General features: G+C 55.8%; 106 protein-coding genes, 1 tRNA gene and 5 pseudogenes (2 of these 112 running past the window's edge). 60 read left to right on the top strand and 52 right to left on the bottom strand.

Going from position 1 to position 115,343, the window contains the following annotated elements; translation table 11 throughout:
- The 7 genes from gap to GKR98_04680 all read left to right on the top strand — a co-directional run.
- Positions 1–227 carry the 3' portion of a type I glyceraldehyde-3-phosphate dehydrogenase gene (gene gap / locus GKR98_04710; GenBank protein ID QMU57563.1) on the top strand. The gene continues 775 nt to the left of window position 1, outside the view, so the window shows 227 of its 1,002 coding nt (coding positions 776–1,002); the start codon falls outside the window, past its left edge; its stop codon occupies positions 225–227.
- A gap of 114 nt (positions 228–341) precedes the next feature.
- Positions 342–1,553, top strand: coding sequence for an MFS transporter (locus GKR98_04705; protein QMU57562.1), 1,212 nt, complete (start codon positions 342–344; stop codon positions 1,551–1,553).
- 215 nt (positions 1,554–1,768) lie between these two features.
- Positions 1,769–3,568, top strand: a complete 1,800-nt coding sequence (locus GKR98_04700) for an ABC transporter substrate-binding protein (protein ID QMU57561.1) — start codon at positions 1,769–1,771, stop codon at positions 3,566–3,568.
- Positions 3,569–3,575: 7 nt separating this feature from the next.
- Positions 3,576–3,692 carry an entericidin A/B family lipoprotein gene (locus tag GKR98_04695; protein ID QMU57560.1) on the top strand — a complete coding sequence of 39 codons (117 nt, stop codon included), beginning with the start codon at positions 3,576–3,578 and terminating at the stop codon, positions 3,690–3,692.
- An 88-nt stretch (positions 3,693–3,780) separates the two neighbouring features.
- Positions 3,781–4,797, top strand: coding sequence for an ArsJ-associated glyceraldehyde-3-phosphate dehydrogenase (locus GKR98_04690; protein QMU57559.1), 1,017 nt, complete (start codon positions 3,781–3,783; stop codon positions 4,795–4,797).
- Positions 4,794–6,047: an organoarsenical effux MFS transporter ArsJ gene (gene arsJ / locus GKR98_04685; GenBank protein QMU57558.1), complete on the top strand. Its 1,254-nt coding sequence runs from the start codon at positions 4,794–4,796 to the stop codon at positions 6,045–6,047. Before GKR98_04690 ends, arsJ begins: the two co-directional genes overlap by 4 nt.
- A gap of 62 nt (positions 6,048–6,109) precedes the next feature.
- Entirely contained in the window at positions 6,110–6,343 is a 234-nt protein-coding gene (locus GKR98_04680) for a hypothetical protein (GenBank protein ID QMU57557.1), read from the top strand.
- Between the two features lies 1 nt (position 6,344).
- On the opposite strand, the pseudogene GKR98_04675 reads toward GKR98_04680, so the two are convergent.
- A pseudogene (locus tag GKR98_04675) lies at positions 6,345–6,968 on the bottom strand (helix-turn-helix domain-containing protein).
- 153 nt (positions 6,969–7,121) lie between these two features.
- Between GKR98_04675 and GKR98_04670 the strand changes: the two are divergent.
- Positions 7,122–7,784 (top strand): annotated as a pseudogene (locus GKR98_04670) (thioredoxin domain-containing protein).
- Here GKR98_04670 and mfd read toward each other — a convergent pair.
- Together mfd and GKR98_04660 are read right to left on the bottom strand one after the other, a co-directional pair.
- Positions 7,781–11,239, bottom strand: a complete 3,459-nt coding sequence (gene mfd, locus GKR98_04665) for a transcription-repair coupling factor (protein ID QMU57556.1) — start codon at positions 11,237–11,239, stop codon at positions 7,781–7,783. The pseudogene GKR98_04670 and the gene mfd sit on opposite strands and share 4 nt — an antisense overlap.
- A 44-nt stretch (positions 11,240–11,283) precedes the next feature.
- Positions 11,284–11,820 carry a component of SufBCD complex gene (locus GKR98_04660; GenBank protein QMU57555.1) on the bottom strand — a complete coding sequence of 179 codons (537 nt, stop codon included), beginning with the start codon at positions 11,818–11,820 and terminating at the stop codon, positions 11,284–11,286.
- Between the two features lie 114 nt (positions 11,821–11,934).
- On the opposite strand from GKR98_04660, the gene hemB reads away from it, so the two are divergent.
- Both hemB and GKR98_04650 read left to right on the top strand, forming a co-directional pair.
- Positions 11,935–12,930, top strand: a complete 996-nt coding sequence (gene hemB, locus GKR98_04655) for a porphobilinogen synthase (protein QMU57554.1) — start codon at positions 11,935–11,937, stop codon at positions 12,928–12,930.
- A 116-nt stretch (positions 12,931–13,046) separates the two neighbouring features.
- Positions 13,047–13,604 (top strand): twin-arginine translocation pathway signal, encoded by a 558-nt coding sequence (locus GKR98_04650; GenBank protein QMU57553.1) that lies wholly within the window; start codon positions 13,047–13,049, stop codon positions 13,602–13,604.
- A 238-nt stretch (positions 13,605–13,842) separates the two neighbouring features.
- Here the strand turns inward: GKR98_04650 and GKR98_04645 are convergent.
- Positions 13,843–14,707 (bottom strand): annotated as a pseudogene (locus GKR98_04645) (NAD-binding protein).
- Between the two features lie 72 nt (positions 14,708–14,779).
- On the opposite strand from GKR98_04645, the gene GKR98_04640 reads away from it, so the two are divergent.
- Both GKR98_04640 and GKR98_04635 read left to right on the top strand, forming a co-directional pair.
- Positions 14,780–17,245 carry a penicillin acylase family protein gene (locus tag GKR98_04640; protein ID QMU57552.1) on the top strand — a complete coding sequence of 822 codons (2,466 nt, stop codon included), beginning with the start codon at positions 14,780–14,782 and terminating at the stop codon, positions 17,243–17,245.
- Positions 17,246–17,320: 75 nt separating this feature from the next.
- Positions 17,321–18,370: a hypothetical protein gene (locus GKR98_04635; protein QMU57551.1), complete on the top strand. Its 1,050-nt coding sequence runs from the start codon at positions 17,321–17,323 to the stop codon at positions 18,368–18,370.
- On the opposite strand, the gene hflX is transcribed toward GKR98_04635, so the two are convergent.
- From hflX to dusB, 9 genes are all read right to left on the bottom strand, one after another.
- Entirely contained in the window at positions 18,343–19,581 is a 1,239-nt protein-coding gene (gene hflX, locus GKR98_04630; GenBank protein QMU59966.1) for a GTPase HflX, read from the bottom strand. The genes GKR98_04635 and hflX overlap by 28 nt on opposite strands.
- A gap of 38 nt (positions 19,582–19,619) precedes the next feature.
- The gene (gene hfq / locus GKR98_04625; GenBank protein QMU57550.1) at positions 19,620–19,853 is read right to left on the bottom strand and encodes an RNA chaperone Hfq; all 234 of its coding nucleotides are present in this window, start codon (positions 19,851–19,853) and stop codon (positions 19,620–19,622) included.
- A 155-nt stretch (positions 19,854–20,008) separates the two neighbouring features.
- On the bottom strand, positions 20,009–21,517 hold the full coding sequence (locus GKR98_04620; GenBank protein ID QMU57549.1) for a TrkH family potassium uptake protein: 1,509 nt from the start codon (positions 21,515–21,517) through the stop codon (positions 20,009–20,011).
- On the bottom strand, positions 21,517–22,893 hold the full coding sequence (gene trkA / locus GKR98_04615) for a Trk system potassium transporter TrkA (GenBank protein ID QMU57548.1): 1,377 nt from the start codon (positions 22,891–22,893) through the stop codon (positions 21,517–21,519). The genes GKR98_04620 and trkA overlap by 1 nt, the downstream gene beginning before the upstream one ends.
- A 183-nt stretch (positions 22,894–23,076) precedes the next feature.
- Complete coding sequence (locus GKR98_04610; protein QMU57547.1) at positions 23,077–24,492, bottom strand: response regulator; 1,416 nt, start codon at positions 24,490–24,492, stop codon at positions 23,077–23,079.
- Positions 24,493–24,512: 20 nt separating this feature from the next.
- On the bottom strand, positions 24,513–26,801 hold the full coding sequence (locus GKR98_04605; protein ID QMU57546.1) for a HAMP domain-containing protein: 2,289 nt from the start codon (positions 26,799–26,801) through the stop codon (positions 24,513–24,515).
- A gap of 70 nt (positions 26,802–26,871) precedes the next feature.
- Positions 26,872–28,239: a response regulator gene (locus GKR98_04600; protein QMU57545.1), complete on the bottom strand. Its 1,368-nt coding sequence runs from the start codon at positions 28,237–28,239 to the stop codon at positions 26,872–26,874.
- Positions 28,240–28,268: 29 nt separating this feature from the next.
- A complete protein-coding gene (locus GKR98_04595; GenBank protein ID QMU57544.1) occupies positions 28,269–29,339 on the bottom strand; it encodes a PAS domain-containing protein in 1,071 nt (356 codons plus the stop codon).
- Positions 29,336–30,310, bottom strand: coding sequence for a tRNA dihydrouridine synthase DusB (gene dusB / locus GKR98_04590; GenBank protein QMU57543.1), 975 nt, complete (start codon positions 30,308–30,310; stop codon positions 29,336–29,338). Before dusB ends, GKR98_04595 begins: the two co-directional genes overlap by 4 nt.
- A gap of 195 nt (positions 30,311–30,505) precedes the next feature.
- Here dusB and GKR98_04585 point away from each other — a divergent pair, with 195 nt between their 5' ends.
- From GKR98_04585 to amt, 4 genes are all read left to right on the top strand, one after another.
- The gene (locus tag GKR98_04585) at positions 30,506–31,660 is read left to right on the top strand and encodes a bifunctional 2-C-methyl-D-erythritol 4-phosphate cytidylyltransferase/2-C-methyl-D-erythritol 2,4-cyclodiphosphate synthase (GenBank protein ID QMU57542.1); all 1,155 of its coding nucleotides are present in this window, start codon (positions 30,506–30,508) and stop codon (positions 31,658–31,660) included.
- Entirely contained in the window at positions 31,657–32,145 is a 489-nt protein-coding gene (locus tag GKR98_04580; protein ID QMU57541.1) for a phosphatidylglycerophosphatase A, read from the top strand. Before GKR98_04585 ends, GKR98_04580 begins: the two co-directional genes overlap by 4 nt.
- Positions 32,142–32,618: a nicotinamide-nucleotide amidohydrolase family protein gene (locus GKR98_04575; protein QMU57540.1), complete on the top strand. Its 477-nt coding sequence runs from the start codon at positions 32,142–32,144 to the stop codon at positions 32,616–32,618. The genes GKR98_04580 and GKR98_04575 overlap by 4 nt, the downstream gene beginning before the upstream one ends.
- 147 nt (positions 32,619–32,765) lie before the next feature.
- Positions 32,766–33,947 (top strand): ammonium transporter, encoded by a 1,182-nt coding sequence (gene amt / locus GKR98_04570; GenBank protein QMU57539.1) that lies wholly within the window; start codon positions 32,766–32,768, stop codon positions 33,945–33,947.
- Positions 33,948–34,016: 69 nt separating this feature from the next.
- Here amt and GKR98_04565 read toward each other — a convergent pair whose 3' ends face one another.
- From GKR98_04565 to GKR98_04555, 3 genes are all read right to left on the bottom strand, one after another.
- Positions 34,017–34,433 carry a hypothetical protein gene (locus GKR98_04565; protein ID QMU57538.1) on the bottom strand — a complete coding sequence of 139 codons (417 nt, stop codon included), beginning with the start codon at positions 34,431–34,433 and terminating at the stop codon, positions 34,017–34,019.
- A gap of 12 nt (positions 34,434–34,445) precedes the next feature.
- Entirely contained in the window at positions 34,446–34,961 is a 516-nt protein-coding gene (locus GKR98_04560; protein QMU57537.1) for a hypothetical protein, read from the bottom strand.
- Positions 34,962–35,110: 149 nt separating this feature from the next.
- Positions 35,111–35,554 (bottom strand): type II toxin-antitoxin system RatA family toxin, encoded by a 444-nt coding sequence (locus GKR98_04555; GenBank protein QMU57536.1) that lies wholly within the window; start codon positions 35,552–35,554, stop codon positions 35,111–35,113.
- 64 nt (positions 35,555–35,618) lie between these two features.
- On the opposite strand from GKR98_04555, the gene hpt reads away from it, so the two are divergent.
- Together hpt and GKR98_04545 are read left to right on the top strand one after the other, a co-directional pair.
- Entirely contained in the window at positions 35,619–36,158 is a 540-nt protein-coding gene (hpt, locus tag GKR98_04550; GenBank protein QMU57535.1) for a hypoxanthine phosphoribosyltransferase, read from the top strand.
- A 127-nt stretch (positions 36,159–36,285) separates the two neighbouring features.
- Positions 36,286–37,149, top strand: coding sequence for a hypothetical protein (locus GKR98_04545; GenBank protein ID QMU57534.1), 864 nt, complete (start codon positions 36,286–36,288; stop codon positions 37,147–37,149).
- On the opposite strand, the gene GKR98_04540 is transcribed toward GKR98_04545, so the two are convergent.
- Positions 37,146–38,003: a LysR family transcriptional regulator gene (locus GKR98_04540; GenBank protein ID QMU57533.1), complete on the bottom strand. Its 858-nt coding sequence runs from the start codon at positions 38,001–38,003 to the stop codon at positions 37,146–37,148. The two genes, GKR98_04545 and GKR98_04540, sit on opposite strands and share 4 nt — an antisense overlap.
- Before the next feature lie 88 nt (positions 38,004–38,091).
- Between GKR98_04540 and GKR98_04535 the strand changes: the two genes are divergently transcribed.
- The 3 genes from GKR98_04535 (at position 38,092) to GKR98_04525 (ending at position 40,469) form a co-directional block, all read left to right on the top strand.
- Positions 38,092–38,559: a cytochrome c gene (locus tag GKR98_04535; GenBank protein ID QMU57532.1), complete on the top strand. Its 468-nt coding sequence runs from the start codon at positions 38,092–38,094 to the stop codon at positions 38,557–38,559.
- A 28-nt stretch (positions 38,560–38,587) separates the two neighbouring features.
- The gene (locus GKR98_04530) at positions 38,588–39,463 is read left to right on the top strand and encodes a c-type cytochrome (GenBank protein QMU57531.1); all 876 of its coding nucleotides are present in this window, start codon (positions 38,588–38,590) and stop codon (positions 39,461–39,463) included.
- 64 nt (positions 39,464–39,527) lie between these two features.
- Complete coding sequence (locus GKR98_04525; GenBank protein QMU57530.1) at positions 39,528–40,469, top strand: homocysteine S-methyltransferase family protein; 942 nt, start codon at positions 39,528–39,530, stop codon at positions 40,467–40,469.
- Here GKR98_04525 and lipA read toward each other — a convergent pair.
- Positions 40,349–41,293, bottom strand: a complete 945-nt coding sequence (gene lipA / locus GKR98_04520; protein ID QMU57529.1) for a lipoyl synthase — start codon at positions 41,291–41,293, stop codon at positions 40,349–40,351. The genes GKR98_04525 and lipA overlap by 121 nt on opposite strands.
- A 275-nt stretch (positions 41,294–41,568) precedes the next feature.
- On the opposite strand from lipA, the gene katG reads away from it, so the two are divergent.
- A complete protein-coding gene (gene katG / locus GKR98_04515; protein ID QMU57528.1) occupies positions 41,569–43,734 on the top strand; it encodes a catalase/peroxidase HPI in 2,166 nt (721 codons plus the stop codon).
- A gap of 69 nt (positions 43,735–43,803) precedes the next feature.
- Here katG and GKR98_04510 read toward each other — a convergent pair whose 3' ends face one another.
- Complete coding sequence (locus GKR98_04510) at positions 43,804–44,934, bottom strand: helix-turn-helix domain-containing protein (protein ID QMU57527.1); 1,131 nt, start codon at positions 44,932–44,934, stop codon at positions 43,804–43,806.
- A gap of 223 nt (positions 44,935–45,157) precedes the next feature.
- On the opposite strand from GKR98_04510, the gene GKR98_04505 reads away from it, so the two are divergent.
- A complete protein-coding gene (locus tag GKR98_04505; GenBank protein QMU57526.1) occupies positions 45,158–45,451 on the top strand; it encodes a hypothetical protein in 294 nt (97 codons plus the stop codon).
- On the opposite strand, the gene GKR98_04500 is transcribed toward GKR98_04505, so the two are convergent.
- Entirely contained in the window at positions 45,448–46,992 is a 1,545-nt protein-coding gene (locus tag GKR98_04500) for a trimethylamine methyltransferase (GenBank protein ID QMU57525.1), read from the bottom strand. The two genes, GKR98_04505 and GKR98_04500, sit on opposite strands and share 4 nt — an antisense overlap.
- A 193-nt stretch (positions 46,993–47,185) precedes the next feature.
- Here GKR98_04500 and guaA point away from each other — a divergent pair, with 193 nt between their 5' ends.
- The 10 genes from guaA (at position 47,186) to GKR98_04450 (ending at position 56,814) form a co-directional block, all read left to right on the top strand.
- Positions 47,186–48,748: a glutamine-hydrolyzing GMP synthase gene (gene guaA, locus GKR98_04495; GenBank protein QMU57524.1), complete on the top strand. Its 1,563-nt coding sequence runs from the start codon at positions 47,186–47,188 to the stop codon at positions 48,746–48,748.
- A 322-nt stretch (positions 48,749–49,070) separates the two neighbouring features.
- A complete protein-coding gene (locus tag GKR98_04490) occupies positions 49,071–49,613 on the top strand; it encodes a hypothetical protein (protein ID QMU57523.1) in 543 nt (180 codons plus the stop codon).
- Positions 49,610–50,488: an EamA family transporter gene (locus GKR98_04485; GenBank protein QMU57522.1), complete on the top strand. Its 879-nt coding sequence runs from the start codon at positions 49,610–49,612 to the stop codon at positions 50,486–50,488. The genes GKR98_04490 and GKR98_04485 overlap by 4 nt, the downstream gene beginning before the upstream one ends.
- A 116-nt stretch (positions 50,489–50,604) precedes the next feature.
- Positions 50,605–51,711, top strand: coding sequence for a hypothetical protein (locus tag GKR98_04480; protein QMU57521.1), 1,107 nt, complete (start codon positions 50,605–50,607; stop codon positions 51,709–51,711).
- 113 nt (positions 51,712–51,824) lie between these two features.
- Positions 51,825–52,688 (top strand): ATPase, encoded by an 864-nt coding sequence (locus GKR98_04475; protein QMU57520.1) that lies wholly within the window; start codon positions 51,825–51,827, stop codon positions 52,686–52,688.
- A 112-nt stretch (positions 52,689–52,800) separates the two neighbouring features.
- A complete protein-coding gene (locus tag GKR98_04470) occupies positions 52,801–53,739 on the top strand; it encodes a homoserine O-succinyltransferase (GenBank protein QMU57519.1) in 939 nt (312 codons plus the stop codon).
- Positions 53,740–53,758: 19 nt separating this feature from the next.
- Positions 53,759–54,742: an alpha/beta fold hydrolase gene (locus tag GKR98_04465; protein QMU57518.1), complete on the top strand. Its 984-nt coding sequence runs from the start codon at positions 53,759–53,761 to the stop codon at positions 54,740–54,742.
- Positions 54,743–54,785: 43 nt separating this feature from the next.
- A complete protein-coding gene (gene ppk2, locus GKR98_04460) occupies positions 54,786–55,649 on the top strand; it encodes a polyphosphate kinase 2 (GenBank protein ID QMU57517.1) in 864 nt (287 codons plus the stop codon).
- The gene (locus GKR98_04455; GenBank protein ID QMU57516.1) at positions 55,642–56,259 is read left to right on the top strand and encodes a TetR family transcriptional regulator; all 618 of its coding nucleotides are present in this window, start codon (positions 55,642–55,644) and stop codon (positions 56,257–56,259) included. Before ppk2 ends, GKR98_04455 begins: the two co-directional genes overlap by 8 nt.
- A 54-nt stretch (positions 56,260–56,313) precedes the next feature.
- A complete protein-coding gene (locus tag GKR98_04450; GenBank protein ID QMU57515.1) occupies positions 56,314–56,814 on the top strand; it encodes a GNAT family N-acetyltransferase in 501 nt (166 codons plus the stop codon).
- A 57-nt stretch (positions 56,815–56,871) separates the two neighbouring features.
- Here GKR98_04450 and rpsI read toward each other — a convergent pair whose 3' ends face one another.
- From rpsI to GKR98_04430, 4 genes are all read right to left on the bottom strand, one after another.
- Positions 56,872–57,381 carry a 30S ribosomal protein S9 gene (rpsI, locus tag GKR98_04445; GenBank protein QMU57514.1) on the bottom strand — a complete coding sequence of 170 codons (510 nt, stop codon included), beginning with the start codon at positions 57,379–57,381 and terminating at the stop codon, positions 56,872–56,874.
- Between the two features lie 4 nt (positions 57,382–57,385).
- Positions 57,386–57,844 (bottom strand): 50S ribosomal protein L13, encoded by a 459-nt coding sequence (rplM, locus tag GKR98_04440; protein ID QMU57513.1) that lies wholly within the window; start codon positions 57,842–57,844, stop codon positions 57,386–57,388.
- 401 nt (positions 57,845–58,245) lie between these two features.
- Positions 58,246–59,424: a DUF1501 domain-containing protein gene (locus GKR98_04435; GenBank protein QMU57512.1), complete on the bottom strand. Its 1,179-nt coding sequence runs from the start codon at positions 59,422–59,424 to the stop codon at positions 58,246–58,248.
- An 11-nt stretch (positions 59,425–59,435) separates the two neighbouring features.
- The gene (locus tag GKR98_04430) at positions 59,436–60,836 is read right to left on the bottom strand and encodes a DUF1800 family protein (protein ID QMU57511.1); all 1,401 of its coding nucleotides are present in this window, start codon (positions 60,834–60,836) and stop codon (positions 59,436–59,438) included.
- Between the two features lie 59 nt (positions 60,837–60,895).
- On the opposite strand from GKR98_04430, the gene GKR98_04425 reads away from it, so the two are divergent.
- Positions 60,896–61,498 (top strand): hypothetical protein, encoded by a 603-nt coding sequence (locus tag GKR98_04425; protein QMU57510.1) that lies wholly within the window; start codon positions 60,896–60,898, stop codon positions 61,496–61,498.
- Here GKR98_04425 and GKR98_04420 read toward each other — a convergent pair.
- Together GKR98_04420 and GKR98_04415 are read right to left on the bottom strand one after the other, a co-directional pair.
- The gene (locus GKR98_04420; protein QMU57509.1) at positions 61,484–63,289 is read right to left on the bottom strand and encodes an ATP-binding cassette domain-containing protein; all 1,806 of its coding nucleotides are present in this window, start codon (positions 63,287–63,289) and stop codon (positions 61,484–61,486) included. The two genes, GKR98_04425 and GKR98_04420, sit on opposite strands and share 15 nt — an antisense overlap.
- Before the next feature lie 31 nt (positions 63,290–63,320).
- Positions 63,321–64,061: a GNAT family N-acetyltransferase gene (locus tag GKR98_04415; GenBank protein QMU57508.1), complete on the bottom strand. Its 741-nt coding sequence runs from the start codon at positions 64,059–64,061 to the stop codon at positions 63,321–63,323.
- 98 nt (positions 64,062–64,159) lie between these two features.
- On the opposite strand from GKR98_04415, the gene msrB reads away from it, so the two are divergent.
- Complete coding sequence (gene msrB, locus GKR98_04410; GenBank protein QMU57507.1) at positions 64,160–64,561, top strand: peptide-methionine (R)-S-oxide reductase MsrB; 402 nt, start codon at positions 64,160–64,162, stop codon at positions 64,559–64,561.
- Here the strand turns inward: msrB and bamE are convergent.
- Entirely contained in the window at positions 64,558–64,971 is a 414-nt protein-coding gene (gene bamE / locus GKR98_04405; GenBank protein QMU59965.1) for an outer membrane protein assembly factor BamE, read from the bottom strand. The genes msrB and bamE overlap by 4 nt on opposite strands.
- 132 nt (positions 64,972–65,103) lie before the next feature.
- Here bamE and GKR98_04400 point away from each other — a divergent pair, with 132 nt between their 5' ends.
- From GKR98_04400 to GKR98_04360, 9 genes and pseudogenes are all read left to right on the top strand, one after another.
- Positions 65,104–65,640: a DUF177 domain-containing protein gene (locus GKR98_04400; protein QMU57506.1), complete on the top strand. Its 537-nt coding sequence runs from the start codon at positions 65,104–65,106 to the stop codon at positions 65,638–65,640.
- 150 nt (positions 65,641–65,790) lie between these two features.
- Entirely contained in the window at positions 65,791–65,997 is a 207-nt protein-coding gene (gene rpmF / locus GKR98_04395; GenBank protein QMU57505.1) for a 50S ribosomal protein L32, read from the top strand.
- 24 nt (positions 65,998–66,021) lie between these two features.
- Positions 66,022–67,131 (top strand): phosphate acyltransferase PlsX, encoded by a 1,110-nt coding sequence (gene plsX, locus GKR98_04390; protein ID QMU57504.1) that lies wholly within the window; start codon positions 66,022–66,024, stop codon positions 67,129–67,131.
- Entirely contained in the window at positions 67,128–68,099 is a 972-nt protein-coding gene (gene fabH, locus GKR98_04385) for a beta-ketoacyl-ACP synthase III (protein ID QMU57503.1), read from the top strand. The genes plsX and fabH overlap by 4 nt, the downstream gene beginning before the upstream one ends.
- Before the next feature lie 93 nt (positions 68,100–68,192).
- Positions 68,193–68,495 (top strand): integration host factor subunit alpha, encoded by a 303-nt coding sequence (ihfA, locus tag GKR98_04380; GenBank protein QMU57502.1) that lies wholly within the window; start codon positions 68,193–68,195, stop codon positions 68,493–68,495.
- A gap of 9 nt (positions 68,496–68,504) precedes the next feature.
- Positions 68,505–68,783 (top strand): annotated as a pseudogene (locus tag GKR98_04375) (MerR family transcriptional regulator).
- A 586-nt stretch (positions 68,784–69,369) separates the two neighbouring features.
- Positions 69,370–69,446: transfer RNA gene (locus GKR98_04370), tRNA-Pro, on the top strand.
- A gap of 52 nt (positions 69,447–69,498) precedes the next feature.
- Positions 69,499–70,578, top strand: coding sequence for a 2'-deoxycytidine 5'-triphosphate deaminase (locus GKR98_04365; protein ID QMU57501.1), 1,080 nt, complete (start codon positions 69,499–69,501; stop codon positions 70,576–70,578).
- A gap of 84 nt (positions 70,579–70,662) precedes the next feature.
- Complete coding sequence (locus GKR98_04360; protein QMU57500.1) at positions 70,663–70,905, top strand: hypothetical protein; 243 nt, start codon at positions 70,663–70,665, stop codon at positions 70,903–70,905.
- Between the two features lie 30 nt (positions 70,906–70,935).
- Here the strand turns inward: GKR98_04360 and GKR98_04355 are convergent, their stop codons facing one another.
- The 6 genes from GKR98_04355 to GKR98_04330 form a co-directional block, all read right to left on the bottom strand.
- Entirely contained in the window at positions 70,936–71,088 is a 153-nt protein-coding gene (locus GKR98_04355; protein ID QMU57499.1) for a hypothetical protein, read from the bottom strand.
- Between the two features lie 4 nt (positions 71,089–71,092).
- Positions 71,093–71,671: an SMC-Scp complex subunit ScpB gene (gene scpB, locus GKR98_04350; protein QMU59964.1), complete on the bottom strand. Its 579-nt coding sequence runs from the start codon at positions 71,669–71,671 to the stop codon at positions 71,093–71,095.
- A 58-nt stretch (positions 71,672–71,729) separates the two neighbouring features.
- Positions 71,730–72,524 (bottom strand): segregation/condensation protein A, encoded by a 795-nt coding sequence (locus GKR98_04345; protein QMU57498.1) that lies wholly within the window; start codon positions 72,522–72,524, stop codon positions 71,730–71,732.
- Positions 72,517–73,626 carry a beta-hexosaminidase gene (locus GKR98_04340; protein QMU57497.1) on the bottom strand — a complete coding sequence of 370 codons (1,110 nt, stop codon included), beginning with the start codon at positions 73,624–73,626 and terminating at the stop codon, positions 72,517–72,519. The genes GKR98_04345 and GKR98_04340 overlap by 8 nt, the downstream gene beginning before the upstream one ends.
- Positions 73,559–74,494 (bottom strand): SPOR domain-containing protein, encoded by a 936-nt coding sequence (locus GKR98_04335; protein ID QMU57496.1) that lies wholly within the window; start codon positions 74,492–74,494, stop codon positions 73,559–73,561. The genes GKR98_04340 and GKR98_04335 overlap by 68 nt, the downstream gene beginning before the upstream one ends.
- 72 nt (positions 74,495–74,566) lie before the next feature.
- Complete coding sequence (locus GKR98_04330; GenBank protein QMU57495.1) at positions 74,567–76,291, bottom strand: arginine--tRNA ligase; 1,725 nt, start codon at positions 76,289–76,291, stop codon at positions 74,567–74,569.
- On the opposite strand from GKR98_04330, the gene GKR98_04325 reads away from it, so the two are divergent.
- Together GKR98_04325 and GKR98_04320 are read left to right on the top strand one after the other, a co-directional pair.
- On the top strand, positions 76,290–77,171 hold the full coding sequence (locus GKR98_04325) for an SDR family NAD(P)-dependent oxidoreductase (protein QMU57494.1): 882 nt from the start codon (positions 76,290–76,292) through the stop codon (positions 77,169–77,171). The two genes, GKR98_04330 and GKR98_04325, sit on opposite strands and share 2 nt — an antisense overlap.
- Positions 77,143–78,030, top strand: a complete 888-nt coding sequence (locus tag GKR98_04320; protein QMU57493.1) for a sigma-70 family RNA polymerase sigma factor — start codon at positions 77,143–77,145, stop codon at positions 78,028–78,030. The genes GKR98_04325 and GKR98_04320 overlap by 29 nt, the downstream gene beginning before the upstream one ends.
- A gap of 9 nt (positions 78,031–78,039) precedes the next feature.
- Here the strand turns inward: GKR98_04320 and GKR98_04315 are convergent, their stop codons facing one another.
- From GKR98_04315 to GKR98_04305, 3 genes are all read right to left on the bottom strand, one after another.
- Positions 78,040–78,735, bottom strand: coding sequence for an SDR family NAD(P)-dependent oxidoreductase (locus GKR98_04315; protein ID QMU57492.1), 696 nt, complete (start codon positions 78,733–78,735; stop codon positions 78,040–78,042).
- A 218-nt stretch (positions 78,736–78,953) separates the two neighbouring features.
- Entirely contained in the window at positions 78,954–79,340 is a 387-nt protein-coding gene (locus tag GKR98_04310; GenBank protein ID QMU57491.1) for a hypothetical protein, read from the bottom strand.
- Positions 79,318–80,457 carry a deoxyguanosinetriphosphate triphosphohydrolase gene (locus GKR98_04305; GenBank protein ID QMU59963.1) on the bottom strand — a complete coding sequence of 380 codons (1,140 nt, stop codon included), beginning with the start codon at positions 80,455–80,457 and terminating at the stop codon, positions 79,318–79,320. Before GKR98_04305 ends, GKR98_04310 begins: the two co-directional genes overlap by 23 nt.
- Before the next feature lie 80 nt (positions 80,458–80,537).
- Between GKR98_04305 and GKR98_04300 the strand changes: the two genes are divergently transcribed.
- From GKR98_04300 to GKR98_04280, 5 genes are all read left to right on the top strand, one after another.
- The gene (locus GKR98_04300) at positions 80,538–80,870 is read left to right on the top strand and encodes an iron-sulfur cluster assembly accessory protein (protein ID QMU57490.1); all 333 of its coding nucleotides are present in this window, start codon (positions 80,538–80,540) and stop codon (positions 80,868–80,870) included.
- A gap of 39 nt (positions 80,871–80,909) precedes the next feature.
- The gene (locus tag GKR98_04295) at positions 80,910–81,278 is read left to right on the top strand and encodes an STAS/SEC14 domain-containing protein (GenBank protein QMU57489.1); all 369 of its coding nucleotides are present in this window, start codon (positions 80,910–80,912) and stop codon (positions 81,276–81,278) included.
- A gap of 267 nt (positions 81,279–81,545) precedes the next feature.
- Positions 81,546–82,328, top strand: a complete 783-nt coding sequence (gene xth, locus GKR98_04290) for an exodeoxyribonuclease III (protein ID QMU57488.1) — start codon at positions 81,546–81,548, stop codon at positions 82,326–82,328.
- Between the two features lie 61 nt (positions 82,329–82,389).
- Positions 82,390–82,833 carry a hypothetical protein gene (locus tag GKR98_04285; GenBank protein ID QMU57487.1) on the top strand — a complete coding sequence of 148 codons (444 nt, stop codon included), beginning with the start codon at positions 82,390–82,392 and terminating at the stop codon, positions 82,831–82,833.
- Positions 82,830–83,123, top strand: a complete 294-nt coding sequence (locus tag GKR98_04280; GenBank protein QMU57486.1) for a hypothetical protein — start codon at positions 82,830–82,832, stop codon at positions 83,121–83,123. The genes GKR98_04285 and GKR98_04280 overlap by 4 nt, the downstream gene beginning before the upstream one ends.
- Positions 83,124–83,126: 3 nt before the next feature.
- Here GKR98_04280 and uvrA read toward each other — a convergent pair whose 3' ends face one another.
- The 3 genes from uvrA to GKR98_04265 form a co-directional block, all read right to left on the bottom strand.
- Positions 83,127–85,985: an excinuclease ABC subunit UvrA gene (uvrA, locus tag GKR98_04275; protein ID QMU57485.1), complete on the bottom strand. Its 2,859-nt coding sequence runs from the start codon at positions 85,983–85,985 to the stop codon at positions 83,127–83,129.
- Positions 85,986–86,078: 93 nt separating this feature from the next.
- Complete coding sequence (locus GKR98_04270) at positions 86,079–87,197, bottom strand: MFS transporter (GenBank protein ID QMU57484.1); 1,119 nt, start codon at positions 87,195–87,197, stop codon at positions 86,079–86,081.
- A gap of 32 nt (positions 87,198–87,229) precedes the next feature.
- A complete protein-coding gene (locus tag GKR98_04265; protein ID QMU57483.1) occupies positions 87,230–88,942 on the bottom strand; it encodes a hypothetical protein in 1,713 nt (570 codons plus the stop codon).
- Between GKR98_04265 and GKR98_04260 the strand changes: the two genes are divergently transcribed.
- A complete protein-coding gene (locus tag GKR98_04260; GenBank protein QMU57482.1) occupies positions 88,857–89,081 on the top strand; it encodes a 4-oxalocrotonate tautomerase in 225 nt (74 codons plus the stop codon). The genes GKR98_04265 and GKR98_04260 overlap by 86 nt on opposite strands.
- The gene (locus GKR98_04255; GenBank protein ID QMU57481.1) at positions 89,078–89,380 is read left to right on the top strand and encodes a hypothetical protein; all 303 of its coding nucleotides are present in this window, start codon (positions 89,078–89,080) and stop codon (positions 89,378–89,380) included. The genes GKR98_04260 and GKR98_04255 overlap by 4 nt, the downstream gene beginning before the upstream one ends.
- A 169-nt stretch (positions 89,381–89,549) precedes the next feature.
- On the opposite strand, the gene lpdA is transcribed toward GKR98_04255, so the two are convergent.
- The 5 genes from lpdA to GKR98_04230 form a co-directional block, all read right to left on the bottom strand.
- Positions 89,550–90,944: a dihydrolipoyl dehydrogenase gene (gene lpdA / locus GKR98_04250; GenBank protein ID QMU57480.1), complete on the bottom strand. Its 1,395-nt coding sequence runs from the start codon at positions 90,942–90,944 to the stop codon at positions 89,550–89,552.
- Positions 90,945–91,146: 202 nt separating this feature from the next.
- Positions 91,147–91,731, bottom strand: a complete 585-nt coding sequence (locus GKR98_04245) for a DUF924 family protein (protein QMU57479.1) — start codon at positions 91,729–91,731, stop codon at positions 91,147–91,149.
- Positions 91,732–91,788: 57 nt separating this feature from the next.
- Positions 91,789–93,087: an MFS transporter gene (locus tag GKR98_04240; GenBank protein ID QMU57478.1), complete on the bottom strand. Its 1,299-nt coding sequence runs from the start codon at positions 93,085–93,087 to the stop codon at positions 91,789–91,791.
- 85 nt (positions 93,088–93,172) lie between these two features.
- Positions 93,173–94,228 (bottom strand): tRNA preQ1(34) S-adenosylmethionine ribosyltransferase-isomerase QueA, encoded by a 1,056-nt coding sequence (gene queA, locus GKR98_04235; protein QMU57477.1) that lies wholly within the window; start codon positions 94,226–94,228, stop codon positions 93,173–93,175.
- A 4-nt stretch (positions 94,229–94,232) separates the two neighbouring features.
- Positions 94,233–97,625, bottom strand: a complete 3,393-nt coding sequence (locus GKR98_04230; GenBank protein ID QMU57476.1) for a hypothetical protein — start codon at positions 97,623–97,625, stop codon at positions 94,233–94,235.
- Positions 97,626–97,637: 12 nt separating this feature from the next.
- Between GKR98_04230 and GKR98_04225 the strand changes: the two genes are divergently transcribed.
- The 5 genes from GKR98_04225 (at position 97,638) to GKR98_04205 (ending at position 102,499) form a co-directional block, all read left to right on the top strand.
- Positions 97,638–98,099 carry a redoxin domain-containing protein gene (locus tag GKR98_04225; GenBank protein ID QMU57475.1) on the top strand — a complete coding sequence of 154 codons (462 nt, stop codon included), beginning with the start codon at positions 97,638–97,640 and terminating at the stop codon, positions 98,097–98,099.
- Complete coding sequence (locus GKR98_04220; protein ID QMU57474.1) at positions 98,096–98,905, top strand: DUF455 family protein; 810 nt, start codon at positions 98,096–98,098, stop codon at positions 98,903–98,905. The genes GKR98_04225 and GKR98_04220 overlap by 4 nt, the downstream gene beginning before the upstream one ends.
- 178 nt (positions 98,906–99,083) lie before the next feature.
- A complete protein-coding gene (locus GKR98_04215) occupies positions 99,084–100,382 on the top strand; it encodes a peptidoglycan DD-metalloendopeptidase family protein (GenBank protein ID QMU57473.1) in 1,299 nt (432 codons plus the stop codon).
- The gene (locus GKR98_04210; GenBank protein ID QMU57472.1) at positions 100,372–100,881 is read left to right on the top strand and encodes a polymer-forming cytoskeletal protein; all 510 of its coding nucleotides are present in this window, start codon (positions 100,372–100,374) and stop codon (positions 100,879–100,881) included. The genes GKR98_04215 and GKR98_04210 overlap by 11 nt, the downstream gene beginning before the upstream one ends.
- Before the next feature lie 79 nt (positions 100,882–100,960).
- Complete coding sequence (locus tag GKR98_04205) at positions 100,961–102,499, top strand: MFS transporter (GenBank protein ID QMU57471.1); 1,539 nt, start codon at positions 100,961–100,963, stop codon at positions 102,497–102,499.
- Here the strand turns inward: GKR98_04205 and GKR98_04200 are convergent.
- The 3 genes from GKR98_04200 to GKR98_04190 form a co-directional block, all read right to left on the bottom strand.
- Positions 102,496–103,623, bottom strand: a complete 1,128-nt coding sequence (locus tag GKR98_04200; protein ID QMU57470.1) for a peptide chain release factor 2 — start codon at positions 103,621–103,623, stop codon at positions 102,496–102,498. The genes GKR98_04205 and GKR98_04200 overlap by 4 nt on opposite strands.
- A 78-nt stretch (positions 103,624–103,701) precedes the next feature.
- Positions 103,702–105,318 (bottom strand): hypothetical protein, encoded by a 1,617-nt coding sequence (locus GKR98_04195; GenBank protein QMU57469.1) that lies wholly within the window; start codon positions 105,316–105,318, stop codon positions 103,702–103,704.
- Positions 105,319–105,564: 246 nt separating this feature from the next.
- Complete coding sequence (locus GKR98_04190; GenBank protein ID QMU57468.1) at positions 105,565–108,114, bottom strand: PBP1A family penicillin-binding protein; 2,550 nt, start codon at positions 108,112–108,114, stop codon at positions 105,565–105,567.
- A 152-nt stretch (positions 108,115–108,266) separates the two neighbouring features.
- Between GKR98_04190 and GKR98_04185 the strand changes: the two are divergent.
- A pseudogene (locus GKR98_04185) lies at positions 108,267–108,721 on the top strand (SAM-dependent methyltransferase).
- Here the strand turns inward: GKR98_04185 and GKR98_04180 are convergent.
- Both GKR98_04180 and GKR98_04175 read right to left on the bottom strand, forming a co-directional pair.
- Positions 108,696–109,898 carry an AMIN domain-containing protein gene (locus GKR98_04180; GenBank protein ID QMU57467.1) on the bottom strand — a complete coding sequence of 401 codons (1,203 nt, stop codon included), beginning with the start codon at positions 109,896–109,898 and terminating at the stop codon, positions 108,696–108,698. The pseudogene GKR98_04185 and the gene GKR98_04180 sit on opposite strands and share 26 nt — an antisense overlap.
- Before the next feature lie 67 nt (positions 109,899–109,965).
- A complete protein-coding gene (locus tag GKR98_04175) occupies positions 109,966–111,117 on the bottom strand; it encodes an aminotransferase class I/II-fold pyridoxal phosphate-dependent enzyme (protein ID QMU57466.1) in 1,152 nt (383 codons plus the stop codon).
- A gap of 152 nt (positions 111,118–111,269) precedes the next feature.
- Here GKR98_04175 and GKR98_04170 point away from each other — a divergent pair, with 152 nt between their 5' ends.
- Complete coding sequence (locus GKR98_04170; GenBank protein ID QMU57465.1) at positions 111,270–112,028, top strand: thioredoxin domain-containing protein; 759 nt, start codon at positions 111,270–111,272, stop codon at positions 112,026–112,028.
- Between the two features lie 530 nt (positions 112,029–112,558).
- On the opposite strand, the gene ispG is transcribed toward GKR98_04170, so the two are convergent.
- From ispG to hemA, 3 genes are all read right to left on the bottom strand, one after another.
- Positions 112,559–113,689: a flavodoxin-dependent (E)-4-hydroxy-3-methylbut-2-enyl-diphosphate synthase gene (gene ispG / locus GKR98_04165; GenBank protein ID QMU57464.1), complete on the bottom strand. Its 1,131-nt coding sequence runs from the start codon at positions 113,687–113,689 to the stop codon at positions 112,559–112,561.
- Positions 113,690–113,767: 78 nt separating this feature from the next.
- Positions 113,768–115,033 (bottom strand): DUF4115 domain-containing protein, encoded by a 1,266-nt coding sequence (locus GKR98_04160; GenBank protein QMU57463.1) that lies wholly within the window; start codon positions 115,031–115,033, stop codon positions 113,768–113,770.
- A gap of 117 nt (positions 115,034–115,150) precedes the next feature.
- Positions 115,151–115,343 carry the 3' portion of a 5-aminolevulinate synthase gene (hemA, locus tag GKR98_04155; GenBank protein QMU57462.1) on the bottom strand. 1,031 nt of this gene lie beyond the right edge of the window, so the window shows 193 of its 1,224 coding nt (coding positions 1,032–1,224); its start codon lies off the right edge, out of view; the stop codon is at positions 115,151–115,153.

Below are 115,343 nucleotides of genomic sequence, written 5' to 3'. Positions count from 1 at the left end.
CCATCCGAGAGGCTGCAGATGGTCCTCTAAAGGGCATTTTGGGCTATACGGATGAGCCGCTGGTGTCGATCGACATCAACCACAATCCGCACTCGTCCATATTCCACATGGACCAGACTAAGGTGATGGACGGAACTATGGTACGGATCCTAACTTGGTATGACAACGAATGGGGCTTTTCCAATCGGATGTCTGATACTGCGGTTGCGATGGGTAAACTCATTTAACAAAATCCAAAAGGCTCCCGAAAATGCCTCGCCTTTCCGGCGGGGCATTTTTTATTCGATAGGATAGAGTTAATGTGGATGGACCCATTGATGCGCCGGGACTAACGTCGCGCAATGCAGGCAAGCCAACATGACAGTCAATACTCCTGGATTCGCTTAGGCGTTAGCATGTGCCTTTCCATTGTTGGAAGCATGGGCATCTGGGCGGTTGTTGCCATTATTCCCGCGGTCGAGTCCGAACTTGAAGTTGGACGAGCAGAAGCCACCCTGCCCTTCACTGCGGCAATGATTGGCTTTGCTCTCGGCAACTTAACACTTGGGCGGGCAGTTGACCGTTTCGGGATTTCAATGGTCCTGGTGGTGGCAGGTTGTGCCTTGGCGTTTGGCTATGTGAGCGCCTCGTTCGCATCAAGTATATATACCCTTACTGTCTTGACCTTTTTCCAAGGCTTTGGATCATCAGCATGTTTTGGACCGCTGATCGCTGATGTTTCTCAATGGTTCATGAAACGCCGGGGCATTGCGGTGGCTGTCACAGCAAGCGGCAATTATTTGTCTGGTGCGCTCTGGTCGCCAACGATCATTTGGTTTTCGGATGATTTCGGGTGGCGCGGAGCTTACGTTGCCCTTGGCATAATTTGCTTTCTGGTATTGCTGCCGGGCGCCTTGTTTCTCAGGCGTCAGATTGATCAATCGTCGACCGACATTGCAACCGCAGATGCGGCTAGGCACGCGGCAACGACAGGACTTTCGCATCAGACTCTGACAGTTCTGTTGGCTGCAGCCGGAATTGGTTGCTGTGTGGCGATGTCGATGCCCCAGGTACACATCATTGCCTTATGTGTGGACCGTGGGTTTGGCGCCGCCGCCGGCGCGGAAATGCTTAGCCTGATGTTGATGGGAGGAGTTGTTTCTCGGCTGGTATCCGGCGCTTTGGCCGACAGACTTGGCGGACTGCCCACACTTCTCATTGGCTCGGTCCTGCAAACCGCAGGACTTTGCCTTTATTTGATAGAAGGTGGCCTTACCTCACTTTATCTCATCTCATTGGCATTCGGACTCAGCCAGGGCGGAATTGTTCCGAGCTATGCAATCATTGTGCGGGAATATATGCCACCTCGTGAGGCCGGTCGGCGCGTTGGGTTGGTGATTTCTGCGACGATACTGGGCATGGCGCTTGGCGGCTGGCTGACCGGATGGCTGTACGACATCTACGGCAGCTACACTGTCGCCCTGTGGAATGGCATCGGCTTCAACTTGTTCAACGCGGCCATCGTTCTGACGATTCTTTACCGGATAGGAAGACATCAAAATGCAGCTGCTTGAGAATTTGGCAATTTCCAAATCCTCAAAAAAAACGCCCGCACAAGGCGGGCGCTAAGTTATTGAGGCAGGTTTCATACAGGCAAGAAACCTATCGAGCAGTAAGTCCTTTATACGCAACGATTTGCCGGTGGCCAAGCTAAAAGTTTGAAAAGGTTAGAAACGCAGCTTAGCCTGTGTGTCTAAAGAACACAGGCTATATGAGGATTGTTGCTAAAATGGGCATAAACTATTTCGCACACGTGGCGGCCGCTGTCGCGGTCGTTGCCAGTCAAGCAAGTGCAGAACCCAAACATGGCATAGCTATGTATGGGGAGCCGGCCCTGCCACCTGATTTTGTGTCTTTGCCCTATGCCAATCCAGATGCACCGATTGGCGGACGGATAGTTCAAGGCGAGACAGGAAGCTTTGATTCCCTAAACCCGCACATTCGAAAAGGCCGTGTTCCATGGCAACTTAGGTTCCTGGCACACGAAAGCCTGATGGGACGATCATACGATGAACCGTTCACACTTTATGGGGTATTGGCCGAATCAATCGAAGTGCCAGAAGACAGATCTTGGGTTGAGTTCACGCTGCGACCCGAAGCGCGATTTTCAGACGGCACACCAGTTACAGCTGAAGACGTAATCTGGTCTTATGAGACACTCGGCACTGTCGGTCATCCTCGATATCACGGCTCTTGGAAAAAGGTTGAAAGCGCAGAAATTGTTGGGGAACGGAAAGTTCGCTTTGACTTCAATACGCGCGATGATGAACTTGCCCTGATAATGGGGCTTCGACCTATCTTAAAGAAAGCTCAGTGGGACGGAGTCGATTTCGCCGAAAGTGGTGTGGATATTATTCCAATCTCATCGTCACCTTATGTCATTTCTGACTTCGAGGCCGGTCGATTTGTATCGCTGAAACGCAATCCCGACTATTGGGGCAACGACTTAAATTTCCGTCGCGGTACAAACAATCTAGCCGAGATTAGAATGGAATTCTTTGCCGACGGCACAACAATGTTTGAGGCCTTCAAAGGCGGGCTGCTGAACACGATGCGTGAAACCAATGTTCAGAAGTGGGACACGCAGTATGATTTTCCGTCCGTCCAATCCGGCGACGTGGTAAAATCGATTATCCCGCACCAGCGACCCACAGGAATGCAGGGGTTGGTCATGAACACCCGTCGCGACCAGTTCAAAGACTGGCGCGTTCGGCAAGCGATGATCACTGCGTTCAACTTTGAATTCATCAATCAAACGATCAACGGCGAAGTCCAGCCAAGAATCTCTTCGGTGTTTGCCAATTCGGTCCTTGGCATGGACAGTGGTCCAGCGACTGGTCGAGTTAGAGATCTGTTGGAAAGTGTTCAGCCTGACATTTTACCAGGTGCTTTAGAGGGGTATTCTTACCCTGTAGGAGACGGTTCTGAACGCAATCGCGCGAACTTGCGAGCGGCACTTGCAATGATGGAAGAGGCTGGTTGGGCGTTGGACAACGGCGTTCTGAAAAATGCTGCGGACGACAGTTTCAAATTTGATATTCTCCTAAGCAACGGGGCTGCGGAACCTCAGCAAATAGTGGATATCTTTGTGGCGGCGCTTGAAAGGATCGGAGTTCAGGTAACCGTAACCACGACAGACAGTGCCCAATTCAAAGAACGCACAAATGCATTCGATTTCGATATGACTTGGTATCGGCGCGGTGTTTCTCTGAGCCCCGGGAACGAACAAAATCTTTATTGGGGCGCAGAGTCGGCCGTTAATGAAGGCAGTCGCAATCTTGCGGGCATTACGACCCCGGCTGTTGAAAAGATCGTCGCCGAACTGCTGACTGCATCCAGCCAATCGGACTACCGTTCGGCGGTTAAGGCACTGGATCGGGTGCTGGTTACCGGGCGCTATTTCATCCCGGTTTGGCACCAGCCTATCGCGCGACTTGCTCATGCCAAAGAGCTTCGTTATCCCGAGCAATTGCCGATGTATGGAGACTGGATTGGATTTCAGCCTGACGTCTGGTGGTATGAGGAGTAATAAAACCATGAAACACCTAATCCTGCTTTCAGCCGTGCTGTTTGGATTAACCGCGTGCAACACAATTGACGGTATGGGCCGCGATGTTTCAGCAGGCGCCCAAGCTATGGATCGCGCCTTCTAAAGCACCAGCAACGGCTGTTACAAAACCTTCACTTGTCCATCGCGACCGGGGCGATAAACCCTTGGCACGTCACCATTGGAGGTTCGAAATGACCCGCATTGCAATCAACGGATTTGGTCGCATGGGCAAGCTGGCACTACGTGACCTGGTTGCAACCGGCGCTAGTGGCGAAATTGTGTTGTTGAATGAACCGTTTGGCGACATTGAACAACATGCGTTGCTTCTGGAATTCGACAGTGTTCACGGTAGATTTGACACCGAAATCTCAATCGATGCAGATAAAATCAATGTCGGCAGGCATTCAATCCGCCTGACGCGCGAGCGCGATCTCGCGAAATTACCGCTTTCGGAACTTGGTGTTGATTTGGTGGTGGATTGCAGCGGCAAATTCAAAAGTAGGGACGCACTTACCCCCTACTACGAAGCAGGAGTCAAAAAAGTTGTTGTTTCGGCTCCGGTAAAAGAAGACGCAGCCTTGAACTTAGTCTACGGGGTCAATCACCATCTTTACGTGCCTGAACAGCATGACCTGATTACGGCTGCCTCATGTACCACGAATTGCCTGGCCCCAGTAGTGAAAGTGATCCACGAAGAGATTGGCATTCGGCACGGCTCGATAACGACCATTCACGATGTGACAAATACGCAAACCATTGTCGATAAACCACACAAGGATAATCGACGGGCGCGTTCCGCATTAAACTCGCTAGTCCCGACTTCGACGGGTTCGGCGACGGCAATCACCCTTATTTGCCCAGAATTAGAAGGCCGACTGAATGGGCTGGCTGTCCGGGTGCCGCTGCTTAACGCTTCTCTTACAGATTGCGTATTTGGGGTTGAGCGCGAAACGTCTGCAACCGAGGTGAACGAGCTTTTCGAGAAATGGTCGAAAGGCGCACTGCAAGGCATTCTTGGTTATGAGACACGTCCGCTTGTATCGGCTGACTATCTCAATGATCGCAGGTCCTCGATCATAGATGGATTGTCCACGATGGTCATCAACGGAACTCAAGTGAAAATCTACGCCTGGTATGACAATGAATGGGGATACGCCTGTCGCCTTGCTGACATCACCCGTATGGTTGCCAGGTCACTGTCGCAATGAGCCGTCCTGACGGTATTCCTGCTTACATAGCAGTTACAGCAGCCTATTGGGCTTTTATGCTGACAGATGGTGCTCTGAGAATGTTGGTTTTGCTGCATTTTCATACGCTTGGATATTCACCGATCCAACTTGCCTACCTGTTCTTAGTTTACGAGTTCATGGGCATCGTAACAAACCTGTCGGCTGGTTGGCTGGCCGCTCGTTTTGGCATGACGTCAACTCTCTACGCGGGTTTGGCGTTGCAAATTATTGCACTTTTGGCGCTCACACAGCTTCGGGCCGATTGGAGCGCGGCTGCCTCGGTCGTGTTTGTCATGCTGGTTCAAGGTTTGTCCGGTGTCGCAAAAGAACTCGCGAAGATGTCCTCGAAAAGTGCCGTGAAAATTCTTGCGGCGGACACAGAGACGATTTTGTTTAAATGGGTAAGTCTGCTGACCGGATCAAAAAACGCCGTCAAGGGATTGGGCTTTTTGCTCGGGGCCGGAAGCCTTGGATTTGTTGGCTTCAATGCTTCGCTAATCGGTATGGCTGTGATTTTGGCGATCGTTCTGGGCGCAATTGTATATTTCATGCCGCCAGGTTTGCCAGCAGGAGTCAAAGCCACGAAATTTAGAATGGTCTTGTCTGGGAACAGAAGTATTAACCGTTTATCCTTGGCGCAACTATTTTTGTTCGGTGCGCGCGACACATGGTTCGTCGTTGGCATCCCGATATTCTTCTACGGCGTTCTCTCAGACGGCACCCCTGAAAGCGCGCGTCGCGCCTTTTTTCTAATTGGTATTTTCATGGCTTTATGGGTGATCGGGTACGGGATCGTTCAGGCCAACGCTCCTAGGATACTTGGTCCTGCAATTGCGTCCCCACAACGCATGCAGCAGGCCAAATTTTGGGTCGGAATATTAGCGCTCATTCCGATGACACTTGCAGTCATTACAGCGATTGCGAGCACGCTCACAGTGCTTGCGGTCGTCGTGGGATTGTTATTGTTTGGAGTGGTTTTTGCGCTGAACTCTGCACTCCATTCTTTCTTGATATTGTCGTTCACCAGCGCCGGAAGAGTGACGATGGACGTTGGCTTTTATTATATGGCCAACGCAGCTGGACGACTTTTGGGCACACTTCTGAGTGGATTGAGTTTTCAGTTTGGCGGCATTTCTGTTTGCTTGGCAACGGCTGCATTGATGGCATTCTTAAGCTGGCTGGTGTCCGGAAAACTGGCGCAGGAACTTGTGAACTCTGACACAAGATGACTTTAGTCGAACTTTAACTTTGTTCCGTTTCAATTGACGCCAAGTAATTGGAAAGGGGCACCATGATCGACGTCGCAATGGGCAGTTCGGATTCTAACAACATCGATAATTTATGCGCTTTGTTCCCTTCAGCAAAGCGTGCCAAGATCGTCGCCTTAACAGATTCACCTACGGCGCTTAAAAAATATCTGGCCGAGGCCAATGCTCTGACTCTTTCAGAAGTAGATGAAAACATGCTGTTGTTTTTGTTCGATAGACCAGCAATCAGACGATTGGCCGACAGCAAAGCGGCCTGAGCTAGTTAAGCGCTGTTACCCACATGATCGAAGCATCTTCCTGACTGGTCGATACAACATTGTGCCCCATCGTCGCGTCGTAGTAGGCACTGTCACCGCGCCGTAGTTCCAACGGTTCGTAGAACTCAAGATACAAGCGGATTGTCCCGGTTAAGACCAACAGAAACTCTTCACCGTCGTGACGCACCCAACCGTCGAATTCGTCCATGGACCGCGCCCGCACCCGCGTTCGGTATGGAATCATGGATTTTTTGGTGATCGCGCCGGCGAGCAACTCGTGCTCGTACGTTTGCGTCGGCAGGCTTTATCCCTCTCCCGTTTTGGTGACCGTCAAACGCCCTGTCATTTGGTCGTTCGCCGGCGGCGTGAAAAGTTGGGGAAACGTGATGTCCATGCCCGTCGCAAGTTTTTTCAAAGCATCATAGGTCGGTGACATCTGACCATTCTCAATCTTGGACATTGTTGAGCGCGCCAAATTCGAGTTTTGGGCGGCTTGCTCTAAAGTCCAGCCTCTGGCTTTGCGCAATTCCCGAACGCGTGCACCCAAGTTCAGTGGCTGCGGTTCCGCCTCGTTTTGTGCGGAACGGGCGAGCTGTATGAGAGTAGGTTCGTTTTTCTGTACCATGTACGCTCTATAAATTCCGGCGCTCCATCACGCAATGCAGCCATACCGACGCTTTGTGTGCCGCATGTTATGACAGGAACCTACAAGCCGCCTCGAACAAAAGTGATTGGTTTTCTCTTGCGCCCACGTTCCCGGACTGCAACAGCCATTGTCATGATAAAGCTTGACGTCCTATCTGACCCTATTTGTCCTTGGTGTTATATCGGCAAGGCAAATTTTGACCGTGCACTGGAAGCGCGGGCCAATCACCGGTTCACAATTGAATGGCATCCGTTTCAACTAAATCCCGACATGCCAACCGATGGGATGGATCGTCGAGAGTATCTGGAAACCAAGTTCGGCGGTAAAGAGAACGCTGTTCGTGTTTATTCGCAGATTGAAACTGCAGCAAAGACCGCCGGGCTGAATATTGATTTTGGCGGCATCAAGTGAACACCTAATACATTGAATGCCCATAGGTTAATTCATTGGTCGGGGCTTGAAGGACGCCAAACCGCGATGGTCAGCCGTCTTTTCAAAGCCTATTTCGAAGACGGCAAAGATATCGGCGACAAAAATGTGCTTTTGGAATTGGCGGAAGGTGTTGGGCTGGATCGTTCGATGACAGAACGGTTGCTGTCAGGCGATGCCGATTTGGATAAAATTCGTGAACGAGATGTGCATGCTCGCGAGCGAGGGGTGACAGGTGTTCCAACGTTTGTCATTGCAAATCAACATGTTGTTCCAGGTGCACAACCGCCCGAGTTGTGGTTGCAAGTCATCGATGAACTTGCGGGCCAATCCGAGGAAGACACTACCGCACCAGATCCAACTTAGTGCTGTGGCGGCGTCTCTCGCCGCTTAGCTGCCAAGTCGCGTGCAACCGCAAAAGCGCCCTTGATCTTATCACTAGATTTTTTCCAATCCCTGCGAATGACGATTTTGTTGTCTTTAACCTTTGCCAAGCCGCGTTGATCTTTGATGAAATCAACCAAACCAGCTGGGTTAGCAAATTTGTCATTGTGAAATTGGATGGTCGCGCCCTTCGGCCCTGTATCCAAACGCGCAATGCCAGCTTTTTTGCATTCGGCTTTTATCCGTACCACAAGAAGCAAAGTGTTCACTTCGCGCGGCAGCTTTCCAAATCGGTCAATCAGCTCGGCAGCAAATCCTTCAAGCTCGACCTTTGAAGATAGCGAAGACAGGCGTCGATACAGACCAAGCCTCACATCCAAATCAGGCACGTAATCTTCTGGGATCAGAACAGGCACACCCAAATTGATCTGCGGTGCCCATTGATCATCCGCCTCTGACAACCCTTCCATCTCGCCGGCTTTGATCTTGGCAATCGCCTCTTCCAGCATGGATTGATAAAGCTCGTAACCTACTTCGCGGATATGTCCCGATTGTTCATCACCGAGCAAATTTCCGGCACCGCGAATGTCCAAGTCCTGACTGGCAAGCGTGAAACCTGCTCCTAAACTGTCCAGTGAACCAAGAACCCTCAGTCTTTTTTCCGCCTGCGGCGTCAGGCGTTTTCGCGGTTTTGTTGTCAGATAGGCATAAGCCCGTGTCTTTGATCGCCCTACTCTACCACGTATCTGATAGAGTTGCGCCAATCCGTACATGTCCGCGCGGTGCACGATCATCGTGTTGGCGGTTGGAATGTCCAAGCCTGACTCAACAATAGTTGTGGCCAGCAAAACACCATACTTGCCGTCGTAGAACGCATTCATGCGATCATCCAGCTCGCCCGCTGCCATTTGGCCATGAGCTACCATGTAGGAAACTTCTGGCACTTGGGAGCGCAGCCAGTCTTCCATCTCTGGCAAATCGCTAATTCTGGGCACAACAAAGAAAGACTGACCACCGCGATAGTGTTCGCGCAAAAGTGCTTCGCGGATGGTGATCGCGTCAAACTCGCTGACATAAGTTCGAATGGCCAGGCGATCGACAGGAGGTGTGCCGATAATTGACAGATCCCGGACGCCGGTCAGCGACAGTTGCAAAGTGCGCGGAATTGGCGTCGCGGTCAGGGTTAAAACGTGGATATCAGACCGCATCTGTTTCAGGCGTTCTTTGTGATTAACGCCAAAGTGCTGCTCTTCGTCGATGATCAGCAGGCCAAGATTTTTAAACCGAACCGACTTTGCCAACACGGCGTGCGTTCCGATGACAATATCGACAGTCCCACGCGCAAGGGCCTCGCGAGTTGCATTCGCTTCTTTGGTTCCAACAAAGCGCGATAGCTGACGCACTTCGATGGGAAACCCGCGAAACCGCTCACGAAAACTGTTGGCGTGTTGGCGTGCCAGCAGCGTGGTTGGTGCAATGACAGCGATTTGCATCCCGGACATTGCTGCGACAAAGGCCGCGCGCATCGCAACCTCAGTTTTTCCAAAACCTACGTCGCCACAGACCAGTCGATCCATGGGTCGACCAGCCGCCAGATCGTCGAGGGTTTCGTTTATCGCACGCAACTGATCGTCAGTTTCCTGATACGGGAACCGGGCACAAAACGCGTCCCACATGCCGTCTGGAGGCGTCAATATGTTCGCCTTGCGTAGCAGGCGTTCGGCGGCAACACGGATCAGCCGTTCGGCTATCTCGCGAATGCGTTCTTTTAGCTTTGCTTTTTTCGCCTGCCAGGCACCGCCACCAAGCCGGTCGAGCAACCCTTCTTCGTGCCCATAGCGGTTGAGAAGTTCTACGTTTTCAACAGGCAGGAAAAGGCGATCACCGCCCGCATACTCCAACAGAATACATTCGTGCGGTGCGCCAAGTGCTTCGACGACTTCAAGCCCCTTATATCGTCCAACACCGTGGTCGACATGAACAACAAGATCACCGGGAGTGAGACTTTGGGTTTCGGTAAGGAAGTTATCGGCGCGACGTTTCTTTTTGGGCGCGCGCACAAGACGGTCGCCCAGAACGTCCTGCTCTGAGATGACAGTCAGACCATCTGGTCCCTCAAACCCGTGATCCAGCGCCCAAACTGATAGAAATACGCCGCCCTTGCCATCGGGAACGTCCCGCCAGTCATTGATGACTATAGCGCCAGTAATATCTTGGTCTTCCATCAGTCCGGCTAGACGTTCGCGAGCACCTTCAGAATAGGATGCAATTACGACTTGCCCGTTTGAGCGGCGCGCCCGAACATGATTTGCCAGTGCCCCGAAAAGGCTTATGGATTCCTGCTGTCGTTCCGGTGCAAAATCCCGACCGATACGACCACCAGCATCAATTACCTGATGCCCGGTCGGCTGCGGCAAGGCGACGTGGTTCAACAATCGAAGCGGTGCGGTTGCCTTTCCCCATGCCACGTCATCAAGGTAAAGAAGGCCCGGGGGCGCGGGCTTATACACGCTGTCTATCCGGCCTTTTGCTGACATCGCCTCGAGTCTGCTGTCGTATTGATCGGAAATGGTTTCCCATCTGGAAAGACGCGCAGGTGTTGATTGATCATCGAATACAAAACTGGCCGTCGGAAGGTAATCAAAAAGCGTTTCCAGCTTTTCGTGAAAAAATGGCAGCCAATGTTCAACACCAGCATGTTTTTTTCCAGCTGAAACGGCTTCATAGATGGGATCGTCTGTACCGGCGGCACCGAATTCCAGCCGGTAATTCTGTCGAAATCTGGTGATTGCGGCATCATCCAGGATGACCTCACTGACAGGGGCCAGTTCAACCATCTTAAGTGTTTCAGTCGTGCGCTGGGTCACCGGATCAAAACGCCGTGCTCCATCCAGAACGTCGCCGAAGAAGTCCAACCTGACAGGGCCGATTTCACCGGGCGGGTAGATATCAATAATCCCGCCACGGATCGCATAATCGCCAGGTTCGGTTACGGTTGGCGCCTGCACAAACCCCATACGGGTTAGAAATGCCCGCAGTTCCCTGTCATCTAAACGATCACCAACATTGGCGGAAAACGCCGCCGAAGCCAGCAACTCTTGTGCGGGAACCATTTGAGTGATCGCATTCAGAGTCGTCAGCAAGACATACTGGGATGGCATGCCGTGAACCAACCCTGCCAAAGTTGCCATGCGCGTGGCGGATATATCAGCGTTTGGACTTACCCTGTCGTAAGGCAGGCAGTCCCAACCCGGAAATGTCACTAAAGGCACGTCCGGCGCAAAAAACTGCAAGGCCTCCTGCATGGCTGCCAGACGCTTGTCATCCCGCGCCACGTGCACGACTGGTCCTTTGGAGCTATACAGCTCTTTCAGGACAAGCGTAGCATCAAACCCTTCGGGTGCGCCGCTGACAGTGATATGAGAAGACTGGTTCATTCGCGGTGAGGTAACGGCTGCAACCGCGCTGTCAACCAGATCATTCAGAACGCGATGTGGCCGACATAAAGGTTTTTGTACATCCCAAACATCGCTGTGAAAAATATCGCAACAACCCCAACAAGTTGCGTAATGAACCTATGGCGCATTAAGCGACGAATAAGAACACTGTCACTTTCTTCGCTCAGTCGAATTTGTCGCGAAGTGTGGATCGACATAAACCACAATACAACCAACGGTCCGCCGAGCAACAATATAGCCTGTGCAATTTCAATGTCATAGACGACAGCCATCAACAACAAAGCTGTCCCGGCGCAAGACCCAAACAAGGCAATCCAGATACCGGCCGTATCAGTAATGTATAAAATGCGGTTTACATTGATGCGCACAAGGTCGTTAAGATCCGTCATGGCTTCGCCCTCACCGTCGCCTTGGCGCCTCGCGCGATTGATCATGTCAAACGGCACTCCAAGCACCCAATGGCTTACGGAAGACCACAGCACTGCAAGCGCAATCCAATACCAGAGATTTGAGAAGGATCGCATATCGATCACTTCAAAGACGGAATCGTACCAGTTCACGCGCTGCCTCGGCTCAAAGTTTTGCGGACACTAGAAAAACCGATCAGTCTTGACCAGCCCACATGCGCCCGCTACCGCAAATGATAACAAAACGTGCACGAAAGACCTCAGTTCATGATCCAGCCCGATTCACAGGCCGTGCGGTTTCGGAGAACCAAGCGCACTGACGCTCTTCGGCGACTGGTGCGTCAGAGCAGATTGAGCGTGGATGATTTGATCTGGCCAATCTTTTTGCAGGATGGAAACGGTGCCCCTACGCCCGTTCCGTCGATGCCAGGTGTATCGCGTCTGACTGTCGAACAAGCTGTTGAAGCGGCCGAAAAGGCGGAAGGACTGGGGATCCCGGCAATTTGCCTTTTTCCTTACATAGAAACCAGCTTGAAATCAGAGGCTTGCGACGAAGCTTGGAACCCTGAAAATCTGTCAAACCGGGCGACACGCGCGATTAAATTGGCGGTCCCCGACATTGCAATCATGACCGACGTCGCGCTGGATCCTTACAACATCAACGGTCACGATGGTTTGGTGCGGGATGGCGTTATTTTAAACGATGAAAGTGTCGAGGCATTGGTGAAAATGGCTCTGGCTCAGGCCGATGCAGGTGCGGATATCCTTGGCCCGTCCGATATGATGGACGGGCGAATTGGCGCGATGCGCGACGCCCTTGAACGCAGTGAGCACAAAGACACTGCGATAATGAGTTACGCCGCAAAATACGCCAGCGCATTTTATGGCCCTTTTCGCGATGCCGTGGGGGCATCGGGGCTGCTGACCGGCGACAAAAAAACCTATCAGATGGATCCCGGCAATGCCGACGAGGCCCTGCGACTGGTTGAACGTGATCTAGCCGAGGGCGCAGATATGGTAATTGTAAAACCTGGCATGCCCTATCTCGACATCTGCAGAAGCGTGAAGGACCACTTTGGTGCGCCTACCTTTGCCTATCAGGTTTCAGGTGAGTTCGCGATGATTTCGGCGGCGTCTCAGAACGGTTGGATTGACCGTGACAAAGCGATCATGGAAAGTTTGCTGGCCTTCAAACGCGCCGGTTGTGATGGTATTCTCACCTACTTCGCCCCCGAAGCAGCCGCTCTTTTGAATGGCGGCTGATACTTGCCTGCACATACTATAGAGGGTGACTCTGCCCCCTCGCTCCCCTATACTTTGGGTCGAATGGCCAGATAAGGCCATCACCCGAGGCTATAACGAGCAAAGCGAGTCACCTTATGACATCTATTCCCCGCCGCACGGTTCTGACCGGCGCTGCCGCTACATTCGGGCTTGCCGCCTGTGGTAATGGTATTGGTAGCGAAGGCGCGACAAAACTTGATGCGCGCGTTGATGCAGCGCTGAATTATCTGGATATCAACTTCCCGGGCACACAGGATCTCAGGGCCAAATCTGTCGGCATGCTCATCATGCCACTGATTACCGAAGCCAGCTTTGGCTTTGGCGGCGCCTATGGGCGCGGTGCCCTGCGTGTGAACGATATTTCTGTGGATTACTACTCGGCCACCCAGGCCAGTTTTGGTCTGCAAATAGGCGCACAACAATACGCCCATGTCCTTTATTTCATGACCAAAGAGGCGCTGGCCGAGTTCAGAACATCATCTGGATGGGCTGCTGGCGCAGACGTGGAATATGCCGTGAATGATCGGGGTGCGAACCTGTCGGCCGAGACAACAACTGTGCTTTCGCCGGTGATTGCGGTTGTCTTTGGTCAAGCTGGCTTGATCGCGGGCGCTTCTGTTGAGGGCACGAAATACAACCGGATCATTCCCTGATCCCAAGAGATTCTCGTCGCGTAAAAATGCTGCCAGCGCCCCCGCAAGGGCGCTGTTTTCGCCTGTCTGTATCGTGTCGGTATTACGTCGGTGGCTGCGAACGGCCCATTGAGTCCGCGTTAACCTTTGAAGGTCAGGGCAACAGCACTCTTCTTCTGTCGAAAAATACTTCGGGGGAGCGCGCTAGCGCGCGGGGGCGGAGCCCCCACGGATCCGCGCCGTCAGGCGTGGAATAATATCATCCCATAGAGCGCAAACGTTTGAACAAACTGGACGTATCCCCCACCAAGTTTCTGCACGTCCTTGTAAAACTGATCGACAAGTGCAGTCACTGGCAAGCTGGCACCAACCTCGTCCGCCGCAGTCAGACAGATGCCAAGATCCTTGCGCATCCAGTCCACGGCAAAGCCATGTTCAAACTCATCATCCAACATTGTCTCGTAGCGATTGACCATCTGCCAGGAACCGGCAGCGCCTTGCGAAATTACGTCGACAACAGACCGTCCATCAAGCCCGGCTTTCTCGGCAAAATGCAGGGCCTCAGACAAACCCTGTACTAGACCGGCGATAGCGATTTGATTGCTCATCTTAGTCAATTGCCCGGCACCAGAGGCACCCATGCGACGACAGATTTTAGCGTAGATGTTCATGATTGGCTCGGCGCGTGTGTAGGCCGCCTCTTCGCCTCCGCACATGATCGATAATTGCCCATTTTCTGCACCGGCCTGCCCGCCTGAAATGGGCGCGTCGACAAACAGAATATCTTGTTTCGCCGCAAGTTCGGCCAGTTCTATAGTTACTGTCGCCGAAACGGTCGTGTGGTCCACAAAGACCGACCCCGGAGCCATGCCCGCGAATGCGCCGTCATCGCCCAAGCAAACACTGCGCAGATCGTCGTCATTGCCGACACAAGCCATGACAAATTCAGCCCCATTCGCCGCCTCTTTGGGCGTGCCGACAGATGTTCCGCCATGTGCCGATGCCCAATCCTGCGCCTTCTTTTCGGTTCGGTTGTAAACCGTGACTTTGTGGCCAGAAGACTGCAAATGGCCCGCCATGGGATACCCCATGACCTCCAAACCCAGGAACGTGCAATTGGCCATAAGATCCTCCTTGTAATCCGGCTTACTCGGGGCTTTACCTATTAGCTAAATGACCCTGACAACAAGGTTCAAATGCTTCGCGTCTTTCGCTGGCTTGTGCGCATCACAACTGGGCTTGTCCTGCTGACGCTGGCCGTCGGGGTCTTGCTCTATTGGTTTTTTGCCCGCTCCATCCCGGACTACAACGAAACTTTGCAAGTGGCCGGTATCAGCGCCCCGGTTGAGATCGTGCGCGACAATGCGAATGTGCCGCATATTTTCGGCGCGTCGGATGTGGATGTCTATTATGGTCTGGGACTGGCTCATGCGCAGGATCGGCTTTGGCAAATGCTTCTTATGCGTCGTGTCGCCCAAGGCCGATTGGCAGAGATGTTTGGTGCTCGGGCGGTCAAGACCGACGAACTGTTGCGTCGGTTTGATATGTATCCGCTATCGGTCAAATCCGTGGCAGTTCAGGATGACTACACGACAGCCGCACTTCAGGCCTATTCAGCGGGCGTAAATTCCTGGTTGAATGAAGTGAACGAAGGCGTGCGCGGTCGCGGAGCCCCGGAGTTCTGGTTGTTTGAGCCCTCTATCGCCCCATGGCAGCCTGCTGACAGTATTGCAGTTGGCAAGGTTATGGCGTTGCGGATGTCTGATCATTTGCAAAACGAGGTCCTGCGCGCGCAGATGTCTTTGTTGCTGTCGGACGAACGATTGGCAGATATCATGCCCAACAGTCCCGGGGCCGCGGTTGCCGAGCTTCCGGATTTCGCCAGCCTGTTTGACGCCAATCCCGACACATTTGCTCTTGCCACCGCTGGATCAATGTCGTGGTTATCACCAGCGGGTCCACGGGGGTTGAACGGCGCGTCAAATGCCTGGGCGGCCGCGCCTTCGCGGTCTGCGGCCGGGGGCACGCTTTTGGCCAATGATCCGCATCTGGCGCTGGATGCCCCGTCCATCTGGTATCTGGCACGGCTGGAACTGCAGACCGGTGGCGTCATTGGCGGAACAATTCCGGGCGCACCGATTTTATTGGTTGGGCGGTCCGACAAACTGGGTTGGGGTTTGACCAATTCCTATGTCGATGATCAGGATATTTTCATCGAAAAGATCAATCCCGACAATTCAGAAGAATATCTGACGCCGTCGGGTTGGCAAAAAGTCCGGTCGCGGCGTTCGATCATCAATGTAAAAGACGCAGACCCGGTGTCGCTGACACTTCGATGGACCGAAAACGGCCCCATTTTGCCCGGATCGCAGTATGAGCTTGGCTCAATCACACCGCCCGGACATGTTGCGGCCATTGGTTGGACGGCGCTTTCGGCGAATGACACCACCCTGTCTGCATTGACCGGTCTGATGCGGGCCGGTTCAGTGCAAGAGGCGCTGAAAGCAAGTGAGCTTTTCGTTGCGACTGCTCAGAATTTGACGGTTGTTGATCGCGAAAGCGTTGCCTTGAAAGTCATCGGTAAGCTACCGCGCCGCGATATCCGGCATCAATCGCAAGGGCGCATTCCCGCTCCGGGCTGGTTGACGGTCAACCGATGGCAGGGTGTGTTGCCCTACAGCGATAACCCGGAATACGTCGATCCGGATGGCGGCATTTTGGGCAATACCAACAACAAAACTATTGATCGGCCATTTCCACGCCATGTCAGCCACTATTGGCCAGATACGCAGCGTATTCAGAGGCTCCAGCGCCTGATGCAGACTCGGGAAGTGCACACGCGGGAGAGTTTCATCGAGGCTCAGCTGGATACTGTATCAACGACGGCGCGCACTTTGTTGCCCCTGATTGCGCGGGATCTGTGGTTCACGTCCGAGGCAGCGCCGGAAGGCACGATTGAAAGGCAGCGCAAACGCGCGTTGGATTTGCTGGCCGAGTGGAATGGTGAGATGAACGAACATCTGCCCGAGCCATTGATCTATGCTGCCTGGATCCGAGCAGTTCAGCAGCGTCTGATCCGTGATGAGCTAGGGCCACGGGCCAGCAACTTTCTCCACCCTGAACCGGTGTTCCTTGAGCGGGTTTATCGTGACATCGACGGGGCGTCGGCCTGGTGTGATGTATTGCAATCAGCGGCAATTGAAAGTTGTTCGGACATTGCGCGCCTGGCGTTAGATGACGCATTGCTTTGGATAGACGAAAACTATGGCACCACGGTGGAAAGTCTTCGTTGGGGTGACGCCCATGAGGCGGTGCATTCACATAGTGTATTGGGTGATGTGGGTTGGATTTCCTGGCTGGTGAACATTCGTCAATCCACCAGCGGCGGAGACAACACCTTACAGCGCGGGGTCACGCGGGGAACCGGACCTGGCGTGTTCGAAAACGTCAGTGCAGCCGCTTATCGCGGGGTCTATGACTTTGCAGATCCGGATAGCTCGGTTTTTATCATTTCCACGGGACAAAGTGGGCATCCGTTGTCGCGTCACTATGACGATCTGGGAGAACTTTGGCGCCGTGGGGAGTACATTCCGATGACGCTGGACCCGGATCTTGCGCGTGCGGGGGCGGTCGGGAAAACCACTTTGTTACCGGGCGGCTGAATTGATCTTTCGATTTGGACTATGTCGGGCCGAGCAGATGAATTAGGCTTCGCACGGGGGAAGTGAGAGTCTGTTATGCCAGTTTCATATTGGGCGCGTGGAGATAGTAATACCGCGAACAACGCTTCGCTGAATGCGCGTGGCATCAATCAGCAGTCGACCACATTGTTGACTTTTGAGGCAGATCCCAGTGCCCCGGGTGGTGGCGATACGACATTGGATCTGAACAATGGGTTACCCGATCCGGACACGCTGGTTTATGTCAACGGATCGACGACGGCGATATCGTTCACCGTCGAGCTATATGGCGACCTGCCAACGTCGAACAAACTTTCTAACGTCGGGTCTAACAACACTGACCTTCGCGGCGAGCAGGTCTATATCCTGACCCTGGAAACCGGTGAACGGTTGTTCGTTGTGAGTTCTCTTGGAATGACCACGACAGGATTGGATCCAACGGGGCATCCTGATTACACTGATAACTTCAACATCATGGACAACTTTCCCAACGGCGCACATCAGTTGGGAAATGTGGTGCCGTGTTACGCTGCCGGAACTTTGATACGCACAGCGGACGGCCAAAAGCTGGTCGAAGATATCGTGCCGGGCGACATACTTTGGACGGATGACGATACACTCGCCACCGTACGGTTCGTGTCGTCCCGCAAAGTAACAGCCGAAGAGATGCGCATCTTCGACAGCCTGTGTCCGCTTATTATCCCCGCTGGAAGCATTGGGCCATCGGAACCTGAGCGCGATCTTACGGTGACACCTTTGCATCGCATTCGTATTGCCGACGGAGAGGTTCATCGGCTGTTCGGATTGGACCGCGTATTTGTAAGCGCCAAAGAGTTGCCGTTCGCGCGTGTCGCTGCACTTGAGGACACAACATTCTACCACTTCCTGTGTGATCGCCATGTGGCTGTGATGGCGAATGGATGCGTCAGCGAAAGCCTTTATCCCGGCGATGTTGCCCGCATGTCATTGTCACCGGACGACCGCATCAAACTGAAAGCGGCCTTGGTGCCGGGTTCCATCCAACAAACCGCCTATCCCTGTTTGACGGCGAAAGAGGCTTCGGTTTGGCGGGATGCGGTTCAGAGGCGCGAAAAGCGCACGGCCTGAGCTGGCGTCCAGTTGACGGTCAATTCCACGCCACCCTCGGTTTCGCGCTCGTCTTTGACGATGCCCTGCTCAAAAGCCCAGGCACGTTTCCGCCCTTCGGCGTGAGTCAGTGTCAAAACTGCCGATTTGCGGTCGCGATCAAGGTGGCGACCGATGGCGTCGACCAGAACCTCCTGCCCTTCGCCGGTGACAGCGGAAAGCAAAAGCACGTCTTCGATGCGATTTGCGATGGTTTCGAGCTGGTCCCGATCTTCGGCCGGAACCAAATCGACTTTGTTCCAGATCTCTATCTGCGGAGTGTCTTCGGTGACGCCAAGTTCGGATAGAATCGCGTTCACATCCTCGGCCTGAATTTCGGTCTCGGGGTGGGAGATATCGCGTACATGCAGGATCAGGTCCGCTGCCAATACTTCTTCCAGCGTTGCACGGAACGCCGCGACAAGCTGTGTCGGCAGATCTGATATGAATCCCACCGTGTCTGACAGGATGACATCCCGACCGGAACTTAGGGTAACTGAACGCATGGTCGGGTCGAGCGTGGCAAACAGCATGTCCTTAGCCATGACGTTGGCCCCGGTCACACGGTTGAACAGGGTGGATTTGCCAGCGTTGGTATATCCGACAAGTGCAACAATCGGATAAGGAACCTTGGCACGTGCCGAGCGATGGAGGGCGCGGGTTTTCACCACTTTTTCCAACTGCCGTCGCAATCGGGTCATCTGATCGTCAATGGCACGTCTGTCTGCCTCGATCTGGGTTTCGCCGGGACCACCGACAAAGCCAAGTCCGCCGCGCTGACGCTCCAGATGGGTCCAGGCGCGAACCAAACGTGTTCGTTGATAACTGAGGGCCGCCATTTCCACCTGAAGCACACCCTCGCGGGTGGCTGCACGGTCCGAGAAGATCTCTAAAATGAGCCCGGTGCGATCCAAGAGCTTGGCTTTCCAGGCCCGTTCCAGGTTGCGCTGCTGAACTGGCGTGACTGGACCATCGATCAAGACAAGATCGATCTCTTCAGCTTTTATTCTACTGCCGAGTTCTTCGACCTTGCCCGAGCCGAACAGCATGCCGGGACTTGGCTTGGCAAGACGCACGATATCACAGCCGATGACATCAAGGCCCGGAAGAGCCGCTGCAAGCGACACAGCTTCGTCTAAAGCAAACTTCGGCTCGCGCCGCGAGGCCTCGGACGAGATATCTGGATGTAGCACAATCGCGCGGGTTGGCCGCGCGTCAGTTTCATTCACGCTTATTCTTCGCCGTCATAAAGATTGATCGGCTGCGATGGCATGATCGTTGAAATGGCATGTTTGTACACAAGCTGCGACTGGCCATCACGGCGCAGAAGTACGCAGAAGTTGTCAAACCAGGTGATAACGCCCTGCAGCTTTACGCCGTTGATCAAAAAGATGGTCACCGGAACCTTTGTCTTTCTGACGTGATTGAGAAAGGCGTCCTGCAAATTCTGTCTGTCCGAAGCCATGGGTCTTATTGCCTTTATTCTTGCCTTCTGGGTGGGAGCGGGTCGGATTGCCCCCCGAATGGTCGCTACTATGGAACGCCAATTCGGCGGTTACCAGAGCTAAATGTGCTCTGAGTTGTGCAAGAATTTCACATTAACGGCAGGATAATTTGCCGTTAGCGCCAGAAGTCGGGGTTCAGAAGCGCAATAATGGCCAGAGTTTCGAGCCGCCCGAGAACCATAGACGCACTGGCTATATACTTGGTTGCATCCGACAGCTGACCAAGAGTGATCGGCTCGGCGCCGGCCACATTCAATAGAGGGCCGGTCGTTGAAAGTGTGGAAATCGCCAATATGAGCGAGGCCTCGAAATCAAAGCCGACAAAGGCAAACAGGGCCGAAACGCCAGCGATTGAAATGGCGAAGAGCATGAAGAAGATCCACGCAATATATGCGCCATGGCGACGAAACCGTCTTTGTGTGCTTCCCGTGCGGGCAACGGACGATGGAAATGAGAGTTTATCCATTTCGCGCACCCCGTGTTTATAAAGTGCATAGACCCGCAAAAGTTTTACGCCGCCCGCTGTGGTTGCAACGCCGCCGCCCAATATAGCCAGTCCCAGCAACAGGATGCCCGGTGATTGCAGCCCTGACCATGCCCGCGCGCTTTCCCAATAGGCACTTTCAAAGCCAGTGGTCGTCAGAAACGAAGCAACCATGAAGATGCTGCCCCAGATGCTGCGTAATCCTTCGGTTATCGTGACGACGGTTTCGTCTTCCAAGATCACGATCCAATGGCGCAAAAACAACAGAATGGGCAGAGCCACGATCAGAATGAGGCCCAGACGCACCTCGGGATCATCAGCAATCGCGCGGCCGCCAATGGCCACATCTTCGCCTGAAAAGGTCGCCCGGCTGAGTGCAAAGATCAAAAACAGGAAGATCAGGAATTCACCACCGATGCCAGAAGCTGCCTGATCGGGACCAACACCAGAGGTGATGCCAGAAGTTGCCATGGTCGACATCGCATGGATTACGCCGACCAATGGTGTTTCGCCTGCCAGGATCAGGGCCACCCACAGAACCAGCGTCAGACCGGCGTAGATTGGGGCAAGGCGTACGGTGAACCGGACCAATCTGTCGGCCGGATCCGTCGACTGGGTCATCATGACCGAGTCAGCCTCAACCCGGGCGCTGTCGGCGGATATGACTTCAAAGCCGCCCAAATTCAAAGGGGCCAGAATAGCAACTGCGGTGACCCAGATGAACAACCCGCCCAGCCAGCCAACCATGGCGCGCCACAGATGTAAGGTGTCAGGCAGCCTTTCGGCATCGAACAGAGTTAACCCGGTGGTGGTGATGGATGACACCATTTCGACATAGGCGTTGATGAACCTTGTGTCCGGAACCGCCTCATAAAACGGCACCGCAAACATCACGGGCAGGATCGCGAAAAAGGCGAACATCGAAATCAGATGACTGCGCCCCTGCCTGCGGATCCGCAAATTCGATGTCGTTAACACCAGCATTGTAAATAATAGCAGAAACAAAACCGCGGAATAAAGGAAGGCCCGCGCTGAATTCAGATCGCGGGTGGAATAGGCATGAATGGCCGGGATCAACATGATTGCCGCCCCTATTCCCATCAACACCACAAACAATGGCAAAGACCGCAGACGCGCCATCAGAAGAAGTCGATCGAGACTTGGAACAACCTTTCGACTTCGGGCACATCGCTGGCCATTGCGAAGACCACGATCACATCGCCTTCTTCAATTCGAGTGCTGGCCCGGGGTTTCAGGACTTCGCCGTTTTTCAGCACCGCTCCGGCCAACACGCCTTCGGGAAATTCTATGTCGCTGATGGTTTTGCCGGCCATTGGCGAAGTTGACAGTATCTGTGCCTCAATCACTTCCGCCTCGGCGTCGCCAATCGAATACACGCCGCGCACACGGCCATGGCGAATGTGCCGCAGAATTGAACTGACAGTCGTGCCCCTCGGATTGATGTAGGCATCGATATCCAGCGGGTCCAGAAGGGGTATAAGCGTCGGATCGTTGACCAGGGCAATCGTCAGGGGACAACCGGCTTGCTTGGCTCGCACCGCCGCCAGGAGATTGGTCTTGTCATCATCGGTGACCGCCAAAATGGCATCGGCGCGATCTACGCCCGCCTCGGACAACAGCTCCATATTCAGGCCGTCACCATTCAGAACGATTGTGCGCTCCAATGCATCAGCGGCCAATTCAGCGCTTTTGCGGTTCTTTTCGATTACCCGTGCGCGCAAGCGTTCAGTACGGCTTTCAAGAGCTCGCGCAACGGCAAGTCCAACATTGCCGCCACCAATAATAAGGACCCGTTCCTGACGCGCCACTGTTTTACCGAAAATCTCAAACGTCCGGTTCACATCTTCGACGTGACACATCAAATAGATCTGGTCGCTGACGAAAAGCTGATCGCCTGAATTTGGCGTGAACAACCGACCTTTGCGCCGAACACCAACAACAATGGCTCGCAAAGTTGAAAACAGATCTGTGAGCTGACGCAGTGGCGTATTCACCACCGGGCAATCTTCATCCAGTTGGATGCCGACCAGCTGCGCTTGCTCATCCAGAAACAATTCAGTGTCAAAAGCAGCCGGCGCAGACAATCGTCGCAAAGCGGCTTCGGCCACCTCACGCTCTGGGCTAATGACCACATCGATAGGCATGTGATCGCGACGATAAAGATCGGAATAAATAGCGGTCAGATAGCTTTGGGCCCTGAGACGGGCGATCTTGCGCGGCACCGAGAATACCGAGTGCGCCACCTGACATGTCACCATGTTGACTTCGTCCGAGTAAGTTGCGGCGATAATCATATCCGCATCGCGCGCGCCAGCACGCTCCAGAACGTCCGGATAACTGGCGTGGCCAGCGATGCCGGTCACATCCAAGGTTTCTGTGATCCGGCGAACCAATTCAGGATTGTTGTCCACAACCGAGACATCGTTCCGCTCACCCGACAGATGCCGCGCAATCTGCCAACCGACCTGGCCTGCGCCACAGATAATGACCCTCATGCGTGCCTCACGCTCTGTGTCCGTCCAACGTGTCTGACATGACACCCGGTTTGGTTCAAGACCACAGAAATTCGCTTCTTCTGTTCAAAAATACTTCGGGGGAGACGACGAATGTCGTCGGGGGCAGCGCCCCCAATCCCCAATATCCTGTCTGCGCGGTGCCAACAGCGCAGTCCGCTGGATTTATGCATCCTCTTCGGCATCTTCGCCGACCGTGGCAAAACGAGTACCCGAGCGCGACGAGGTAACGACATTCAGTGACTTCAGTTTGCGGTGCAATGCCGATCTTTCCATGCCGACAAATCCGGCTGTTCGGCTGATGTTTCCACCAAATCGATTGATTTGGGTCAGCAGATACTCGCGCTCGAATATTTCACGGGCTTCGCGCAGCGGCAGTGTTGCAAGACCGCCGGACAAAACCACACGCCCGTCGTCTTCGCCTTCGTTTTCTGGGCCGCCCGGAATTTCCGAGGACTCGATTTTGCCCTTGGCGTCGCCCAGGATCAGCACCCGTTCGATAACGTTTTTCAATTGTCGAACATTTCCGGGCCAGGCGACAGTTTGCAGCATGGCGATCGCGTCGTCGGACAACTCTCGCAGTGGTAGGCCCTGGGTTCGGTTGAATTCACCGATAAAGAACTCTGCCAACTCTGGAATATCCTCGCGACGTTCGGCAAGGGATGGCACATCAATCGGCACGACGTTCAGACGATGGAATAACTCCTGGCGGAAATTTCCGTCTTCCACTTCTTGTTCAAGATGCTTCGTGGTCGATGAAATGACACGCAGATCAACCCGCACCATATCGCCGCCACCAACGCGCTGGAACTGCTGTTCGGTCAACACACGCAGGATTTTTGACTGGGTGCCCAAAGGCATATCTGCGATCTCGTCAAAGAAGATAACCCCGCCGTGGGCCTGCTCGAATAGACCCGGTTCAATGCCGCGCCCGGTGCTTTCACGCCCGAACAGCACGTCTTCCATACGATCCGGTTCGATCGAGGCCGAATTCACTGTGATAAAGGGCCCTTCAGCGCGATTTGAATTGGCGTGAATGAAGCGTGCGGCGATCTCTTTACCGCTACCTGCCGGGCCGCTCAGCATCACACGGCCATTTGATTTCGTGACCTTTTCCAAATTCGCCTTCAGCGCCCGGAATGCCTGGGACGAGCCGACCATGTCGGCAGTGGTCACATCCTTGCGCCTGAGCGCCGAGTTTTCGCGTCTGAGCCGCGAGGTTTCCATCGCCCGCGTAATCACCACCATCAGCTGATCAATGTTGAACGGTTTTTCGATGAAGTCATAAGCACCCTGCTTAATGGCTGCGACGGCAATTTCGATATTGCCGTGCCCCGAGATGATGATCACCGGCACATCTGGATTATCGCGTTTCACAGCTTTCAGGATGTCGATGCCGTCCATCTGGCTGTCTTTCAGCCAGATATCCAAAATCATCAGCGAAGGTGCTTCTTTGTTCATCTCGGCCATGGCCTGATCGGAAGTTCCCGCCAGCCGAGTGGTAAAGCCCTCGTCCTTTAATATATCCGAAATGAGTTCCCGGATGTCTCTTTCGTCGTCGACGATTAGAATATCGCCCATGTCCGCCTCCTCGATACTTACTATTCCGCGACTTTTAAGTCGCTGGTTTCACTTTGCCCCGCCAGGATTGGCAGGAGGATTTCTGCGCGCGCACCAATTTGCCCCGATGCGTCAAGGGGATCGGCGTCCACCAGATTGAGCGTGCCGCCGTGTTCTTCGATAATTTTCTTCACGATGGGCAGGCCGAGACCAGTGCCCTTTTCGCGGGTCGTCACGTAGGGTTCAAACAATCGCGAGCGATCCTCGGGCAGTCCGATGCCGTTGTCTGAGATTGAGATTTTGGCGGTGTCGCCTATTGTTTGGAGCTCGACCAGAACGCGGGCATTGTGACCATCCGGAAGACCTAACTTTTCTTTCAGACTTTCAACCGCTTCGCCTGCGTTCTTGATCAGGTTTGTCAGCGCCTGACCGATCATGGTAGAATCCAGTTCCGCCATGACGGGATGATCTGGCAATTCGCTATCCAGCGATACGCCTTCTGCCGCATCCTGCTGCAAGAGTACAGCGTCGCTGACCAGGCGCCCCAGATCATGTTGAGAGGTATCCGGCTCGGGCATACGGGCGAATTTCGAAAACTCGTCTACAATGCGCCGCAAGTCATCAGTCTGTCGAATGATAACATCGGTCATGCTGTCTAATTGCGCGACATCTTCACCAGCAGCGTCTCGGAATTTACGTTTTATGCGTTCGGCAGAGAGTTGGATTGGGGTCAGCGGGTTCTTGATCTCGTGGGCAATCCGACGGGCCACGTCGCCCCATGCGGCCATGCGCTGGGCTGTGACCAGATCGGTTACGTCGTCAAAGGCGATCACATAACCTTCGTTTTCACCATCTTCATCATCTCGCAACGCTACGCGAACAAGCAATGATTCTGCTGCACCGCGCCGGGTTAAACGCACTTCCGCCTGTTCAACTTCGCGCCGGGATGTCTGCAGTTCTTTCAAGAGCGGCGCAAACTCTGGCACGAAAACGTCCAGCGCGACCCCTAATTCACCTTTGCTGTCCATCTTCAGAATGCGTTCGGCGGATTTGTTGATAAAAGTTGTTCGACCTTCAGCATCAAGGCCAATGACCCCGGCCGTGACTGACGACAGCACGCTATCGAACAACCGACGGCGTTCTTCAGTATGCTGATGGGTTTCCAAAAGAGCATCGCGCTGGCCCTTAAGTTGCCGGGTCATTTGGTTAAATAGCCTTCCCAACATTGCGATCTCGTCTTCGCCCGGCTCATCCGGGACACGGACATCCAAATCCCCGTCACCGACGCGCTGTGCAGCACCGGCCAGACGACCGACGGGTTGGGCCAAACGCTCGGCAAACCAAAGGCCAAGCCAAATAGCGGCCAATATCAGAATAACGGCAAATCCGAGATAAAGCAGACCAAACTCGAACACGACGCGACCGCGTTCGCTTTCCAACTGGGTGTAAAGTTTCGCGGTTTCTTCGGCTTCGTCCAGCAATCCCAGGATACGGCCATCCACATCACGCGAAACATAAAGGTATCGATCTGGATAGGCAGAGAGCGGCATCAACGCCCGCATTTCATCAACGACAAGGTCTTCAATGATAACGGTTTCGCCGGACTTGGCACGCGCCAGATCAGCAGCGTCAGGTCGTTCAAAGTCAAAAAGATACGACCGCTCGCCACGGGTTCGAATTTCTGCGGCGCCGTCGATCACATAAGCTTCGCGCAGCCCGCGCTGGATTTGCCCCTGGGCTTGTCCGAGCAATTGTCTGAGTTCGCCATCACTAACAAAGAAGTTTCGTGTGCGTGCGCCATCCAGAAGCCCCGCTAGTGCTTCGGCATCGGCCCGAAGGTCATTGCGTTGATCTTGCTGGTAAGCCTCTGTCGCGGACAACGACGCGCCCACCACACTGCGCACACGCTCTGAAAACCATCCTTCCAGTCCGATGTTGATGGTAAGACCGGCGAATATGGCGACCGTGACAGTCGGGATCAGGGCGATTAATCCGAACACGCCGGTCAGACGCAAGTGTAGGCGAGAGCCCGCTGATTTTCGTCGCCGGGCAATGATCATTGAACCAACACGAGCGGCTACAAGAGCGGCGACGACCAGCACATAGACAAGATCTGCCAGCAAAACGAGTCGCAAGGAGAATGCGGTTGCGGACCGATCAAGCGGCCCCAAAATCAAGAATGTCAGGACGGCAAGTACCGGGCCCAAAAGGACCAAACCCAGCGTCGCCGCATTCTGCACGCGCCGCATCCGTCTGAGACGGTTAAGTTTTTCTAGTGTTGCCGCCCGCGCGCGCCCCGCCACCCGGACCCTCCAAATGTTGTGCCGCATGATGCGGCGACCGCTCTATATCGGTGATCGTTTGCGTAGAGTCACGCATCGGCCACTCTCTGTTGCGGTTTTACATCAATTTGCGTCGGCGTGTCACGCGGATATCGAGCTCTGTGATCTTCTTTCTGAGGGTATTTCGATTAATTCCCAAAAGATCGGCACATTTTGCCTGATTTCCACCGGTCGCATCGAGGGCAATCTCGATCAGGGGCATCTCCATTTCGCGCAAGATTCGCGAATAAAGTCCGGGCGGTGGCAATTGCCCGCCATGCAGATCAAAATAGCGACGCAGATGCTTTTCGATGGAAGCCGACAGACGCTCGCTGTCGCCCCCGCCTGTCAGCGGCTCAATGGCGGGTTGGTTTCCAAGACCCAGTTCGACCTCAGCGCGACCGATGGTTTCCTCTCCCCCAGTGATCGACATGCGGCGAATGGAGTTCTCTAGCTGTCGGACATTACCCGGCCATGAATAGGCGCGTATCAGGTCCAACGCCTCGCCGGACAATTTCCGCAGAGGCAATCCGTCCCGCTCGGCGCGGGCGAGAAAATGTTCGGCCAAAAGAGGGATGTCTTCGACACGCTCACGAAGGGCCGGCACTGCAAGACTGACGCCGCCGAGGCGATAATAAAGGTCCTGCCTGAAGGCACCGCTTTCCAGCTTGGACGTCAGATCGGCCTGACTGGTGGACAAGATGCGCGGGCCGCCGTCGGTAAAACTGTCGAGCATCCGCACGATACGGGCCTGTGCGTCTTCGGTCAGGTCGCTGACCTCGTCAAACAGAAGCGTGCCGTTGCGCGCCCGAGAAATCAGTTTGGCTGGACCTTCCATTTCTGCAAGGTCGGACGCAGTGGCGACGACAAAAGGAAGGGTGCGACGGTCGCTGAGATCATGGATGGCGCGGGCGATCAGAGATTTTCCCGTGCCGCTTTCACCGGTGATCAACACTGGAAGGTCGGCGTTCATGACCCGCGCCACCAGCCGGTAGAGATCCTGCATCGCGGGCGTGCGCCCAACCAGCGGTAAATCATCGGTCTGATCTTCGAGGTCGTCCGACTTGGGTTGCGGCGCGCGGCGTTTGATCTCTAATGCACGAGCCGCCCGCTTCATCAGGTCGGGCAGATCAAAGGGTTTTGGCAGATAGTCATAAGCGTCCGCCTCAGTGGCCTGAATGGCAGTCATGATCGTGTTCTGGGCCGAGATTACAATGACGGGAAGCCCCGGTTGCGCCGCCGAGATTTTCGGCAATTGATCCAGCCCGTTGCCATCGGGCATGACGACATCCGAGATCACCAGATCGCCTTTCCCCTCTTCAACCCAGCGCATCAGAGTGACCAGCGACGATGTGGCGTGAACCTTGCAGCCAGCACGGGTCAGGGCCTGGGTCAGCACGGTACGGATGGTGCGGTCGTCGTCAGCGACAAGAATGGTGCCGTCCATCTAAAGGGAACTCCTGTGTATTATCGCGATCATGCGGTGGCCTCTTTCGAGGCGACCGGCAGGGAGATGCGGAAAACTGTGCGGCCCGGAACACTGTCGACGCTGATCCAGCCGTCGTGGTCCGAGATGATTTTGCTGACCAGTGCCAACCCCAAGCCGGTGCCGTTCTCACGACCCGACACGAAGGGGTCAAAGACGTTGGCGATAATGTCCGGTGGCAAGCCGGGGCCATCGTCGATGATTTCGACCTGCAACGGCAAGCTGCCAACACCGTCTTTGCGGCGCAGGCGTAGGGACATGTCGTAAAAGGTTCTGAGGCGGATGGTGCCGGGATCCCCGCGTGTGGCCTCGGCCGCGTTTTTCAGAAGGTTCAGGAACACCTGAACCAATTGATCGCTGTCGACATGGGTGGCAGGAAGCGAGGGGTCATAATCCTCAACAAGAGTCATATGGGCCGCGAAACCGACGTTTGCGGATTTGCGCGCGCGATCGAGAATGTCGTGGATGTTAATCGCTTGTTTCTGCGGTGGGCGCAGGTTGCCGAATTGCTCGACTTGTTCCAGCAATTTCACGATGCGGCGGGTTTCCGCGACGATGAGGTCCGTCATTTCCTGATCTTCACCGGAAAGGTTCATAGAAAGTAGTTGTGCAGCGCCTGTAATGCCGGCCAATGGGTTTTTGATTTCATGAGCCAGCATCTCGGCCATGCCGATGGCGGACTTTGCAGCCGATTTCACCGACATGGAGCGACCAAGGCGATCGGCCAGCCCGCGCGGTTCCATCAGCACCAGGACAAATCCGGGCATCTGGGTCATTGGGGCGACCTGAATGTTGCAATTGATCGGGGCGCTATTGCCGGTGCCGACATCGACGTTGTTCATGAACAGGGAAGACTGATCGCTACGCACCCTTCGAAAGGCGTCATCCAGCGGCGCGTCAATGGCCAGCCGGTCGAACAGCGGCGCGCCACGGGTCGCGCGAGCAGACGCGTTGAGGAAACTTTCGGCGGCGGGGTTAACCTCGGATATCGCACCGCCGGGGTCGATCAGAAAGGCGGGAACGGGCAGCGAGAGCCAGAGGTTTTCCTGAAAAGTGTTCATGCCGCCACCCTGTGTTCCAGCGCGTCGGGCAAAAGGCTGCGCACGGTGTCGGGGGTACCGGTCAGGACCAGTTTGCGGATATCGGCAGGTGTTCCTGCGGTGTCCATATACCAGCCGAGGTGCTTGCGGACGACGCGGGCGCCCAGCGTTTCGCCATAAAATGACAGCGAGTGCTCGAAATGTTCGGCGACCATCTGGGTAAAGTCCCAGCCGATGGGGATATTGGGTGCCGGTCCCAAGCCAAGGGCCCATGCTGTCTCGGCCAAGCGCCACGGAGCGCCTTGAATGCCGCGTCCAATCATAACGCCGTCAGCGCCGGACGCTTTGAGGGCTTTCCGCGCCGTTTCGGGACCAGTGATGTCGCCGTTGGCGATGACCGGAATGTTGACGGCTTGCTTGACGTCCGCAATAGCGGCCCAATCGGCGTGGCCCTTGTAGAACTGACAGCGTGTGCGTCCGTGAATGGTGATCATTTGGATGCCTGCGCATTCCGCGCGCCGCGCAATGTCAGCGGCGTTCAGGCAGTCATCATCCCAGCCAAGGCGGGTTTTCAGCGTGACGGGAACATTCACCGCATTCACCACCGCCTCGATCAAAGAAAGCGCGTGGTCCGGTGTTTTCATCAAAGCCGAACCGGAGAGACCGCCGGTGACCTTTTTGGCCGGGCAACCCATGTTGATGTCAATGAGTTTGGCGCCGTTGCTTTCAACCATGCGCGCAGCTTCAGCCATCCAATAGGCGTCGCGACCCGCGATTTGCACCGAAGTCGCCGCCTGATCAAAACCAAGCTCAGCGCGTTCACGCACGCCGGGTTTGGCTTGGACCATCTCCTGACTGGCCACCATCTCGCTGACAACCAAGCCCGCGCCAAAGCTGGCGACCAACCGACGGAACGGCAGATCGGAAATTCCGGCCATCGGGGCCAGAAAGACCGGTGGGTCCAAAACAAGATTGTCGACGTGAATCGCCATGCTTTTCCTTGCGGCTTTGGCTTCGAACTAGCCCTGTGACTGTGTCACCTCAATGAATTCACGGTGCTTTTGGAGTAAAATAGCCCGAAATGTCATCATATGCACAATAATTAAGCAAAATAGACCGGAAAAGCTGAGCATTGCTCCTAAACGCGCCACGGCCTAGAGGATGTGCATGAAGGTAGGAGCCTAGAGATGAGCACAGCGGCAGTCATAGTCGCAGCCGGCCGCGGCACGCGCTTTGGTGGTGAGTTGCCCAAGCAATGGTGTGACTTGGCTGGGCAAACGGTTGCCGCCCGTACTTTGCAGGTGTTCAGCACACATCCGAAAATCGACCGATTGGTTCTGGTTTTGCACGCTGATGATATTGAGACATCTCTTTGGCCAAGTGAATTCGCTGCGGACATCGTCGTTGGTGGCGCAACGCGGGCTGCTTCGGTTCGCGCAGGCCTTGAGGTGTTAGAAGGTGATGCAGATCGTGTTTTGATCCATGACGTGGCCCGACCATTAATCAGTCATGCCGTGATTGATCGGGTGAATGATGCTCTGGATGAGTTCGAAGGGGCTGCGCCGGCGCTGGCGATTACCGACGCCCTGTGGCGGGGAGATGCCGGGCTGGTGACCGGCACCGAGGACCGGACAAATCTATATCGGGCGCAGACGCCTCAGGGGTTTGATCTGACCAAGATTCTAGATGCACATCGAAGCGCGACGGGCGCTGAGGCTGATGACGTCGAGATTGCCCGTGCCGCAGGTTTACGGGTCGGAATTGTCGATGGCGATATCGACAATCTGAAGATTACAACGCCCGAAGACCTTGTGCGGGCCGATGCGATTTTGCAGGAACGGGATGGTGGCGTGATGGATATTCGCACTGGGAACGGGTTTGACGTTCATAGGTTCGGACCAGGTGATCATGTCGTCTTGTGCGGAGTTGCGGTCCCCCATGGGCGCGGCCTTCAGGGACACTCGGATGCGGACGTGGGCATGCACGCCATTACGGATGCAATCTATGGGGCTTTGGCCGAGGGCGACATCGGACAGCATTTTCCGCCCAGTGATCCGCAATGGAAAGGCGCGGCCAGCGACATTTTCCTACGCCATGCGGTGGCGATGGCCGCTGAGCGGGGGTTTGCGATTGGCAATGTCGACTGCACATTGATTTGTGAGCAGCCGAAAATTGGACCGCATGCAGCCGCCATGCGGGAAGTGTTGTCGGAAATTATGGGCGTTGGGCTGGATCGGGTCAGCGTGAAGGCTACGACGTCTGAACGTCTTGGATTCACAGGTCGCGAGGAAGGGGAGGAAGGGATTGCGGCATCGGCGACCGCAACCTTGGTGCGCACATGAGACGGATGATCCTGAGTTTCTTTGGCGCAGGATATTTGCGCCCTGCCCCTGGCACCTGGGGATCTTTGGCTGCGCTGCCCTTTGCTTGGGTCTTACATGTACTTGGTGGCCCCGCCGCTTTGGCCGTCGGCGCTGGGCTGGCCTATGCGATTGGGTTGGCGGCGACGCGAATTGAAACCGAGGGTGCCGAGGACCACGACCCGTCGTGGATCGTGATCGACGAAGTTGTGGGGCAATGGATCGCCTTGATCCCGGTATCGGCGGGTGCGCAGGCCATGGGGGCGGATGTCCTGAGATTGTGGCCAGGAATACTGGCTGCGTTTCTGTTGTTCCGTCTTTTCGACATCACCAAACCATGGCTTGTGGGACAAGCAGATCGGCGCGGAGATGCGACCGGTGTGATGTTGGATGACGTCTGGGCGGGACTGTTTGCAGCGGTCGGCGGTCTGTTGTTGGCAGCATTGGCGCATCAGGTGCTGATGTGAGGGCTGAAGACGTCCTTGATCTGGCAAGAGCACAGAGCGTGATGATCGCCACCGCAGAAAGCTGCACGGGCGGTTTGATTGCGGGAGCTTTGACCGAAGTGCCTGGGTCATCCGATGTCGTGGATCGCGGCTTTGTCACATATTCCAACGCGGCCAAGGGTCAAATGCTTGGCGTTGACCGCGATCTGCTTGCGGACCATGGGGCTGTCAGCGAAGAAGTTGCCGGCGCCATGGCCGAGGGCGCGCTGAGGCAGTCTGAAGCACATTTGACGGTTTCGGTGACGGGGATAGCCGGTCCGGGCGGTAGCGAGAACAAGCCAGAGGGTCGGGTCTGCTTTGGAATTGCAATGGATGGCCGGGTGACGCTTAAGGAAACTGTTGAGTTCGGTTCCATAGGGCGGTCGAACGTGCGCGCGAAGACAGTTGATCACGCCTTGAAGTTGTTGACGGATGCCCTTTCACACTCTGCCTAATATTTCACCACACCGCACGAATTGAAGCCCGTTTCGCGGGCAATCATGGATCTGCCTAAGAAATAACCGCCTCGAACCCTACTTGCTGCTTTTACTTGCAGACCAGTCGCAGTTCTTAGCCCCAACCAATAATCTGGAGGGATAGTTATGGTAGGGGCAGATACCGCCTGGATCATCGTGGCGACCGCACTTGTGTTGTTCATGACATTGCCGGGACTGGCGCTGTTTTACGGCGGGCTGGTTCGGGCGCGGAACGTGCTGAGCGTTTTCATGCATTGCTATGCCATTGCCTGCGCGATGAGTGTGGCCTGGCTGGCGCTGGGCTATTCGATTGCCTTTGGCTCGGGCGGAAGCGGCATCTGGGGCGGCTTGGACAAGATGTTCCTTGCGGGTGTGACGGCTGATAGCCTGTCGGGCACCCTGCCCGAGGTTCTGTTCTTTGCCTTTCAGATGACATTCGCGATCATCACCCCAGCGCTGATCGTCGGGGCCTATGTCGAGCGGATCAATTTCGCCTTCGTCATGCTGTTTTCGACCTTGTGGATGCTGATTTGCTATGCACCTGTTGTGCATTGGATTTGGGGCGGCGGCATGCTGGCTGACGGCGGTATCTTTGGCGAGATCGGCGCGCGTGACTTTGCCGGTGGTATCGTGGTGCATGAAACCGCCGGTATTGCCGCGCTGGTCATCGCCTTCATGTTGGGTGCGCGCAAGAACAACACCACTCCGCCGCACAACCCCGGCTATGTTATGATCGGAGCAGCAATGTTGTGGGTCGGTTGGTTTGGTTTCAACGGTGGTTCGCAACTGGCGGCAGACGGCGGTGCAGCTATGGCATTGACCGTCACCCATATCTCAGCAGCCACCGCTTCACTGAGCTGGGCGTTCTGGGAGCGGATCAAATACGGGAAATCCTCACTTGTCGGCATGGTTACGGGCACAATCGCTGGCCTGGCGTCGATCACACCGGCTTCTGGCTTTGTTGGCCCGGTCGAGGCGCTGGTGATCGGTGCGGTGGCTGGCATCCTCTGTCAGGAAGCCGTCAACCTCATTCGCAACCAGCTGAAAATCGACGACACCTTGGACGTTTTCGCGGTGCACGGCGTAGGCGGCATCTTCGGCACGATCATGATTGCGGTCTTTGGTCAGGGCGCGTGGGCGGCCCAGCTTGGTAGCCTTGTGATCGTCGGTATCTTTACCGTGGTTGTGACTGTGGCATTGGTGATCATCACACGTGCAATCGTTGGAATGCGGGTCGACGAAGAGACCGAGGTTACCGGTCTGGATCTGGCTCAGCACGGCGAGCGAGCTTACGACATGTCGTCGTGAGTTGCGGCACTATCAAATAAAAAGGGCGGACCCAAGGGCCGCCCTTTGTCGTTTGCAAATGCTTTTCGGTTAGCGAATGCGATCGAGTTCCCAATCGAACCCAAGATCGTCATTGGCGACAGTAATTCGCCACATCTGTCCCGGACGAATTGCCTTCATCGGAATTTCGATGGTGTCCGTGCCTGTGTTTCCCCCAAGCCAACCGGCTTCTTCAAAGGCCAGCGCCAGGTGCAGCGGCTGGCCGGTGGGAAGTCCGACCATATTTCCCAATTTGGAAAACTCGCGGGTGCCAAGATATTCCATATTCGGCCCTTTTGGGCCGGACCAGACATCAAGGTAAACACTGCGCTTTGTCATGAAACCGCCATCAACCGACGACAGTTTCAGTTGCATGTTTGCGGGGCCTTGATCCTGAAAGTCTTTGACACCACCACAGGCGGCCAGAAATGCCGCTGCTGATAAGGCAAGAAGTGCTCTGCGTTTCATAATACGCCCCCCTTAAGGCAAGTCAGGGCAGCGAATTGCACCGCCTTTGGCCCATTGTTCAACGGCTTTGTTGATCGGGCCATTGCCAAACTTGCCGCCGTAGAACTTAAGCTCTGTTCCGCCGCTTGCAGGGTGAATATCGGCTACATAGGCAAAACCTTCTTGCTTCATGCCAAATACAGTTTGCCCATTCCCTACGCGCTTGTGCATCGCAAGCTCGGTGAAGCCGCGACGAGAGTTGACCTTAGTATTATAAGTGACTTCGGTGCGGTAATACTGTGTTGCGTTCATGTAACCAGTCGATGCATATCCTTCGTCCACGACCGTCCGGTTCATGCATTTTCTAACACCGGTCCGCACGCTCGTGACCACAGCCGAATAGTTTCGCGATATTTTCGTTGTTGTCTGCTGACTCATGAAAGCCCCGCCGTTTACGGCGCTTCTGAGTTCCGCTGCCGATTGCGGTGCCGGTGTACAGCCGGCAACTGCCAATCCGGCCAATATTCCAAAGGAAAGTTTGAGTCTCATCGTCTGCTCCGTATTCAAATTCATTTCTAAAATGCCGGGCTCCCGCCCGATCTGAGAAAACTGCTATTCATGAAATTGGGCAGGATTTTGGCCGTTATCGGCGGATTTCTAGACTGTTGTTGCCGTGCGAGGTGCAAAAGAAATGGGGTTTAGCCGCAAAGTTCCGCAGCGCGCTTTTCAAAAGCCCCAACAATGCGGTGCATGGCTTCGTTGAAAAAGACGGTTGCCGTCGCCTGAAGAATACGGTTTTTGAACTCAAAATCGACGTCAAAACTAACGTCGCATCCGTCCTCGCAGTCGACAAATGACCAATTTGAAACAAGGTATTTGAATGGCCCGTCCAGATACTCGGTTTCGATCTTCTTGGCCTCGGGCCACAACGTCACTCTGCTGCCGAATTTTTCGCGGAAAACTTTAAACGAGATCACGAGATCGGCCAACATGATCTGATGATCACCCTCTTCGGTCACAGAGCGAATGCGTGCAGCCGCTGTCCATGGCAAAAAATCGGGATAGTTCCCAACATCCGCCACCAGATCATACATCTGTTGGGCGCTGTAGGGCATGTGACGGGTTTCAGAGTGGATTGGCATTGGCTTCGGGCTGGTCAGGACTTGTCCCTTAAGTGTAGGAACGACAGGAACAGTCAAGGGGGATATGCCAGTGACGCAGCCTTACGTGATCGACGAGATGATCTCGGCCAAGACAATTGCAGCGCGGATCGAGGATCTGGCGCGCGAGATCAAAGAGACGTTCAACGGCACCGAGAAGCTGGTGGTTGTCGGATTGCTGCGCGGATCGTTCGTCTTCATCGCCGATCTGGTTCGTGAATTGGACATGAACGTCGAAGTCGATTTCCTGGAGGCTTCGTCTTATGGCGACAGTATGGAAAGCAGCCGCGAAGTTCGTATTTTGAAAGACCTTCGCGGAGAGATTGGCGGACGCGATGTTTTGCTTGTGGAGGATATCGTCGATACAGGCTTCACGCTTTCGCATGTCACGCAGTTGTTGAAAACGCGAGAACCCCGAAAGTTCGAAACGATTGCATTGCTGGATAAACCTTCGCGACGTGAAACTGACATTAAGGCCACATGGACAGGTTTCGAGATTCCTGACGAATTCGTGGTTGGCTACGGGATTGATTACGCCCAACGGAACCGCAACCTGCCATATATCGGCAAAGTGCGTTTCACATAGGCGTCTATCCGCCCAAAACTGCGTCTGCTGGGACACAGGCAAAATCGTCAACACTTTGTTGCTTTGTCGGCGCTACTCTAGAGCGATAAAGTGCGGGTTGTGAGGGCCTCGACTAAGGAACGCATCAGTGCGTCTGGCCCCGGCATTTATCCTGATTTTATCAGTAGTTCCGGCATCGGCCGAGCCGCCTCGAATCGAGGGGGCATTTCAGTTTGGGTCTGACGTTGCCAGCGACGCCAGCCAAAGCGACATCGCGACATTGACCACGTTCCAATATGGCGGGGCGTTAGTGACCGGTCGGTTAGAGTTGGGGCGCAGCCATGTTGGTGATCGCGAGGCTTCATATGCCAGTGCGGGGCTTGGACTGCCTTTTGCTTCAATTGACGTCGGACGTCCGCGTTCGATCTTCGAAGTCGGACCACTGCCGACCTTGCCGAGATACGGCTCGACAGGGTTGCGCGAAGCATTGCGCCCGATTGCTGCCGAAGCAGCTTTGAGCGAGACACTTGGAACAGGAGTGCGGGTTTCAGGCGAAGCAGGTGCCTGGCATTTGGGCACGTCGGTGCATTGGCTTGAGGACATCGACGAGTCGGTTGTTGGTGTTGCCGGTCGATTGGATGTTCCTGTTCTTGATAGCCTTGACCAGTTTATCGTCTACGGCGGCGCAGAAACGGACGGAACTGAGGATCGCTTTTTATTGGGAACTGAAGTGACCTGGGACGCCGCTACGGCTGCGATTGATTTGGTGCGCAGTGACAGCGATGCGGGCTTCCTGCTGTCACAACTTTCGGTTGGATACGAAATGCGCGACGGGCTGACTTTAGGAGTTTCCGGCTCTTACCAGACGGATGATCTTACCGACGAAGGCGAAGCCCGGTTTGGGCTTGGGGCCGCGTATTCGCTGGACACCGGCGCAGTCTGGCGCGGCGGCATCGAAGGCGCAGACAGCCAAGATTACTCGCTGGATGTCACAATCGGATTCGAGTTCTAGGGGGCAAGGATCGGCCCCAGCGCACGCAATCTTTCGGTCAGAAATGACCGGGGTCCCTTGATGCGGCCCGACCCAACCAGATCTTTATGGCAAGCGACCCAAAGCGGAACCGATGGCAGAGACTTTGGGGCCTCGAGCTTGATCAAACCCTTCCAGGTGTTGCCAACGAAAACCGGCAAGACCGCACGCCCTGCCCCTTCAGCAACCATAGCCGCCAGTGTCAGAAAGCTATCGGCAGAAACTTCCGGTGCCGCACCAGACAGCCGGTCGCGAAACCAGGCGGCGGCTTTGCTGCGTTGCAACGGCCCGGCAAACCCCAGCCAGGCATCCCGCCCCTCTGGCGAGCCGTATACGGCAAAGGCCAGCTTTCCGGCCGCCAGACCATGGAGATCGTCCGGCAATTGATCGGTCGGACGCACGGCAATATCCGCCTGAAGACGTGACACGTCCACATAGGCATTGGCCGAAATCAGCTCGATTGGTTGACCATCGTTAGCCTGAAGGTCCTGAACTATTGGCGGAAGGATGCGTGAACAAAAAGTATCTGTGGACGTGATCCGCAACCGTCCCGGTGACAACGATTTTTCCGCATCGATTAACCGGCCAACCTGTTGAAGCGATTTTCCGGCGGTTCGAATGGCCTCGATCAATTCGCGTCGATCCGCCGACAGACGGTAGCCGCGCGCAGTTTTGTCGAACAATCGCACTTTATGTTTGGTTTCGAAGGATGCGATGCGCCTAAGAACTGTCGCATGATTTACGCCAAGGTATCGCGCCGCGCCCGCGACGGATCCTTGATCTTCGACCGCAAGGACAAAGCGGAGGTCATCCCAGTCCATCTGTGCATTTTTCATGACGAGGCCCGCGTTTTTGCAGAGTTCCCTTTTTCCTAAACTAGCCTAGGCTTTTGCGACAGGACAAATTTCAGGAGCATTCAATCTTATGATCAGTTTACGTTCCCTTGCAGTCTCTGCTGCAGTAGTGGCCATGGCCGGCGCTGCAATTGCCGACAGCCATCAGACAAATCCGGCTATCAAGGCACGGCAGGCCCTGATGGAGCTATATGGCCACAACAATTATTATCTTTTGAACATGTCTCGCGGCCGCATCGACTATAATGCTGAATCAGCTCAGGCAGCAGCCGACAGTCTAAGTGCCCTCATGCAAGTCAGTCAGATGCGGATGTGGGCTCCGGGCACTGATGCCGAATCCAGCGCTGGAACCCGCGCATCACCTGATATCTGGGCCAATTTCCCAGACGTCTTTGCAAAAGCCGGGGCCGTGGTGGTCGCAGTTGGTGAGCTTCAGCAAGTTGCCGGGGACGGCGCAGACGCATTGGCACCGGCGATTGCGAAAGTTAACGGAGCTTGCAACGCCTGCCACAAAGACTATCGGCTGCCAGAAGGCTAAGCTCCGAAATCAAGCCAAGAGGCTTTGAATGCGCCGAATATTGTATGGCCTGATTGTCATCGGGCTTGTTGTTGCATTGGCCGGACTTTGGATCACGCGGCCCGAGCGCGTTGATGCTGCTGTGTTGGCGTCGCTGGACGGCGATACTGAACGTGGTGAAGTTGTCTATTGGGCCGCGGGCTGTGCATCGTGTCACACCGCGCCCGATAGCGATGACAAGTTGGCTTTGGCCGGGGGACAGAAGTTCGCCACGGATTTTGGCACGTTTCTTGCGCCAAATATCTCACCGGACCCGGCAAATGGCATTGGCAACTGGACAGTCGCGGACTTTGCATCAGCGGTGACACGCGGCACGTCCCCGGACGGTAAACATTACTACCCGGCGTTTCCCTATACCAGCTATGGCCGGATGACGGATCAGGATGTTGTCGACCTTTGGGCATTCATGAAAGCCCTTCCTGCTCAGTCGACGCCAAACAAGCCACACGAGGTTGGGTTTCCGTTCAATATCAGGCTGTCACTTGGCGGCTGGAAACTCTTGTTTTTTGACAGACAAGCAGATTTGAGCACATCGGATAATGAGCGCGGTCAGTATCTGGTCGAAGTGTTAGGTCATTGTGCCGAGTGCCACACTCCGCGCAACATTCTGGGTGGCTGGGATAGATCGCAATGGCTGGCTGGTGCGCCAAATCCATCAGGGCGTGGTCGGATACCGGGCCTGCGACCGGGTCAATTGGATTGGGCATTGGACGATCTGGAGTTTTATCTGGATACCGGTCTGACACCTGATTTTGACAGCGCGGGCGGCGAGATGGTTTCGGTCATCGAAAACCTGGCGCGGCTTTCAACCGAAGATCGGTTGGCCATTGCACAGTATATCCTAAGCTTGCCAGCGTCGAATTGAAGGTCAACTCGACCATAGGCCCTACCCCTGCTAAAGTTTCTCTCTGACAAGGTGGGAGACGACAATGGCGAGAGAGGAATTTCCTCCGAAGATACCGGGACGGCTTTACCTGACCGAAGGCGGGATCGAGACAGAAATCATGTATAAATGGGGCCACGAGTTGCCCGAATTTGCCATGTTCACATTGCTGGATAACCCGGAAGCCGTCGAGGATATGAAGGGCATCTGGCGACGGTATCTGGATGTTTGCAAACGTCAGGATATGATCCCGCTATGCGCAGGAATTGACTACCGCGCCAGTCCGGATTGGGGCGCCAAATTGGGGCTGACACCAGATGGTTTAGCCGATATGCAGCTTCGCGCCATCCGCTTTTTGCAGGATTTGATTGGAGAATATGATTTTGATCTGGCCTATGTCGTCGGTGCGGTTGGGCCACGCGGCGATGCCTACGGAACCGGTGGAACGATCACAGCTGAAGAGGCTCGCGCCTATCATCGGGTCCAGCTTAGCACCCTGAAAGAAGCCGGTGCGGATCTTGGGTGGGCGATGACTTTCAATAATATCCCCGAGGCCATTGGTGTCGCGCAGGCTGGTGCGGACGTTAGTATTCCTGTTGCCATTTCGTTGACACTGACGTCGGAACACCGGTTGAGAAGCGGACCAACTTTGCGCGAGGCGATCGAGGCCATTGACGATGATGTTGGTGATCTGGTGGCTTTTTATTCGGTGAACTGTTCGCATCCGCTGGAAATTGAACCCGCGTTTGACGGCGGCGACTGGATGCAGCGCATCCGCGCGATCCGGCCCAACGCCAGCGCTATGGAAAAAATTGCGCTTTGTAAGATCGGCCATCTGGAAGACGGAGATCCCGAAGAGTTGGGGGGTCAATTGGCAGATGTCGCGGCGCGCAACCGGGCAAAATCATCGCCCGCATGGTACGATGAGCGTGTCAGCGGTGTGGCTGAAACCATGAGGAACCCTTTGCCGAAGGCGGCCTTTTCATAGGCGGCGAATTCTTCAGGTGTAACGAAACGGTCAACATGATGGTGCTTTGGGGTTGGCTGCAGGTATTGGCCAATGGTCAGGAAATCGATGTCGGCGGCGCGCATGTCGTCCATGACGGCGTGGACGGCCTGCTTGTCTTCACCGAGGCCCACCATGATACCGGATTTGGTGAACATGGTTGGATCAAGTTCCTTCACGCGCTGCAGCAGGCGCAGGCTGTGGAAATACCGCGCACCGGGACGGACCTCGGGGTAAAGGCCGGGCACAGTTTCAAGGTTATGATTGAAAACGTCAGGCTTGGCATCTACGACAATCTCAAGGACTGAGTCATCTGCGCGGATGAAGTCCGGTGTCAGAATCTCAATGGTCGTATTTGGCGACTGACGACGGATGGCACGGATCGTCTGGGCGAAATGTTCGGCACCGCCATCTTCGACATCGTCGCGATCGACCGAGGTGACTACGACGTGGTTCAGGCCGAGCTTCTTAACAGCATCAGCGACGCGGCCCGGCTCGAACACGTCCAGGTCTTCGGGCGGCTTTCCGGTCGCGATGTTGCAGAATGTGCAGGCGCGGGTGCAAACCTCGCCCATGATCATCATGGTGGCGTGGCCCTGGCTCCAGCACTCGCCCACATTCGGGCAGCCGGCCTCTTCACAGACGGTAACCAGTTTATGCTCGCGCATGATGTTGCGAGTCTGCTTGTAGCCCTCACTTGTCGGGGCTTTGACGCGGATCCAATCGGGTTTTTTCGGTTGCGCATTGTCCGGTCGATTGGCTTTTTCCGGGTGGCGTTGTGCCGGTATTTTCAGATCGCGTGTCATTGAAGGCCCTGATTGTTTAAAAACCCATATATGCCAATGCGCGGGATTGGCAAAGGTCTGCCAGTGCAGAGCCGAATTGCGAAAAATGCAAGTGTCGCGCCCCATAGGCGTTGAATGCTGGGCCACGCAGTTTAGATTGGTTCTAAGGAATCACGATCTGCGGGGAGATCAGGCAGCAAAGTTGAAAGGTGGCAAATCGGCCCTTTTTGACATTGAACGGCATGACCCCTCGCATTTCAATGAGTAGCAATTGAATAGAAAGCACCGGAGGACCTATGGACGGCGACAGCAAATGCCCAGTAATGCACCGAGAACATGTGCGAAATGACGACTGGTGGCCAAATCAACTGAATTTGAAAATTCTGCATCAGAACTCGGATCTGACAGATCCAATGGCGGACGGGTTTGATTATGCTGAAGAGTTTAAGTCGCTTGATCTTAAGGCGCTGAAGGCTGATCTGACGGCGTTGATGACGGACAGTCAGGATTGGTGGCCGGCTGACTATGGGCACTATGGGCCGCTGTTTATCCGAATGGCCTGGCACGCTGCGGGCACCTATCGCACGGCTGATGGTCGCGGCGGCGGCACAGGTATGCAGCGGTTTGCGCCGCTGAACAGCTGGCCGGACAATGGCAACCTGGACAAGGCGCGTCGCCTGTTGTGGCCAGTTAAGCAAAAATATGGCCGTAAAATCTCCTGGGCTGACCTTTTGATCCTGACGGGCAATGTTGCGCTTGAATCCATGGGCTTTGAGACATTCGGATTTGCGGGCGGTCGCGCTGATGTCTGGGAACCCGAAGAAGACGTCTACTGGGGCAAGGAACAGATCTGGCTAGACGACGAGCGGTATTCAGGCGACCGCGATCTTGAGGCCCCTTTGGCAGCAGTTCAGATGGGTCTGATCTATGTGAACCCGGAAGGGCCAAACGGCAATCCCGACCCGGTCGCGTCAGGTCGCGATATTCGCGAAACTTTTGCGCGCATGGCAATGAACGATGAAGAAACCGTTGCACTGGTGGCCGGTGGTCATACGTTTGGCAAGGCTCATGGTGCGGGCGATCCGGGTCATGTTGGCGCCGAGCCGGAAGGTGCTGCAATCGAACATATGGGGCTTGGATGGATAAGCAGCCATGGTTCGGGCAAAGGCGTCGATACAATCACGTCGGGGGTCGAGGGCCCTTGGACTCCTACACCAACAACATGGGACATGAGCTTTTTTGATGCTCTGTTCGGCTATGAGTGGGAACTGACCAAAAGCCCGGCGGGTGCAAATATCTGGCACGCGAAGGATCTCAGCAACGATGATCACGCGCCCGAAGTCGATGGATCATCCAAAGACGTCAAACTGATGATGACCACGGCGGATATGGCGATGCGGATGGACCCGGCTTACGAGAAAATCTCGCGCCGCTTCCATGCGAACCCGAAAGAATTTGCGGATGCCTTTGCGCGTGCTTGGTTCAAGCTGACCCATCGCGATATGGGACCAAAAGCGCTGTATCTGGGCGACGAGGTGCCAGGCGAAGAACTGATCTGGCAGGATCCAATCCCAGCTGCGGATGGTCCATTGATCGATGCTGCCGATTTGGCAGCACTCAAGTCCTCGGTTATGGCCTCGGGACTGACCGTTTCTGAACTGGTTTCCGCGGCCTGGGCCTCAGCATCGACGTTCCGGGGATCAGACAAGCGCGGTGGCGCCAATGGTGCTCGTGTGCGTCTTGTCCCGCAAAAGGATTGGGAAGTGAACGATCCGGCGCAATTGGCGAAAGTGATCGCGACGCTGGAAGGCATTCAGGCAGACTTCAATGCTAGCGGCAAAACCGTTTCGCTGGCCGATCTGATTGTTCTGGCTGGTTCAGCGGCAGTCGAGGCTGCGGCCAAGGCTGGCGGACATGACGTGACAGTTCCCTTCGCACCGGGTCGCGGCGACGCATCAGCAGACCAGACCGATGTTGAAAGCTTTGAAGTTATGGAGCTGCGCGTTGACGGGTTCCGCAACTATATGGCTGCGAATCTGATGTTGTCGCATGAAGAGATGCTTGTGGATCGTGCACAGCTGCTCACACTGACAGCGCCGGAAATGACGGCGCTTGTGGGTGGGCTGCGTGTTCTGGGTGCAAATAGTGGTGGATCGGAACATGGCGTTCTGACCGACCGCGTTGGCACATTGTCGAACGATTTCTTCGCCAACATCCTGGATATGGGCACACTTTGGATTGGTCAGAATGGATCCGAGCAGGTGTTCGAGGGACGCGACAGCACAACCGGCAAGATCAAATGGACCGGCACTCGTGCGGATCTGGTTTTCGGATCAAATTCGCAATTGCGTTCCCTTGCCGAAGTTTATGGCAGCAATGATGGCGAAGCCGACTTTGTGAACGCTTTTGTTGCGGCCTGGGTCAAGGTCATGGAGCTGGATCGTTTTGATCTGATAGGTTGAAGCGCTTTAAATAATTGAAAAAGGCGCCTCGTATGGGGCGCCTTTTTTTGTTGGATCGAAAACTCGAAGTCACCCGATAAGAGGCGACCAGTTGCCTTCAGCTTCGTCATAGTGCCGCTTAAGTCTAGCCAGAGCGATCCTGAGAACAATCTTGCCAGAGCGTGCTGACCAGCCCATTCGTTTTTCGGCAGCCTCCATGCCTTCCAGAAAACAACAACACCGCAAGACCACGTCACCAAGTCCTGGCCCAAGATCGCTAAGTGCACGACTGACGCGTTCGCGGGCTGCATCGGAACCGCCACCGGTGCCAGAGTTGTAATCGCCACGGACACCGGCGGTTAAGAAACGCTCCCAATTCTGAGCCACACGTGGCCCCATTTGGGCCAATTCGAAATCTTCGCGCAGACGTTCGCCCGCGGCAACAAGATCGGCGCTCAGGAAGGGCTTTCCTGTGCCGTCCCGACGACGCGCCAAAGAAAGCAGCGGGCTTTCGGTTGCATTGTAACGCTCCCGCCGCCGTTTGCCGTCACTGTCTCGGACATTTTGCGTCTCGTGATCGGCGTGCTGGGCCGCGAATGGGCGGGCTTTTTCGGCCAATCCGGCACGGTTTGCTTCATCTTCAGCCAGAAGCCTCTTTAAAGCGTGGCGGCCTGTGGTGGTAATTCGATAGCGCGAAATGCGCCCTTCACATGATAAAGTCACCCAGTCTTTCAGCGCCATTGCCTCAGCCAAAGGGCGATCTACAACTGCTGTTCGCAATGTTTGACCATCGGTATCTTCACGCACGACAACTGCCTTTTCCATGTCTTTAGCGATGGCCAAACAGGCGCCGGGTTCGTTCAGACGACGCAATACCCGTGGGGCGTCACGAGGTAGCTCCTCTTCATCCGGCAGTTCCGGGGCGTCTTCAACTTCTGCAGCAAGTGTCATTGTATCTATGTCCTCGACATCCGGCGAAAGCCCGTCACCGACACCCCCAGAACGGCTGAGACGGCAAAGCGCCAATTCCACCAAGAGATCGTCGCGACGCGTTTCATAGCGGCGAACCTGACGCAACACAGTCGAGGCATGACACCCCGCTTCGCGCGCCAACGAACGGATCGATTGGCCATGCTCGGTGTGCGCAAGATAACGGCGAAGATCGTCCGGCGCCCAATCTGGAACGGCCAATATCCTCGGGGTGTCTTGTGCTGTGTGCATGTCGATCCTCCTTTGAACCGGATGTGTAACTTCGAAACGGCTACCCACCACTAGCAACCTTGAGTTGTATTTATTACCAGTCTCTTAACACAAACGGTCTGCAGTCAAATTGGTGTATGAATTGTAAATAAACAGAAATATGCCCGAACGCTGTTTATGGGATGTGTGCAACACACGCGTAGGTTGCATTAGTGGTGATGAACCTCAATTAAGGATATCACTTATGTCTGATGTTTTGAATGTGCTGGCGGGATTGCGTCGTCCACGATTACTAATCCGCGCTGCCCGGCTCGGAATGAGCGATTACAGCCGCGACCGCACTTTACCGCGCCTGATTAGTGCGCACGCCTCGAAGCGCCCCGAAGAAACCGTCAGATATCTACTCGAAGCAGAAGCCAAGGCCGAATGCGGCCGCCGCGACGGCAACGCCGGTTATTCACCGGCACGCCACATCGAAATATTGATCGCCTTGATGGCCGAGGCCCGCCTGATACCACGCGGGCCAACGGCCGTTTAGGCAAATGCGTCGGGAACAGACGCCTTTTTCTCGGCGACATATGCTTCAAGCCGCGCCTTGATCTCCGGATCCAATGCCGGTGTTTGATAGTCGTTCAGCAACTTTTCTACGCGCTTGCTGGCCAATTGAACCGTGTCCTGTTCGCCCTCATCGGCCCAGGTCTCAAATGGTTTGTAATCAAGAAGCTCGGTGCGCCAGAAAGCGCTCTTGAAGTTGGCCTGAGTGTGCGCGCACCCCAGATAATGGCCGCCAGGCCCAACTTCGCGGATGGCATCCATGCCTTGCCCGTTCTCGGACATATCAACGCCGGACGCGATGCCATGCAACGCACCCAGTTGGTCGGCATCCATAACGAATTTCTCGAAACTGGCCACAAGCCCGCCTTCAAGCCAGCCTGCCGAGTGCAGCATGAAATTGACACCTGCCAAAAGGCCGACGTTCAGGCTGTTCGCCGTTTCATAAGCAGCTTGGGCATCAGGCAGTTTCGATCCACAGAACGAACCGGCCGAACGATAGGGTAAACCCAGACGCCGTGCGATCTGACCCATGCCATAGGTGATCTTTGCAGCCTCCGGCGTGCCAAAGGTCGGCGCGCCCGAGTTCATATCAATCGAGGTCACGAAGGCTCCGGCAATCACTGGCGCACCGGGGCGGATCAACTGCGAATAGGCAACACCGGCCAGAACTTCCGCCATAACTTGCGTCAACGTGCCGGCCACGCTGACCGGGGCCATTGCGCCGCCCACGATAAAGGGAGAAATGATCGCGGCCTGATTGTTCTTGGCATAAACCTCCAACGCGCCCATCATCGTGGAATCAAAGGTTAGCGGTGAATTGATGTTGATCAGCGAAGTCATGACCGTGTTTTCAGCCACAAAGTCTTTGCCGAACAGGATCTCGCACATTTCAACCGAATCTGCCGCCCGTTCCGGTTCGGTCACCGACCCCATGAATGGCTTGTCTGACAGGGTCATATGGGCAAGCAGCATATCCAGATGGCGCTTGTTGACCGCAATATCGGTCGGCTCGCAAACGGTACCGCCGGAATGGTGCAGCCACTTGGACATATAGCCCAGTTTCACGAATTTCCGGAAATCTTCGATCGTGGCATAGCGGCGTCCGCCTTCTGCGTCACGTACGAAGGGTGGACCATAAACAGGGGCCAGCACCAGATTGTTGCCACCGATGACAACGCTCCGCTCTGGGTTCCTGGCATGCTGAACAAATGTCGAAGGCGCTGTTGAACACAGCTTTCTGGCCAATCCCTTTGGCAGTCGAACACGCTCGCCGACAACTTCTGCGCCAGCGGCTTTCCAACGCTCCAGAGCAGCAGGATTGTCAACGAATGCGACTCCGATCTCTTCCAATACCGTTTCAGCATTGGCTTCGATAATATCCAACGCCTCTTCGTTCAGAATTTCCAGATTGGGAATGTTGCGCTCAATGTATTTTGCCGCTTCAATTTTGACGGCTGTACGCTCGGCGCGACGGGCGGCTCCACCGCCACCCCGTGCCCGACGGCGCGATTGTGCTTCTGACATCGTTAACCCTCCAACGACATTTTAATCCGTCATACACTGCCCGGCTCAATGCCCCGTGCAGTTTGCGTCCTCTGCCTTCAAAAAGCGACATGTGCTTTCTTTCCGGTGAAAATACTCCGGGGGGCGAGCATGGCGAGCGGGGCAGAGCCCCAAAGTGCTTGCACACCCTGCCCGGTGCGCCTAATCAGCCACCATGACAAATACCTCGCATGACCGCCTTCTTATTATCGACTTTGGTTCGCAGGTGACGCAGTTGATTGCGCGCCGTTTACGGGAACTGAATGTCTATTGCGAAATCCACCCCTACCAAAGCGTGACCGACGCATTCCTAAAGGACTTTGCTCCGCGTGCCGTTGTGTTTTCAGGCGGCCCTGCCAGCGTTATTGACGAAGGCTCGCCGCGCCCCCCTGCCAGCGTATATGATCTGAATGTTCCGATATTAGGCATCTGTTACGGCCAGCAAGTCATGATGGAAATGCTGGGCGGTCGTGTCGAACGTGGCAAAGGCACCGCCGAGTTCGGACGCGCCTTTGTTGATCCGCAATCGAACAAACTGGATCTGCTGGACGGTTGGTTCGCTGGTGGCAACGAGCAGGTTTGGATGAGCCACGGCGACCATGTCGCTGAAATCGCGCCCGGTTTCGAAGTCTATGCCACCTCGACTGGTGCGCCCTTCGCCATTACAGCAGATGTTGAACGCAAATTTTTCGCGGTTCAGTTTCATCCCGAAGTGCATCATACACCGCGCGGTGCCAAACTCTACGAGAACTTTGTTCGCATGGCCGGGTTTACCGGCGACTGGACCATGGATGCATACCGCGAGGAAGCGATCCGCAAGATTCGTGATCAGGTCGGCAACAAACAGGTGATCTGTGGGCTATCCGGCGGCGTCGACAGTTCGGTTGCTGCTGTTCTCATTCACGAAGCCATCGGCGACCAACTGACGTGCGTGTTTGTTGACCACGGGTTACTGCGGCAAAACGAGGCGGATGAAGTCGTTGCCATGTTCCGCGACAACTACAACATTCCGCTGATTCACGCGGACGAAAGCGCGTTGTTCCTGGGCGAGTTGGACGGTCAGTCTGACCCCGAAACCAAGCGCAAGATCATCGGTCGATTGTTCATCGACGTCTTCCAGAAATATGCCAACCAGATTGATGGCGCCGAGTTTCTGGCCCAAGGCACGCTCTATCCGGATGTCATAGAAAGCGTCAGTTTTTCCGGAGGACCATCAGTCACCATCAAATCGCACCACAATGTCGGTGGCCTGCCCGAAAAGATGGGTTTGAAACTGGTTGAACCCTTGCGGGAACTCTTCAAGGATGAAGTTCGTGCCCTTGGCCGCGAGCTTGGTCTGCCCGACAGTTTCATTGGCCGTCACCCTTTTCCCGGTCCGGGTCTGGCCATTCGGTGTCCGGGTGGAATCACACGGGAAAAGCTGGATATCCTGCGGCAGGCGGATGCTGTTTACATCGACCAAATCCGCAAGCACGGGCTTTATGATGAGATTTGGCAGGCATTTGCCGCCATTCTGCCGGTTCGCACCGTTGGTGTTATGGGCGATGGGCGCACGTATGATTTCGCCTGTGGTTTGCGTGCTGTGACGTCTGTTGACGGCATGACGGCTGATTACTATCCGTTCACTCACGAATTTCTTGGCGAAACCGCAACTCGTATTATCAATGAAGTCAAAGACATAAACCGGGTCTTTTACGATGTAACTTCTAAACCTCCCGGAACAATTGAGATGGAATGACGTAGACATGGCAATCGAGATTCGGGATTGATTTTAGTCGGAATATTTTTCCAAAATCTGCAACAATACGTCATTTAGGCGGCAATTGTCGCCTTTTCTGCCACGCTTTCGGGCCAGTTTCTCCTGAATATGGCCCTGAACTTGGGGCAGTCTGGCGGCTGAGTTAACAATTACCCATGCACATCCTGAAGGTGCTGTATTGGGTTAAGGGATATAGGATCAGAGCATGAAACTCATCCGTTGGATATTTGCACTTGCGATCATTTCAATCTGGGGTGCCCTGATTGGCACCGGTCTTTATGTGGCAATGTAAGAACCACCGCTGGAAGTTCCAAACGGCGAAGCCATTGTTGTGGTTTCGGGCAACGCTGGCAAAACTGGCGGCCTTTTCGGTGAAACCAAAACGCGCCTGGATCGTGCTGTCGCGCTTTATACCGATGGTAAGGCGCCTCGCCTGATTGTTTCAGGCGGAACCGCGACCAACAATGAAGCGGTGGCCGAAGCCATGGCCGCTGCTGCTATCGAAGCTGGCGTGCCCGCAGATGCGATTACGATCGAAGGCAATTCTCATTCGACGCTGCAAAATGCATTGTTTGTTGGCGACATCGAAGATCTCGATAAAGCGTCACCGATTCTTCTGGTGTCCCATCGCTATCATCTGCTGCGGGCGAACGCGTCGTTCCGCTGGGCAGGATTTGAAAGCATCACCAATGTCGCCGCCGACCCCGAAGGCGGGTTCGTCATCACGCCGAACCTTCTGTGGGAAAGCGTGAAGTGGCCATTGAACCTACTCCGTGCAGGTGCCGCCAGCGCTGCTGAGGCCGGAAGCGTCCCACGTGAGAATTACATTAAGTATCTCGAATGACCGAAAGGTCGCAGCCCCTAGCGGCTGCGGCCTGGATGACTGGGGCCATCGTTTCATTCTCGTCCATGGCAATTGCCGGACGTGCGCTTTTTTCGGAACTCGATACATTCGAGATGATGATGTATCGCTCATTTATCGGGCTATTCATCGTTGTGCTGGTAGGCGGTCTGTTCGGCAAGTTGAACGAAGTGCGTTTTGACCGGCTGGGGACGCATCTGGTGCGAAACCTCTGCCACTTTACCGGACAGAACCTGTGGTTCTTTGCACTGACCTTGATTTCGCTGGCGCAGTTGTTCGCGCTTGAGTTCACCTCGCCCATTTGGGTTATGTTGCTGGCTGTCTTTCTTCTTGGGGAAAAATTGACCCGCCCGCGTGTTCTTGCCGTACTTCTGGGGTTCGCAGGGGCCATTCTTGTGGCGCGTCCCGGATCCGGAGGTGACCCTACGGGATTGCTGATCGCAGGAACCGCAGCCGTCGCCTTCGCAGGCTCAATTGTCCTGACAAAATTGCTGACCAGAACCGAAACCGTTCTTGGCATCTTGTTTTGGCTGACCGCGATGCAAGCGGTCATGGGGCTGATAGCCACCGGATATGATGGCGACATTGCCTGGCCAAGCGCGGCAGCCTGGCCATGGGTCACTATGATCGCCCTAGCCGGTCTTCTGGCGCACACTTGTCTAACAAACGCCTTGCTGGTCGCCCCGGCATCAATTGTAGTTCCGATGGACTTCTTGCGTCTGCCAGTGATCGCGATTGTAGGCATGCTGTTTTACGCCGAACCACTAAGCGCCTCGGTTTTCCTGGGTGCTGCCCTGATATTTGGCGGAAATTACCTGAACATCTGGCACGAGTCGCGCCAATCTCAGGCTCAATGACAGAACAGTTACGCTGCGGTACAATCTTAGGCGGAATGTGTAGAATTAATTGACCTATTCGCCCCGGCCTCCCTAATGTCCGCGCTACCAAAGCGACACAGTGGGGACTGGACGTTATGAAACGTATTATGACCGCGGCTTCGATTACAGCGGCTGCGACCGCAGCGCACGCGGGTGGTATTGAGCGGACCAACCAGTCTGTGAACGTCCTGTTCGAAGAAGGCCGTTATCTGGAGTTCTCACTGAGTGGCGTTTCGCCGACTGTATCAGGTGTCGGAGGACTACTCACACCGGGATTGTCATCCGGCGATATGACTGAGACCTATTTGCAATTCGGGGCTGCCTACAAAGCCGACCTGAATGATACTTGGTCCTATGCAATTTTCTACGACCAACCGTACGGCGCCGATGTGAATTACCCGGGCGCACCCGGACCAGGAAGCTATTTTGCCGCGGGTTCAACGGCCGAGTTCAATTCACAAGCCCTGACGGGCATCGTTCAGTACATTTTGCCCTCCAACGTCAGCTTTCACGCCGGACTTAGAGTCCAATCGATTGAGGCAACGGCGGTCGTCCCATTTCTCGGCGCTTACTCTGCAGATGGAGAGCGTGACTTCGCTATGGGGTATCTGGTTGGAGCAGCCTACGAAAAGCCGGAAATAGCGTTGCGGGTAGCGCTGACATACATATCTGACATCAATCACAGCCTTACAACCACCGAAAACTCAGGCCTCGGACCCGACCGTGTGTCCCCAACGCTAATAGATACGCCACAGGCTTTGAACTTAGAGTTTCAGTCGGGCGTAGCAGAAGACACCTTGGTGTTTGGCTCGATCCGTTGGGTCGAATGGAGCGAATTCTCGATAACTCCAACTGACTATGGAACGATTTCTGGTGGAGCGCCACTTGTTGGGTTTGACGACGACCGTATTACTTACAACTTGGGGGTTGGTCGTCGGCTAAACGAAACTTGGTCAGTTCTGGGGTCGGTGTCCTATGAAGAGCAAACTGGATCGCCGACCGGAAACCTCGGACCGACCGATGGTCGTTTGGGCGCGACCATTGGTGCTGTCTATACCAGAGACAACGTTCGGGTTACGGGCGGTATAAGCTACGTAGATGTTGGTGACGCCAACACCCGCGTGGGGCTTGCGGTTCCGGCAGGTGCGTTTTCTGGTAACTACGCCATCGGTGCAGGCATTCGCGTGGGCTACACGTTCTAGCACACCCCACGAAAGGGCAGCGCCGCCACGTTGCCCCTATTTTGCAACCCTCCCAATTGACCCCCCCGCAATCGCGCCCTACCCATGGCTGAAAGGTCAGGAGCCGGGCAGTTATGCTCTACAAAAACGCAGATGAGTGGCGGAATGCCCCCAACAAACGGATCATGCTGTTTGGCATGTCCGGCTTGGGCAAAACCTATATCTCGAATCTTCTGCGCGACGAAGGCGGCTGGTTCCATTACTCGGTCGATTACCGCATCGGCACGCGCTACATGGGCGAACACATCGCCGACAACTTCAAACGCGAAGCGATGCAGGTTCCCCTATTGCGGCAGCTTTTGCTGACTGACTCGGTTTTCATCCAGTCGAACATCACGTTCGAAAATCTGGCACCGCTGTCCACATACCTTGGAAAACCCGGCGACCCTTCCAAAGGCGGCTTGCCGTTCGACGAATATTGCCGCCGCCAGGATCAACACCGCGCCGCCGAAATTGCAGCGATGCAGGACACCGCGCATTTTGTGCGCCGTGCGCAAGACCTTTACGGCTATGGCAATTTCATCTGCGACACCTCCGGTTCAGTCTGCGAGGTCGTTGACCCTGACAACCCGAACGATCCCGTCCTGTCGGCCCTGAAAGACACTGTGCTTCCGGTTTGGATAGAAGGCAGCGAAGCCCACACCCAGAAATTGATCCGCCGCTTCGACCGCGCCCCAAAGCCAATGTGCTACCAGCCGGCATTCCTTGAAACCGCCTGGACCGACTATCAGACCGAAACCGGCGCCGCCCCCGACACAATTGACCCGGACGCTTTCGTTCGCTGGACCTATGCCCGTGCTCTGGCCCATCGCCGACCGCGCTATCGCGCCATCGCCGAAAAATGGGGCGTCGCAATCAGCGCTGATGCCGCGGCGTCAATCAGCTCCGAAGCTGACCTCACGGATGTAATCTCCGCCGCAATCGATCGAATGCCCTGATCCCGTTTTGGAACTCACGAAGTTGGAAAGCGCCCTGCCCGGCCCGACACCTTGAGAACTGACATCGCAAACGCTATTTCAAACCTTCACCACAAAACCCGGACCTGAAACAATGCCGATCAAACTGCCCTCGACCCTGCCTGCCTATGATGTCCTCGCGCGCGAGGGTGTTATGGTCATGCCCGAGGACGCAGCTCAGCACCAGGACATCCGGCCCATGCGCATTGGGCTTTTGAACCTGATGCCCAAGAAAATTCAGACCGAAAATCAGTTCGCCCGCCTGATCGGCGCAACTCCTTTGCAGATCGAATTGCAACTGATCCGCATGTCTGAGCACCAAACCAAGACCACCGCCGCCGAACACATGGCCGAGTTCTATCGTCCCTTCCAAGAGATCAAGGACCAGAAGTTTGACGGTCTGATCATCACCGGTGCGCCCATCGAACACCTACCGTTCGAAGACGTAACCTATTGGAGCGAGTTGGAGGAGGTCATGGAATGGACCCAGACCAACGTCCACTCCACCTTCGGCGTCTGCTGGGGTGGCATGGCGATGATTAACCATTTCCATGGGGTTCAGAAGCACATCCTTCCGGCCAAACTATTCGGCTGCTACCGGCATTCCAATAAATCGCCGCAAAGCCCGTATTTGCGCGGGTTTTCAGATGATTGCGTCATCCCGGTCAGTCGTTGGACCGAGATGAAGCAGGACGAAATTGACCATGCTGGCGGGTTGACCACATTGCTTGGATCAAACGAGGCCGGCCCCTGTCTGGTGCAAGACGAAGCGCATCGCGCGCTCTATATCTTCAACCACTTCGAATACGACAGTGGCACGCTGAAAGAAGAATACGACCGTGATATCGCCAATGGCACGCCCATCAATGTGCCGTCGAATTACTACCCGGATGACGATCCGTCCAACGATCCGCAAAACCGCTGGCGCAGCCATGCCCATCTTCTCTATGGCAACTGGATCTCCGAGATTTATCTGACGACGCCATACGACATGAGCCTGATCGGCCAAACCACGACGGATCTCAGAAAGTGACCGGTCACCAGCCACCGCAATGTTGCGCGCACCCGTGCTGAGTGCGGTGCTGGCCATTGCCGCGTTGGTGATTGCCAGCGCCCTGATCATCGACCGCGTCGCCGACATCCGCGAAGCCCGGATCGAGGCCCGATTTCCACCAACCAGCGAGATCGTTACCGTCGAAGGCCGTGAAATACATGTTACCGTGATGGGCGAAGGTCCTGATTTGGTGCTGATCCATGGTGCGGGCGGAAATAGCCGCGAGTTTATGACCGAGATCGGCGAAGAACTGGCGCAAAACTATCGACTGTTCATCGTCGATCGTCCCGGATTTGGTTGGAGCGAGCGCATCAGCCGGAACAATCGCAACCCTTTCACAACCATTGCAGCAAGCCCCGCCGATCAAGCACATATCCTGTCAGCCGCCGTCACCGCTAAAGGTGCAAGTGCTCCATTGGTGCTTGGCCATTCATTTGGGGGTGCAGTGGCGATGGCTTGGGGATTGAACGAACCTGCGACCGGGCTTGTCATTGTGTCTGGTGCGACCATGCCGTGGCCCGGCAAACTTGACGCCTATTACCGGATTCTCGGCAATTCAGTTGGCGGTGCTGTTCTGCCGCCACTTATCTCGGCTTTTGTGTCAACGAAAAGGGTAGACACAACGCTAAGCGGCGTATTTGCTCCACAACCCGTCCCAGTTGGCTATCGCGAAAGGGCCGCGACGATGTTGGCAACCCGTGCCAGAAGCCTGCGCGCCAATGGCCGTCAGGTGAACAACCTACGCCCCCATATCGTCGAAATGTCAGCGCACTACCCCGATATGGCCCTTCCAACCGAAATCCTGCACGGGGATGTCGATACCACCACGCCAATGGTCACCCATGCCATCCCGCTGTCTGAGACTCTGCCGAATGCAAATCTGACCATCATGGAAGGCATTGGCCACATGCCGCACCAGGTCGCAACCGGTGACGTAATCGCAGCAATCGACCGCGTCGCAACCCGCGCCGGATTGCGCTAAGGCGCTGGAACACCTACGTTAATAGAAAGTAAAAGGACGTTACATGACCTTGCCTTTCGACGGTGCCATCAGCCAGTTCTACAAAGCGGATGCCCCCGATGCCGTACGCGCCGCCATTCAGGATGCGGGCAAGAAAGATATCCTGTCCTCGAGCTATCCCTATTCCAAGGCGCTGGACAAAGACGACTACGAAGCTGAGATCGAACGCCTGCAATTGGAGCTGGTCCGGTTTCAGGCCGATGTGAAAGAAACCGGCAAACGCGTCGTCATCGTATTTGAAGGTCGGGACGCCGCCGGAAAAGGCGGCACAATCAAGCGCTTCCGCGAGAACCTTAATCCGCGCGTGGCGCGCACTGTTGCACTCTCCAAACCCTCAGACCGCGAAACCGGCCAATGGTATTTCCAACGCTACATAGACCACCTGCCCACCGAAGGCGAAATCGTCCTGTTCGACCGCAGCTGGTATAATCGTGGCGTTGTCGAGCACGTCTTCGGCTTCTGCAAACCCGAGCAACGGGAACATTTCTTCACCCAGGTCCCCGATTTCGAAGAAATGCTGATCGACGAAGGCATCATCCTGAAAAAGCTCTGGCTGAACGTCGGGCGCGCTGAACAACTCCGTCGTTTCCTCAGCCGAGAGAAAGACCCGTTGAAGCAGTGGAAACTCAGCTGGATCGACGTCGAAGGCCTGAAGAAATGGGACGCCTACAGCGACGCCATTTCCGAAACCTTCGCGCGTAGCCATTCCGACCATGCCCCTTGGACCATCGTGCGCTCAGACGACAAAAAGCGTGCACGCCTCAGCGCCATCAAAAGTGTGCTGGCCGATTGCGACTATGCTGGCAAAGGCAAAGACTTGGCGCCTGACGCCAAAATCTGCGGCGGACCGGACATCTGGGGTGCCTAAACGCGGCTATCATCACGGCAATCTACGCCAGGCACTCGTCGACGCCGCCCTGATCCTGATTGAGGAGAAGGGCCCGACCGGTTTCACCTTGTCCGAGGCCGCCAAGCGTGCAGGCGTTACCCCGGCTGCCGTTTATCGCCATTTCGAAGGCCGCGAGGACCTGATCGCCGAGGCTGCACGCCAGGGCTATGAAATATTCGCCGATCTGATGGAATATGCCTATGAAACCGGCCAGCCGTCCGATCTGGCCTCGTTCGAAGCCACTGGCCGCGCCTATCTGGCTTTCGCCCGCCGCCATCCGGGCCATTATATGGCGATGTTTGAAAGCGGCATATCGATTAACCGCACGCCGGAACTGGCGCTGGTTTCAGGGCGCGCTTTGGCAGTTCTGGAAAAAGCTGCCGATAAACTGTCTGAACACATCGATCCGGCCAAGCGCCCGCCGCCACAAATGGTCTCGGCTCACATATGGGCCATGAGCCACGGTGTCGTCGAATTGTTCGCACGCGGCTCTCCCGGCACAAAGTCTCCCTTTCCTCCGGAGGATCTGTTGGAAAGTGGTATTGGTATCTATCTGCGCGGGCTGGGACTGCTTGAAGCCGATGACTAAAGACATCACCACGCCGGATCTTTTCCAAATTCATTGCCGGAGAGATCAAAACCAATGACGCCCCCCCAATTTCGACGTGTGACAACGCCCCGGGAAATCGAAACGGTGGTCAACATTGCAGGGCCGATCTGGATGGAGCATTACGCCTCGATCATCGGCGCCGATCAGGTCAACTATATGTTGCGCACTCTGCACTCAAAGGCTGCTATCGCTGACGAAATCGCACACAAAAATGCCCGTCTCTACCTGATTGAGCTTGAAGGCCAAAATGTCGGTTATCTTTCAGTGCATCCCCGCGAAGAGAGCCTGTTTCTGAGCAAGGTCTATATTCAGTCATCCACACGCGGCAATGGATTGGGAAAAGCAGCACTTCAGTTTGTTAAAGACATGGCGGAACGTGACGGCCACTCAGCGATCACGCTGACTGTCAACAAGATGAACCTGAACACCATCGCGATCTATGAAAAGATTGGCTTTGAGAAAACCCAAGAAGTCACATTCGATATTGGCGAGGGCTATGTCATGGACGACTATGTGATGACCTGGCAGTTATAGCGCCAATGAAAAAGGCCGCCCAAACGAGCGGCCTTTTCGAAATGTAGTGTCGGCGGCTTAACGCTTGGAGAACTGGAAGCTCTTCCGTGCTTTGGCCTTACCGTATTTCTTCCGCTCAACCACACGGCTATCGCGTGTCAGGAAGCCAGCGGCTTTCAAAGCACCGCGCAGCGATGGTTCATAAAGCTGAAGCGCTTTCGAGATGCCGTGCTTGACCGCATCAGCTTGACCCGACAAGCCACCGCCTTTGACGGTTGCCATAACGTCGAACTGACCGTCGACGCCTGCAACCTGAAACGGCTGACGCAAGATCATCTGCAAAACAGGGCGCGCGAAGTAAACTTCCAACTCGCGACCATTGACCGATACTTTGCCAGAGCCTGGCTTGATCCAGACACGGGCTACCGCGTCCTTTCGCTTGCCAGTGGCATAAGACCGGCCCAGTTCGTCGCGAACGGGCTCAGGAAGGGCTGCAACGTCAACAACAGCTTCAACAGCAACTGCCTCGGTTGTGCCCTCGGCGACAACCTCTTTCAGGTTGTCCAACGATTTGATGTCTTCTGCCATGGGATCAGCTCCGGGTGTTCTTTTTGTTCATGGATGCAACATCCACAACAGTTGGGTCCTGCGCCTCGTGCGGATGCTCGGCACCTGCATAAACGCGAAGATTGGTCATCTGATGACGGCTCAGCTTGTTGCCAGGCAACATGCGCTTGACGGCCTGCATGACAACACGCTCGGGGTGCTTGCCTTCCAGGATCTGACCGGTGGTGCGGGATTTGATGCCGCCCGGATAGCCAGTGTGCCAGTAATTCGGCTTGTCGCGTTTCTTGCCCGTCAGCTGGATCTTGTCAGCATTGATGACGATGACGTTGTCGCCCATATCCATGTGCGGAGTGAACGAGGCCTTGTGTTTGCCGCGAAGGCGCATGGCGATGATCGACGCCAGACGGCCCAGAACAACGCCCTCAGCGTCGATCAGCACCCAGCTCTTTTCGATCTCCGCCGGAGTAGCGGTAAAGGTTTTCATGTCTCTGACCCTATTGGGGGAACTTTGATGCGCGGTGTTTAAAGCACTGGCGCGCACAGTCAAGGCGCACAAATACGATTAAATCATTCAAAATCAATGCTTTACAAATTAGGTATTATAATACCCCATAAACGCACCTGCTGATTGACCCCAATTTGGAAACGGAGAGTTCCCATATTTCCACCGCATTGGTCATATTTATACCCGGATCTCCACCTACGTTAACGACGTGTTTAGTAAGAGTTGTCGGAGTATCAGTATGACACAAGTTTTATTCCTCGTATCTGTCGCATTGGGCATGGGTCTTGGCGCTGTCGCCCTGATCTAGACCAGACTGATCTATCCGCCATTTTAAAACCGCATGATCCGGCCTGCCGGGTCATTTGCCGTGGCCGATACCCTCAGGCCAGCAACCCAGGATCCCGCCCCATATCAAGGCCGGGGAAAATCGCCGCCTCGATATGACTGGTCTGCAGCCCGAACAGCCCCCGCAACGCCCAACCGGCATAGCTGCGCACATCCGCCGTTGGCATAAGATCGCGGTCCTCGAACAATTGGCCTTCGCCCAAACCCGGCCATTGCCCAAAGACACGGCCCCCGTTTACCGCACCACCCGCAAATACTGCGGCTCCGCCAGTCCCGTGATCTGTCCCGCGTGATCCGTTTTCGCGCACTGTCCGCCCGAACTCCGTCAGACCCATCACCAATGTATTGTCCCAATCGCGACCCAGGCCCGATTTCAAAGTCTCTATCGCCACCCGCAACTCGCCCAAGGCGCGCGTCAAAGAACTGGATTGATTGGCGTGGGTGTCCCAGCCGGTCAATGAAAACGCTGCAATCCGGCTTTCTTCGCTTAACCGTTCGGCCGCAAAACCCGCCAAAGCCTCAGCCCGGCCAGCCTGTCGCGCCGACATGCCACCCATGCCCCCACCCGACAAATCCGCCAGTTCCATGGCCTGCGCAGCCGCGCGATGAAACAGCGGGTCCTGTTCGTAAACCTTGGCCAATAACAACTGCGCTTGCGGCGACATATCCAGCGTACCATCAGGTGACCAACTGGACACCGGCACATCCCCATTCAACAGCAACAACTGTTCGCGCCCCACAGCAAAGGCAGTGCGCACATTAACGCCCGGCAAATGCCCCAGCGCCCGATTCAACCAGCCATCGCGTGCATCGGTCAATGCGCCCGAACTTGCCGCGCCGCCGTTTTCCAGAAAATCCTGCCCGTCGAAATGGCTGCGCTTGTTGCGATAGGGCGTCGAGACCGCATGGGCAAAACCCAGTTCGCCTGCATTCCACATCGGCATCAACGGGTCCAAAGCGGCGTGCAGGCCGAAAAACCCATCCAGATCGCTGAACCCCTGATCCGACAATCCGGGCCGATGCCGCGCATAGTCCGCATCGCCCACCGGGCGCACCACGTCCAGCCCGTCCATCGCCCCGCGCAGCACGATCACAACCAAACGCGCGTCTCCGGGGGCAGATGCCAAAGTAACCGGCGTCAAAAATGGGCTGGCAGCCGCTGAACACCCTAATGCCAGCGAGCGTCCTAAGAATTTCCGACGAGATACAGTCATAGCCAAGCCTCCTACCGGCGATTGAACTCGGGCGAGGCTAAAGCAAGCGCCACACCTTCGGCCCGGCTTTCCGATCCGGCCACGGCGAATTTCAGAAATGGCGACGCCGCATCCGCCAATGCCCCGTCAAGAAACCCTCTGGGATCAACGTCCGTCAAGAACCGATCCGCCATTGCGCCTGACCACTGCAATCGCGCCGCCAAAGTTGCAGGCGTGATCCAAGCCTCCGGCGCTTCCGCCCAGCCATCCGGTCCATTGGGGCGAAACAGCGGCTGACCCATCGCCATCAGGGGTTCCATCAATCCCTGACGCAATTCGCGCCCTTTCAGGTCGTCCAAGACGCTTGCGGGGGCCTGCGCCGCCCGCAGAGCAGAGATCATGAAATCAAAGGGCCGTTTGACGTTGTTGAACGGCTCGGCCCAAGCGCGCGGTTCTTCCAACAGCGCCCCATATGTCGCCATAAGATCGCCACCGCTGGCCTGATAGACTTTCGCAATCGCCTCGACCCAATCCTCAGGCACCTCGCCACCGACGAAATGCACGATCAGCTTTCGCGCCAGATGACGTGCTGTGTCAGGATGCACGGCAATATCCGCCAGCACCGCACGAATATCACCCAGCGATGCTTCCCCGCCGCCATACCGCTTGCCCAGAACCACCTCGGCCCCAGGTTCGGCAATACGCGACCGAAATGTAAACCCCGATTTGTCCACCGACAGACCCGTCAAAAGCTCTGCCAACTGCCGCACATCGTCTTGAGTGTATCCAGCCCCAACACCCAGCGTATGCAGCTCCAAAACTTCGCGCGCCAGGTTCTCGTTCAGCCCCTTGCCCCGCCGCTTTCCGGCAACGGAATTCGGCCCCGCTGATTGCACTTGATTGAGATAAATCAGCATCGCTGGATGCAGCGTAACCGCTTCCAGCATATCGCCAAATCGCCCGCCCACATGGGGCCGTATCGCGTTTTCGACCAGATCGGGCACCAGCGCCGACAGAACCGGCCCATTCGCAGCCACCGTGAAATGATCAGTCCAAAACGCCACCAACCGTTCGCGAAATCCCGTGCGCGAGGCGATAGCCCGCTGAAACGTCGTCTTCACATCGTTCATGGTCTGGTTTCGCACTTTGCCGTCAGCGCGTTTTTTTGCACGCTCGCCACCGGCCTCGCCCTTTCGCGCCTTCGCAGTCGCCGCACGCCGCTCGGCAATCAGCTCGGCCCGCGTTTTGGTCGAGGCGATCCGAAACTGCGCTTGCACCGCGTCTTTACCAGCAACACCCGCCAACAAAGCGTCTGCGGTCCCAACCGTGGCTTCACCCGGCCGAAACCCATAACCGAACCGTATCGCCGCAATCGTGCTTTTCTGAACCATAGGAAGCCCGTTCCTTCCGTGTTGTCCCTTTTCTAAACGCATCGCGGTGAAATTTCCGTCGCAGAAATCCAAAACCGGCGAAGATCAGTTAAACTCACCCCATGCCCCACCAGAATCGCGTCCTCTCCACGTCCGAGATCATCCGCCACCCCGCCCGCGGCCTGTTCATGGGCAATCGCGGCATCCTGCACGATGAACACCAACAGATTGGCAAACCCCGCTGGCGTCACAAAGCCTGGATCATCTGCAATCTGACCCACAAGGATTGGCACCGCGAAATCATGCAACCCGGAAACTACACCGAGCTGTTTTTCCTGGACGAAGCCGTCGCGCTGGCCGCCGGGCACCGCCCCTGCGCTCTTTGCCGACGCTCTGCTTACAACGATTTCCTGACTGCCGCCGATCACATTGACCCGGTCCGCCACTTCGATGACCACCTGCACAATGCCCGCGCCATTCCGCGAAAATTCACCCAGCGGCGCCACACCACCAGCATCACCGACCTGCCCGACTACACAATCATCTTTGAAAATGCCCCAAAACTGATCCTTGGCAATCACCTGCGCGAAGTTCGCCCAGACGGCTACGGCCCACCAAAACCGCGCCCCAGATCAGGCTCCGTCACTGTCCTGACCCCAGAACCAACCATTAAAGCGCTCAGAAATGGCTACCGCCCAATGTTGCACCCGTCAGCTCGCGGCTGACTTTTCTTCCAACTGCAACCACTCGTCCTCAGCCGCGGCCAACTTCCCCTGTCTTTCGGCCAACGCCTTCGTCGCCTTTTCAAACTTCAAAGGCTCGCGCGAATACAGCTCTGGATCCGCCATCAACTGCTCCAATTTGGCAATCTCAGCCTCGAACCGCGCAATCACGTCCGGTAACTCGGCCAACCGGTGCTTTTCAGTAAAGCTCAAGCCGGACTTCGTCTTCGCTTCGGCCTTCGCAGCCTTCTTTGCAGCCCCTTTCGAGACAACCGAGCTTTCCACCAACTGCCGCTTGGGCGCATAATCCGACCAGCCGCCCGCGTGCACAACCAGCCGTCCGGCCCCCTCCATCGCCACGGTCGTCGTCGCCACCCGATCCAGAAAGTCCCGGTCGTGGCTGACCAGCAGAACCGTGCCGTCAAAGTCGTCCAGCAACTCCTGCAACAGATCCAGCGTCTCGATGTCCAGATCGTTGGTTGGCTCGTCCAGAACCAGCAAGTTCGACGGCTTGGCCATGATCCGCGCCAGCAAAAGCCGCGCCTTCTCGCCCCCCGACAAAGACCGCACCGGCGCGCGCGCCTGCGCTTCGTCGAACAGGAACTCCTTCAAATACCCGACCACGTGCTTTGGCACACCTCGCACCATCACCTGATCCGAGCTTCCCGACACCCGCATCGAACTATCCCCGGTCAGGCTTTCCCAAAGCGTTGCATTCGGATCCAAAGCCTCGCGCCTCTGATCAAACACGGCCATCTCTAGGTTGGTCCCGAGCACCACCTCGCCGGCGTCCGGTGCCAACTCCCCCGTCAGTATTTGGATTAGTGTGGTCTTACCGACCCCGTTCGGGCCGACAAAAGCCACCCGCTCCCCCCGCTGAACCCGCAGCGAGAAATCTTCGCAAATGACCTTGCCGTCAAAAATCCTCGAAATACCGGTCGCCTCGATCACCCGCTTGCCGGACTTCGGCCCGGCTTCCAGTGCCATGGCCGCCGTGCCTTCGCGCCGGATCTGCGCCGACCGGGTAGCGCGCAATTCCTGCAAGGCGCGAACACGCCCTTGATTGCGCTTGCGCCGCGCCGAAATACCTTCAACCGCCCAGCGTGCCTCGGCCTTTATCTTGCGATTCAACTTGTGGCGCGCGTCATCCTCATCAGCCCAGACCTTGTCGCGCCAGGCTTCAAACCCTGCAAAACCCGTGTCCTGCCGACGCACCGCGCCGCGATCAATCCACAACGTCCCCTTGGTCAGCGCGCGTAAGAACGCCCGATCGTGCGAGATCACGATGAAGGCCGAACGCGTTGATTTCAAATGCTCTTCCAGCCAGACGATCGCTTCGATATCCAAATGGTTCGTCGGCTCATCCAGCAACATCAGATCCGGCGCTTCGGCGATCAGCTTCGCCAATGCTGCCCGTCGCCGTTCCCCGCCAGACGCCGCGTCAACAGCCGTCGCAGGGTCAAACTTCAACTTTTCCGCAACCGCCTCAACCCGCCAACTTTCGCTGTCGTCCATATCGCGCAAAGCGTAATCGCCCAGCGTTGCGCAGCCCCGCATTTCGGGTTCCTGCGCCATATATCCGACGCTGTCGCCAGGACTGACCACACGGTCACCGCGATCTGCCTCAACCAACCCGGCCATGACTTTCATTAAAGTCGATTTGCCGGACCCGTTGCGCCCCACAAGCGCCAGCCGGTCGCCGGGTTGAACCGTAGTGGACAGGTTATCAAACACCGGATCCCCGCCGAAAGTCAGCGAGATGTCGGTCAGTTGAAGTAAAGGTGCGCGTGCCATCCGCGCGGGCTACGACGCGCTTTGTCGGGCGTCAACCGGCCACAGCACGCAAAGCTCGCACACGCGCCGGTGGGATCGACCCGATCTCAAGACCGGTGAAGACGTACAAAGTATTCAAATCGCGGTCCACCACCGCGTGATCGCTGACCCAACCACCCATTGTCAGATAGGACCGCAGCAATGGTGGCATGGTCTTGAACGCCTTCACCCTGTCCGGCGCGCGCCGCAACCGCCGCGCAAAGCGAAACACATCCGGCGCTTTCACCCGTGGCAACCACCGGCGCGGCGCCAGGTGCTTGTCGCGCAGCATGGCGAAGGCATCAGCATAGGCCGCCGAGTCCGTTCCTGCGAACGACGAACACCCAAACAGCATCCCCACACCTTCTTGATCGACAAACTTGGTGAGTGCCCCCCAGGCCACCCGCAATATATCCGGATCTTTCAAACCGGGCCGCACGCAGAACCGCCCCATCTCGACCATCGGCTGATCATAGCCGGTCAACCCATCCAAATCATAATACCGCGCAGAATAGCTGCGCCCGATCTCGCGCCCGTCCCGTAGTGGCAAGACCCGAAAGGTCGCCACCAGATCCCCGGTCGCGCAATCCTCGATCAAGACATGCTTGCAAATGTCGTCCAGGGCATCCGCCTCGCGCCCCCCGGGCCGCTTACCGGAAACAAATGCCTCATACCGTAAGCCTTGCGCGGCCCGAACGTCTTCAGCGCCTCTTGCAAAGCGGGCGCGGTAACGCGGATTTGACACGAATTCCATCCCCTCAGATGGTTTCGCTTTTGGCGTGCACACCTAGATATAGCCGTGCAGTACCTGCCATAAATCATATGTCAGGGCCACGAAGAAGGGGTGAACACATGGATAAAGTCGTCAAATCAGACGCCGAATGGCGCGCGCAACTGAACGATCTGGAATATAAAGTGCTGCGCAAACACGGCACTGAACGGGCGGGCAGCAACGACAACTTCCCTAAAGACGCTGGCACATACCGTTGCAAAGGCTGTGGTGCCCCCCTGTTCGATCAGGCCCACAAATTCGAAAGCGGCACCGGTTGGCCCTCATTCTATCAACCCGTTGACGATGAAATGGTTGGCGAAACCACGGACCGCAGCTTTTTCATGCGCCGCACCGAAGTGCACTGCAATCAATGCGAAGGGCACCTTGGCCACGTCTTCCCAGATGGGCCAAACCCAACGGGCCTGCGTTATTGCATCAACGGTGTGTCGCTGGATTTCGTACCTGAAGACGAGAACGCTTAGTTCTCGTTAATCAGATCGCCAACGTTCAGACGGCCAAAGTTCGAGAATAGCTGACGCAAAAAGCTGATGCCCTGTGTATTGCTGTCTGTCACCCGACGGTTCAAAGCAACGACCTGGCCATTCTCAAGACCAAATGTCTCGATATTCTGGACCACTTCGGCATCGGAAAACGTGATGACAACAACTTTGTGGTCTGTTTCAACTGGCGCGCGCCACAAGAACCGCTCGTATTCGCTGCGAACATAATACCAACCCCGCGTGTCGATCAGGCCAAGTGTGCCTGGTCGACCCACAGACTGCGCAACAGTGTCCTTGGTATCAGTGCCCACAACAATGCTATCTAGAGCCTCGACTTCGGGGACATAGCCGTGATTATTGGTCAGACGGGCGCATCCGGCTAGAACGGCCATAACCGCAACGGCCAGAACGCCGCGCCTCAATACCACTTTAACACGTGCCAAACCTGACCCACCTCTTGCCAAGCGGCGAAGCGCCGCCTAATCGGCATATCCACAGAACGACCCCGTTTCAAGGCGCTGCCCATGACCACGTCCGTATTGAAAATATCCGACATCACCAAGGCCACCCGGTTCAACCTGAAACCGGACGCTGACGAAAAACAGGCGATCGCCGAGCGCCTAAACATCCTTGGCATCCGCAAACTCACCTTTACCGGTGAAGTTGCACCGACCGGCTCACGCGACTTTGTCCTCCACGCCAGGATTGGGGCGACCGTGGTACAGGCTTGCGTCGTCACGCTTGAACCGGTCATCAGCCGGATCGACGAAGATGTCACTCGCCAATATCTGGCAGATTTGCCCGAAATCACCGATGCCGCCGAAAGCGAGATGCCCGACGACGACACCCAAGAGCCACTGCCAGAATTGCTCGACTTATCGGATGCGATGGAAGAGGCTTTGGCACTTGCTCTGCCCCCATGGCCACGCGCCGACGGCGTGGAAGCCGTGGAAATCTCGGTCGCCGCGCCTGGAGAGACGCCTCTGAGCGACGACGACGTCAAACCCTTCGCCGCCCTGAAATCACTCAAGAACAAGCTTTCGGACACAGATGAAAACTAGGCGTGATTTGCCCCTTGCGTTTGAATAGAATCTGAGTATTTTCCCGGCCTCGCTCGAACATTGGGTTGGACACGGGCCGCGCCAGCGCGTAAGACCGATCTGACCTACCGCACAACGGGGCAAGCCCCCTTAATTTATTGAGGATGTGACATGGCTGTCCCTCAGAATAAAATCACCAAATCGCGCCGCAACATGCGCCGCGCACACGACTCTCTGGTTCCCGGCAACCCGGCAGAATGCCCGAACTGCGGTGAACTGAAGCGTCCACACCACGTCTGTGGTGCCTGCGGGCACTATGCAGACCGCGAAGTTGTTGCTCAGGCCGACGAAATCGACCTCGACGACGACGCCGCGTAAGCGACGTTCGCGCCTCGGACTGGCATGGCGGCACCGACCGAACCCAGCGACAGCACCGGAAAACGGCGCATCATCATTTCTGTTGACGCAATGGGCGGCGACCTGGGGCCAAAGGCCGTGGTCGCCGGTTTAGAGCTTAGCGCAAAAAAGAACCCGGACATCGGGTTCATTTTGCATGGCCCTGCCGACAAGCTGACCCCCCTCATCGCCAAAAGCGGCCTTACGGACGTATGCGAAGTCCGCGATGTTTCCGAGGTTGTCACCATGGACGCCAAGCCCAGCTACGTCATGCGCAACGGCAAGGGCACGTCAATGTGGTCCGCCGTTGATGCCGTGAAGAATGGCGAGGCTGAGGCGGTCGTATCTTGCGGCAACACCGGGGCGCTGATGGCGGTTTCGATGCTGCGACTGCGCAAACTGCCGGGCGTTGATCGCCCTGCCATCGCCTGCCTCTGGCCCTCGCGCTCCAAGGGCGGGTTCAATGTCATGCTGGACGTTGGCGCAGACATCCGTGCAGATGAAAAAGACCTGCTGCAATATGCTCTTATGGGTGGTTCCTACGCCAGAAATGGCCTTGATATCCAACACCCCCGCATCGGCCTCCTGAACGTCGGCACCGAAGAACACAAAGGCCGCGCCGAAATCAAAGCGGCCCACGACCTGATCACCGAAGCCGCGCCTGAAGCTAACCTTGATTTCGTCGGCTTCGTCGAAGGCGGCGATATTCCGTCGGATCGTGTCGATGTCATCGTGACCGACGGCTTCACCGGAAACGTCGCCCTGAAAACCGGCGAAGGCACTGCCAGCCTCATTCGCGATTTCCTGCGCGAAGCCTTCAAAGCCACTCCACTCAGCCGGATCGCGGCCCTTATTGCTCTGACGTCGCTGACACGGCTTTCCAAACGCATCGATCCGCGCCGCGTCAACGGCGGTGTGTTCCTGGGGCTCAACGGGACGGTCGTAAAATCTCACGGTTCTGCGGACGCAACGGGTGTTTCATCCGCAATCAAACTGGCATTCCGCCTCGCCGAAAGTGGCTTTACGGACCGCTTGGCAGCACGGGTTGCATCGGCGCCCACCCCACGGCAAGATACAGCAGAACAAGAAGAAATAAAAAGCGAGCAGACCGGATGACAACACGCGCCGTAGTGGCAGGCGTCGGGCATTACCTTCCCGCGCGTGTGGTTCCAAACTCGGAACTGGAAGCAAAAGTCGAAACGTCCGATGAATGGATTCGCAGCCGGTCCGGGATCGAACGTCGCCATTTCACTGCCGAGGATGAAACGACCTCTGAAATGGCAGCAAACGCGGCCAGAAAAGCTCTGGAAATGGCCAATCTGAAACCGGACGACATCGACGCCATCATCGTCGCAACCTCGACCGCTGATCTTACATTCCCCTCTGCAGCTACGATGGTCCAAAGCAAGCTCGGTATGACAAAGGGATTCGCATTTGACGTGCAAGCCGTCTGCGCCGGGTTCGTCTTTGCTTTATCCAACGCCAACGCGCTAATCGTCTCGGGTCAGGCCAGCCGCGTTCTGGTCATCGGATCGGAAACCTTCAGCCGGATCATGGATTGGTCAGACCGCACCACTTGCGTCCTGTTCGGCGACGGCGCGGGCGCGGTGGTGCTCGAAGCCGCCGACGGCAAAGGCACCAACGAAGATCGCGGTATTCTTGCGACCGACCTCAATTCCGATGGCCGCCACAAAGACATCCTTTATGTCGACGGCGGCGTGTCCACAGGCACCTCCGGATACCTCAGAATGCAGGGCAAGGAAGTCTTCCGTCACGCCGTTGAGAAACTCGCTGCAACGGCCCACACCGCGCTCGGAAAACTTGGTCTCACTGGCGAAGATGTTGACTGGATCGTACCCCATCAGGCAAATCTGCGCATCATCAAATCGACGGCTCAAAAGATGGGCGTCGACATGGATCGCGTCGTTGTCACCGTTCAGGATCACGGCAATACATCGGCTGCATCGATTCCCCTTGCGCTGTCTGTCGGCGTCGAAAACGGGCAGATCAAACAAGGTGATCTCCTTGTCACCGAGGCAATTGGCGGCGGACTGGCCTGGGGATCGGTGGTTTTACGCTGGTAATCGTCTTTAAGCCCTTTTCTTAAGGGCTTGATATTGACTCGTATTTTCAACACGACCATGATTTATGAAACGAAATATAACGGGGGGAGAATGATGAGCGAAAAGACATTAACACGGATGGACCTAAGCGAGTCCGTATTCCGCGAAGTCGGCCTCAGCCGCAACGAGTCTGCTCAACTGGTCGAAGGCGTGCTTCAGCACATGTCCGACGCGCTGGTTGCAGGCGAACAAGTCAAAATCTCTTCTTTCGGCACCTTCTCGGTCCGCGACAAAGCTGCCCGCGTCGGTCGCAATCCGAAAACCGGGGAAGAAGTGCCAATCCACCCCCGCCGCGTGCTGACTTTCCGCCCTTCGCATCTGATGAAGGACCGCGTCGCCGCCGGGAACAAATCGTAAGACCAACCCATGAAAAAATCTCCAGACGCTTTCCGCACCATCTCGGAAGTGGCCGAGTGGCTGGATATTCCCACCCATGTACTGCGGTTCTGGGAAAGTCGGTTTAGTCAAATAAAGCCAGTGAAACGCGCAGGAGGACGGCGGTATTATCGCCCCTCCGATATGCAGTTGATCGGTGGCGTCAAAGTGCTGTTGCACGATCAGGGCACAACCATTCGTGGTGTGCAGAAAATCCTGCGTGAACAGGGCGTTAAACACGTTGTTTCATTCTCACCGCCGTTAGACGGCGAAGCCGCTGTGGCTGTTCAGGATGATGTCATCGAACACGAGCCAATGATTGCCGTCGACGTGACCGAGCCTGCGCCCGCCGCACGTCAGACCCACGACGCCGCTCCAGCCCCCGAACCAGAGCCGGAACCAGCACCAGAACCCGATCCAATTCCGGAAACCGACGCCGTTGAAGTTCTGGCCGATGAAGATGCATCTGAAGCCAATGAAAATCAGCCCGACATGTTCCCCGATCATGTCAGCGCCTTGGACGCCGAAAACACACCACCAGAGCCGGAAACGGTCCCGGAACCGGCTCCCGAGCCTACCCCATCTATCCAACTGGACCCGGATCTGCCGGTGTCCGACCCGGATGACGACGATCCCGCCTATGATGCCAATCCGGGCATTGCAGCACGTCTTGCGACGATACCAACGTCAAAACTTTCGCAGAACCGAGACGCTCTGAAAACTGCTCGTGACCGCCTTCTGGCGCTCAGCGATAGACTTGGCTGAAACGTGTTCTGTGAACGCGAATGTGCCGCCTTACCGTCATGAACTTCCCCTCTTGCCCCCGACCTGATTATCGGTCAGAATCCCATCAAGTCGGGCTATGGCGCAGCTTGGTAGCGCGTCCGTCTGGGGGACGGAAGGTCGCAGGTTCAAGTCCTGCTAGCCCGACCAACCATAAAATCGCCCGCCCCAATGGCGGGTGTTTTGCACTTAAGGCCTGCCCATGACGCCCGGCGTACAATCCGACAATCAGATCACCAGTATGATTGCCGCAGGCACCATCGCCGCCGATGTCGAAATCGTGCCCGGACAGGTGCAACCTGCTTCATTAGATTTGCGTCTGGGAACAAAGGCTTACCGTGTTCGCGCGTCGTTTCTAACCGGACGTGCGCACAAAGTCACCGACCGGTTGCAAGACCTCGAAATGCACCAGTTCGACCTGACCCAGGGTGCAGTGCTGGAAAAGGGCTGCGTCTATGTCGTGCCGCTTCTTGAACGTCTGGAGCTGGCCGCCGGAATGAGCGGGGCCGCCTCGGCCAAATCCTCCATTGGACGGCTCGATCTTTTGACCCGCATCATCACTGATCACGGGACCGAATTCGACCGTGTCCCCGACGGTTATACCGGCCCGCTTTATGTAGAGATCTGCCCGCGATCCTTCTCTGTCGTCGCGACTACCGGACAGATGTTAAACCAGATCATCTTCCGGCAGGGCGACACCATTTTAAGTGACGCCGAACTTACCGCTCTCCACGCCAACGACCCGATTGTGACAGGCGAAGCAGTCATCTCTGGCGGCCTGGGTTTTTCGGTCGATCTAAAACCGGCAAAAGGCGATCTTGTCGGTTACCGCGCCAAACCCCACACCGGCGTCGTTGATCTTGGGAAACTTGCCCACTACGAACCCGTCGACTACTGGGAAGAAGTGCGCACCACCGAAGGCCGCATCATCCTCGATCCCGGCGCGTTCTATATTTTGGTGAGCCGTGAAGCGATTGCAATACCGCCCACGCACGCCGCCGAAATGGCTCCCTATCTTGCCATGGTCGGCGAATTCCGCGTTCACTACGCTGGTTTCTTTGACCCCGGTTTCGGCTGGTCAGGTGCGGGCGGCGAAGGTTCACGCGGCGTTCTCGAAGTCCGCTGCCACGAAGCCCCCTTCGTGCTGGAACACGGCCAGGTCGTAGGCCGTCTTGTCTATGAAAAAATGTCAGAAGTGCCCGCCACGCTTTACGGGCGCGAAATCAAGTCCAACTATCAGGGCCAGGGCCTGAAACTCAGCAAACATTTCAAGTCGGTTTGATCACCAGAATAATCTAATTACGTTTCACAGACCTGAACTCAGACTGCCTCAAACGCATCCACTTCCAAGGCAAACCCCTCATACATGAGCGAATTCCTAGACTGGATCATACTAAACTCATGGGCCGCGGCTGCATTTGCAGTTGTCTTTTCTGTCGTCGGCTACGCGATCACACGACGCACAGCACTCAGAGGGGCATCTAACGACGATTCCAACCCCTGGATTGCCTTTTGTGTAAGTTTATATCCCGACACTCGGAAGCATTCCGATGACGATACCGGCACAGCGTCAGACCAAGACACTTCCGGTGCAGACGGAAGCGAATAAACCTGGGATATAGTTCGCGATGAAGCGACCCTAAAACCGCCCAACCCGGCGGCCTACTTTCATAGCCTGCTTTGCACCGTCCAACTCCGGACCATCCTTGCCACGCTGTTTTTTGGCAAAATACTTCATCCCGTATCGCATGGCATAACGCATCACTATTCGGATCAACCTGTCTGCATTCATCGCCTCAATCCTCGTCTTCGAACATATCCACTTGCTCGTCGTCTTCGCCTTCCTCTGTGGGAAGGTTCTCTGCTGGCGGTGGCCGGTTTTCCAGCAAACCCGCCGCCCGCAATTCTTTCAGTCCCGGTAGATCGCGGGCACTTTCCAGGCCGAAATGATCCAGGAAATCCTGGGTTACCACATAGGTAACAGGCCGTCCTGGCGTCATCCTGCGTCGTCCGAACTTGATCCACTCAAGCTCCAACAGTTGATCCACGGTGCCACGGCTGACACTCACACCCCGGATCTCTTCGATCTCGGCGCGAGTCACGGGCTGATGGTAGGCTATGATCGCCAACGTCTCGATCGCCGCACGGCTTAACTTGCGCGTCTCCGTTGTTTCCTTTTGCATCAGAAACCCAAGATCGGGCGCTGTGCGGATAGCCCAAGCATCGCCCACCTTCACCACCGCCACACCACGCCCGTCATAGCGTTTTTTCAGCAACTCAATTGCTTCAGCGGTTTCAGCCCCATGGGGCATCCGCGCGTTCAACTCCGCAACGGTCACCGGCTCGGCCGAAGCGAACAAAATGGCCTCAACCATCCGTTCCTGCTCGCCCAGCGGTGGCGCTTCGAACAGGCTCTCAATGCTCTCGCCCACGTCAGCCACTGGTCATCGCCTTGATCTGAATAGGCGCGAACATATCCGTCTGCCGGATCTGAATGCTCCCCGCTTTCGCCAGTTCCAAGGAAGCCGCAAAATGCGAGGCCGTGGCCGACCGTCGCCGAACCGGATCGGTTTCCCACCCCTCAGGCAGCCATGACAGCAAATCTGTCCACTCACCTGCGTAACCGATCAGACTTCGCATCCGATCCAACGCCTGTTCCAGCGTCATCACGTTGTTGCGGTCCATGGTAAAGGGGCGGAAATCGTCCTTGGTGCGAATACGGGCATAGCCCTGCATCAAATCCAGCAAGGTTGCGGTGTAAGTCACCCGCCGCACCCGCGTTACATCTTCAGGGATACCACGCACAAAGAAATCGCGCCCTTTCTGATCCCGCGCCATCAGCTTGGCAGCCGCATCGCGCATCGCTTGAAGCCGCTCCAACTGAAACGCCAGATGCGCGGCCAGTTCTTCACCGCTTGGCCCTTCATCGGATGGATCCGGCGGCAACAACAGCCGAGACTTCAGAAACGCCAACCAGGCCGCCATCACCAAATAGTCCGCCGCCAGTTCAATCCGCAGCGTCTTCGCTTGTTCGATGAATGCCAGATATTGCTCTGCTAACGCCAACACGCTGATCTTACGCAGATCAACCTTCTGCGTCCGGCTCAGGGTCAAAAGCAAGTCCAAAGGACCTTCATAGCCATCGACATCAACGATCAGGGCTTCCGCCGCAAGGCGGGCTTCGACGGCGCTTTCGCCCGTCTCGATCCCGGTGTCGCCGTCAGGCATTTTTTGCTCCCTCAATTAGGGACGTAAACTCGGCTTCCACCGCCGAAATGTCAATGTCGATTGGTGCCCGCCGCGCTGCCAGGGCCATGCCGGCGCGCGCTGTAGCTGCCTTCGTCATACGTGGCAGTTTATCAGCCAGCGTTTCCATTTCATCCAGGGCACCGTTGCAATGCAAAACCAGATCGCACCCTGCCGCCAAAGCCCCTGCCCCTCGATCAACCACGCTGCCCGACAAAGCCTCCATCGAGATATCATCGGTCATCAACAATCCGTCCAATTCCAGCGATTGACGCAAATACCGAACACCCTTGGGGGCCAGCGTCACCGGCACATCGGCATCTATTTCAGGCAAAACGATATGCGCCGTCATCACCATCGGCAAATCGCTCAAGGCCTTAAATGCCGCAAAATCAGTCGTCGACAATTCTTCTAATGAAGCCCCAATCCGGGGCAGTTCCTTGTGGCTGTCCAGCGTCGCGCGCCCATGTCCCGGCGCGTGCTTCACAACCGGCAGGCACCCCGCATCCATCAAGCCTTCTGCACAAGCCTCGGCCATTCGTGCCACGACACTCGCATTGGTCCCGTAACAGCGGTTCTTCAGAAATGGATGGGTTTCGGGCCAGGCTATGTCTGCCGATGGCGCACAATTCACATCCACCCCGTGATCCATCAACTCATGACCAATCAGAAGTCCCCGTAAATACATCGAGCGGCGCGCGGAAAATGCGTCATTTTCCGATACGATATCCGTGCGGATATCGAACAGCGCCACTTGATCCAAAGGCGGCATATACTCCCGCCAATGGGGCGCCCGCATTCGTTGAACGCGACCGCCTTCCTGATCAATCAGTATGGGCGCATACCAACCAACAGCGCTGCGCAACTCCTTCGTCAGCCGCCTAAGCTGCTCTGGCGTCTCACAATTTCGGGCAAACAAAATAAAACCCCACGGGTCAGCCTCTTTGAAAAAGGCCGCCTCGCGGGGCGAAAGATCAGGCCCCAGGGGCGCGAGAATATACGCGCCCCGGGTCACATCATTCCTGAGTGACGGGAATACAATTTGCCCCGTCAGATACCAGAACCGCACAGAACCGGCGCGCATCTGCCAATGTCTCGAACCCGGTGGCCCTCAACCGCCAGAACGTCCGTCCTCCGGTTTCTGCCTGCTGGATCACCCGTTCCTTACCAACCATATAGTCGCCGAACTGCGCCATCGCATTGGCCCAGTTGGTGCGCGCAACCTCGGGGCTGCCAAAGGCACCCAACTGCACCAGACGCGTGCCCGGCGGGATCGTTGCTGGTACAATATCGCCTGTAACATCGTTCTTTACCAAGCTCAGCGAGGCCACGCGAAATTCAGCAGGACGCCCCAACGGACGCGGCGTTGTCACCGGCACACCCGGGCCCGCGTTCACAACAAAGCTGGCCGGTATCGCCACCAGATCGACCACATCCGCCAAAGCAGCGGCCACAGCCAAATCTGTCGCCGAAGGTACCGCCTCAAGTTTGGTTTCGGCCTCCTCTACAAAGGCCGTTGTAACGGTGCTTTCCAATTCCGGCTCAATCACCGGCAATATTTCAGATGCAACCAAAGGCTGCGCTTCGGCTACAGGGGCAAGCTCCGCCATCGGCAAATCTTCGTCCTCGTTCAACGAAGTCGGCGCAGGTGCCAGAACCACGCGATCTGCCAGTGCCTCAACCCGCTCTTCCGCAATGCTGTTCACCGCAAGACCTTGATAGGCGCTTGCTTGCCCACCCGGATCATCGGGCATAACCCGCATCGGCCCTTCCAGCGCGCGCACCACCGGAACCCCGGTCACGTCGCGCACCCATAACTTCCAACCCCAGGTCGCCAGACCCGCGATCAGCAGGACCGACAGGAATGCTCCGGCCCAGTTCATCGCCGCCGCAAGTGCGCAGCCGTTGGGGGACTCCCCCATATCGCCAAAATTGATTGCCGCCATTTTCATCGCCTCACATTAGCCGCCGGTTGTTCCAGCGTGCTTCACTGCTCTCGACAAAGGCCGCGGCGCTATTTTAGGTCAGCGCATTTCTTCGACCGGTGTCACCCCAAGGATACCTAATCCTGTTGAAATAACAACGGCTACGGCGCGCGGAAGTGCAATTTTTGCCGCTGTCGCCTGAGGATCGCCCTCGTGAAGGAAGCGCAACGAGGGATTCTCGTTGCCCTTGTTCCAAAGTGCATGAAATTCCGAGGCCAGTTCATACAGATAGAAAGCGATTCTATGAGGCTCGTTATTACGGGCCGCAATCTCCACCAAGCGCGGCCATTCGGCTATCTTGCGCGCCACAGCAAACTCGGCCTCGTCTTCCAGCAATGCATTGTCGGAATAGTCCAGATGCAACGCCTCGGCCTTACGCATCACCGACCGGATCCGCGCATGTGCGTATTGCACATAAAACACCGGGTTATCTTTCGACTGCTCAACCGCCTTGTCGAAATCAAAGTCCAGCGGCGCATCGTTCTTGCGCATCAGCATCACAAACCGGGTCACATCCGCGCCCACCGTGTCGACAACATCGCGCAACGTCACAAATGTGCCCGCCCGCTTCGACATTTTGAACGGCTCGCCGTCCTTATACAGCTTTACCAACTGCGTCAGCTTCACATCCAGCGGTACACGTCCATCGCTTAACGCACTCACAGCCGCATTCATCCGCTTGACGTAACCGCCATGGTCCGCGCCGAAGATATCAATCAACTCGTCATAGCCGCGCGCGATCTTGTTCCAGTGATACGCAATGTCGGGCGCAAAATAAGTCCATGCCCCGTCAGATTTCATGATCGGGCGGTCAACATCGTCCCCGTGGGCGGTGGAGCGGAACAAAGTCTGCTCGCGCGGTTCCCAATCTTCAGGAACCTTGCCTTTCGGCGGCTCCAAAGTTCCCTTGTATATCAATCCCTTCTTCGTCAGCTCTTCGATGGCCTCTTCAATCCGCCCGGTGCCGTAAAGCGCCTTCTCGCTGAAGAACTTGTCCATCTTCACGCCCAGCCGACTCAGATCCTCCTGGATCAATTCCAGCATCTGACCGGTCGCAAATTCGCGCACTTCAGCCAACCAAACGTCTTCAGGCTGATCCAGAAACTGATCGCCAAACTTCTCTTTCAGCGCCTCACCAACGGGCACCAGATAATCGCCGGGATAAAGCCCCTCAGCGATCTCAAGCGACAGCCCATGCGCCTCGCGATACCGCTCATAGGCAGACCGCGCCAGAACATCGACCTGCGCGCCACCATCATTGATGTAATACTCGCGCGTCACGTCATAGCCCGCAAAGTCCAACAATGACGCCAACGCATCCCCAAAGACCGCGCCCCGCGTGTGCCCAACATGCAAAGGCCCCGTCGGGTTGGCCGAAACATATTCGACATTCACCTTAACGCCAGCGCCCATGCCGGAATGCCCAAATGCCGCACCAGCATCAATCGCTTCGGCCACAACATCGTGCCAAACCTCGCCCGCAAGCCGCAGGTTCAAAAACCCAGGCCCGGCCACATCCGCGACCTCGATATTCGGATCACTCAACAACCGCACAGCCAAAGCCTCGGCAATTGCGCGCGGCGCTTTACCCGCAGGTTTCGCCAACACCATTGCGGCATTGGTTGCCATATCGCCATGGGCGGCATCGCGCGGCGGTTCCACTGCGACATTTCCCCAGGAAAGATTGGGCGGAAGTTCGCCATCCGCGACCATCGCATCCAGCGTTTCCAGAATCGAAGACCGAATCTCGGCAAAGATATTCATGATGGCTCCATTGGCATTTGGCGCGGGTTTACCACCCGTCCCCGAGAGGTCAATGCGCACACTTCGCAATTATATTCGCCCCCCGCGCCCCCTTTTAGCATGCTGGCGTGTCTTCCAATCAAACGCATTCGTATTTTGGAAAGGACAGACCATGCATAAATCAGCCCTGATCATCGGTGCAGGCCGCGGTGTAGGCCGCGAAGTTGCGCTATCTCTGGCTGGCGCGGGCCACACTGTTACCGCCGTTGCCCGCACAGCAGCTGACGTCGAAACACTGGCAACCGAAAACGCCAACATCACCGCTCGACCTGCTGATCCCAGCGACGCTGAAACAGCAAATTCGCTGATCGCCGACACCTCTCCGGACATCGTCGCCATCGTCGGCGGCTTGCGCCCCCGCATGGCTTTCCTCAGCGAATACGACTGGGACAGCTTCAGTGCGGTTTGGCAAAATGATACGCGCATGACGTTCAATCTGTTGAAGGCGGCCCTCACCCGGCCCCTGAAACCCGGCAGCACCGTCCTCACTGTTTCGTCGGGTGCCGCCCTCTTTGGCTCTCCCCTTTCAGGAGGTTACGCAGGTGCCAAGCGCATGCAGCACTACGCCTCAAACTACGCGCAGATGGAATCCGACAAACGCGATCTCGGACTTACTTTTACAACACTTTACCCCAAACAATTGATCGCCGGGACCAATATCGCAGCAGATGCCTCAGCGGCTTATGGCCAGACGCGCGGCGGGACGGCTGCCGATTTCATGTCTCAATGGGATCAGCCTCTGACCCCTGAAAAAGTCGCGGCCGCCATCACCACACTTGCCACGACCCAACAATCGGGCACCTATACGGTAGATGGCAAAGGAACCGCGCCCCTTGGCTAACAATATGCCCGCCCAATTCGATCAAGCTCTGGCCGCCCACCGGCCGGAGCTTCACCGCTATCTTGCGCGAATGACCGGATCGGTGATCGACGGCGAGGATTTGGTTCAAGACACCCTCCTTGCTGCCACCCGCGCACTGGCAAAGGGCGAGGATGTCACCCACATGCGCGGATGGCTCTTTCGGATCGCACATAATACGGCGCTGAACGCTATCCGCGCCCGGAAGTCCGAGGCAGCGATGAAAGAAACCCTGTCCCACCAGCCCGACACAAATGTCACCCTGCCGCTTGAAGGTGGCACGCGCGACGCGCTTCTGCCTTATCTGGGCCTGACGGCCAAACAACGCAGCGCTGTCATTCTGCGCGACGTCTTTGGTCATACCACCGCCGAAGTCGCCGATCTCACCGGTCTCAGTCAGGACGCAACAAAATCTGCGCTAAAACGCGGCCGCGCAGCACTCGCGACAGCGGATATCGAGGCCCCGGTCGAAGTCTCAGATCAGGACAAAGCACGCCTCGCCACCTACGCCGCCCACTTCAACGCCCACGCCTTCGACGCCTTGCGCGACATGCTGGCCCGCGAAGTGCACCTTGATCTCGTCTCGGTCGAAAAACGCAACGGTCAAAAAGCCGTTGGTGGATACTTCGGAAATTACGCCCGCCAGTCAGACTGGCTGATGGCCCCCGGCCTTGTCGAAGGTCGCCCCGCTATTCTCGCCTTCAACCGCGACACGCCCGGAGATGCCCCGCAGTACTTCATCCACCTGAATTTCGACGGCGACCACATCGCCCAAATCCGTGACTTTCGCTATGCCCGCTATGCGATGGATGACGCGCATTGGGTCAGGCTGGGCAGCTAGCTTCGGCATCTACCACTTCTCTTGAAACGGCCTCAGATCAATCTCAAAGGTCCACGCCGACTTGTCCTGCCCCACCAACATCAGCGCCGTCTCTGCAATGGCTTTGGGATCCATGAAGAATTCGTCCGGCTCATTTGGCGCAAAGTGCGTACGAGTATCCGTCGTATCAATTACCCCATCAATCACCAGATAGGCCACATGAATACCCTTTGGCCCCAACTGTTTGGCCAACGATTGGGCCAGATTTCTTTGCGCCGACTTCGATGACGCAAATGCCGTCGTCCAAATGTTGCCCCGCAATGCAGCCGTCGCACCTGTTACAATGATTGCACCCGCCGCACGGCTCTCCATACGCGGTGCCAGGAATTTCGCGGTGGCAAACAAACCCAATGTTCCCACCCGCCATGTCTGCTCAAACTGATCTTCGGTGATCTCGTCCAAGGTGCCGAACTGCGCAAGGTCGGCATTGTAAATCGCAACGTCAATTGAACCCAGTTCATCCTCGACGGCCTGCAACACCGACTGCAGATTTCCCGGATCGCCTGCATCGCACCGAAAGGCCCTGACAACCGCCCCTGACCGATCAGACGAGGTCTCACCCCCTCCGGACCTGCTTAAAAGAGCAACATCATATCCCGCCTGCCCGAACACTTCGGCATAGGCGGCTCCTAATCCCGGTCCATATCCAATGATCGCACACAGCATTTGTAATACTCCTCTGGTCCCGCATCACAGTAGTCAGTTTAGCATCGCCACCCAAATGAACCAACCTGACCTAGGGCTTATGGGCGATCTGACTGACGTAGGACATGAACCCATTGAACGTGTTCGATGCCACACACGCCCGCGCCACGCGCAAGACATCCTCTGGGCCCGGAACAAGGCCGAGCAGCCTGTACACGAGCACCAGATCAAAGGTTTCATTAGCAAAATGGGCGCGCACGTTCAACCATAACCCTTGGAGGTTCAATTCCATGCGCAGTCGTCGCGCCCGCCATTGTCAGCAGATCTCGTGTGACATGAACCGTCCCCGACTCGAGCTCAACAGCAACAGCACCTGCCCCTGGTTTGATGCCGCCAAGATAGGCCTGACGTATGGAGATCTGCGCGATATCCTGACATCTGGCCTCCATGGCATCGGCAATACCTTCTTGCAGCGCAACCTCCTGAGCCCCGAGATCTCGACATAGACCAGCCATAAAGCCACTCAAATCCACTTTGCGCCCGGCGGCCCGCACCTTGCACCCACAATCATTGGCAATATGCGAAGGCCTTGGACGCGCCGCCTCAGACCAGAATAAACCGCTCATGACACTGGATCGCAAACCGATCCGTCATCCCGGCAATATAATCCGACACGATCCGCGCCAAATCTTCTTCAGAACTGATCTCTTCCACGTCCTTACGCCATTGCTTCGGCAATTGATCGGGATGCGCCATAAAGAACGGAAACAACTCTTCCACCACCAGCGTCACCCGTTGCCGCATCTCAATCACTGACGGCGCGCGATACATGCGTTCAAACAAAAACGCCCGGATCACCTTCAGATCGGCAAACACATCATCCGAAAACCGAATAATCTGAAACCCGGCGCGGCGAATATCATCCGCCGACTTCGGCCCGATCTCCAACAAAGATTGACGCGCAACCGCGATCACATCCTCAACCAGCAATCCGAAGAACCGCCTGAGCGCCTCATGCCGCCGCCGGTAGTAATTCAGGTCCGGGTAGATCGCATCCACCCGCTCAAAACACCCCTTCAACAACGGCAGTTCCGCCAACTCATCGGTTGAAAACAACTCCGCCCGAAGCCCGTCATGCAAATCATGGTGGTTATACGCAATATCGTCGGAAATCGCCGCAACCTGCGCCTCGGCACTCGCATAAGTGTCCAATTCCAGATCATGATGCGCCTGATACACCGCCAGCGCCCAGGGCAATTCGCCCGTCACCGGCCCGTTATGCTTGGCAATCCCCTCCAGCGTCTCCCAGGTCAGGTTCAACCCGTCAAACATCGCATAATGCCGCTCAAGCGAGGTCACGATGCGGATCGCCTGCGCGTTGTGATCAAACCCACCGTAGGGCGCCATCAGCGCGCCCAAAGCATCCTCGCCCGTATGCCCAAACGGCGTGTGCCCCAGATCATGGGCCAAAGCCACAGCCTCGGTCAGTTCCGCATTCAGCCCCAAAGCCCCCGAGATTGTCCGCGCCACCTGCGCGACCTCGATCGAATGCGTCAGTCGGGTGCGAAAGTAATCGCCCTCATGTTCAATAAACACCTGAGTTTTATGCTTCAGCCGCCGAAAGGCGCTGGCATGAATGATCCGGTCACGATCGCGCTGAAAACACGACCTGAACGTGCTTTCATCCTCGGCAAACAGCCGGCCCCGGCTATCGCCCGGTTCTGATGCATATGGCGCGCGCATGTCCCTGCCCGTCTTGTCCGCCTGTCCCATCGCCCATATATTGAATTTGCGAACAGGATGTAACCGCCGGAGTGATCTTGATGGATCTAAATCTGCCCCCTCGTGTCACCGAACGCGCTTTCGCCCGTCTGGCCGAGATCAATGATGGCTCCGACGCGCCAAAAGCGCTGCGGGTTGCGGTCGAAGGCGGCGGATGTTCGGGCTTTCAGTATAACATCGATCTGGACGAACCTGCGGACGATGACCTGGTGCTGGAAGGTGCCGGGCAGAAAGTTGTCGTTGACACAGTCTCGCTGCCGTTTCTTTCGGACTCGGTCATCGACTTTTCTGACGAGCTGATAGGCGCGCGCTTTGTCATCGAAAACCCCAACGCCGCGTCAAGCTGCGGCTGCGGCATCAGTTTCTCGATGTAAAAAGCACGAAACCGTCTCCGGCCCCAATAGGAGATCACTATGTTCGACCTGACCAAGGACGCGAAGGGTTTCTATCGTTTGGCCATCAGTGGCAAAATCGACGAAGACGATATGAAGAAAGGCCTGGATGCCTTCCTGGCCGTCACCGACGCTGCACCCAAAACAGACTTCCTCTATACAATCTCGGAATTCGAGCTCCCGACCTTTCAGGCCATCGCCGTTGAATTCGGCTACTTCCCCCGCCTTTTCGGTTGTCTCAACCGCATTGGCAAAGTCGCCCTGGTTGCAGATCAGACCTGGCTTCGAAAAGCGGCTGAAATCGAGGCCTTCCTGATCCCTGGCCTCAGCATCGAAACCTTTGAAGAGGATCAAGAGCCCGAAGCCATTGCCTGGCTCACGAAACCCTAGCCACAACAGACAGCGCCCGAACCCCAAGGGTGCTGTCCTCGTCCATTATCGGCCCATAAATATCCCCGCCGGAGGCCCGCGCGCCCGGCGCGCGATCCGGAATTCGCGTCGAATTCCGTTTCCTAATTCTTAACGAAACCAAAAACCACCGTTCGGGTCCACCGACGTAATACCGACGTTATACCGACGCGATACAGACAGCCCAGTTTGGCCCTTGAATGCCCTCGCTCCATGGCCCAGAAATAACCCAACCAAAGGGGCCGTTTCATGCGTATCGCAACCTTCAATATTAACGGAATAAAGGCCCGCATGGGCGCGCTGACGGACTGGCTGAACGACCAAAAACCCGACGTCGCACTCTTGCAAGAGATCAAATCCATTGACGAAAACTTCCCCCGCGCCCATTTCGAAGATTTAGGCTATACCGTTGAAACCCATGGACAAAAGGGCTTCAACGGCGTAGCCATCTTCTCGCGATTGCCGCTGGAAGACATCACCCACGGCCTGCCCGGCGACAACAGTGACGAACAGGCCCGCTGGATCGAAGCGACTGTCATTGGCGACAAAAAACCAGTCCGCGTCTGCGGTCTCTACTTGCCCAATGGCAACCCCTGTCCAGGCCCAAAATACGACTACAAGCTCGCCTGGATGAACCGCATGAAGACACGCGCCCAAGCCCTTATGAATGCAGAAGAACCCGCGATTATGTGCGGCGATTACAACGTCATACCCCAAGACGAAGACGCCGCCCGTCCCGAGGTCTGGCAAGAAGACGCGCTTGCCCGCCCCGAGACCCGCGCCGCCTTCCGAGAACTCCTCAACCTCGGCTTCACAGAAGCCTTCCGCGCCCGCACCCGAGGCCCCGAACACTACTCGTTCTGGGACTACCAGGCCGGGGCCTGGGAGCGAAATAACGGCATTCGCATCGACCACCACCTGCTGACACCGCAAGCTGCTGATTTGCTTGAAAATTGCTGGATCGAAAGCGCTGTCAGGGGTCGCGAAAAACCTTCCGATCACGTCCCCGTCTGGGTCGAACTCGACGCCTGAATCATCGCCACATTTTTGCCCGCTCTCCCTGATAACCATATGGAAACCTCGGAGTCTCAAGATGAAAAACATCGCCATTCTCACCGTCGCAGCGCTGGCCCTTCTGACAGCCCCCACCGCAACGCTGGCCGCAGGCCAAAAACATTGCCCGCCCGGCCTGGCGAAAAAATCCCCCGCCTGCGTGCCACCCGGACAGGCCAAGAAAGGCGTCACCGCCGAAGAATGGGCAAACAGATCAGATGGTTACGATGTTGGTGACCACATTGACGATCCCGAATATGTCGTCCTCGCCGAAGGCGATCGCGTCATTTTTGAGGGCCGTGAATACGTCGTGATCGACACCGACAATGGCACCATTTTGCGCCGCGACGGCGACTTCTACCGACTGCCTCGCATCGGCGATGGCTCGGATTACGTGCGCATCGGCGACTCAATCATCAAGGTTGATCGTGAAACCAAGCAAGTCATTGATTTCATTCGCCTCGCCGACCTGATCTTCAGTTGAACAATCAGCCAACTCTATCTCCTCTGACAAAGCAGTATTTGGTTGCGATCTTCGAGCCAGAACTTCGGGATGAAGCTGTCGATTATCTCATCAATGATTGTGGATACGCCCAGGATATCAGCAGCACCGAAAAAGGCATCGAACGTATTCGGTGCGCCGCTCTGAAAAAATCCCGTGGTTCTATTGAGGAACTGGTAAATGCAATTGCCCTGGCCCAACTTGATTGGCGGGATCTCCTTGTAACTGCGGGATTTTCTAATCCTGAAGATCACTTAACGTGGAAGCCGTAGTACTCACTCCGCCGCCACCCGCGTAACACCCAGCATATCCGCCAGATACCGCCCGGTATGGCTCTCTGCCTTCTTTGCCACCGCTTCCGGCGTCCCTTTGGCCACGATCTTGCCGCCGCCATCACCGCCCTCGGGACCAATATCAATCAACCAATCGGCCGTCTTGATGACATCCAGATTGTGCTCGATCACCACAACTGTATTGCCCTGCTCAACCAATTTATGAAGCACTTCCAAAAGCTTGCGCACATCCTCAAAATGCAGACCGGTCGTCGGCTCGTCCAGAATATACAGCGTCCGACCGGTCGACCGCTTCGCCAATTCCTTCGACAGCTTCACCCGCTGCGCCTCGCCCCCTGACAGGGTCGTCGCAGGCTGACCAACCTTGATATACCCAAGACCAACCCGCATCAGCGCATCCATCTTTTCGCGGATCGACGGCACCGCCTTGAAAAAATCCTGTGCGTCCTCAACAGTCATATCCAGAACATCGGCAATCGACTTGCCCTTGAACTTGATCTCCAACGTCTCGCGATTGTAACGCGCACCCTTACAGGTCTCGCACATCACATAGACATCGGGCAGAAAGTGCATCTCGATCTTGATCAGACCGTCGCCCTGACACGCCTCGCATCGCCCACCCTTCACGTTGAAACTGAACCGACCTGGCTTGTATCCACGCGTCTTTGACTCCGGCAATCCCGCGAACCAATCGCGAATAGGCGTGAACGCCCCGGTATATGTCGCCGGGTTTGAACGCGGCGTCCGCCCAATGGGCCTCTGGTCAATATCGATCACTTTATCCAAGTGTTCCAAACCCTTAATGGTCTCACAAGGCGCCGGCGTCTGCCGCGCCCCGTTCAACCGCATCGAGGCTGTCTTGAACAAAGTCTCAACCGTCAGGGTCGACTTCCCGCCTCCAGACACCCCGGTCACGCAGACAAATCTGCCCAACGGGAATTCCGCCGTCACATTCTGCAAGTTATTACCCGTTGCCTTCACGACCTTCACCGATTTGCCGTTGCCCTTGCGCCGCTCTCCCGGCACCGCAATCTCGCGCGCACCCGACAGATATTGCCCGGTGACCGAGGCTTTGTTGGCCATAATCTCGGCTGGAACACCTTTGGCAACAATCTCGCCACCATGCACCCCGGCCCCCGGCCCGATATCAAAGACGTAATCGGCCTCGCGGATCGCCTCTTCGTCATGCTCAACTACAATCACCGTATTGCCTTGATCCCGCAGGTTTTTCAGCGTCAGCAGCAGCCGGTCATTGTCGCGTTGGTGCAGCCCAATCGAGGGTTCATCCAAAACATACAGCACACCGGTCAATCCGGACCCAATCTGACTGGCAAGGCGGATCCGCTGCGACTCACCCCCCGACAACGTCCCGGCATTCCGCGACAACGTCAGATACTCCAACCCGACATTGTTCAAAAACCCAAGCCGCTCGCGGATTTCCTTCAGGATCGCCCGCGCAATCTCGTTCTTCTGCTTGCTCAACTGGTTCGGCGCATCCTCGATCCAGGCCAGCGCTTCGCGGATCGACATCTGAACCACCTGGCCCACATGCAGCCCACCGATTTTCACTGCCAGCGCCTCGGGCCGCAACCGATACCCCTCACAAACGCCACAGGGACGGTTATTCTGATACCGCTCAAATTCTTCGCGAATCCAATTCGAATCCGTCTCGCGATAACGGCGCTCCATATTCGGAATCACCCCCTCGAAAGGCCGCGAAACCTGATACACACGCCCGCCCTCGTCATAGCGAAACTGGATCTCTTCCTCACCAGATCCATACAGAAACACCTGCTTTACAAACTCTGGCAGGTCTTTCCATTTGGCGTTCTTGTCGAACTCATAATGCTTGGCAATCGCTTCAATTGTTTGAAGAAAATAAGGGGATTTCCCCTTCCGCCACGGTGCCAGGGCCCCATCATAAACCTTCAAATTCTGGTCTGGCACAACAAGCCGTTCATCAAAGAACAGCTCAACCCCCAGCCCGTCACAGGTCGGACAAGCCCCAAACGGCGCATTGAACGAAAACAATCGCGGCTCGATCTCGGGGATGGTGAAACCGCTAACCGGACAGGCAAAATTCTCGGAAAACGTGATGCGCTCCGGTTCTTCATCCGTCACCGCCGTTTCCAGAATGGCGATTCCGTCGGCCAGATCCAGCGCGGTGCGAAACGAATCCGCAAGCCGTGTTTCCAACCCTTCGCGGATCACTATCCGATCCACCACCACATCAATATCGTGGCGAAACTTCTTATCCAGCGTCGGCGGTTCGTCCAATTCATAGAACGCCCCATCAACTTTCACCCGTTGAAAGCCCTGTTTACGAAGTTCTAAGAATTCTTTGCGATACTCGCCTTTCCGATCGCGCACGATGGGCGCCAACAAAAAAGCGCGCGTCCCCGCCTCCATGCCCATCACGCGATCGACCATATCCTGCACCTGCTGCGCTTCGATGGGCAGACCGGTTGCAGGCGAAAACGGAGTGCCTGCGCGGGCAAACAACAGGCGCATATAGTCATAAATCTCGGTCACCGTGCCGACTGTCGACCGCGGGTTCTTCGATGTGGTCTTCTGTTCAATCGAAATCGCCGGGGAAAGCCCGCTGATGTGATCCACATCCGGCTTTTCCATCATGTCCAGAAACTGCCGCGCATAGGCGCTTAACGATTCAACATACCGCCGCTGCCCTTCGGCATAGACCGTATCAAACGCCAAAGAGGATTTGCCCGACCCTGACAGCCCCGTAATGACCACAAGCTGATCGCGCGGAATATCTACATCGATATTCTTCAGATTATGTTCACGCGCGCCGCGCACTTCGATGTTCTTTAACTCGGCCATGGTCTCGCTTTCACAGGGCAGACCAGAGAGATAGTGAAGAACGTCGAGAACTCAATGGCTGTTAAGGAACATTACAAGAACATTAACGCGTCGTCACGCGCTTTCCGCAATCTTTCTGTGGATAAGCCAGACCGCGCCCAACCCAAGCATCGAAATGCAAATCGTCGCCACCATCGGCCCCGCAATTCCGAAGCTCAAAGTGCTGGCGAAAAGCGGCACCGACATCGCAGTGCCGAGGTTCCCAATCTGCGCCACGGCCCCGTTCGCCCGCGCCTGATCCGCCGGATCCGGGTTCAATGCCGGCACATTCGCAAACGACGCGCCCGGCACCAACCCAAGGATCAGCAGCATTAGGAACATCATCAAAAACCGCACTGCTTCTGGCATCACCAGCGCCATCCCAAAACCAACAATCGTCAGGGCAAAGGACACAAGCAAAATTTGTCGCGGTGCCACACTCCGCGCCACCCATCCCGCGCCAAAAGTTCCGACAAGGGCTATCAATGGCAATACTGGCGCCGTCCAATCCCCCAGAAATCGCGGCAAAAACGTCAGCAATCCCAGGAACATAATCGTATGCCACAAAAACCCAACGGCCGGAGCAACCAGCCTCGGGTTCGTGTAAATCGCCATGTGCCGCGCCCAAAGCCCGCCTTCCCAAACACCTCGCGCAACACCACGGGGCAGCAACGGCCAAAGTGCCGCCATCAACATCAACCCGAATACCCCATGCGCCAAATACACCGCACCCGGCCCGCTCATCAGCGGAATTATGGCCGCCGCCCCGGCAAACCCCACGCCAAAGAATGTCCCCCACAGCCCCATCGCCACGGGCTTGTCACGATCAACCGCCACCGCTGCCATCAGGGTCGGCGCGGCCACGACGATGGCCAGATGGGTAAACCCTTCGATCAACCGCAGTCCCATGAACACCGGAAACGCCGGGAGCAACGCCTGCAAAAACGACATCACTACCGCCAAACCAAGCGCCGCAAGCAGCACGCGCCGCGCGCCGAATGTTGCAACGATCATCCCTGCGGTCACACCAAATACGATACCAGCGACCGAGATCGCTGACACCGCATAGGGCAGCGGCACGCCGGGATAAATCGGCTCAAGCCATTCTAATGTCAGGGCAATTTTCGCGAACTGCGCAGCCGCAAAAAGCCCCACCAGAAAGAGTAACCCGATAAGGCGCCAATCCGTTCGCATAAAACCGCTTTTCTCCCTGTTCTCGGAGCGGGTCAAGACCCGCTAAGCGCACCCAACCCATTGGCCAGATTCGGGCCCAAAAGTGTCACCAGTTGATCCGATGACAGCTCGGGCGTCACTCGCAACCCATCCATCCACGCCGCACGCGCTGCCGCCTCTTCCCCGATCACCAGATAAATCGCCGCCAGAACAACCCGCGACAAATGTGTCCGATCATCCGCTGCCACCGCTTTCTGCGCCTGCTCCAAGGCCGCTATGCCATCCTTGTTTTGCAAATGCGCCAGCGCCAGAACACTCCGCCAAATCGCCAGTGTATTGTCCTGCGGTGATATGCGAATTGCCCGAGTCAGATGATCAATCGCCTGATCCCTTGCGCCCTCGCGCAGCACCTGAGTTCCAAGCGCCGCCATGGCCTGCGGGCTTTCCGCATCAATATCAAGCGCGCGCATCAAAAGTGTTTTGCCACGCATCCCCTGCCCTGCATCGCACAAAGCACATCCTGCAAGTCCCAAAATTTGTGGAGAATGCCCATCAAGTTCAATCGCCCGATCCGCGTGACCGATGGCATCCTCAACTTGCTTTGCTGATGGATCATCCAAGCCGACCTGCTGCCCCAGTGCCAGAATCAGCGCCAGGGCCGCATGAGCATGGGCAAGTGTGTCGTCCAATTCCACCGCCCGCCGCAACGTGGCTTCGGCCTCGGCAAAAGCACTACGATTCCACCCCTTCAAGGTCATCGTCCCAAGCCCCTGCATCGTCAACGCCCGTGCATCCTCGGCAACCGGAGCCCCAGACAAAGCGGCATGGATTGCCCGCACCAACTGGGGTTGCAAACGAACCACCATCTCCAATATCTCTTCCGACTGACCGGTCGCGGGGTCAAAATCGGCCGAGGCATAGGTCCAAATCGTCGCCCCGTTCCGCGTGTCAAACAAAACACCTTCAAGCCGCGCACCAGCCCCGGCGGAAACGGCTGTAACTTCAAATGAAAACCCGGCACCAAACTGTTGAGCCAGTTCTTCGGGCGGCACTCCGGCGTGCCTGCGCGCAACCGATGGCGCCACCACCGTCACAAACGGCAAGCGCGCCATCGCACTGACAATCCGGCCCTCAATCGCATCACCACGAAAACCATCCACCGCCGTCACATCTGTCAGCACGATGAAAGACGGTTGCACATATACCGGCCGATCATCGGATGCCTGTTGCGCACCTCTCGATGGCAGTAGCTCGTCAATTTCCATCCGAAACCCGCGCCCCCGAACTGTCTTTATCCGGCTCATACTTACATCGGTTTCACCCATGGCGCGTCGGGCAGACTTGATCGCTGTCGACAAAGCGGCATCCGAAACGATCCGCCCGTCCCAAACCTCTTCAATCAATTCATCTTTGGAAATCAGCTTGTTGGCGTTCTCGGCCATGAACCTGATCAAATCAAAGACCTTGGGTTCAACAGCAACCGCTTCACCACCCCGGCGCAGCTCAAACCGCCCCAGATCCAATTCAATATCATCAAAGGTCATCCCACACTCCTGACACCATAAAAGTCCATCTGCTCGTAAAACACCATGAATTCCCCAGACACACCTCAAGCTTGATCTCCTGCCCTTTCCTAAACCGGTCTCATCAAGACGAACCAGACTGAATGAGGAAATAACAATGTCTCTCGTGGATATACAATTGATCGAAGGAGTGTTCAGCCCAGATGAAAAGGCGGACATGATCGAAAAAGTCACCAACGCCATGGTCACTATCGGTGGCGAGCCAATGCGCGGCCTGACCTGGGTCCGCGTGCATGAGGTGGCGGAGGGTGCCTGGGGCATCGGTGGCAAGCGGCTGATGGCCTCGGACTTACTCTCGCTCACTAAGGGAGCAGCGTTATGACTTACTTGCCCGAAGTCCTACCCGCACACCCCATCGCCACCGAGGCAACAACCCACCCCACGCAAACTATCAAGTATGGCTTGATTGGACGCGTCTTTCTTGCACTCGAGGCGCGCCGGAAGCGTCAAAAGAAAGTGAACCTGAACGGTCATATGCTGAATGATATCGGCCTTGGTTCCAAGTCATCGAAATTCACATCGCACAGCCATCTTTGGGATGCACCGGCGCATTGGACGACACATCACCCCGCCAATGTTCAATCGGCTCTGCAACCTTCCAACGCGCGCCGTGCAGCTTAGCTTAATGGAACAATCAAATGAAACACGACATCCCCATAAGCTATCTCTTTCTTCTTAGGCCTATGCGGTGCCTGCCGCCCAAAAAACGTGCGCGACAAAACTGATCATCAACAATTTAAAAGACCCGGATCGCGATCCGGGCCTTCTAAACTTCGATGCCTTTGTTGGCTTAGATGTGGATCACCCGATCATACGCATCCAACACGCTTTCATGCATCATCTCGCTTAGCGTCGGATGCGGGAAGACGGTGTGCATCAGGTCTTCTTCGGTCGTCTCTAACTGACGGCCAACCACATAGCCCTGGATCAATTCGGTCACTTCCGCGCCAACCATATGCGCCCCCAGCAACTCGCCGGTCTTCTCATCAAAGACGGTCTTAACCATGCCCTCGGCTTCACCCAAAGCAATCGCTTTGCCGTTGCCGATGAACGGAAAACGCCCGACCTTCACCTTATACCCAAGCTCTTTTGCCTTCGCCTCGGAATATCCGACGCTGGCAACCTGTGGATGACAATATGTGCAGCCTGCAATGCTTTCCGGCTTCACCGCATGCACCTTCAGTCCGGCGATCTTTTCGGCAACCATAACACCTTCGTGGCTGGCCTTATGCGCCAACCAGGGCGCACCCGCTATATCGCCAATGGCATACAATCCCTCAACGCCAGTGCCACAATATTCATCCGTAACGATATGCGTGCGATCAACTTTTACGCCAAGAGCTTCCAGGCCCAGTCCTTCGACATTGCCAACTATGCCCACGGCGGAAATAACAGTGTCAAAGTCCATCTTTTCGACTTTACCGCCGCTTTCGATATGCGCTGTTACCTTGCCCTTACCGCGATCCAGTTGCTTGACCATGGCTTTCTCCATGATCTTCATGCCCTGTTTCACAAAGCTCTTCTTGGCAAATGCGGAAATTTCGGCATCTTCGACCGGCAGCACGCGATCCATAACTTCCACAGCTGTCGTGTCAGCACCCAGTGTGTTGTAGAAACTTGCAAATTCAATCCCAATCGCACCCGAGCCAATCACCAGCAACTTCTTAGGCATACGTGGCGGCTGCAAGGCGTGCTTATACGTCCAGACCAGATCGCCATCGGCTTCCAGACCGGGCAGTTCCCGCGCACGAGCGCCGGTTGCCAGAATGATATTTTTCGCCTGAAGCTCTTCCACGCCCTTATCAGTCTTGACCGAAACCTTGCCCTTGGCAGGTAATGTCGCCTCGCCCATGACAACTTCGACCTTGTTCTTCTTCATCAGATGACCAACGCCGCCGTTCAACTGCTTGGCCACTTTGCGCGACCGCTGAACCACTGCATCCAGATCGTAGCCGATGCCATCCGCCTTCAGGCCGAACTCTTTTGCGCGATGCATCAGGTGAAACACTTCCGAGGATCGAAGCAACGCTTTGGTCGGGATACAACCCCAGTTTAGGCAAATGCCACCCATATGCTCGCGCTCGACAATCGCAACCTTCAGCCCCAACTGACTGGCGCGAATAGCGGCTACATAGCCGCCTGGCCCAGCCCCGATCACTACGACGTCGAATGTTTTTGCAGCCATCAGAATGCTCCTGCGCGAAAATTGTTTGACGCTAAACTATCTGCCACACTCCCAGTGCATTGTCACCCGTGTGACGTTGACGCATTCGCAATCCCGTTACCCGCGACACGCAAAGCAAAACGCGCCCGTAGGCGCGTTCAACAGATTGATTTAATGCGATCGAATGTGTGCTGTTGCACCAGACCACCGGCCGACAGGCCAGTTACGCGGCAGTCTTGGCTTTCAACGTTTCGATTGTGTAGCCGTATCCGCCAGCTTTAAGATAATCGGATTCTCCTGCCTGACAGACGCGCCCAAGCGCTTCGTTCCGATACGGGAACCGCCCGAACTGCCGGATCACTTCACGATGTGCTTTCGCATACAGCAAGTTTCGTTCGCCGCCCTCCGGCATCCGCGTCATAAACAGGCGAACCGCTCGATCCTGATCCACCAGACACTCTGAATGCATCAGCGGCACATAGAAGAATTGCCGCGCCGGTTCGTCGATCTTAACGTCCCAGCCTCTCGCAATCGCCGCTTTAGCCGCTGCGCGGGCCAGTTTGTCGGCTTCAAACGCCTTGCTTGATCCACGAAACATGTTCCGCGCGAACTGATCTAACAAGATTATGTAGGCCAAAGTGCCTGAAGGATACGTCAACCAAAGCGACAATGATCCCTCTTTTGCACGATTGTATGCATCCTCGAAACGGTCGCGAATTTTTTCGTCCAATTCGTTGCCGCCCATGTACCAGTCCTTTGGCGAACACTCGTCCAACCAAAAGCTTAATATGTCTTCAGGGTTTGCCATTACACCAGTTCCCGTCCACCCGTTTTACTCCCCCGCAAACGAATCGTTACAATATCTTCATTCTCGATCAAACACTTCTGTGTCGTCATCGGATTCTTCTTCGCCAGTGTCGACATTTTCAGCATAGTATTCCTGCGCTGCCTCAACTGCGACCGATGTGACAGTCATCGGTAGGGGCGCGTAGGGGACCGCGTCATAGTCACTTTCCTCAGCATAAAGCGACCGGCGCTGTGTCATCCGATAGCCCGCATAAGCCGCCATCAGGAACATGAACAGCGACAGATATATCCAGAACCCACCTGGTCCGATTTCGGTCATCATCCAACCGGTCAGGATTGGGCCCAATACAGCACCGCAACCGTTCACGAACAACAAGCCGCCGGAAGCCGCCGCCATGTCCTCGCTGGAAAGGTAATCATTGGTATAGGCCAGCAGCAGCGCATACAGCGGGTTTGAAACGCCCCCCAATACAAATGCGACGATCAACACCACTTCATATTGGTCACCGGACATCCATCCGACAATTCCGGCAAAGCCACCGGTAACTGCCGCAGCGCAAATCAGGATCCGCCGATCCATACGGTCACTCAGCCAACCGATTGGATACTGCATCAGCAAGCCACCTAAGAAGATTGCCGACACAAAAGCCGAGATTTCAGCAACGGAAAACCCAGCCTGGGTGCCATAGACCGAAGACATTCCGAACTGGGCGGCAAAAATAGTGCCCAAAAGGAACAGGCCGATAAATCCAAGCGGGGAAATTCGATACAATTCAATCAAACTCATCGGTTTCGTGGTTTCGAATGCCGGTGTTGCTGTGACAGTCAGCAAAATCGGCGCGAACGAAAGCGAAACCAAAACGGATGGAATGATAAACAGCACATAACCTGCCGGATCTGCCACGTTCAGCAGACCTTGCGCTGTAACAATGCCGGCCATTTGCGCAATCACATAGAGCGACAACGCTTTACCTCGGTTCTTGTTTTCTGATGCGTTGTTCAGCCAGCTTTCCGCAGTCACATAAAGGCCCGAAAATGAGAATCCAAAAATAACGCGCAGCACGATCCACGCCCAGGGCTCTGTCACTGTTGGATAAAGGATCAATACAGCCGAAACTAACGAGCCAAGTGCCGCAAAAACCCGGACATGGCCAACCCGCCGGATCAGTTCGGGCGCAAGTTTCGAGCCAAACAGGAACCCAGCAAAATACGCGGATGTAATGACCGACAATTCAGCCGTCGAGAAGTTCTCAATCGCCCCGCGAATACCGATCAGCGAGCCCTGAAGGCCATTACCGATCATCAGCAGAAATATTCCAATCAATAGCGCCCAGGCGCTGCCAAGAACCTGTAACATGGTCTACTCCACGATGCCTAAATCTGCCTCTACGCCTTTATCGATGTATCGACGCGCTCTGATGCGACTCACACAAGGTCGTTTTTTAGCCCTTTGGCAGAAGTAACGAGGCATCGCCATAGGAAAAAAAGCGATAATTCTCACCAATTGCGTGGGCGTAGGCCTGCCTGATGCGTTCTCGGCCAATAAACGCCGACACCAGCATCATCAGAGTGGATTTCGGCAGGTGAAAGTTGGTCATAAGAGCATCGGCCACTTTGAATTGAAATCCTGGCGTTATGAAAATGTCGGTCGCACCAGACCACTCCGCCAGCACTCCTCTCTCATCCACGGCCGATTCCAACAGACGCAGAGCGGTAGTACCGACCGGGATGATACGTCCACCGGCAGCTTTGGTTGCTTTAATTTCATGTGCTGCGCGGTCGGTGATCTCGCCGCGTTCGGCGTGCATCTTGTGTTCACGCACGTCGTCCACCTTTACTGGCAGAAACGTGCCTGCCCCGACATGCAATGTAACAAACGTTATTTCGATGCCACGGTCTTTAAGTGACGCCATTAACGCCTCATCGAAATGCAGCGATGCAGTTGGTGCCGCGACGGCACCGCTCGCCCGCGCCCAGATAGTTTGATAATCAACCTTGTCTCGCGCATCGGCCTTCCTCAGCGCTTCGATGTAGGGGGGCAGCGGCATTGCCCCAGCCTCTGCCAATGCCGTGTCAAATGCGTCGCCGTGCAAATTGAAACGCAACTGCGCAGTACCATCAGAACGGCCGATGACCTCCGCATTCAATCCTGCACCAAACAATATCACTTCGCCGTCACGCACCTTTCTCAAGGGCTTTAAAAGGGCCAACCATTCACCGCTCGGCAAAGGATCCAACAAGGTTGCTTCAATTCGGGCTTCGGTCACGCCTTCAATTCCGCTCCTCTTGCGCACACCAGAAAGACGAGCCGGAATGACTTTCGTGTCATTCAACACCAATCGATCACCCGGGTTCAAAAAGGACGCAAGATCAATAACACGCGCATCTTCGAGCCTATCTGGACGCACAACCAATAAACGCGAAGACGAGCGCGGCTGCGCAGGCCTGGTCGCAATCAGCCGCTCTGGCAGATCAAAGTCAAAATCTGAAAGCTTCATAAAATCATTCCACAGGCGACCGTCGCCGAAAAATATCGCGCAAGAACCCCGGCGTCAGAACCGACAGTGGGTTCACACTTACAACCGGAGCGCTGGCCGGTCCTGTCATTCGATAGTTGAACCCGAACAACCCTTCGCCGCGCCTTGAAATCACTCGTCCGATGGCATTCACAAAATAAACCGGTGAGATCACACCAGCAATGTCCATTTGTTTGGACTCCAAGCCATAAATACCTTCGGCTGATATTCCCATCGAAACCCCAACAGCTGCGGCATCGCGCAATACCAGCGTGTCCGGGGTCAACCTGAAATTTCCGTCGACAACGTCAAATAGTATGCCGGGACCAGATAATTGGTTCAAAAGCCCCACTACACTTAGGGCATCCAACAACGCCGCCATCGCCGGTGCCTCTTGCAACCGGATATCTTCGATCAAAAACTGACCGTCGTAGTTACCGGATGGCGTCCCGACAACAGGGGTCAGCACAATGTCCATTGTGCCCCCCCGAGCATTTTCAGTGACACCAGCATCACGCAAAACACCCCCCGCATCAGCAGATTGAAGCCGAACACCCGTGCCTGCATTTGTGGTCGCAAGGGTGCCACGAACCAAAGTCTGTCCTTTCAACCGCGCTTCGAACGCTCCTGAAAGTCCGGCCTGACCAGCATCAATTTGCCCAACGAATGGTGCCAAAACGATGTCATCCGAAACGATCATGGTCTCGAGATTGATATCAATTGGTGCACGATCTCGACCACCGGCTCCAGCACCCTGCCCCCGCGGATATTCTCGCAGATCGAACTGCCCGCCCTCGATTGAGATCGCTGGCGTCAACCCTTCGCCACGAGGCGTCAGACGAACACTCGCATCCAGCCAATTGCCCACGCGCACACGATCGAAAACGGCATCTCCCAAACCGCCACCTTCATTAATCTGAACCTGCCCATCAAATGCCAGGCCAGGCGCCGAAAACGCCATGCTTTCCAGTTCGGGAGTTTCGCCAAGTGAAACGTCCAGTTCCAACCCACCAACCTCCGAAGCGGATTTCAACCAATCCAGAGCATCGACTCGCAATCCAAGACCCACCAAATCTGATTGCACGGACAGTTGCGGGGTTCCCTCGGCGGGAAGTGCGACGTCAAATCTGCCTTCACCGCGCCCGGAAACCATCCCATCCGGTAGCGATACGCCAAACGCGACGAGCGTGTCCTGTGACAAAGCCACCGTTCCGGTAATCTGGGCGTCTCCATTTGGAACTGACACGTCTTGTCGCCAGTCCGCGTTCATAGGCACACCGTCCAAAGCCATCGGACCCGAAATTCTGATGGCTTCACTATTCGCCGTCAATCGCAGCTCTCTTGCAGTGACGGATCGTCCTGGAACAACCTGATCCGAGCTCACGTTGCCCAGGCGGGCCTTGACGTCATAAGCGACTTCGGCGCGCGCCACTTTTCTCTTCAAAGGAACGGCAAGATCGACAGAAATATCTGCGTTGGCACGGGCGAAATCGATGGGGCGTCCAGCACGCTCCAATAAATTGATTGGTCGATTGTTCAGAACCGAAAAGGCGGCTTGCAAAGGTCCGTGTGCCCGAATTTCAAACTCACCAAGTGCAGGTTTTAATCGAACATCACGGACGGTCAGCACTGACCCGGCGCCATCTAACCGACCACCCTCAGCCGCTTCAATAACGCCTTCCGTCATCACAAAACCAAATGCCTTGTTCCCAAGACTGCCACGCCCCGCACCACCGGTGATATGCGGCATGTGATCCATGAACCTGACAACACCATCTTCAAATTCAAAGCTAAGTCCAAAATCAGGTTTACTGCCCGGAAGCAGGCGGAAAGCACCGAAAACATCGGTCAAACGCCCCTGCAATACATTCCGCTTAAGCCACGTCCGGGTCAGCAGAGACTCTGTTACCGGCCAGAACTCGAACACTTTCTCGGGCGAGATCACGTCTGCCTCAAGATCGATAGCTACACTCCAGCCCTCTTTGCGTGCCTCTATATTTCCCGATCCGTATATCGTTCCGCCAATTCCATCCGACACTGCGATCTGGGCCAACTCCACAGAAAACGGGTCCAATCGCAGCCGCAGATCGGTCCGAACATCTTCCATCTGCACCGGCGCTTCGAAAAAGGATGTGTCCGTAAACTGTGCTTCGCTGACGATCAGCTGACCGACATATGCGCCTGGCCACCCACCATCGATTTCGCTCAAATATGTATGCCCCGTCGCATCTGCCGTCAGCCGCTCCGAAGCCACACTCAACTCGGTGAAATCCAGACGCTGCCGGTCCGGGTCATACGTAAATGCCGCTGTCGCAACCTCAAACATCAAGGGTTCAGAGCCCTCAACAGGATTAAGAGACCCGGCCTCAATATCCAATGAACCGGCCAATGACGTCAGCCCCTCGACACCATCAAATTCGGCCTGAACAGCCCCAGACAATGGCGCATCCAGCAACGACAACCAGGCAAGAACCGGTGACTGGATGGCAATATCTGCCGCGGGCATCTCGGCCACCTGGATATCTACCGATGTATCCTTTGAAGTATGGTCAAATCCAAATGAGATCTGAACTTCGGCGACCTCATCTGTTCCGTTAAAAACGTCCGAGGCCAGGAACATGGTCAACCCGTCATTGTCACGTCGGACGTTCAGATTTGCGTTGGTCGCCTGCCAGATGCGCCCGCTGCGGGCGTCTTCGACGGTCAGGATCACTGCGGTTGCCGAAACTTCTCGAATAGATCGCAAAGCATCACTGGCCAGAAAACCATCCAGCGTCCCCAAAAGGTCAGGCAAACTCTGAGTTTCCGCTTCAGCAGCAGCCGATGTCACAATTGAAAAATCACCGTTGGCGGCACGGCGGATGGTCACTTGGGCACCGTTCAATTGAATGCGCTCAGGCGACAAACGACCGCGCAGCAGTTCACCAAGCGAAACACGCGCCTTAACCTCGTTCAGAAATGCAACCGCGCCGCCGCCCGGATTTCCAATCGACACGTCGCGAAAGCGGGCAACCGGCGCCCCATCTTCAATCAACATCTCGATTTCACCCAGCGTCACCGCTTCGCCGGTTAAACGATCATTAAAGGATGTCGAAATTCGTTCTTCGGCCCAATACGGCACCGGCACAGATCGACCCGTTAAAGCCAAACCCGCAACAAAAATCAAAAGCGCCGCAAGTGTCAGTCGAAAGACGACACCCACGCCCAACCAGCGACGCCGCACGCGCTGCTCCCGCCGATCATTCGTCGGGGCCTCGTCTTCCGTCACTTTTTCTGCATCGTCTGACATGTGAACCGGCAAAAAATCTCTAATTGGGCTGTATTCTCTTTCGAACCGCACTAAAACCCAACAGGCATTTGTGACACATCCCCGCAACATGGAGTATTGCCATTGTCCCTTGTTGGCCAGCCCGCCCCAAATTTCACGCTTCCACGCGATGGTGGAACAGAGATTACTCTGTCAGAGTTCCGCACCGGTCCAGTTGTGCTCTACTTTTACCCGCGCGATGACACGGGCGGCTGCACAAAGGAAGCAATCTCATTCACTGATCTCAAAGATGACTTTGCGGCACTTGGCACTGTTATCATTGGCGTGTCGAAAGACAGCATAAAAAAGCACGACAATTTCATCGCCAAACACGATCTGGACGTCATGCTGGCCTCGGATGCAGACGGCGATACCTGCGAGCGTTTCGGTGTTTGGGTCAAGAAACAAATGTATGGCCGTAAATTCATGGGCATCGAACGGACCACTTTCCTAATCGCAAGCGACGGAACTGTTGTGAACGAATGGCGAAAGGTCAAAGTCCCGGGCCACGCGGAAGCCGTGCTGGACGCGGTAAAAGCCCTATGATCACTCTGCGCGAAATGGCCGTCGAGGTACTCACGACAGCCGATGGACGAGAGAAAACCGCGCTCAGCCGAGAATTCGCTCGAAATTGGTTCGCCGCCCGCGACGCAGATGAACCGCCCAATATCGGCGAGGCAACACCCCCAGATTTTCCGGCCCGTCCGGAAAAGCCCGAACTCCTGTCGCCGCGCGATGTTCCAAGGCGCAAACCCGGTTCGCCGGACGGTCGTATCGCCTTGCTTCATGCTGTTGCCCATATCGAGTTAAACGCCGTTGATCTTCATTGGGATCTCATCGCGCGCTTTGATGACATTAATATGCCCATCGGCTATTACGACGACTGGGTGCGCGCCGCGGACGAAGAATCAAAACATTTCAACCTGATGTGCGACTGTCTTGAGGCACATGGCAGCCACTACGGCGCCCTTCCGGCGCACGCGGGCATGTGGCGCGCGGCCGAAGATACAATGGATGACATCATGGGCCGCCTCGCCGTTGTTCCAATGGTTCTCGAAGCACGCGGCCTGGATGTGACCCCGGGGATGATCAAGATATTCAAGCAGGCAAAAGATGCGCAATCGGTCGCAGCGCTGGAAACTATCTACGCCGAAGAAGTCGGGCACGTGGCCTACGGCTCGAAGTGGTTTCACTTCTTGTGCGGACGCCACAACCTCGATCCCAAGCCCGTTTTCCACGATTTAGTGCGCCGGTATTTCCACAGCACCCTGAAACCACCGTTTAACGAAGAAAAGCGTGCCGAAGCCGGATTGCCACCCGATTTTTACTGGCCATTAACGGAATCCAACTGATTTTCGGCAGAAAGCTGCCAAACTATCGCTCATCACAGCCGGTTTGACGCAGCTGACCTGCCCAAGGTTGCCAGATTTTTCCCTAACCGTTAACAATCTGCGAGCAGCACCTGGGGAAGGTCTGCCTCGACGGGACAAAATACGGGACGATACCTTGAAGCAGCCATGGGCGATTAAAATGCGCGCGTCGTTTGAACGCGCGTTCCCCGAACAGCGACTATTTTTACGGTCAGATACAGAAACACGCTTTATCCGCCTCAGCCCGATGACGCAGTTTGTCGGCTTGACCGGAAGTGCTCTGCTGGTCGGCTGGACAATCATTTCTTCTGCGATTCTGTTGATGCACTCGCTAGGAGCCGGTGACTTGCGCGAACAGGCATTGCGCGAACAGGCCGTCTACGAAAACCGCCTGAACACGATTGCACAAGAACGCGATGCGCGTGCACGCGAAGCCTCTCAAGCGCAAGACCGGTTCTCAGTCGCTTTGGGTGAAGTTTCCGCGATGCAATCCCGCCTGTTAGCCTCTGAAGACCGGCTGCACGAATTGGAAATCGGCCTTGATGTCGTGCAATCAACTTTGCGCGTGGCCATGCAGGAACGCGATGCAGCCCGCACAGAAAACGAAGACCTTGTGGCCCAGCTGGCCGAAACTGAAGCGGCACGCCCGGATACCACACGGTTGGCGGACCTTGAATCAACTCTTGGATTTGTCACTACTGCGCTAGGCGATCTTGCCCAGGATCGTGACAAGATGGACAACTACGTGAACGAGGCCGAAAACGCCCTGGACCGTATTGCCATGGATGCACGCCTGGAAGCCGAGCGTAATGAGCGAATTTTCAGCCAGATCGAAGATGCGGTCACAACCTCGCTCGAACCCATCGACAACATGTTCTCTTCTGTCGGGTTGCCAACTGAAAGCATCCTCGATCAGGTTCGCCGCAGTTATTCCGGTCAGGGCGGCCCGTTAACGCCTATTAGTTTTACCACAGATGAAGATGCAGAAACCGACCCGATGACCAATCGGGCCAACGAAGTCCTGAAACAACTCGACGAGCTTAATCTCTACCGGATTGCTGCCGAAAAACTGCCATTTGGGTTCCCGGTGAAGGGAACATATCGCTCGACGTCGGGATTCGGTCCGCGCTGGGGACGGATGCACGAAGGTCACGATTGGGCGGGTTCTCGCGGCACGGCCATCCATTCAACTGCGGACGGTGTTGTGGTCCATGCCGGCAGACAGGGCGGATATGGTAACCTCATCAAGATACGGCATGATTTCGGCTTTGAAACCCGATACGCACACCTGAACAGAATCCGCGTAAAGGTCGGTCAAAGGGTCTCGCGCGGCGAACGCATCGGTGATATGGGGAATACCGGACGGTCGACGGGCACCCACCTCCACTATGAAGTGCGCGTCGGCGGTAAACCCGTCAACCCGTTGAAATACATCAAGGCAGCTAGAGATGTTTTCTAAGAGCAAAATTAACGAGCCGGGCCCAAAACAAGGGTCCGAGGATAAACCTGAAACAAAGGCCCCCAATATGAGCGATTCCAAACCCAGCACTGATTTTTCTTCTTCTACGCCCAAGGCCAAGCCACCGGCGTCTGTGCTGTCTGCGGACCTGAACATCACCGGGAACATTAAAACAACCGGCGACATTCAGATCGAAGGCAACGTCGAAGGCGACATCCGCGCCCATCTTCTGACTGTTGGCGAAGGTGCCACCGTCAAGGGCGAGTGCATCGCAGACGACGTTGTTGTAAATGGCCGTGTTGTCGGCAAAGTGCGCGGCCTCAAAGTCCGCCTGACATCGACCGCACGCGTCGAAGGCGACATCATTCACAAGACCATCGCAATTGAAAGCGGTGCGCATTTCGAAGGTTCGGTTCAGCGCCAGGAAGATCCGCTCAGCGGCAACAAATCCTCGCCTCCTCCAATGGCCTCATCAAAGCCAGCGGAAGCTAAAGTCTGATCACTCCGGGATCACCTGAAAAAGGCGTCGCCAATTGGCGGCGCCTTTTTTCTGTACGCGTTTCAACACCGGACAAGTCATGACCGACGGCGCAATTCCCACCCACAAAACATTCTGCGCACCCGAAGCGCGCAAATGGATATTGGCCGCTGCCATTCTCGTATCCGCTCTGGGGTTCATCGACGGCACGGTCCTGTCCATCGCCACCCCAGCCATACGCGAAAACCTAAATGCTTCGCTGGTTCAGGCCCTTTGGTTCAACAATGCCTATATGTTGCCTGTCTCCGCGCTGATCCTTGTCAGCGGGGCTGCAGGCGACAAATTCGGAACCGCCAAAATCACGCTTTATGGCCTCAGCCTTTTTCTAGTCTCGTCAATCGGCCTCGCGCTGGCACCAAGTGCCGAAGCGTTCATCGCGCTCCGCGCCATCAAGGGCGTCGGCGCAGCCATGATGATCCCCGGCTCGCTTGCCCTGATCTCGCGCGCCTATCCACCCGGCGAGCGCGGCGCTGCCATCGGTGTGTGGGCAGCTGCGTCATCAGCAACAACTGCCTTCGGCCCGATACTGGGCGGCCTCATCCTCGGGATGGATTGGGAACATGCCTGGCGTCTGATCTTCGCCATCAATTTACCCTTGGGTGCCATCGCCCTTTGGTTGTTGATCAGTCGCGTCGGCACCGACACAACCCGCAGCGAAAACCCCCTAGACTGGCTTGGCGCGTTTTTGGCCACTCTCGCCATGGAAAGTGGTGCATTTGCCCTTAGCCTTATGGGCCAATCTGGTGCTAACATACTGCCATTCTTTGTGGTATCCGGTTTTTCGACGATCGCATTTCTGTGGTGGGAAGCGCGCGCGCCTTACCCCATGGTTCCGCTGTTTTTGTTTCGCAGCCGTGCATTTGCGGCTGCCAACCTGATGACGTTCTTTCTGTTCTTTGCTTTGTCTGCCGTGGTCTTCTACCTGCCTATGACAGTAATCTCAGTTTGGGGTGTGTCCGAGTTTCAGGCCGCTGCTGCGTTCGCTCCGTTGCCAATCTTCGTAGCGCTGATGTCAACCTGGGTCGGACGCACCGCCGACAAAATTGGCCCGGCCCCGTTAATCACTGCGGGCAGTATTGCCGTTGCCGTGGCATTTCTGGCCCAAACGCTCACCGTCGACCTCAGAAACTATTGGGGCATTATGGTGCCCTTAAATGCGCTCTTCGGATTTGGCATGGCCTTGGTCGTAGGTCCCCTTTCCACAAGTGTAATGGGCGCGGTCGGTGACGAACGCGCCGGGGCCGCATCCGGTATCAACAACGCCACCAGCCGGTTCTCGGGCCTGTTCGCCGTGGCCGCAATGGGCGGCCTCGCGACCCTGATCTACAGCGCCAATGGCGGCCCAACCAGTTTTGGAGAGATTGGCGGAAACGAAGCACACCGCGCCGCCACCGATGCCGGTTTCAAGGCCATCCTTGGCATTTCCGCCGGCCTGGCGGCTCTTTCGGCTGTCATATCATGGTGGGGTCTCAGACCGGAAAAATCGCCAGTCGAATTTGATGAACCACTTCCGGGCCCAACTCCTCAGGTGCCGGACGCAGTACCGGGCACACCGCCACCGCCGCAAACTTGGCGTTAGTCGTCGCCTTGCGCTTCGTCGCGCTTCATTCCTGAAACGCCCATCGCAAGCGTTGCCGCCATCAACCCGTCCAGATCCCCGTCCAACACGCCCTGCGTATCGCTGGTCTCAAAGCTTGTGCGCAAATCCTTCACCATCTGATAGGGCTGCAAAACATAGGACCGGATCTGGTTGCCCCAACCCGCATCGCCCTTGTTCTCATGGGCTTCCTGAATTGACGCCGTGCGCTTTTCCAGCTCCATCTGATACAGCCGCGACTTCAACGCTTTCATCGCAATATCACGGTTCTGGTGCTGGGATTTTTCAGAAGACGTCACCACGATATTGGTTGAAATATGGGTAATCCGCACAGCCGAGTCTGTTGTATTCACGTGCTGGCCACCAGCACCCGACGACCGATAGGTATCGATCCGAATATCAGAAGGGTTCACATCTATCTCGATGTTGTCATCCACCACCGGATACACCCAAACCGACGAGAACGAGGTATGCCGCCGCGCAGCGCTGTCATAGGGGCTAATCCGCACCAAACGATGCACGCCTGCCTCCGACTTCAGCCACCCATAAGCATTCGGCCCACTGATTTTATAGGCTGCCGACTTGATCCCGGCCTCTTCCCCGGCACTTTCAGACTGCAACTCAACTTTGTAGCCATGCTGTTCAGCCCAGCGGACATACATCCGCGCCAGCATCGAGGCCCAGTCGCAGCTTTCCGTGCCGCCTGCGCCCGAATTGATCTCAAGAAACGTGTCGTTGCCATCCGCCTCACCATCCAGCAAAGCCTCGATCTCGGCCTGCGCGGCGCGCTCTTCCAAAGCCTTCAACGCCGCCTCGGCCTCGGCCACAACTTCGTCGTCGCCTTCCATCTCGCCCAGTTCTATCAGCTCAACACTGTCCGACATTTCCTGCTTCATGCCGGTATAGCGATCCATCGCATCCACCAACGCTTGTCGGTCGCGCATCAGCTTTTGCGCCCGATCCGGGTCATCCCATAAATTGGGATCTTCGGTCATCGCATTGAATTCTTCCAGCCGGTGCGGAGCAGTTTCCCAATCCAACCGCTGCGCCAGCAATGCCAGCGACTTTTCAATGGCGGCCACCGTGTTTTCGGCGTCGGCTTTCATGATTTAACTCCCGGGGGATCGTTACCGGCTGGTGATATCAATGCCCCCCGCCCGCAGCAAGCGAACAGCGCGAATTCCTCAAAGAAGGAGCAGCAACAGGAATAAAAGACCGCCACCAAACGAGGTTGCTTCTGCTACCAGAGCCAAATCATCCCCAAAGTCATGCTCTTCCTCAGTGTCGGCCAGAATTTCAATGCTCGGAAGAATTGGGATAACGGTCGGAACTTCCAGGTCAAGTTCATTGCCTTCTGACCACGAAGCGATTTCCTCGGCCCCGGCTTCGGTCTTAGCGAACGCTAGCCGCACCACGCCAAAGTCTTCGTCCAGCGTGACCATGATACCATCATCAGACTGCGAAATGTCCGCAGCTTCGCGCACGCCAAGCTTATAACCTTCGGCCTCGTTGCTTTCGTCGACCTCTTCGTTGTCTGGGATGCCAAAAACCGCATGCCAGTCTTCCAGTTGCTCGGTTGTCAATTGATCGCCCCAGACCTCAAGATAGGTTTCTCCTAGTCCTTCCATCTGCAAATCAACTTCGCCCGGCGCATCCTTGCCCGCGGCTAGAAACACCACCAACTTGTCGTCATTCTCAAAAGCATAAACCGTGACGGGATCTTCGCGCGAGTAATCCTGATCGGTCGACAGAACATGGGTTCCACCGACACTTTCGTAAATCATTTTCATCATTTCGCCACCGGCGAAATCATAATGCTGATTGTCCGCGCCCTTGAATGACAACCGACCCGAATGGATCAAATCAAACCCATATACGGCACTCAGATCCATTCCCACTTCCGCATAGCTGGCAAAACTTTCCAACATATAGACGGCGTGTTCCTGACCATAGGCTGCCTCCCCCAGGATGGACTGCCAATAGTCTTCAAACGTGGTCGTCGTGCGCCCTTCAAGATCCACATCTTCGGCATCCATTTCCGGATTTTCGTCCAAGAACATGTTCAGCACTTCATTGCGTGGCAACGTGATCGTGTTCCAGGCAGAGACGAACAGATCAGGTGCCTCGGCGCCCGCGTCCTCTTCCCAAGCCGCCAGAATAGTTTCCAACTCATCAATCCGGCGGTCTACGCCTTCGGCGCGATAGGCAAAGCGGTGGTGAATGATCATGTCTGCGTGTTGCAGGTTCTCCAGCGCTAATTCCGCACGGATCGCCTCGTCATCAATCAGCGTTTTGCCGGCCTGCACCGCAATGTCGATGTCGGCTCCGACAAGGTTGATATTCGGATCGGCCAGTGCAGCGGCGATTTGGGCAATCATGATATCAGCAATCTCGCCATATTCCGCCGCGGCACTATTGGTACCATCACCGGAAAAATGTGCGTAATACTCGCTACCTACTTCGAAGATCATCTTTTCGGGCAATGCACCGTAGTCACCCGATAACAACTCAGTCAGAAATCCGTTCAGTTCGGCAACCAAAGTCTCGTGGTCGCCCACATACCGAACGGTCGGCAAGATAACCGAAAGGGCCGCTTCCTGATCAATAGCCGTCTGCATGATTTCTGATAGGTTCGGCTTGTTAAAGGCCTCGCTTTGCAGCCCCTCATATTCAAACCCAAACCGATCATCCCGGGTTTCGGCCAATGTTCCACCAGGCCATACAATCAGCCCGATGTTGGCGTCATTGGTCTGTTCCAGGAAACGATCAAGGTTTCGGTAGCTCGAATACCGAGCCCCCATAACTAAGTCCGAAAGGGACTCATCCGGATTTGCATAGGCAGAACTGCCTGTAACTAAAGAATAATCCAACACAACGAACACAACTCAAACATAAATACTGGTTAACACCATTCATTTTACGTCCAGTCAAAGTTTAGACAAAATTTAAACATCATCGCGCCGCAGTCGGATCACCCAACGCGACATTGTTGCAATATCAATGATTGGTCGCAGACCACCTTCACCGCCGCAGCCTAAACTCGTCGGTCAGTAAAGCCCGCCAGAAGATATCTCACCAGCCGTCGCTTGCCCCGGCACCGCATTCGGGTCCGTCACAATCTGCTGACCGGTCTGGTCCGGTGTCCGCCCTTCCGCCGCCAGACGACCCAGCTGCTCGTCTGTGAACAATGGCAGGTTCGCACCCATGGCAAATCCACCATCGAAGGTGATGCCGAACACCGGCTCTTCGCCTTCGCGGAAATACTCAGCCACCACATGTTCGCCAAAGGCATCATCTGGCAGACGTGCACCGCTAAAACGATCAATCTTGATAAACCGACCACCGGGCGGGATTTCAAAGCGCCCACCGCCGTATTTCTGAATGGCTTCTTCCATGAACTGCTGGAACACCGGCCCGCACATGCCCCCGCCCGAGGCACCACGCCCAAGCGGTTTTGGCAAGTCATAGCCAATGTAACACCCTGCCGCGATGTTCGACGTAAATCCCACGAACCAAACGTCGCGCGCATCATTCGTCGTGCCGGTCTTGCCCGCCGTCGGAACCGGCAATTTCACCGTTCCCGATGCCGTCCCTCGCTCGACCACTCCCCGCATCATCGACGTCAGTTGATATGCCGTAATGGCATTCATGACCCGCGAGCGATCCGAGGTGATCCTGGGCGCTTTACCGTCCTCTAAAACTGGCGTCGCACAATCCTCGCAGTTGCGCTCGTCATGGCGATAAATCGTGGTGCCCCAACGATCCTGAACGCGATCAACCAATGTCGGGCGCACGCGCTCGCCACCATTGGCGAACATCGCATAAGCGGCAACCATCTGATACAAAGTCGTTTCCTGGCTTCCCAAGGCATTGGCCAAAAACGCCTGCATCGTATCGTAAACACCGAACCGCTCAGCATAGGCCGCAACAGTGCGCATTCCGACCTCTTCGGCTAATCGCACCGTCATCAGGTTTCTCGACCGCTCGATACCGGTTCTTAAGGGGGTTGGCCCGTAAAATTCGTTCGACGCATTCTTGGGGCGCCAAACCTGCCCGCCCCCAACATCCACCTCAATAGGGGCATCGATTAAAATGGTCGCGGGCGAAAATCCACTGTCTAAAGCGGCGGCATAGACAAATGGCTTGAAAGAAGACCCCGGCTGTCGCGCCGCCTGTGTGGCTCGATTAAAGACAGAATGCTGATAAGAAAATCCACCCTGCATGGCTATGACGCGACCGTTGTTCACGTCCATGGCCACAAAGGCCCCCTGAACGCCCGGAACCTGACGCAGGGAAAACACCGGATCATCATCCGTGCCGCCTTCGTGGCGCACATGAATAACATCACCAACAGTCAAGATATCTCCAGCCCGCGATGCACCTTTAAGCCACCGCAAATCATCGGGCGTGATCCAATGCCCATCGACACCGTCTGCCCAACCCTCGACACCAACACGCGCCGAACTGCCGCCAACCTCTAGTACAACCGCCGGAAACCACTTCGGGATATCCCAAGATATCTGCGCGCCCCTAAGAGCAACACGCCAGGCCGCCTCGCCCTCGATGTCACCAATCAGAGCTTCGGGATCCAGACCGCCGTCATTGCCCCGCCATTCCCCCTGTTCACGATCATATTTCTCTAATGCATCGCGCAATGCCCGCGCTGCAATTTCCTGCATTTCAGGATCGTTGGTCGCACGCACGGTCAAACCTGCCGACTTGAAACCGACATCGCCGAAATCGCGACTTAACTGCCGACGAATCTCATCCGTAAAGTAATCGCGTGGGGGCAGTTTTTGCCGAAATGCTGTGTAGTCCCCAGCTTGCACCGTCAAAAGTGGCGCAACCCGCTCATCCGCGAATACATCGTCGGGAATATACCCATTCTCGTGCATCTCACGCAGCGTGTTGTTGCGCCAGAAAACAGCATCTTCTTCATGCCGTACAGGGTGTCGTCGCGACGGTGCTTTTGGCAAAGCCGCCAAATAGGCTGCTTCACCGGCCGACAGATCTGCCAACGGTTTGTTAAAATAAGTCTGAGCCGCCGCAGCGACCCCATACGAGTTTTCACCAAGGAATATTTCGTTCAGATAAATCTCAAGGATCTTCTCGCGATCCAGCGAATTGACCATCCGATTGGCCAGAATGATCTCGCGGATCTTGCGTTCGATTTCGCGCTCACCGCCCAGGAACATGTTTTTGGCAACTTGCTGCGGAATGGTCGAAGCCCCGCGCACCGATCCGCCCCGGCTTTCCACAGCCTCATAGATCGCCGCGGCAATACCCCTCAGATCAAAACCGCGATGAACATAAAAGTTCTTGTCTTCCGCTGAAATGAAGGCGTGCTTCACCAATTCCGGAATTTCATCGGCAGGTGCATAAAGCCGCCGCTCCTCCGCAAATTCGTCGACGATCCGCCCTTCAGTTGAATAGATCCGGCTAATGGTTGCAGGCTGATATTGCGCCAGCGTCTCATGATCCGGAAGATCACGCCCAAAGACCAGGAAAATGGCACCAAGCGTCACCGCACCCATGATCATGCCAAGGGTGATCAGGCTGAATAAGCCACCAAAAAATGACAGGATAAACCGGATCAAAACACTGCTCTCATTTGCACGTGCCTGCTATATCGGGTGCCCGGACCGTGGTCAAAAGGGCCGTTGCGTCTAATAGGCCGGAAACAGCCTGTTGCTGGTAACAATTTTATGAGCCCTTGCAGAGACTTGGCAACGTCGCCATGTGTTGCGCCATGGCGCCCGAAAACATCCTTCCAACCTATGAGGCCGTCGCCGACGGTTGGGACCGAAACCGCAATCGCACGCTGTTCGAGCGCGCTTGGCTTGACCGGATGCTGGCGGCAGCCTCTGGCCGTCGTGTGCTCGACCTTGGGTGCGGATCTGGTCGTCCAATCGGGACTTACCTGCATGATAGGCGCCCGACGATCAAAGAAAGATGTTCCCGATATTTGCAGCCCACGCCGCTCCGAACGCCGCTCTGATGTTCACTTCCGGACACCAAAGCGGTGTCGCCATGGGAAGTGTGGAAGGCCATGAAGTTTATCATTCCAGCCTGTCCCCTGAGGAATACGAGCAAATGCTGAAAGACAATGGCTTTAAAGTGCTGCACTTCCGGCCCGAAGATCCGACGTGTGGTGGCCATACTATTTGGTTGTCACGCTTCACTGGCGCAGCCTCTGCCGCCTGACCGCATCTTCGTCCGCCCAAACCTCAAGCGCGGATAAAATCGTCTCCGTTGCAGCCGTACTCCAGTCTTCTGAACTTAAACGTTCCCGGTCTTCACTCGACGACAGAAAACCAAGCTCGATAAGAACCGAAGGAAGCTCTGCGGATTTCAATACCGCAAATCCTCCGTGCCGCAACGGACGTGAATTCAAGGGCAGCCCAGACTGTTCAAAACGATCTACCAAAGCCACTGCAAGGGCTTCGGCTCGGGGTGTGGTCTCATGCCGTGCCAAATCCATCAATACGATGGCGATTTCATCTTCAGCAGCCGATAAGTCCACACCAGACAGTATATCGTTGCGCGCATGACGTTCGGCCAATTGAAGCGCGGCGCCATCCGTCACGCCGTCCGACAGGGTATAAACAGTCATCCCCGAGGTAGTTCCCGCATCGTCTTCCAAAGCATCTGCGTGCAATGACAGGAATATATCCGCGCCCGATGCCCGCGCCAAAGTCAATCGTCGCTCCAGCGGAACAAATACGTCTTCTTCGCGGGTCATAATCACATCGAACCGCCCATTGCGCAAAAGCGTCTCTTTTAGACGCCGCGCAAACGACAACATCAGATCGGCTTCCCGCAATCCGTCAGCCTCAGCGCCGGGATCAATCCCGCCATGTCCGGCGTCCAAGGCAACACGGATCCGACCAGTTTCATTGCGTAATATGGGCACTTCGAGCGGCGCTGCCTCTCCGGGCGCCCCGGCTGCCGTGCGAAAATCTTCTGCCGTCGTCGGCATCAACACCAAGTTTAACCGCGCGCGCCCCTCATCGCCGACCAGCATTTCGGCGCTGTCGATCACAAAGGGCTCCCGCAATACCGCGACCAACCGCGACCAACCGGGCCGATAACGGCCCACATTGACCTCGGCAATCCCAGCCGACGCATTCCGGGGAACATCGTCCCATTCCACTTCCGAGAAATCGATCACCAGCCGCGCGGGATCGCTCAGGGTAAAAGTCCGCCATGGGACAGATCCGGTTAAATCGATCGCGAACTCGACACGACCACCATTGTCGGAAAAAGCGGCACCCTCTGGCCCCAAACGAACCAACACATGCCCGGACTCAGCAGATAAGACAGCTGACGAAAGCACGAAAAACGCCAAGACGGCGCCAAATAACTGACGAATAATGCACATTGCCTCGGTCTTTTATCTTGTTTTGTCAGCAGTCTACACGAAATGGCAGAGCCTGACAAAAGGAGTCTCAGGAAATATGACCCCGATTACGCATGAATGTTTCAAGCCGATGCAGACCTTCAGAAATGTCGTCGGTTGATCGGGCATAAGAAAACCGCAATGTGCCGCCGCCTCGCGCCTTGTCAAAGTCTAGTCCTGGCGTCACTGCCACACCGACTTCCTCCAATATTTCACCGGCTAAGGCCCTGCTGTCGTCGGTGATATCCGAAACATCCGCGTAGATGTAAAACGCCCCATCCGGCGGTGCGATCCGCGTGAACCCAGCTTTGGGCAAGCCGTCCAGCATTAACCGACGGTTTTCTGCATAAATTGCAACATTGCCCTCTAGCTCATCTTTGCACTCCATCGCTGCCAAAGCGGCGACCTGCGACGCGTGGGGGGCGCAAATGAACATGTTCTGCGACAAGCGCTCGATTGTGCGGACATGAGCCTCGGGGACCACCATCCAGCCAATGCGCCAACCGGTCATAGAAAAATACTTGGAGAAGGAATTGATCACATAAACATCGTCGCTGATTTCCAGGGCCGACACCGCTGCGCGTTCATATTCAATTCCGTGATAAATCTCATCGGAAACAAAGGCTGTGCCGCGCGCATGCGTTGCTTCGATCAATGCTTCCAAAGAGTTGCGATCCAACATTGTGCCCGACGGGTTTGCCGGCGAGGCCACGATCAGGCCCTGAACGTCTTCCGGCAGTTCACCAGGCACCGGCTGATAGCGATTTTGCACCACGGTTTGAATATCTACCGGTTCAAGACTGAGCGCCCGCAAAATTTGACGATAAGACGGATAGCCCGGCGCACCCAAGGCAACCTTGTCGCCAGCATCAAAAAGCGCCGTGAACGCTAAAAGAAATGCCCCCGATGAACCCGCCGTGACAATGACGCGATCCGGCGAAAGATCGACGCTGTAGCGATCCCTGTAATGCTGAGCAATCTTCGCTCTCAACTCTGGTATGCCCAGTGACACAGTGTAGCCCAGCGATCCTTGGGACATCGCTCGTTGCAAGGCATCCCGCGCGCCCACAGGCGCGGGCGTTCCCGGTTGACCTATTTCCATGTGGATTACCTGGCGACCAACTGCCTCGGCCTTCGCCGCTGCCTCCATGACATCCATAACAATGAAAGGATCCACTTCAGATCGCTTGGACAACCGCATCAGCCAACACCCCCTACTTTGCCCCTCCCTGCCAACCGCCACCCGTGGCGTCAATGCCCCGATTGCCAACAATCACACTACACAACTTGGTGAAGCCATTGCCTGATCCCACCCTTTCATGATCCATTTGGTCGAATTTCGATTTGGAGAGTATGATGCGTTTTCTGGCCGTCCTTTCAGTTGCTTTCACTTTTCTGGCGTCGCTTCCGGCTCTGGCATTTGACGTGCGCGCGATGACACCCGAAGAAGTCCAGGCGTTTCGCGCCGAGGTGAGATCCTATCTGCTCGACAACCCGGAAGTGCTGATGGAGGCAATCGCCATCCTAGAACAGCGCCGCAACGAACAATCCCGCGACGCCGAAGTCGCCATGATCGAACACAACAGCACGGTCATTTTTGATGATGGTGTCAGCTACGTTGGCGGTAACCCTGATGGCGATGTTACTTTTGTCGAATTCCTCGACTATCGCTGCGCCTTCTGTAAACGCGCTTTTCCGGCTGTAGAAGAACTGATCGTCAGCGACGGTAACATCCGGTTCATCGTCAAGGAATTTCCAATCCTCGGCGAGGCTTCTGTTCTGGGTGCCCGCTATGCTCTGGCGACGAAACGTGTCGAGGGCGATGCGGCCTATAAACTGGTTCATGATGCCATGATGGAAATGCGCGGTGACCTGAACCAAGGGTCAATCGCAAGGATTTCAAAAGAGTTCAGTTTGGACCATGACGATATCGCTGATGAAATGGACTCCGAAGAGATTACACGGATAATCGACAACAACCGCATGTTGGCGCAGCGCCTACAAATTCAGGGCACACCGTCCTTCATCATGGGAAGCAACATATTGCGTGGGTTTGTCGAACTGGACCAAATGCGCGCCATCGTCGATGCCATCCGCCAGGAACAGGGCTGATTGCGCCGGCTCCGCCGCCGCGGCAGGGCATTCTACTGTAGTAGAATGCCAATTTTCAGGGGCGCTGCCCCTCGCGCGCAATGCGCGCTCACCCCGGGATACTTATGGGCCAATAATAAGGCCTTCAGTAAGACTTAGGTAGTCCGAAAAGCACCTGAGCCCTGGCGAACACCAGTGTTGAGGCAACCCGAAACGGTGGCATAATTTCATCAACGCAATACGCCGGGCACCGGGTAAAACTTATCCGCTTTGAACAGTGGTCAATCGGTCCAAGAGCAGTTCGAAATGTCATTATTGGCCCAGAAATATCCTCACCGAAGGTCCACGCGCATCGCGCGTGTTCCGGATTTCGCGTCGAAATCCGGCCACCGGAAACTTAACAAACTCTGATACCAGCGCACGAGACCACCGACGTAATACCGACGCGATGCAGTCCGGCGCACAGCGCTTTTAAAAGCCGTGTCGTGACTCAAACTGCATCTAATGAACTCGCCGCAATTCCATCGGTGGATTTGCCTTTATCGAAGCAATTACTCTGCAGCCTCGGACACCGCCTCTGCCGCATCCAATTCAGCTGCCTTGGCTTCAACCTGTTCTACGATGTGCTCAACCATCTGATCGTTTGACAACTTATGGCTTTGCTTTCCCGCCAGATAGACCATTCCATGCCCGGCGCCACCGCCGGTAAAACCGACATCCGTCATCAACGCTTCGCCTGGTCCGTTCACCACACACCCTATGATCGATAAGCTCATAGGTGTCTTGATGTGTTCCAGTTTTTTCTCAAGTTTTTCAACGGTCTTGATGACATCAAATCCCTGACGCGCGCAAGACGGACAGGAAATAATGTTGACACCACGATGCCGCAACCCGAGCGCTTTCAGGATTTCATATCCGACTTTTACCTCTTCCACCGGATCCGCGGAAAGGCTGACGCGAATTGTATCACCGATCCCCATCCACAAGAGATTGCCCAACCCAATCGAAGACTTGATCGTTCCTGACATCAGCCCACCTGCCTCAGTGATTCCAAGGTGAATGGGCGCATCAGTGGCGTCGGCCAAAGATTGATAGGCTGCAGCCGCAAGAAAAACATCCGAGGCCTTACAGCTGATCTTGAACTCGTGAAAATCGTTATCTTGCAATATTTTAATATGGTCCAACCCGCTTTCGACCATCGCATCCGGACAGGGTTCGCCATATTTTTCCAGCAGGTCTTTTTCAAGGGACCCGGCATTTACGCCGATGCGGATCGAACAGTTGTGATCCTTCGCGGCCCGGATCACTTCCTTAACTCGCGCCTCGCTACCGATGTTGCCCGGATTAATTCTAAGACATGCCGCACCAGCTTCTGCCGCTTCAATCGCGCGTTTATAGTGAAAATGAATATCGGCCACGATCGGCACCGGGCTTTCGGCCACAATCTGCTTCAGTGCAGCTGTAGATGCAGCATCAGGCGTCGACACCCGAACGATATCAGCACCCGCCTCTGCCGCCGCCTGTATTTGTGCAACAGTTGCCGCGACATCAGTCGTGTCGGTATTTGTCATCGTCTGCACTGTGATGGGTGCGTCGCCACCGACTGGCACAGAACCGACGTGAATCTGCCGCGACTTGCGACGGTAAATATTGCGCCATGGACGGACGTGATTCAATTCCAAGGTCTCATACCTATTTGCTGCGCCTTCCTGCGTTAGATACGCATCGGCACCGCCTAAGACAATTGCACAAAGAAAGGATTATTGGCTGGCTTCAGCGACCGCCACAAATCGCGCCAGATCAGAATCCGCGGCAGCATCGGCCAATGCGTAGGATTGGCGAAGTGCATCAGGCTCTAACACCACATCCTTAACAACCTCTGGCCCGCTGCCTGCCGGACCATAAGTCTGACCGTTTACAGAAAAATAAAGCGACTCTGCATTCCCGGCCCGCAACGATGCAAATGACTCAGTCAGCGGCACGTTGAATTCTTCGCCGGCGTCCAGAATTTTCTCAAAGATCACTGTGCCATCGGCGCCGGTCACTCGAACCCACGAAGGGCGAACCGCTAACAGCGAAACCGATGGCGAGCTGACCGCAACCACCTGAACAGGTGGTAAATCGCGCTTTTGATCGATATTCTGCAGGGCAATCTGCTCGACCACGAATCCCGGGGTTTCGCCCGCATCCTCGGCGCCCGTCGGTGGCATGGAGGCGATCACCCTGTCCACGTTAACAGGGGCAAGAACACCAATAGAAGTCGGATCAATCGAAGCAATTGGTCCGTCGCGCGCCACCAACACAGGCACTTCCAAGGCTTCCGGCCGATAAAGCCGGTCAAATCCTTCAGCCAGTTTGACGCCATCGTCGTTTTCCAGCCTGTCGCCAGCTTCGGCTGGGATGGTGGGCGCGAGCGGATCCAGCTCGGCCAAAACCTCCGGTGTTTGATCCACTGGAGTCAGCCGTACTTTTTGAACTTCCTGCAACACCGCCCAGCCGCCGTAACCGATCGAAGCAATCAACGCCAACAACACCATCACCGAACCTATTGCGCGCGGCTCGAAACCAGCGAAAACCGCTTCGGCCTTTGGCATATAGCTGACACTTGGTTCAGTGAATGGATCACGCAGGTGGGCCGGTTTCGGTCCCTGGCCTGGCTCGGATTTCCTGGACGGCTTCGACTTGCGACGCACAGAAGCATCCGCAGACATCCCATGCGCAACCTGAAAATTACCCTCTTCACAGAACGTCTTGAACGCCCATTCCGGGTCAAGCCCAAGATATCTCGCATACGACCGCACGTAGCCCGCCACGAACCCAGGCGTTTCAAACGCCGAGGCATCGGTATTCTCTATTGCTGCGATGTAGTTGGCTTTGATTTTCAGCTTGCGCTGCACATCCAACAGTGATTTTCCAAGGGTTGCACGTTCGCCGCGCATGATGTCACCGAGCAGCAGATCAAAATCGTCAAAGCCCTTCAGCTTTGACGGTTCGTCTTTTTGTGGCATCTCGCGACGCCCGCTCATGTGTCCTGCCCCATGTACTTATCCGCTGTCCCCAGCCCGTCACCGGCAGAATCGGCAACAGGGTTAATCACTTATAGGTTAGCATACCCTTCCAAAAGGGTCACTTGGGGATAAGTTTTACGCTGAGAGTTCGGCGCGATTTAGCGCACAATGCGACCAAAGTTGGTCCATTGCATTAACAAGCGCATCCATTTCTTCTGGCCCATGAACCGGCGAAGGCGTGAACCGCAAGCGTTCTGTGCCACGTGGAACCGTCGGGAAATTGATCGGTTGCACGTAAATTCCGTGGTCTTCCAACAGCATGTCGCTC

The organism is Boseongicola sp. (assembly GCA_014075275.1).
Lineage (GTDB): Bacteria > Pseudomonadota > Alphaproteobacteria > Rhodobacterales > Rhodobacteraceae.
Note: the sequence above shows the minus strand (reverse complement) of the source record. Positions and strands in the feature narration are given on the sequence as shown.

What these genes read in the sequence shown, in the direction of transcription:
- GKR98_04705 (QMU57562.1), top strand. Translation starts at nt 342, where the DNA reads ATGCAGGCAAGCCAACATGACAGTCAATACTCCTGGATTCGCTTAGGC.
- GKR98_04700 (QMU57561.1), top strand. Translation starts at nt 1,769, where the DNA reads ATGGGCATAAACTATTTCGCACACGTGGCGGCCGCTGTCGCGGTCGTT.
- GKR98_04695 (QMU57560.1), top strand. Translation starts at nt 3,576, where the DNA reads ATGAAACACCTAATCCTGCTTTCAGCCGTGCTGTTTGGATTAACCGCG.
- GKR98_04690 (QMU57559.1), top strand. Translation starts at nt 3,781, where the DNA reads ATGACCCGCATTGCAATCAACGGATTTGGTCGCATGGGCAAGCTGGCA.
- arsJ (QMU57558.1), top strand. Translation starts at nt 4,794, where the DNA reads ATGAGCCGTCCTGACGGTATTCCTGCTTACATAGCAGTTACAGCAGCC.
- GKR98_04680 (QMU57557.1), top strand. Translation starts at nt 6,110, where the DNA reads ATGATCGACGTCGCAATGGGCAGTTCGGATTCTAACAACATCGATAAT.
- mfd (QMU57556.1), bottom strand. Translation starts at nt 11,239, where the DNA reads ATGAACCAGTCTTCTCATATCACTGTCAGCGGCGCACCCGAAGGGTTT.
- hemB (QMU57554.1), top strand. Translation starts at nt 11,935, where the DNA reads ATGATCCAGCCCGATTCACAGGCCGTGCGGTTTCGGAGAACCAAGCGC.
- GKR98_04650 (QMU57553.1), top strand. Translation starts at nt 13,047, where the DNA reads ATGACATCTATTCCCCGCCGCACGGTTCTGACCGGCGCTGCCGCTACA.
- GKR98_04640 (QMU57552.1), top strand. Translation starts at nt 14,780, where the DNA reads ATGCTTCGCGTCTTTCGCTGGCTTGTGCGCATCACAACTGGGCTTGTC.
- GKR98_04635 (QMU57551.1), top strand. Translation starts at nt 17,321, where the DNA reads ATGCCAGTTTCATATTGGGCGCGTGGAGATAGTAATACCGCGAACAAC.
- hfq (QMU57550.1), bottom strand. Translation starts at nt 19,853, where the DNA reads ATGGCTTCGGACAGACAGAATTTGCAGGACGCCTTTCTCAATCACGTC.
- GKR98_04620 (QMU57549.1), bottom strand. Translation starts at nt 21,517, where the DNA reads ATGGCGCGTCTGCGGTCTTTGCCATTGTTTGTGGTGTTGATGGGAATA.
- trkA (QMU57548.1), bottom strand. Translation starts at nt 22,893, where the DNA reads ATGAGGGTCATTATCTGTGGCGCAGGCCAGGTCGGTTGGCAGATTGCG.
- GKR98_04610 (QMU57547.1), bottom strand. Translation starts at nt 24,492, where the DNA reads ATGGGCGATATTCTAATCGTCGACGACGAAAGAGACATCCGGGAACTC.
- GKR98_04605 (QMU57546.1), bottom strand. Translation starts at nt 26,801, where the DNA reads ATGCGGCACAACATTTGGAGGGTCCGGGTGGCGGGGCGCGCGCGGGCG.
- GKR98_04600 (QMU57545.1), bottom strand. Translation starts at nt 28,239, where the DNA reads ATGGACGGCACCATTCTTGTCGCTGACGACGACCGCACCATCCGTACC.
- GKR98_04595 (QMU57544.1), bottom strand. Translation starts at nt 29,339, where the DNA reads ATGAACACTTTTCAGGAAAACCTCTGGCTCTCGCTGCCCGTTCCCGCC.
- dusB (QMU57543.1), bottom strand. Translation starts at nt 30,310, where the DNA reads ATGGCGATTCACGTCGACAATCTTGTTTTGGACCCACCGGTCTTTCTG.
- GKR98_04585 (QMU57542.1), top strand. Translation starts at nt 30,506, where the DNA reads ATGAGCACAGCGGCAGTCATAGTCGCAGCCGGCCGCGGCACGCGCTTT.
- GKR98_04580 (QMU57541.1), top strand. Translation starts at nt 31,657, where the DNA reads ATGAGACGGATGATCCTGAGTTTCTTTGGCGCAGGATATTTGCGCCCT.
- amt (QMU57539.1), top strand. Translation starts at nt 32,766, where the DNA reads ATGGTAGGGGCAGATACCGCCTGGATCATCGTGGCGACCGCACTTGTG.
- GKR98_04565 (QMU57538.1), bottom strand. Translation starts at nt 34,433, where the DNA reads ATGAAACGCAGAGCACTTCTTGCCTTATCAGCAGCGGCATTTCTGGCC.
- GKR98_04560 (QMU57537.1), bottom strand. Translation starts at nt 34,961, where the DNA reads ATGAGACTCAAACTTTCCTTTGGAATATTGGCCGGATTGGCAGTTGCC.
- GKR98_04555 (QMU57536.1), bottom strand. Translation starts at nt 35,554, where the DNA reads ATGCCAATCCACTCTGAAACCCGTCACATGCCCTACAGCGCCCAACAG.
- hpt (QMU57535.1), top strand. Translation starts at nt 35,619, where the DNA reads ATGCCAGTGACGCAGCCTTACGTGATCGACGAGATGATCTCGGCCAAG.
- GKR98_04540 (QMU57533.1), bottom strand. Translation starts at nt 38,003, where the DNA reads ATGAAAAATGCACAGATGGACTGGGATGACCTCCGCTTTGTCCTTGCG.
- GKR98_04535 (QMU57532.1), top strand. Translation starts at nt 38,092, where the DNA reads ATGATCAGTTTACGTTCCCTTGCAGTCTCTGCTGCAGTAGTGGCCATG.
- GKR98_04530 (QMU57531.1), top strand. Translation starts at nt 38,588, where the DNA reads ATGCGCCGAATATTGTATGGCCTGATTGTCATCGGGCTTGTTGTTGCA.
- GKR98_04525 (QMU57530.1), top strand. Translation starts at nt 39,528, where the DNA reads ATGGCGAGAGAGGAATTTCCTCCGAAGATACCGGGACGGCTTTACCTG.
- lipA (QMU57529.1), bottom strand. Translation starts at nt 41,293, where the DNA reads ATGACACGCGATCTGAAAATACCGGCACAACGCCACCCGGAAAAAGCC.
- katG (QMU57528.1), top strand. Translation starts at nt 41,569, where the DNA reads ATGGACGGCGACAGCAAATGCCCAGTAATGCACCGAGAACATGTGCGA.
- GKR98_04510 (QMU57527.1), bottom strand. Translation starts at nt 44,934, where the DNA reads ATGCACACAGCACAAGACACCCCGAGGATATTGGCCGTTCCAGATTGG.
- GKR98_04505 (QMU57526.1), top strand. Translation starts at nt 45,158, where the DNA reads ATGTCTGATGTTTTGAATGTGCTGGCGGGATTGCGTCGTCCACGATTA.
- GKR98_04500 (QMU57525.1), bottom strand. Translation starts at nt 46,992, where the DNA reads ATGTCAGAAGCACAATCGCGCCGTCGGGCACGGGGTGGCGGTGGAGCC.
- guaA (QMU57524.1), top strand. Translation starts at nt 47,186, where the DNA reads ATGACAAATACCTCGCATGACCGCCTTCTTATTATCGACTTTGGTTCG.
- GKR98_04485 (QMU57522.1), top strand. Translation starts at nt 49,610, where the DNA reads ATGACCGAAAGGTCGCAGCCCCTAGCGGCTGCGGCCTGGATGACTGGG.
- GKR98_04480 (QMU57521.1), top strand. Translation starts at nt 50,605, where the DNA reads ATGAAACGTATTATGACCGCGGCTTCGATTACAGCGGCTGCGACCGCA.
- GKR98_04475 (QMU57520.1), top strand. Translation starts at nt 51,825, where the DNA reads ATGCTCTACAAAAACGCAGATGAGTGGCGGAATGCCCCCAACAAACGG.
- GKR98_04470 (QMU57519.1), top strand. Translation starts at nt 52,801, where the DNA reads ATGCCGATCAAACTGCCCTCGACCCTGCCTGCCTATGATGTCCTCGCG.
- GKR98_04465 (QMU57518.1), top strand. Translation starts at nt 53,759, where the DNA reads ATGTTGCGCGCACCCGTGCTGAGTGCGGTGCTGGCCATTGCCGCGTTG.
- ppk2 (QMU57517.1), top strand. Translation starts at nt 54,786, where the DNA reads ATGACCTTGCCTTTCGACGGTGCCATCAGCCAGTTCTACAAAGCGGAT.
- GKR98_04450 (QMU57515.1), top strand. Translation starts at nt 56,314, where the DNA reads ATGACGCCCCCCCAATTTCGACGTGTGACAACGCCCCGGGAAATCGAA.
- rpsI (QMU57514.1), bottom strand. Translation starts at nt 57,381, where the DNA reads ATGGCAGAAGACATCAAATCGTTGGACAACCTGAAAGAGGTTGTCGCC.
- rplM (QMU57513.1), bottom strand. Translation starts at nt 57,844, where the DNA reads ATGAAAACCTTTACCGCTACTCCGGCGGAGATCGAAAAGAGCTGGGTG.
- GKR98_04435 (QMU57512.1), bottom strand. Translation starts at nt 59,424, where the DNA reads ATGACTGTATCTCGTCGGAAATTCTTAGGACGCTCGCTGGCATTAGGG.
- GKR98_04430 (QMU57511.1), bottom strand. Translation starts at nt 60,836, where the DNA reads ATGCGTTTAGAAAAGGGACAACACGGAAGGAACGGGCTTCCTATGGTT.
- GKR98_04425 (QMU57510.1), top strand. Translation starts at nt 60,896, where the DNA reads ATGCCCCACCAGAATCGCGTCCTCTCCACGTCCGAGATCATCCGCCAC.
- GKR98_04420 (QMU57509.1), bottom strand. Translation starts at nt 63,289, where the DNA reads ATGGCACGCGCACCTTTACTTCAACTGACCGACATCTCGCTGACTTTC.
- GKR98_04415 (QMU57508.1), bottom strand. Translation starts at nt 64,061, where the DNA reads ATGGAATTCGTGTCAAATCCGCGTTACCGCGCCCGCTTTGCAAGAGGC.
- msrB (QMU57507.1), top strand. Translation starts at nt 64,160, where the DNA reads ATGGATAAAGTCGTCAAATCAGACGCCGAATGGCGCGCGCAACTGAAC.
- bamE (QMU59965.1), bottom strand. Translation starts at nt 64,971, where the DNA reads ATGGCCGTTCTAGCCGGATGCGCCCGTCTGACCAATAATCACGGCTAT.
- GKR98_04400 (QMU57506.1), top strand. Translation starts at nt 65,104, where the DNA reads ATGACCACGTCCGTATTGAAAATATCCGACATCACCAAGGCCACCCGG.
- rpmF (QMU57505.1), top strand. Translation starts at nt 65,791, where the DNA reads ATGGCTGTCCCTCAGAATAAAATCACCAAATCGCGCCGCAACATGCGC.
- plsX (QMU57504.1), top strand. Translation starts at nt 66,022, where the DNA reads ATGGCGGCACCGACCGAACCCAGCGACAGCACCGGAAAACGGCGCATC.
- fabH (QMU57503.1), top strand. Translation starts at nt 67,128, where the DNA reads ATGACAACACGCGCCGTAGTGGCAGGCGTCGGGCATTACCTTCCCGCG.
- ihfA (QMU57502.1), top strand. Translation starts at nt 68,193, where the DNA reads ATGAGCGAAAAGACATTAACACGGATGGACCTAAGCGAGTCCGTATTC.
- GKR98_04365 (QMU57501.1), top strand. Translation starts at nt 69,499, where the DNA reads ATGACGCCCGGCGTACAATCCGACAATCAGATCACCAGTATGATTGCC.
- GKR98_04360 (QMU57500.1), top strand. Translation starts at nt 70,663, where the DNA reads ATGAGCGAATTCCTAGACTGGATCATACTAAACTCATGGGCCGCGGCT.
- GKR98_04355 (QMU57499.1), bottom strand. Translation starts at nt 71,088, where the DNA reads ATGAATGCAGACAGGTTGATCCGAATAGTGATGCGTTATGCCATGCGA.
- scpB (QMU59964.1), bottom strand. Translation starts at nt 71,671, where the DNA reads ATGGTTGAGGCCATTTTGTTCGCTTCGGCCGAGCCGGTGACCGTTGCG.
- GKR98_04345 (QMU57498.1), bottom strand. Translation starts at nt 72,524, where the DNA reads ATGCCTGACGGCGACACCGGGATCGAGACGGGCGAAAGCGCCGTCGAA.
- GKR98_04340 (QMU57497.1), bottom strand. Translation starts at nt 73,626, where the DNA reads ATGCGCGCCGGTTCTGTGCGGTTCTGGTATCTGACGGGGCAAATTGTA.
- GKR98_04335 (QMU57496.1), bottom strand. Translation starts at nt 74,494, where the DNA reads ATGAAAATGGCGGCAATCAATTTTGGCGATATGGGGGAGTCCCCCAAC.
- GKR98_04325 (QMU57494.1), top strand. Translation starts at nt 76,290, where the DNA reads ATGATGGCTCCATTGGCATTTGGCGCGGGTTTACCACCCGTCCCCGAG.
- GKR98_04330 (QMU57495.1), bottom strand. Translation starts at nt 76,291, where the DNA reads ATGAATATCTTTGCCGAGATTCGGTCTTCGATTCTGGAAACGCTGGAT.
- GKR98_04320 (QMU57493.1), top strand. Translation starts at nt 77,143, where the DNA reads ATGGCAAAGGAACCGCGCCCCTTGGCTAACAATATGCCCGCCCAATTC.
- GKR98_04315 (QMU57492.1), bottom strand. Translation starts at nt 78,735, where the DNA reads ATGCTGTGTGCGATCATTGGATATGGACCGGGATTAGGAGCCGCCTAT.
- GKR98_04310 (QMU57491.1), bottom strand. Translation starts at nt 79,340, where the DNA reads ATGAGCGGTTTATTCTGGTCTGAGGCGGCGCGTCCAAGGCCTTCGCAT.
- GKR98_04305 (QMU59963.1), bottom strand. Translation starts at nt 80,457, where the DNA reads ATGCGCGCGCCATATGCATCAGAACCGGGCGATAGCCGGGGCCGGCTG.
- GKR98_04300 (QMU57490.1), top strand. Translation starts at nt 80,538, where the DNA reads ATGGATCTAAATCTGCCCCCTCGTGTCACCGAACGCGCTTTCGCCCGT.
- GKR98_04295 (QMU57489.1), top strand. Translation starts at nt 80,910, where the DNA reads ATGTTCGACCTGACCAAGGACGCGAAGGGTTTCTATCGTTTGGCCATC.
- xth (QMU57488.1), top strand. Translation starts at nt 81,546, where the DNA reads ATGCGTATCGCAACCTTCAATATTAACGGAATAAAGGCCCGCATGGGC.
- GKR98_04285 (QMU57487.1), top strand. Translation starts at nt 82,390, where the DNA reads ATGAAAAACATCGCCATTCTCACCGTCGCAGCGCTGGCCCTTCTGACA.
- uvrA (QMU57485.1), bottom strand. Translation starts at nt 85,985, where the DNA reads ATGGCCGAGTTAAAGAACATCGAAGTGCGCGGCGCGCGTGAACATAAT.
- GKR98_04270 (QMU57484.1), bottom strand. Translation starts at nt 87,197, where the DNA reads ATGCGAACGGATTGGCGCCTTATCGGGTTACTCTTTCTGGTGGGGCTT.
- GKR98_04260 (QMU57482.1), top strand. Translation starts at nt 88,857, where the DNA reads ATGTCTCTCGTGGATATACAATTGATCGAAGGAGTGTTCAGCCCAGAT.
- GKR98_04265 (QMU57483.1), bottom strand. Translation starts at nt 88,942, where the DNA reads ATGGCGTTGGTGACTTTTTCGATCATGTCCGCCTTTTCATCTGGGCTG.
- GKR98_04255 (QMU57481.1), top strand. Translation starts at nt 89,078, where the DNA reads ATGACTTACTTGCCCGAAGTCCTACCCGCACACCCCATCGCCACCGAG.
- lpdA (QMU57480.1), bottom strand. Translation starts at nt 90,944, where the DNA reads ATGGCTGCAAAAACATTCGACGTCGTAGTGATCGGGGCTGGGCCAGGC.
- GKR98_04245 (QMU57479.1), bottom strand. Translation starts at nt 91,731, where the DNA reads ATGGCAAACCCTGAAGACATATTAAGCTTTTGGTTGGACGAGTGTTCG.
- GKR98_04240 (QMU57478.1), bottom strand. Translation starts at nt 93,087, where the DNA reads ATGTTACAGGTTCTTGGCAGCGCCTGGGCGCTATTGATTGGAATATTT.
- queA (QMU57477.1), bottom strand. Translation starts at nt 94,228, where the DNA reads ATGAAGCTTTCAGATTTTGACTTTGATCTGCCAGAGCGGCTGATTGCG.
- GKR98_04230 (QMU57476.1), bottom strand. Translation starts at nt 97,625, where the DNA reads ATGTTGCGGGGATGTGTCACAAATGCCTGTTGGGTTTTAGTGCGGTTC.
- GKR98_04220 (QMU57474.1), top strand. Translation starts at nt 98,096, where the DNA reads ATGATCACTCTGCGCGAAATGGCCGTCGAGGTACTCACGACAGCCGAT.
- GKR98_04215 (QMU57473.1), top strand. Translation starts at nt 99,084, where the DNA reads ATGCGCGCGTCGTTTGAACGCGCGTTCCCCGAACAGCGACTATTTTTA.
- GKR98_04210 (QMU57472.1), top strand. Translation starts at nt 100,372, where the DNA reads ATGTTTTCTAAGAGCAAAATTAACGAGCCGGGCCCAAAACAAGGGTCC.
- GKR98_04205 (QMU57471.1), top strand. Translation starts at nt 100,961, where the DNA reads ATGACCGACGGCGCAATTCCCACCCACAAAACATTCTGCGCACCCGAA.
- GKR98_04200 (QMU57470.1), bottom strand. Translation starts at nt 103,623, where the DNA reads ATGAAAGCCGACGCCGAAAACACGGTGGCCGCCATTGAAAAGTCGCTG.
- GKR98_04195 (QMU57469.1), bottom strand. Translation starts at nt 105,318, where the DNA reads ATGGGGGCTCGGTATTCGAGCTACCGAAACCTTGATCGTTTCCTGGAA.
- GKR98_04180 (QMU57467.1), bottom strand. Translation starts at nt 109,898, where the DNA reads ATGTGCATTATTCGTCAGTTATTTGGCGCCGTCTTGGCGTTTTTCGTG.
- GKR98_04175 (QMU57466.1), bottom strand. Translation starts at nt 111,117, where the DNA reads ATGCGGTTGTCCAAGCGATCTGAAGTGGATCCTTTCATTGTTATGGAT.
- GKR98_04170 (QMU57465.1), top strand. Translation starts at nt 111,270, where the DNA reads ATGATGCGTTTTCTGGCCGTCCTTTCAGTTGCTTTCACTTTTCTGGCG.
- GKR98_04160 (QMU57463.1), bottom strand. Translation starts at nt 115,033, where the DNA reads ATGAGCGGGCGTCGCGAGATGCCACAAAAAGACGAACCGTCAAAGCTG.